Raw genomic sequence first — 115,343 nt, forward strand, 5'->3', positions numbered from 1 at the left:
CAAAAGTTGAAAGAACTTTTAAGAATAAACAAAACAATATAAGTTTTGAATACAGTTTTGCAAATTATGGAGAAATCGTTGAAAATAAATACCAATATCAATTAATAGGATTGTCTGATAATTGGTCTGATTGGACAGATGATTCTTCACAAACTTTTGAGAATTTACCATTTGGATCATATACCTTTAATGTTAGAGGTAGAGTTGGTAATAATATTACTAATAACATAGCATCTTATGTTTTTACAATAAAAAGACCGCTATTACTGTCTAATCTAGCGATTGCTTTATATATATTATCAATTATTACACTATTATTAATATTACACTACTATTATAGAAGGCACTATAAAAAGCAGCAACTAAAAGTTATTGAAAATGCTAAACGTGAGTTGGAAGTTCAAGAATTAGAGAATTCACAAGAACTTATGTCTGTAAGAAATGAGCAATTACAGCAAGATATAGATAATAAAAATAGAGAACTTGCTATTTCTACAATGAGTATTATAAAGAAAAATGAGTTTCTTAATAATATAAAAGAAGAACTTAAAAATGCAAATGAAGCAAAAGGTATTGCTCCAATAATTAAGATTATTGATAAAAAATTAAATAACACAGACGATTGGAAATTCTTTGAAGAGGCATTTAATAATGCAGATAAAGACTTTTTAAAGAAAGTAAAATCAAAACACGCATCTTTAACACCAAACGATTTAAGACTTTGTGCGTACTTACGACTAAATTTATCTTCAAAAGAGATAGCTCCTTTATTAAATATTTCTCCAAAAAGCGTAGAAGTTAAACGCTATCGTTTACGTAAAAAAATGGAATTATCTCATGAAACTAGCTTAACAAATTACATCCTTGAATTATAATAACTATACAAGCTAGTTTATTACCTATACATTACCTATACATATGACATTTTTTGAGTTTTACAACGTTGTAGTTTTTTAATTTAACATTTCTCTAAGACCTTGTTAAATCTAGTTAAATTAAGAATTCTTTAAAAATAATAGATATTTTTTACGATGTACGTCTATTGTATTGGTGTTTTTTATTGAATTGGTAATGATGTGTTTTAAATTTGACATATAACAACTATATAATATGACAACAAAACTCTTATCCTTAATGTTTCTAGTTTTTACTTGTTTAGCCTTTGGGCAAGAAGTGGATATAAAGGGAACAGTTACAGACCAAGCCTCTGGGCAGCCTTTGCCAGGCGTAAATATATTAGTAAAGAGCACTTCTAAAGGAGCCTCTACTGATTTTGATGGAAATTTCGCAATCAAAAATGTTGAAGTTAATTCAGTTTTGGTATTCACTTATTTAGGTTATCAAGATCAAGAAGTAGTAGTGAAAAATGGAGATGATCTAACAATAATGCTTATTGAAGATACAGAGTCCCTTGATGAAGTGGTAGTAATTGGTTATGGTTCTCAACGTAAAGAATTAGTCACAGGTGCTTTTTCAAGTATAGATGCAGAAAAAATCGTTGAAACCAATCCTACAAGAATTGAAGAAGCCTTAAGAGGAAGTGCTGCAGGTGTTCAAGTTAATGCCAATTCAGGTTCTCCAGGTGCAGCTCTAAATATTAGAATTAGAGGTATTACTACTAATGGTGATAATTCTCCATTAGTGATTGTTGATGGTGTTAACATTGGTAGTGATTTAAGTATCATAGATCCTAATGATATTGAAAAAATGGATATCATTAAAGATGCTAGTTCTGCAATTTATGGAGTACAAGGAGCTAACGGAGTTATACTTATTACGACAAAGTCTGGTAAGAAAAATAGAAAAACAAAATTCTCCTACAATACATATTATACTGTTCAAGAAGCAGATAATAAAATTGATGTTTTTAATAATTACGAATATGCAGTATACGTTAATGAAACTGAAGCAGCAGATGGGAACCCTTTACCTTATCCAAACTTACAGAATATAGATAATAATACAGATTGGCAAGACGAATTGTTTGAACGAGCAGCAATGTTTAATCATAATATTAGTATTACAGGAGGTTCAGAAACGACAACCTATGGTTTTAGTGCTAGTTATTTTGGTCAAGACGGTATAATAGCTAGTGATAAATCTAACTATCAAAGATGGACGATTAAAAATAACTTGGGAGTAGATATTTCTAAGAAATTAAAGTTAAATACATTTTTATTATATACTAATATTAGAAGTAAAGGTATTCCTGAAGGAGGAAGAGGTTCTGCTTTGTATTATGCATTGAATGCTTCTCCTCTAACTCCTGTTTATGATGATTCTACACCATCAAACATTTCAGGAGGTTATGCATATATTGGTCAAGAGCAAGGTAATGAGATTATTAATCCATTAGCCCAAATAAATAATACATTTAATGAAGGTTTTGCAGATCGATTTACTGGTAAGATTGAATTAGAATATAATGTTTTAGATAATTTGAAAGCGACATCAAGACTTAATTTTAATTATTCAGATTATGGAGGAAGATCATTTAGTCCGCTTCAATATTATGGAGCAGGTAAAGTTGTAAATAATGTTCAATTAGATGTTAATAATCTAGAAGCTTTCAATACTGATAGAAATAATGATGGTTCGCGAGATTTGTATGGCACTGTTGCTGAGAATTCACAACATTCTTTTGATTATACTTGGGAGAATTTTATTGATTATAGTAAATCTTTTAATGATAAACACAACTTTAATGTTCTTTTAGGTACATCAATTAGAAGTGAGACATATAAAGGGTTCTTTGGTTCTGGACCATTAAATAGTGGACCTGAGGTATGGGACAATGCTTATTTAGGTAATTCTAATTCTATAATTGAGGTTGTAGTTAATGATAATGGAGAAGCTGAATTAACAACAAATTTAGTTACATCAGCCGATGGCAGAAATGAAAATCGTTGGTATTCATTTTTTGCACGTATGCAATATGATTATGAAGGAAAGTATATTTTCTCTGCTATGGTTAGACGTGATGCTTCTACAAAGTTTGGACCTAATAATAGAATTGGTAATTTTCCTTCTATTTCTGCAGGTTGGTTAGTAACTAATGAAGACTTTTTTAATGCAGATTTCATTAATAAACTTAAAGTTAGAGGAAGTTGGGGTATTACAGGGAATGATAAAATAGGTAACTATAGATGGTTAGGACTTTTACAAGGTACAACAGGAGAAGCAACTTATCCTTTTAATGATCAATTATCATTTGGAAATGCAGTTGGAGCATTAGCAAACCCAGATTTAAGATGGGAAACAAATAAACAAATAAATATAGGTGTTGATTTAGGATTGTTTGATAACAAGTTAAACCTAACGGTTGACTACTATAAAAAAACTACTGAAGATTTATTATTAGTACCTGAAATTTCAGGAATTCTAGGTTCTACTGCAGGTGGTAGTTCAGCACCTTTTGTAAATGCAGGAACAATTGAAAATAAAGGAATCGATTTAAGTCTTAATTATAGACATGAATTTAATGATAATTTAAATGTAAGTATTGGTTATACACTAACAAGTATCAAAAACAAAACTCTAAAAGTAAATAATGCAGCTGGATTTATTTCAGGTGGTCTTTTTGGGTTAGATCAAACAACCTCTAGGTTTCAAACTGGTTTGCCTATAGGTGTGTTTTATGGACTTCAAACAAATGGGATATATCAAAATCAAGCAGAAATTGATGCATTAAATACAGATACAAATAATGATGGAACTATAGATGATTTAGATGCTCCATTTCAAGCCAATGCAAGTCCTGGTGATATAAGGTACGTAGATGTAGATGGTGATGGTGTTATAGAGTATGGAAGTAGTGATGATCAAACGGTTATTGGAAACCCTATTCCAGATTACACTATGGGATTCAATTTGAATGTGAATTACAAACAATTTGATTTTGGTACATCGTTATATGCGTCAATAGGTAATGATATTGCTCGTAGTTATGAAAGATTTTTAACCTACAGTAATAAGCCAAGTTTTTATGCAGATAGATGGACTGGAGAAGGGACTTCAAATACAGTTCCTAGAGCTTCAAATGTAGCATCTAATAATTATTTGTTTTCATCATTTTTTGTAGAAGATGGTTCTTATTTGAGAATACAGAATGTTCAGTTGGGTTATTCACTTCCAAAAGATGTTTCAGAAAAACTCAATTTAGATAATTTTAGAATTTATTTTGCAATAAACAACTTATATACGTTTACAAAGTATAAAGGATACAATCCAGATGTATCAAATGCTAGCCCTCTAGGAGCTGGTGTAGATTTAGGACAATATCCACAAACAAGAACTTTTACAACAGGTGTCAATATTTCATTTTAATTTAAGACTTATGAATTTTAGAAAAATAACAGCCATAATATTAATCATAACATGTATGTCATGTGAAGATTATTTAGAGATCTTACCAGAAGGTCAAGAAAACACTGAGAATTATTTCAATTCAAAGTCAGATTATGAGGATGCACTAGTAGGAGTTTACGATTTATTATCTACAACATACCTTAATAATATATTAGGTGAAATTGCATCAGATAACAGTTTGTGTGGAGGAGAATCACCAACAGATGTCTTAGACTGGCAGCAAATTGACGATATGACACATACACCAGATAATGGTGCTTTGAGAAGTGTATTTCAGCAAATGTATGCTGGAATTAGTCGTGCTAATTATATTGTTGAATTTCAAGATAATATTGAATTTGATGGTAAAGAGCAATTACTGGCAGAAAACTTATTCCTGAGATCATACTACTATTCTGAATTAGTAAAATTCTTTGGTGATGTACCATTATATGTTGACGGTAGAATTTCTATTGAAGCTTCACAAACCATTGATAGAACGCCTAAAGCAGATGTATATGCACAACTTGAAGCAGATTTATTAATAGCAATTGAAAATCTTCCATGGCAACAAGGTCAAAATGGAAGAGTTACCAAAGGTGCTGCACTTGCTTTGTTGGGAAAAATATATTTATATCAAGATAAATTTCCAGAAGCAGCTAATACTTTAGAGCAGGTAATCATTTCAGGTCAGTATCAATTGGCTGAAGATTTTGGAACAATATTTCTAAACTCTAATGAAAATAACCAAGAATCAGTTTTTGAAGTACAATATTTTGGAGGAGAAGGTGCAAGTTTTGATTGTTTTCAATGTGTTGAAGGTAATATAGCAGTTGGATATATGGGACCAAGATTTAGTGGAGGTAATTTTGCTCCATTTACTTCAGGATTTGCTTTTAATCCACCAACAGAAGAAATTTATAATTCTTTTTCTGCGGAAGATGAAAGGAGAGACGCCTCAATATTGAATATGGAAGCTTTTGTAGCCGAAAGACCTGGTGTTACATTTAATTTTGGAAATACAAATGATTACACAGGTTATTACAATAAAAAATATATTCCTTACGCTGAAGCAAATGAAAATGACTCTAATTTAACACATAGTAATAATTATAGAGCTATTAGATATTCAGATATACTATTGATGGCTGCCGAAGCTTTCAATAGAAGTGGTCTTAATGATGTGAAAGCAAGAAATTATGTTAATCTAGTTAGAGATAGAGCAGGTCTTGAAGATATTGAAACATCAGGTAGTAATTTAACTCAAGATATATTTATCGAAAGACGATTAGAATTGGTAGGTGAAGGTCATCGCTTTTTTGACCAAGTTAGAACAGGACAAACTAATTCTATCCCTAATTTTTCAGCAAAAAATATTTTATTTCCTATTCCTAGAATAGAAATAGAATTAGCAGGAAATCGTTGGGAACAAAATTCAGGGTATTAAAAAATAAAAATTGAGAAATATGAAAATAGTAAAGTATGTATTAAGTATTTGTTTTGTAGCATTAGCAGTTTATAGCTGTGCGCAAGATGATGATAACACAGATTTTGTTAATAGCATTCAAGCGCCAACAAATATCTCTGCAAATGTAGTTGTAACTCAAGACAACACAGGTTTAGTTACGATCACACCATTAGGTGAAGGAGTGACTACTTATGTAATAGGTTTTGGTGATGGCTCAGATAATTCAGATGACATAAATCCAGGAAGTAGTGTGAACCACACTTATGAAGAAGGAACCTATGAAGCCACTATTACAGCTAACGGTTTAAACGGTTTATCAACAACAGTAACACAACAAATAGTTGTGTCATTTCAAGCGCCAGAAAATTTGATGGTTACTATTGAAAATGATACAGCAATATCTAGACAAGTAAATGTTACTGCAAGTGCAGATTTTGCTTTGTCTTATGAAGTTGATTTTGGTCAATCTGGATCTGATCCAATAATGGGAAATATAGAGGATACTGTGTCTTTTATGTATGATGCAGCTGGAACTTATACAATAACGGTAACAGCATTTAGTGCAGCAGTAGAAACAGTATCATATACTGAGGATTTTGAAGTTACAGAAATATTGGCACCTTTAAGCAATGCTCCAATTCCTCCTTCTAGAGATGCTGGAGACGTTGTTTCTATTTTTAGTGATGTTTATTCAAATGTAACATTAAACGAATTACCTACAGTTTGGTCTAGTACAAATTTTAGTGCAACTACTATAGATGGTAATAATGTTTGGTTATTGTCAAGTCTAGATTTTTTAGGAATGGTTACAAACTATGATATTGGTGAGGATGTTTCAACTATGGAAAAAATGCATATTGATTATTGGGTGCCTTCTGGTGCTACAAATGGATTATTAGTTAAAATAGTTAATACCGTTGATGGTGGAGAGGCTGAACAATCTTTAGGAACAACGGTCTCAGGTTCTTGGCAAAGTATAGAACTCGATATGACAGGATTTGACGATGGAGATTTAGCTAACAAAAATAAAATCACACAATTGTTAATAGACTCAGATGGAGTTTCTGATGTTGTTTATATAGATAATTTTTATTTCTATAAAGCACCAAGTAATACTCCAGAAGGTTTAGAAGGAACATGGAGAATGGCATCAGTGGCAGGTTCATTAGGTGTTGGTCCAGGTGTTGGTGATATTAGTTGGTTCCCATGTGATGACGCATGTGTTACAGAAAGAGCATGTTATTTTGATGATACTTACACATTTGGTTCAGACGGATCGTTTAGTAATGATTTAGGGGCTGAAAGCTGGATAGAACCTTGGCAAGGTGGAGGAGATGCTTGTGGAGTTCCTGTAGCACCACATGATGGATCTAATCCTGCAACGTATACTTATAATGAAGCTGGAGGTACTGTAACTCTAAATGGGATAGGAGCCTATTTAGGGCTTGCAAAAGCTAATAATCAAGGTGAGTTACCAGATGTAGCGGTACCTGGTTCAGTTACATATAATGTAGCATTTACTGGAGCAAATTCTATTGACCTTTATATCGAATCTGGTGCTGGAGTTTTCTGGCAATATAAGATGGTAAGAGAATCTGCTATATCTAATCCTTTAGCAGGAACTTGGTTAATGGCATCTGAATCAGGATCGCTTGGAGTTGGTCCAGCAGTTGGTGATATTAGCTGGTTCCCTTGTGATGATCCATGTGTTGCAGAAAGAGCATGTTATTTTGACGATACATACGTATTTGGAGCAGATGGTAGCTTTTCAAATAACTTAGGAGCAGAAAGCTGGATAGAACCATGGCAAGGTGGTGGAGATGCTTGCGGAACACCAGTAGCACCACACGATGGATCAAATACAGCAACTTATTTATATGATGAAGGTGCTGGTACTGTCACTTTAAATGGAATTGGAGCATACTTAGGACTTGCTAAAGCAAATAATCAAGGAGAGCTACCAGATGTGGCAGTACCTACTTCAATTACTTACAACCTTACATTTGTTGATGCTAATACAATAACTGTTTATGTTGAATCTGGAGCAGGAGTATTCTGGCAGTATAAACTTGTAAAACAATAGAAATATAATTAATATGAAAAATATAATTAAAATAACAACCTTAATTCTTACAATGGTATTTTTTGTGAATTGCCAAGAGGATGAGGCAGAAATAGGAGACATCATTGCACCTTCAAATTTGGTAATTACTGCACAAATACTTGGAGTAGACGCTGAAAACCCAAATGGTGATGGTGACGGTTTTGTCACTTTAACAGCTACTGCAGACAATGCATTAAGTTATAATTTCCAATTTGGAGATGGTACAAATGCAGCTGTTCCTTCAGGGATTAATACGCATCGCTATAGTGTAGTTGGATTAAATACTTACACTGTTGTTATAAGTGCAGTAGGAACTGGAGGTGTCTCTACTACAGCGTCTATTGAAGTAGATGTTTTTAGTTCATTTAATGATTTAGAAGCTAAAGTGTTTTTAAGTGGAGGTGAAGGCAACTCTAAAATTTGGTATCCAAAGCTAGATGAAGACGGTCATTTAGGTGTAGGACCAACGTTAGCTCAGGATATTGCAGATGATAGTAATTTAAATGGACATTGGTTTCCTCAATATGATTCAACAGCAGCTTTTGGTAAATGTGGAGAAGGCATCTCAGATTGCTTTTGTAATTTCACATTATCATTTTCTTTAGATGCTGATGAAAATCTTTCATTCATTCAGAATAATAATGGTACAACATTTTTCAATTGGGCAAGTGGTTCTGCAGTAGGACAAACATTTGGAGAATTTGAAGATACCTGTTTTGAATTTGATACAACTGGAGAAAGTTCAGTTTCATTAGCGCCAACTTCAACAGATTGGTCTCAGGTTGCAGATCCAAATTTTCTAGAACCAAGAGGAACAGTTATGAACTTTTCCAATGAAGGCTTTATGGGTTATTATACAGGGGTTAATTCTTATGAGATTCTAGAAGTGGATAATAATTATCTATACGTAAGATTTTACGATAACGCTAATCCTGTATTAGCTTGGTATCAAAAATTCACAACAACTTTACCGTCAGAAGATTTTAACACTATCTATACTAATTTAGTTTGGTCAGATGAGTTTGATACTAATGGAGCGCCAAATGCTGCTAATTGGACTTATGATCTTGGTAATGGAACTGATGGATGGGGAAATCAAGAAGTACAAATCTATACCAATACTTCGGAAAATGTAATTGTAGAAGATGGTTTCTTAAAAATCACAGCTAAGGCAGATGGAAGTAGTTATACATCTGCAAGAATAAAATCTGAAAATTTATTTGAGTTTACCTATGGAAGAGTTGAAGTAAGAGCTAAACTTCCTGCATCAATTGGTACATGGCCAGCTATTTGGTCTTTAGGAGCAGATTACGAAACTAACACTTGGCCTGGATGTGGAGAGATGGATATCATGGAACAAACAGGACAGGATAAAAACAGGGTTCTATCTACTGTTCATCATCCTGCAGTTTCACCTGGAGCTGGAGATGGTTCTAGTGTTGTGTTAACAACATCAACAACTGAGTTTAATAACTATACTATGGAATGGACACCAGATACAATCACATTTCTAGTAGGTGACACCATAATTCATACGGTTGCAAATACACCAGATTTACCTTTTGAAAGTGATTTTTTCTTAATTCTGAATATTGCCATGGGAGGAACATTAGGAGGAACAATAGATTCTGGTTTCACTGAAGACACAATGGAAATCGATTACGTAAGAGTATATCAATAAATAATAGAAAATAATTATTTGAATCAGTCTTTTTGAAAAGGTCGAGTGAGTTATTTACTTGACCTTTTTAAAAAATAATTTAGTCACATTAAATTTATTTGTTTTAATTATTTGTCAATTTATTACTGTATTAATTACATGTATATAATGTAGTACAAAATTTAAACTCAAAACAATCATCTAAATAAATGAGTAACCAAGTGTACATAGGAAGTAAGCCCGCTTCTTTTAATGATAGTGAAGTTAAAGGAGACATAGTAAACTTTGAAAATGAAGTTTATTACAAAATTTCTAATAGTGATAAAATGAGACCATTTTTTATGAGTCTCGTTAGTAATTCTAATCACTGGATGTTTATATCTAGTAATGGAGCTTTAACTGCAGGTAGAAAAGATGCGAATAATGCATTGTTTCCATATTATACAGATGACAAAATCACTGAATCATTAGAAACAACAGGTAGTAAAACGATTATTCAGGTTCATAAAGATGACAAGACTTTTTTATGGGAACCTTTTTCTAATACCTATCAAGGGGTTTATACAACAAAAAGAAATTTGTATAAAAATAACTATGGAAACAAAGTTCTTTTTGAAGAAATTAATGAAGATTTAGGGATCTCTTTTAGATACCAATGGAACACTAGTAATCAATTTGGTTTTGTTAGGAAAGCTATAATTACAAACAACACAGATAAAAAGGTTGATGTAACAATTCTTGATGGTATTCAAAACATTTTGCCTTATGGTTTAACTTCTGTGTTTCAAAATGCAACAAGTAACTTAATTGATGCTTATAAAAAGTGTGAACTAGAACAAGATTCTGGAATTGGTATCTTTGCCTTAAGCGCAATTATAGTTGACAAAGCTGAACCAAGTGAAGCGTTAAAAGCGAATACGGTTTGGTTTTCAGGACTAGATAATCCTACACATTTAATATCGTCTTTGCAACTTGAAAATTTCCGAAGAGGAAAAACAATTCATCAAGAAAAAGACATCAAAGCAGAAAAAGGAGCTTACTTTATTTCTAAAGATTTAAGTCTTGAGCCTAATAGTTATAAAAGTTGGATGTTTGTTGCAAACGTCAATCAAACCATAAGTGCTATTAATGGAGTTTCAGAAAAAATAAAAAGTAAAGTTAATCTCGAAGAACTTGTACAAAAAGATATAGAAGCAGGTACAAAAAACCTTTTAGAACTTGTAGGAGCTTCTGACGGAATTCAATTAGGCGATAACAAATTAAGAAATACAAGACATTTTGCAAATACACTTTTCAATATTATGAGAGGTGGTATTTTTGATGATAATTATCAAATTGAAAAAGGAGATTTTGTAAAGTATATAGCAAAAGCCAATAAAAAAGTTTCAAAAAGTAAAGAAGCAATTTTAAACAGTTTACCAGAAATCTTTAATGTAGATTTTATTAAAAATATTGCAGATCAAGATGATGACAGCAATTTTAAAAGACTTTGCTACGAATATTTACCATTAAAGTTTAGTAGAAGACATGGAGATCCAAGTAGACCTTGGAACAAGTTTTCTATTAATACACGTAGTGAAGTAGATGGTTCTAAAATTCTAGATTACGAAGGTAACTGGAGAGATATTTTTCAAAACTGGGAAACACTAGCACATTCATATCCTGCCTTTATGGAAGGTATGATTCATAAGTTTTTTAACGCGACTACTTTTGAAGGTTACAATCCTTATAGAGTCACAAAAGATGGATTTGATTGGGAAGCCATAGAAGAAGATGATCCTTGGTCATACATTGGATATTGGGGAGATCACCAAATCATATACTTACTTAAGTTTTTAGAGTTTATTGAGAATCATTATCCAAATAAATTATCTACCAGTTTCACACAAGATGTGTTTGTTTATGCAAACGTGCCTTACAAGATTAAGAGTTATCAAGATATTTTAAAAAATCCTAAAGACACAATTGATTTCGATTACGAATTACATGATAAAATTAATCTCGTAAAAGATAGACTAGGTGCAGATGGTGCTTTATTAAGAGACGAAAACTATTTCATTCATAAAGTCAATTTAATCGAAAAATTGTTAGCTACAGTTTTAGCTAAGGTTTCTAATTTTATTCCAGAAGGCGGAATTTGGTTAAACACACAACGACCAGAATGGAATGATGCTAACAATGCATTAGTTGGTAATGGTGTCTCAATGGTCACCTTGTATTATCTAAGACGTTTTATCAATTTCTTTGAAAGTATTGTTGTGAATTCAACAGAAACAGAATACAATCTTTCAATAGAGTTAAAAACATTCTTTGAAGCTGTGGTTTCAACCTTAAATGATAATGTAAATGTATTATCTGGTAAAGTGTCTAACACAGACAGAAAAACCATTTTAGATGGTCTTGGTACAGCAGGAAGTGATTATAGATTAAAGATTTATGAAACTGGTTTTACAAGTGATAAAAAAGCCATTTCTAAAGACGGTTTATTAGATTTTTTCAACCAATTAAAACAATACTTAGATCATACAATTTTAGCAAATAAAAGAGATGATAATTTATATCATGCCTATAATTTAATGACTGTTGAAAATGATAAAGAAGTTTCTATTTCCTATTTATCTGAAATGTTAGAAGGACAAGTTGCTGTCTTGAGTTCAGGATATTTAGAGCCAAAAGAAGCGTTAAGTCTATTAGATGCTCTAAAATCTAGTGCACTTTTTAGAGAGGATCAATACAGTTATATTTTATACCCAAATAAAGAATTATCTCGCTTTGCTAATAAAAATAATATTCCATCAGCATCTGTTGAAAAATCAAAATTATTACAACAACTTATCGCAGATGGTAATACACAAATTATAGAAAAAGACGTTACAGGTCAATATCATTTTAATGGTAATTTTAATAATGCGGAAAGTTTAAAACTAGCATTAACTCAACTTCCAGAAGAAACATATAGCGATTTAATTGAACAAGACAGACAAGTACTCTTGACTATTTTTGAAGAGCTATTTGACCATAAATCATTTACAGGAAGATCAGGAACATTCTTTGGTTACGAAGGTTTAGGCTCAATTTATTGGCACATGGTTTCTAAACTACTTTTAGCGGTTCAAGAAAACTGTTTATTAGCACAGGCTCAAAATGAAAGCGAAGAAGTTATTGGTAGATTACTAGAGCACTATTACGAGATTAATGAAGGGATTGGTGTACATAAATCACCAGAACTATATGGTGCTTTCCCAACAGATCCTTATTCTCACACACCAGCAGGAAAAGGAGCGCAGCAACCTGGTATGACAGGACAAGTAAAAGAAGATGTGCTTTGTAGGTTTGGTGAATTAGGCGTTTTTGTTAAAAACGGAATTTTACTATTTAATCCAAGATTATTGAGACGAAATGAATTCCTATCAAAACCGCAAATCTTCACATATACAGATGTAAATAAAGAAGTTAAGACGTTAGAGTTAGAAAAAGACTCGCTTTGTTTTACGTATTGTCAAGTTCCTGTGATTTATAAAATCTCAGATAGAGATCAAATAAGTGTTGTATTTAATAATGAATCTTCAGTAGAATTTAAATCATTAAAAACAGACCTAGAAACGAGTAATAAACTCTTTGATAGAACAGGTGAAATTAATCATATAATTGTTGAATTAAAAAAATAGATTAGTAATAAAAGTCATGAAGAAGAGTATAATAGTTGTAGTATATATTTTAGCTCTAATACTTGTGGTTTCATGTAATAACATATCTAAAAAAGAAAATAATTCAGCAACTCTAAAAGAACAACTAAATTTGAGCGCAAAAGATATATTAGGAAATCCAGATTATCCAGCAATTTCATATGGAGGCTATAGAGCTAAAAGTAGAGATGTACAGCCTACAATTTCTGAATTGAAAAATGATATGAAGTTGTTGCATGCCATGGGAATTAGAATAATTAGAACTTATAATGTTCAGCCCAATTTACCTCATGCTTCCAATATTCTAATAGCGATTAGTGAATTAAAAAAGGAAGATCCAAATTTTGAAATGTATGTCATGCTTGGTGCTTGGATAGATTGTTTAAATGCTTGGACAAATGAAACTCCTAATCACGAAATTGAAAGCGCTCAAAATGAAGGTGAGATTGCAAGAGCAGTAGCGTTAGCAAATAAGTATCCAGATATTGTAAAAGTTGTTGCGGTAGGAAACGAAGCAATGATTAGATGGGCTACTAGTTATTTTGTTAGACCAAACGTGATTTTGAAATGGGTAAACCATTTACAAAACCTAAAAAAAACTGGAGAATTACCTAAAGATTTGTGGATTACATGTTCAGATGATTATGCATCCTGGGGTGGAGGAGATACGAGTTATAGAGTTAAAGATTTAGAAGATATTATCAAGGCTGTAGATTATGTGTCTATGCATACGTATGCTTACCATAATTCGCATTACAATCCAGGGTTTTGGAAAGTACCAGATAATGAACAAGATTTATCTGATTTAGAGAAGGTTGATGCAGCAATGCTTCGTGCACTGGACTTTGCTAAAACACAATATAAAAATGTTTCAGAGTATGTGAAAAGTGTAGATTCTACTAAAACAATTCACATTGGTGAAACGGGTTGGGCAAGTATATCTAACGGTCACTACGGAATTAATGGCTCTAGAGCAACAGACCAATACAAACAAGGATCATATTACCAACAATTAAGAGAATGGACAAGTAAAGAAGGCATCTCATGTTTTTATTTCGAAGCTTTTGATGAACAATGGAAAGACGCTCAAAACTCAGAAGGTTCAGAAAACCATTTTGGCTTAATCAATTTAAAAGGAGAAGCAAAATACCCACTTTGGAATTTAGTTGATAAAGGTGCTTTTAAAGGCTTAACCAGAAATGGAGTTCCAATAACCAAAACTTATAATGGTGATAAAGAGGCTTTATTAAAAGATGTTTTAGTGCCTAATACATATTATCCAAGATAAAGAATACCAAATATGAAAAAATTAGCATACTTAGTCCTTACTCTATTTGTTTTTACGTCTTGTAAAAGCGAAATAATAAATGATGTAGTATCTGTTTCTAGTAATAAAATATTGGTAAGTAATACACCATATGTAATCAAAGGGATTTGCTATCATCCTGTACCAAAAGGAAGTCCTAATAAAAGGAGCTTTGCTACCTTAACTCAAGATTTAGCATTAATGACAGAAGCTGGTATTAATACCATTAGAGTGTATGCACCAATTAATGATGTAAATGTTTTAGATGAAATTAGCCAGGCAGGAATAAAAGTAATTATTGGTTTTGGTTACAACCAAAAGGGGAATTATGATATTAAATCAGGAACTTTTATCGACTATGTCAATACCTATAAAAATCACAGTGCTATTCTAATGTGGGAATTAGGTAACGAATATAATTACCATCCACAATGGTTTGATAACGATATTAAGAACTGGTATGAAATTATGAATGAAGCTGCAGGCTTAATTCATCGTAACGATTCTAGTCACCCGACAACAACAGCACATGGTGATTTGCCAGATGCCTTAGCACTTTCTATGAGTCCAAATATTGATGTTTGGGGAATGAATGTTTATAGATGGGATGATCCAGAACCCATTTTCAAAGAATGGGAAGCGATGAGTTCTAAACCAATGTATTTGTCAGAAACTGGAGGAGATAGCTACATGAAAATTACAAAAGCAGGTTATGAACAAGGCGAAAACCAAAAAGCACAAGCAGATGCAGCTAAAAACATATTAAAAAAAGTTTTTGATAATCAAGATGTTTGCTTAGGTGTCACATTGTTTTCTTTTACAGATGGGTGGTGGAAAGCAGGGAATAATAGCGTTCAAGATATTGGTGGTTATGCACCAAACAGTACAGGGATTCCATACGATGGAGCACCAAATGAAGAATATTGGGGAATTGTTGATATTGATAGAAATAAGAAACAAGTTTTTAATGTTGTTAAAGAGACATATTTAAGTAAAACGAATAAATAGAAAGCATATGAAAATAGCTAAACATAGTTTATGTCTAATCTTAGTATTCACAATCATGAGCTGTACAAAAAAACAAGAACCGTTAAAGGTTGAGGTCTATGAAACTTCTGCTAGCGGAAATCAATTGACACAAATTACAGAGTTTCCTTTAGAAGAAGCTGTAGATACGATACAATTACTACCAGAGGAAACGTATCAAAAAATTACAGGTATAGGTGGGTCTTTTACTGAATCTTCTGCGTCGTTGCTAAATCGTTTGAGTAAAGAAAATAAAGATAAAATTATTGAAGCTTACTTTGGAGAGTCAGGCGCTCGTTATTCATTAACAAGAACTCACATAGCGTCTTGTGATTTTTCACTAACAAATTATACATATGCACCAGATGAAGGAGATACAGAATTGAAGAATTTCTCAATAGATGAAGATCGCGATGATTTAATACCAATGATAAAAGATGCGATGGCAGTCTCTAAAGACGGTTTTAATATTGTGGCTTCACCTTGGACATCTCCACCTTGGATGAAAGATAATAAAGCTTATGTCGGCGGAAAATTGCTACCAGAATATTATGAGTCTTTTGCATTATACTTCTCTAAATACTTAGATGCTTACAAAGCTGAAGGTATTGATATTTGGGGATTAACACCAGTTAATGAACCACATGGAAATGGAAATAACTGGGAAAGCATGCACTTTTCTCCAGAAGAGGAAACAGATTTTGTACAAAATCATTTAGGTCCAAAATTAGAAGCAGATGGAAAAGGAGATGTAAAAATTCTTGGGTATGACCAAAACAGAGCAGGTATAAAAGAATGGGTAGATGAAATGTATAAAGATGAAGCTTCCTCTAAATATTTCGCTGGTACAGCAATACATTGGTATGAGAGTACATATGATTATTTTCCAGAAGATTTACAATACGCACACAAAAAAGCACCTAATAAATATTTAATAGAAACCGAAGGTTGCGTAGATTCTGAAATTCCAAAATGGCAAGATGATGCTTGGTATTGGAAAAAAGAAGCAACAGATTGGGGTTGGGATTGGGCTTCAGAAAAAGATAAACATTTGCATCCAAAATATGCACCAGTTAATAGATATGCTAGAGATATTATTGGCTGTCTTAACAATTGGGTTGATGGTTGGATTGATTGGAATATGGTCTTAGATAAGCAAGGTGGTCCAAACTGGTTTGAAAATTGGTGTGTAGCTCCAGTTATTGTCGACCCAGATAATGACGAAGTGTATTTTACGCCAATATATTACACCATGGCACATTTCAGTAGATATATAAGACCTAACGCTATGATAATTGGTGTTCAAAAAACAGATGATTCATTAATGGTTACAGCAGCAAAAAACCCTGATGGTTCAATTGCTGTCGTGGTTTTTAACGAAGAGGCTGTTGTCAAAAATTTCAGTTTAAAGCTTAATAATAAGCATATAAATTTAAAGATTGACGCACAAGCAATACAGACTATTATTATTCCTAAGGCGTAATATGTAATTGAAAATAATAACCAGTCAAAACTAAAAAATATGTCAAAACAGATATCAGGAGTTAGAAATAAAGTACCATTAGGACAAAAATCTGCCTTTGGTTCGGGACATCTAGTGCTCAACTTATTACCAGGAGCATTGGCAGTTTTTATGTTCTTTTTGGTAACAGCATTTGGAATGGATCCCTTTTTGGCAGGATTATTAGGAGGACTACCTAGAATTTTTGATGCCCTTACAGATCCAATAATGGGTTTTATCTCAGATAATACAAAATCGAAATGGGGACGCAGAAGACCTTATATCTTTATTGGTGCTATTTTGAGTGGTGTATTATTTGCACTTTTATTTCAGTTAAGTGAAAATAATTCGGTCATGTTTAATTTTTGGTATTTCCTATTGATGTCCTTGTTATTTCTCATAGGAAACACCATGTACGCTACACCTTTAGTAGGTTTAGGATACGAAATGACATCCGATTATAACGAGCGAACACGCTTAATGGCCTTTGCAAATATTGTCGGACAAATCGCTTGGATGTTGGTCCCTTGGTTTTGGGTAGTTATTGCAGATCCTACGGTATTCACACTAAGTGAAGAAGCAATGAGAACAATCGGGGAAATGGGGCTTACTGGAGATGAATTACAAAAAACAACAAATGAAATGTTACAGGCAAATGGAGTTAGAAAACTATCTGTATTAGTTGGATTAGTTTGCATTGTACTTGGAATTTTACCAGCATTGTTCTGCAAAGGAATTGATGCAGGAAAAATGGAAAACAGAAAAAAAATAAGTCTTAAAACATTATCATCTAGTTTTAAAGAACTATTTGACGGTATAAAAGAAGTGTCTAAAAATAAACCTTTTATGAAGTTATGTGGAGCTACATTTCTTGTATTTAATGGATTTCAAATGGTAGCTTCATTCAGTTTTTTTATAATTGTATTTTATATTTATAATGGAGACTACGGACAAGCTGGTACTTGGCCAGCATGGTTTGCTTCTCTAACAGCAGTTATAACAGCCTTTATGGTTATTCCAATCATTTCAAGAATGGCTAACAAATGGGGTAAGCGAAAAGCATTTGTTATTTCAACAGTTATTTCTATCATAGGTTATATTCTTAAATGGTGGGGATTTGATAATACCCTAAATGCACAATTTAATGAGACAAGTTTTGGTCAAGGATTAAATAGTTTTGTAGCTTCAATATTTGAGACACTTAATCCCTTTTTAGATAGCATTGGTATGTCATGGTTTAGTATTGATACTAGCCAAGGAGGACCTTGGTTAATGTTTGTGCCTATACCACTTATGGCTTTTGGTTTAGGAGGTTTATTTACTTTAATGATGAGTATGACTGCAGATGTTTGTGATTTAGACGAATTAGAAAACGGTATGCCTCGTAAAGAAGGTACTTTTGGTGCAATATATTGGTGGATGGTAAAATTAGGACAAGCCATAGCTTTAGTGCTTGGAGGAGCGATACTAACCTTAGTTGGTTTTGATGAAGGAGCTGTCTCTCAAACAGCGGAATCAATGGTGAAATTACGAATTGCAGATATTGCGATTCCAGCAATTACAGCAGCTATTGCAATTTGGGTGATGTGGAAATATGATCTGGATGAAAAAAAAGCTAAAGAAATTAAAGAAGAATTGGTTGAACGTCGAGGTGAATTATAATAATAAATAAATATTTAAAAAAATATAATGTCAGTTAGAGCAGGAAAAATAATGGCATTAGCAGGTGTGAAACTTGCTAATAAATCAGATAAAGAATTACAAAAATTATTTAAGGAAGTATTAGACAATGGAATCCATGGATTGTGCTTTAGTCCTTATGAAGAAGGACAATCTGCAGGAGATGAAATTTCCGAAGAACAAATCCGTAGGCGAATGAAAATTATCAAGCCATATACTAAATGGATTCGAACTTTTTCGTGTACAGATGGCAATGAGATAATTCCTAGAATAGCTCATGAATATGGTATTAAAACATTAGTTGGTGCTTGGTTGGGTGATGATGATGACATTAACAAGCGTGAAATCGCTGGTCTTATTAAGTTAGCTAAAGAAGGCCATGTCGACATTGCTGCAGTTGGTAATGAAGTCATGTATCGTGGAGATTTAACCGAAGATGAATTGCTAGATTTTATGCAGCAAGTAAAACAAGCAATCCCAGATGTGCCAATGGGCTATGTAGATGCCTATTACGAATTTACAGAAAGACCTAGAATTACAGAAGCTTGTGATGTTATTCTTGCTAATTGTTACCCGTTTTGGGAAGGCTGTCCATTAGAATATTCTTTGTTATATATGAAAGAAATGTTTACACAGGCAACCACTGCAGCCAATGGAAAGAAAGTAATTGTTACAGAATCAGGATGGCCAAATCAAGGCACCAATTTTGAAGGCTCATTTCCATCATATGAAAATGCAATGAAGTATTTTATCAATGCACAACAATGGTCTAAAGAAGATAATATAGATATGTTCTATTTTTCATCTTTTGATGAATCATGGAAAGTTGGAACAGAAGGAGATGTTGGTGCATATTGGGGACTTTGGGACAAAAATGAAAAATTGAAATATTAGGAATTACACTTTGTCTAATTGAAAACAGAATTATTAATTTATAAACTATAAATAACATGAATAACATGAATAAAATTAATAACATTACTTTAATATTATTGCTTTTTCTAACAAGCTTAGGATTTTCGCAAGCACCAACGATAGACGCACCATTACCACCAACACGAAATGCTGTAGATATTATTTCAATTTTTAGTGACACCTATAATAATATATCAGATGCTAATTACAATCCATTCTGGTCACAGAGTGGTTATGCTAGTGCAAGTTCATCATATGAGCCTACAGGAACGGGAGGATCAGGCAATGTTATATTAGCCTATCCAAATTTCAATTATCAAGGGGTAGAATTTAACGGAACCTATGATATATCTGCAATGGAATATTTACATTTAGATGTTTGGACCGTTGATGGAGTAGCACCAAATATAGTTGTGATAAGTTCTGGTGCTGAGATTTCTAATCCTATTCCTAACGGAGATGGAGTATGGCAAAGTATAGATATTCCGGTTGCGGGTATTACAGGAGATCTTACAAGTGCAATTCAGTTTAAGTTCGATGGAGGTAATGGAAATACACAAGGCATTTACGTAGATAATTTATATTTTTGGAAAACCCCAGCAACAGCAGGAACAGATGCAACCATGAGTGACTTACAGGTTGATGGATCTACAATTCCAGGTTTTACTCCTAACTCTGAATCCTATTCATTTCCGTTATCAGGAGGAACAACAATAGTACCTCAAATTACCTTAGCAACTACCACAGATCCTTCGGCATCAAGCGTAATAACACAAGCGCCAGGCATTCCTGGAGATGCTACTGTTTTTGTAACATCACAAGATGGTACAACAACTAAAACTTATACAGTATCATTTTATATTGGAGCACCAAATACGGATGCACCAACACCACCAGCACGAAATGCTGTAGATGTTATTTCAGTTTTTAGTGACTTTTATAATAATATATCAGATGCTAATTACAATCCAAATTGGTCACAAAGTGGTTTTGCTAGTGCAAGTTCAAATTTTGCACCAACGGGAACAGGTGGATCAGGGAATGTTGTATTAGCATATCCAAATTTTAATTATCAAGGAGTAGAGTTTAATGGAACTTATGATATATCTGCAATGGAATATTTACATTTAGATATTTGGACCGTTGATGGTGTAGCACCTAATATAGCGGTAATAAGCTCAGGTACTGAAATTCCAAATGCTATACCTAATGGAGATGGAGCATGGCAAAGTATCGATATTCCTGTTTCGGGTATTACTGGTAATCCATTGAGTGTAATTCAGTTTAAGTTCGAAGGTGGTAATGGAACTACTCAAGGTATATATGTAGATAATTTATATTTTTGGAAAACTGCTGCGTCTGCAGGAACAGATGCAACTATAAGTGATTTACAGGTTGGTGGAACTACAGTTTCTGGTTTTACTCCTAATTCGGAATCTTATTCGGTTGAATTACCTGGAGGAACAACAGTAGTACCTCAAATCACGTTAGCTACAACTACAGACCCTTTAGCATCAAGAACAATAACTCAAGCTTCAAGTATTCCTGGAGATGCAACTGTTTTTGTAACATCACAAGATGGTACAACAACTAAGACTTATACAGTATCATTTTATATTGGAGCACCAAATACGGATGCACCAACACCACCAGCACGAAATGCTGTAGATGTTATTTCAATTTTTAGTGACGCTTATAATAATATATCAGGAGCTAATTACAATCCATTCTGGTCACAAAGTGGTTTTACAAGTGCAAGTTCAAATTTTGAACCAACAGGTACTGGTGGGTCAGGGAATGTTGTATTAGCATATCCAAATTTTAATTATCAAGGAATAGAGTTTAACGGAACGTATGATATATCTGAAATGGAATTTTTACATTTAGATATTTGGACTGTTGATAGTGTATCACCTAATATAGCGGTAATAAGCTCAGGTACTGAAATCCCAAATGCTATACCTAATGGAGATGGAGCATGGCAAAGTATCGATATTTCTGTTTCAGGTATTACGGAAAATCTTATGAGTGCCATTCAGTTTAAGTTCGAAGGAGGTAATGGAACCACACAAGGTATATATATAGATAATTTATATTTTTATAAAGGAGAGCCATTAGCAATAGATGAATTTAATAAGGCAGAGTTTAATGTTTATCCAAATCCAACTGATAATTTTTGGAATATTAGAAGTAATCAAAGTATTAATTCAATTCAAATATTTAATGTATTAGGAAAACAAGTAATAACACTAACCCCGAATTCAGAGACAGTATCTATTGATGCTTCTGGATTAACTAACGGGATATATTTTGTCAGATTAAGTTCTGTTGCAGGGACAAAATCCGTAAAATTGATAAAAAAATGATACTATAAGCGCAGTTTTCATAATTTCATATCTTTACTAAATGAATTAATTTAAAATTAATTATGAAGGACACTAAGATTCAATTTGTAATAATAAGCACAATTTGTTCATTATTTCTTAACTGTAATCAAGAGCCAAAAAGAGATTTATATCCCGAAACTTTAGTTGGTGGTTTTGAATTATTATCGGCTGAAAAAACTGGAATAGATTTTAACAATGCTATTAAAGAATCTGAAAAAGTAAATCATTTGTATTATAACCAGTTATATAGTGGAGCTGGTGTAGCCATTGGTGATATAAATAATGACGGTCTTCCTGATGTGTTTTTCTGCGGAAATCAAGTCATTGATAGGTTATACCTAAACAAAGGAGATTTAAAGTTTGAAGATATTACTAAAAAATCTAAAGTAGCAAAAAATTCGGGTTGGTCTTGGGGAGTAACAATGGCAGATGTCAACGATGATGGCTATTTAGATATTTATGTGAGCAGAAATGGGGAATCTATGAACCCAGAAGACCGAAAAAACCAACTATACATTAATAACCAAGACTTGACTTTTACAGAATCGGCTATGTCATATGGATTAGCAGATGCAGGATTTTCTTCTCAAGCTGTATTTTTTGATATGGATAATGATGGTGATTTAGATATGTATCAAGTCAATCAACTTCCAGATGCAAGGTTATTTAAACGGTATTCAAACATTCCAAAAAAGCGCGAAGTATTCTATAAAGACAAATTGTATAGAAATGATAACGGAAAATATAAAGATGTTTCCGAAGAAGTCGGTATTTCTAGAGATATGACTTATGGATTAAGTGTTAGTGCTTCTGACTTTAATAATGACGGTTGGACAGATTTATATATTGCTAATGATTATGATAAACCTGATGTTTTGTATTATAATAATGGAGACGGAACGTTTAAAAACGTAATTAATGAGAACCTAAAACACATATCCCAATTTAGTATGGGAACAGATACTGGTGATATTAATAATGATGGGTTGATGGATATCATCACACTAGATATGGCTTCTGATGATCATTATCGTTCTAAGACTAACATGGGATCTATGAGTGCTGAAAAGTTTCATGCATTAGTAAATGATGGTAATCATTATCAATACATGGCAAATACACTACAAGTAAATAATGGAAATAATAGTTTTTCAGATATTGCTAATGTTGCAGGTATTGCCAAAACAGATTGGAGTTGGGCTGGTCTATTAGTGGATTTAGATAATGATGGGTTTAAAGATATTATCATATCAAACGGAGTTAAGAAAGATGTTAGAAACAATGATTTTTTAACAGGTTTGTATGAAAAACTTAAAACCGATTCTCAAGACTTTTATGCTATGACTAAATCGGCACCTTCTGTGCCATTATCTAACCATGCTTTTAAAAATACAGGTGACTTAAAATTTGAGAAAGTGGAAGAGGAATGGGGTTTTGATACACCAGGCTTTTCGAGCGGTATGTCTTATGGTGATTTAGATAATGATGGCGATTTAGATGTTGTTGTTAACAATATGGAAGCATCGGCATTTGTTTATGAAAATAAAACAAATGGTAATTTTCTTAAGGTTAAATTAAATGGATCAGAACATAACAAATTTGGTTATGGTGTAAAGGCTGTTATTCATCACAATAGCAAAACACAAACTGCCGAAAATACAGTAACTCGTGGTTATTTATCATCTGTAGAACCTGGTTTGTTTTTCGGATTAGGAAAAGATACAGAAATAAGTAAGGTAGAAGTTATTTGGCCAGATGGTAAAACCAATATTTTTGAAAATGTAAATGCTAATATAGAATTAACAGCGAAATATTCTAAAGCTAAAACTATTTCAAAAACACCTACTAATAAAGAAACAATATTTAAGCAAGCTAAAGCAGCAGATTTAGGTATTTCATTTGTTCATCAAGAAAATGATTTCAATGAATATGAAGAAGAAGTTTTATTACCACATAATATTTCACAAAATGGTCCTTTTACAACTATAGCAGATGTTAACAATGATGGTTTAGAAGATTTATTTATTGGTGGAGCAGTAGGTCAAGGAGGAGTTCTTTATATCCAAAATCAAAATGAGAGTTTCGTAAAAAGCTCATCTCAACCATGGAAACAAGATAAAGACGCGGAAGATCTTGGTGCATTATTTTTGGATGTTGATGGAGATGGAGATTTAGATTTATACATTACAAGTGGTGGTAGCGAATATGCTCAAGGAAATATCTTGTTAAAAGATAGATTATATATCAACGATGGTTTGGGGCAATTCACTAAAAATGAAAAAGCGCTACCTGAAATTTATGAAAGTACAGTTTGTGTTAAGGCATCAGATATTGATAATGATGGTGATTTAGATTTGTTTATTGGAACCAGACTTATATCTAGAAAATATGGGTTTCCAGCTAGTAGTTATATTCTTATTAATGATAAAGGGACCTATACAAAAGCTTCTGCAAATGTGGCTGTAGATATGGATAATATGGGTATGGTTACAGATGCTGTTTTTACAGATATTGATAAAGATGGTGATGATGATTTAATGATTGTTGGTGAGTGGATGGAAATAAAAGTACTAGAAAACACCAATGGTACGTTTGTAAATAACTCTGAAAAATTTGATTTAAATAATACAAGAGGTTTATGGTGGTCTATAAGCGCTAAAGATATAGATGGAGATGGTGATGATGACTATATTGTTGGAAATCTTGGATTAAATAACAAATTCAAAGCATCTAAAGAGCATCCTTTTAAGGCTTATGTAAATGATTTTGATAATAATGGAACTAATGACATCGTGCTTGCAAAATTCTATAAGGATGATTATGTTCCTTTAAGAGGAAGAGAGTGCACTAGTCAGCAAATGCCTTATGTTGCAGATAAGTTTAAAGATTACCACAGTTTTGCTTCCTCAAAATTAATAGATATTCTGCCTGAAGATAAAGTAGAAGAAGGTGTTGTTTATGAAATACAAAGTTTTGAAAGTATTATTTTAATTAATGAAGGAGGTCAACTTGTTAGAAAATCTTTACCTATACAAGCTCAACTTACACCTATGAAATCATCAATAGTAATGGACTTTAATGGTGATGGCTATCAAGACATTTTAACTGTTGGAAACCACTACGGAGTAGAAGTTGAAACAACTCGCTATGATGCAGGAATTGGTAATCTTCTATTCAATGATGGGCAAAATAATTTTACAAATGTATCGTCTTTAGATAGCGGTTTATACCTTCCATTTGATAGTAGAGATGTTAAAATTATAAAACAAAGCAATAGAAGCTTGTTAATTATTACAAATAGTAATGCTGCAGTTTCTGTTTTTAGTTTTAATAATTAGCAGTCTTCTTTTTTATAATATCAATTTGAGGATTCTACAAAGTCTTGTTTTTTTATATAAGTTTTTTTACGAATTTAGAACCAAATGTCTTTTTACATATAAAATCATCTATATAAGTAATTATCTCAAGCAATACAGCTATTACATCTACCACAACATTAGCCATACAAGGTTAAATTTTGCTAATAACTAATAAACTTTAATAAACATAGAAGATGCTTAAAAGGCCTATTGTTATTGAGGTAATTATTAAGTTGGTAATAAAAACATAATATTATTGCGATGTATGCTTTTTGTAGTGTCAATTATATAGGATTTCGCAATATATCACCCTAAATTTCAGATATTCAAATTATAGTTATTATAATAGTTTGCTAAAAACTTACTATGAATTATAATTTTCATTTAATTAATTAAAACAGAATATTATGATGAAAAAAATTACATTAATGGTTACCCTCATGACAATTTCACTTGGGTACTCACAATCTTTACCTTTTGACTTTAGCGACCCAATTCAATTGATGAACGGAGATGGAGGTGCTGCGACTAGTTTAACAACAGATCCTGATAATGCCAGTGATGATGTCATGCAAATAGATGGTGTTGCTGCTCCATGGGATAATGCCCAAATTAATTTTGCAGAGAATGTAGATCTCTCAGACGATGGTAATAATACGATGACCTTTAGAATTAAGCCTGTTAATGGAACAGGTAGTGGAAATCACCTATTAAAATTTGAAGATGGTACTACTGGAAATACAGAACTTGCATTTACGACAACAGGTACTGACTGGCAAAATATAAGCCTTGACTTTCCTGCTGGTTTAGGAAATTATGGAAGAATAGTGATTTTTACCGATGCTGGAGATGCTAGTGCTGGTGTTTCAGATACCTATTTGGTTGATGATCTTGCAGGAGGTACTAATATAGCACCACCACCACCACCTGAAGCTTTTTTACCTATAGATTTTAGTGATACTTATGAGTTGTTTTCTGGAGAAGGAGCTGTTACAAGTTTAACAACAGATCCTGATGATGCAACAGATGATGTTATGCAAGTTACTAGTGGAGGAGGAGATTGGGATAATGCGCAAATAATCTTTGCTCAAAATGTGAATCTTTCAGATGATGCCAATAACACGATTTCTTTTAGAATTAATCCGCTAAATGGTACTGGTAGTAACAACCACTTATTAAAGTTTGAACAAGGTACAACTGGAGACGCAGAGGTTGCATTTAATACGACTGGAACTGGATGGCAAAATATAAGCTTAGATTTTCCTGCTGGATTAGGAAACTATGCTAAAATGATTCTTTTTACAGACGCTGGTTCTACAGGTCAAGATACTTATTTAGTTGATGATTTTGCAGGAGCTACAAACGTAGTGCCAGTTGAAGATCCAGAAGCTGCACCTATACCAAGTGTACCAAATGGTGAAACTTACAGCATATATAATGATACAAATGGTTATACTACAGTATTCCCAGTTGCATATTCTTTTGGGACAATTGAAGGTGAACCAGATTTAGATCCAGGAACAGGAGAAAATAAAGCATTGAAATTTAATTTTGCATTTGCAGGATGGGGACAAGGAGAAGGTGGTCCAGACGATGTTTCTGCTTATAATTATGTTAATTTTATGTATTGGGCGCAACCAGGTGTACCAGGTTTTCAATTTAATATGATAAGTAATAATGGAGGTGTTACAGAACACACTTATGAAATTGGAACACAAGAAGCTGTTGTTACTGGTCAATGGACTCAGGTATCAATACCAATGTCATATTTTACAAATATAGGATTTGCAAGTACTCACTTTTTTCAATGGAAATGTGATGCATTCATGCAAGTAGTAACAGATCCTGGTACTGTGTTTTTTGATAATTTAATATTAACCCAAAATCCATTATCTGTTAATGAATTTGATACAGCTCAATTTAGTGCTTATCCTAATCCTACAAATGATAATTGGAATATCTCTAGCAGCATAAGTATAAACACTGTTGTAGTATATGATATTTTAGGTAAGAAAGTAATGTCTTTATCACCTAATCAAAATGAAATAGTAATTGATGCATCTACAATAAATTCTGGAATGTATTTTGCTAAAATTGCAAGTGATAATGGTTCTAAAACTATTAGACTTATTAAAGAATAAATAGATTTTAATATCTATAAAAATATTAAAGCGTGTTTATTTTTTATAGACACGCTTTTTTTATTAATTAAATTTAGATGAACTAACTTTACATGGTCAATTATTAATTAAAACAATATGTTTAAAAATTTAGTCTTTATAGCATGTTTATTTATGTTAGTACTTAGTTGTTCTCAAAAAAACAATTCAGGTACTGCATCATCAAAAGATAATGGTGAAAACAAGAAAAATGCTAACGATTTAATAAATGAGACTAGTCCATATTTACTACAACATGCATATAATCCAGTAGATTGGAAAGCATGGAATAATGAATCATTACAATTAGCAAAAGATCAAAATAAGCTTATAGTCATATCTGTAGGTTATTCTGCTTGTCATTGGTGTCATGTCATGGAAGAGGAGAGTTTTGAAAATGATTCGGTGGCTAAAATAATGAATGATAATTTTATCAGTATTAAAGTAGATCGAGAAGAACGACCAGATGTAGATCAAATTTATATGAATGCTGTTCAATTAATGACAGGAAGTGGAGGATGGCCTTTAAACTGCATCACATTGCCAGATGGAAGACCTGTTTTTGGAGGTACATATTTTACAAAAAAACAGTGGACTAAAATTTTAGAAGACATGTCTACTTTATATAAAAATGATCCAGATAAAGTTATAGCGTTTGCAGAACAACTTACAGAAGGCGTTAAAAATTCAGACTTAATTACAATTAATAAAGAAAATGTTGAATTTAATCCATTGGCAATAAAAACGATGGTTAAGCAATGGAGAGCATATTTAGATTTTCAGAATGGCGGGCAAAAAAAAGCACCTAAATTCCCAATGCCTAGTAATTTAGATTTCTTATTGCGTTACAGTTATCAATATGAGAATAAAAATGTTCAAGATTTTGTATTAACTACCTTAGATAAAATGGCTAATGGAGGCATTTATGATCAAATTGGAGGAGGTTTTTCAAGATACTCGGTTGATGATAGATGGCATGTTCCTCATTTTGAGAAAATGCTTTACGATAATGCACAATTAGTAAGTCTTTATGCTAATGCGTATCAACTCACTAAAAATGAGTCTTATAAAACCGTTGTAATAGAAACGTTGGAATTTGTTGAGAGAGAATTAACTCAAGAAGAAGGTGCATTTTATTCTTCACTAGATGCAGATAGCAAAACAAAAGAAGGAGAATTAGAAGAAGGTGCATTTTATGTTTGGACTAAAGAAGAGTTGCAAACTGAATTAGGAGATGATTTTCAAATGTTTAAATCTTACTATAATATTAATCCAACTGGGAAATGGGAGAAAAATCATTATATATTATTTAAAACGAAAACCAACAGCGAGTTTTTGAAAAATTATAATATTTCCGAAGAAGATTTTAATAAAAAAATACTAGACTGGAAAATAAACCTTTTTAAAGTTAGAAACAAAAGAAATAGACCAAGAACAGATGACAAAGTACTCACATCTTGGAATGCTTTAATGCTAAAATCTTATATAAATGCATACCGAGTTATTGGTGATAAAACGTATTTAGATAAAGCCATTAAAAATGCTAAATTCATTAAAGAAAATCAAATCAATGAAGACGGTTCTTTGTTTCATAATTATAAAAATGGAAAAAGTACTATTGAAGGTTTTTCTGAAGATTATGCACATACCATTTCTGCTTATATCGAATTATATCAAGTAACCTTAGATGAAAATTGGTTAAATTTAGCCAATGATCTTATGGAGTATAGTATTACTCATTTTGTTGATAAGGAGAGTGGGATGTTTTATTTCACACCAGATACTGAGACAAATTTAATAACAAGAAAGATTGAAGTTATAGATAATGTGATTCCATCTTCAAATTCTGTTTTAGCAGAAAATTTATTTAAATTAAGTCATTATTACTCAAATAATGAATATGCAGCGATGTCTAAACAAATGCTTAGTAATATGAACGACCAATTTAAAAGTTCGCCATCTGCATATTCAAATTGGCTCTCATTATATTTAAATTATTCTAATCCGTATTATGAAGTTGCAATTTCTGGAGCAAATGCGTTAGATAAAATTAATGAAGTTAATCATTACTATTTGCCTAATATTTTAATTGCAGGATCAGTTAGTGAAAGTAATTTACCTATTATGGAAAGTAGATTTATTGAAGATGACACCTATATTTATGTTTGTGTTAATGGTGCTTGTAAATTACCTGTAGAAAGTACAAGAGCAGCTGTTGAGCAATTATTAAAGTAAATGCGTAATTTTACTCTAGAATAGAATTTATATTAGGTCATAAAAGATTATTAAGAACAAGTTATTATATACACAATGGTTACATTAAAACACTTAGCAGAACAGCTCAACGTTTCAATATCAACAGTTTCTAAAGCGTTGCATGATAGTAATGAAATTAGTCCAGATACTATAGAGCGTGTTAAGGCATTAGCAAAATTTTTAAATTATAAGCCTAACCAATTAGCAGTAAGTTTAAAAAATAGCAAAACCAATACAATAGGTGTTATTATACCTAATATATTAAATCATTTTTTTGCTAAAGCATTGTTTGCTATTGAGCAAGAAGCTACAAAGCAAGGTTATAATATTATTACCTGTGTATCTAATGAAAAGCATTCTAAAGAAATAAATAGTCTTCAATTATTGTCAAACGGAAGTGTTGATGGGTTCATCATGTCAATTGCAGAAGAAACACAAGTCGCCAACAAAGTAGATCATATTAATGCTATTTTGAATCAAAATATCCCAATTGTTTTATTTGATAGAGTGTCAGATGATATAGATTGCGGTAAAGTTATTATTGATGATTTTGGTGCAGCTTATGAAGCGACAAAGTATCTCCTTTCCGAAGGCAGAAAAAACATCATCCTTTTAAGTAGAATTGATGAGCTAAGTGTAGGTAAATTGAGAGCCAAAGGTTATTTTAAAGCTCTTGATGACGACACTACATATAATGAAGAGCCTAACTGCATTACTATTTCACATGACGAATCTATAGAAGAACGAATAGAAGCATTATTAACTAAAAATAAAAAAATTGACGGTATTGTAGCTGTTGACAACACAACTGGTGTTATTGCCTTACATAAAGCATTAAAACTCAATATTAATGTCCCTAAAGATCTTTCTATAATAGGGTTTTCAGACGAGAATGTACTCCAGTTTACAGATCCAAAATTATCAACCGTTTCTCAGCATACTTTAGATATTGGGAAAGCTTCTGTAGAAATGCTAATTAATAAGTTAAAAGATAAATCTTCTGTTCAAAACACAACTAAAACTATTAAAGCGAAGCTCATCTTAAGAGGTACGACCAAGTAATTTTTCTTCGGAAATTTTAACAATCACAAAATTATTGCATTTAATAGTAAGCACTTTTTGCTATCAAACAGAATACCTTTTTAAGCAATTAATGTTTAGTTTTGCATTAATGGATATCACACAAATTTTAGGATATTTTGGAGCACTTATAATTGGTGTGGTTTTAGGACTCATTGGAGGAGGAGGTTCAATATTAACGGTTCCTATTTTGGTTTATTTATTGTTTATAAATCCTGTGACTGCAACTGCTTATTCACTGTTTGTTGTTGGAGTGTCTTCTACATTTGGTGCAATTCAAAATATAAAAAAAGGCTTAGTAGATTTTAGAACAGCTATTGTTTTTGCATTTCCTGCATTTATAGCAGTATATATTACAAGAAGATATGTGGTACCTGCAATTCCTTCAGAAATTGTAACCTTCGGAAATTTTACACTCACAAAAGATATCGCAATAATGGTATTTTTTGCTATCATTATGCTTCTAGCTTCTATCTCAATGATTTTAACGAGAAAGGAAACGACTCAAACTTCTAAAGACTTTAAATTTAATTATCCACTTATTACTCTAGAAGGTTTTGTGGTTGGAACCATAACAGGACTTGTTGGAGCAGGAGGTGGTTTTTTAATTATTCCAGCGTTAGTTTTACTCGCCAAATTACCAATGAAAAAAGCAGTTGCAACATCGCTTTTGATAATTGCTATTAAATCCTTAATTGGTTTTATAGGAGATGTAGAAAACTTAGAGATTGATTGGACGTTTCTTTTAAGTTTTACAACTTTATCAGTTGTTGGTATTTTTATAGGAAGTTATCTTTCTAATTATATCGATGGAAAAAAACTAAAAAAAGGATTTGGATATTTTGTCCTAATTATGGGTATCTATATTATTTATAAAGAATTATTTTAAATGGAAACACTTAACGAATCATATTGGGACAATCGTTATCAAAATAAAGACGATCGTTGGGATTTAGGAGAAGTGTCACCTCCAATTAAAGCCTATGTTGATAAAATAAAGGACAAATCACTTCGTATACTAATTCCAGGAGGTGGAAACTCTTATGAAGCAGAGTATCTATTCAATAATGGATTTAAAAATGTCTATGTTTTAGATCTTTCTACAACTGCTTTGAATAATATAAAATCTAGAGTGCCTCAATTTCCAAATGCTCAGTTAGTTCATGCTAATTTTTTTGATCTCGATATGACTTTTGATATTATTTTAGAGCAAACTTTTTTTTGTGCTCTAAATCCTAGTCTTAGATCAGATTATGTCACTAAGATGAATGAGCTTTTAGCACCTAATGGTAAGCTTTTTGGTTTATTATTTAAACTACCTTTAGATAAAAAAGGCCCACCTTTTGGAGGTAATAAGGAAGTCTATCTTAATTTCTTTAAACCCGTTTTTGAGATTGAAATTATGGAAGATTGCTACAATTCAATACATAGTAGATTAGGTCAAGAGTTATTTTTTGTAGTTGGAAAAAATCTTAAACGCTAACAATGATAATGCTTAACTTTTATATTAGCACTTTACCTGATTAATGGTTAAATATTACATTGTATTTTTTACTTTCGCCAAATTCTGATTAAAATTTTTATTAATTAAACACATGATTACATTATGTTTACCTACACACTTTTTTTGAAAAATAAGCGACTATTTTTAAGTGCTTTTTTCTTCAGTTTTGTTTTTAATGTTTTTGCGCAATTGCCTGCAGGATATTCTGTGACAGAAGTCCAGTCTGGTTATAATCTAATAATGGGTTCTGTGTTTAACCAGGACGGTACAAAAATGTTTGTATGGGAAAAAAGTGGTCTTGTTTATGTATCTAACTGGGATGGTACTAACTATGTAAAGCAGGCAACACCAGTTTTAGATATTTCTGATGAAGTAGGAGATTGGAGAGATTTTGGATTTCAGAGCTTTTGTCTTGATCCAAATTTTGAAACTAATGGCTTGGTCTATATGTATTACATGGTAGATAGAGAACATTTGATGAATTATGGCACACCAAGTTATGACCCAAACAATAATGATTATTATGAAGCATCTATAAGTAGATTAACACGCTATCAACTTAATATTGGAGCGAGTCCTTTAACTACAGATTACAATTCTAGAACTGTGCTTATAGGTGAATCGATATCAACAGGAGTACCATTAACCTATGAATCTCATGCTGGAGGAACCGTTATTTTTGCTAAAGATGGTACACTTTTAGTTTCAACAGGAGACAATGCAAGTTATGATTCGTTAGATACTGGTAGTGCTAATGAAACATATTGGCAACAAGCAATCAATGATGGCATTATGCGTCCAGAAGAAAATGTTGGCGCTTTTAGAAGTCAGATGATTACTTCACTTTGCGGAAAAGTGTTGCGTTTAGATCCTGTTACAGGAGATGGAATTCCATCAAACCCTCACTATGATGCATCAAATCCACGAGCTCCAGAATCTAGAATGTGGGCAATGGGTTTACGTCACCCGTTTAGAATGTCTATTCAACCTGATACTGGAAGCACGAATCCTAATGATGGAAATCCAGGTATTATCCAAGTAGCAGATGTAGGTTGGACAGCATGGGAAGATTTGCACATCTTTGATAAAGGAGGATTAAATGGAGGATGGCCTCTATACGAAGGTCAAACGAAACATTATGGATATTATAATAGTGGTGCAACAAATCCAGATGAAGGCAATGTGCTTTTTGTGAATAATTGCCCGCAGCCAACATCGTTTGTTGATAATCCAGATCCTGCGTTAAGACGTTTTGTTCACGATAGACCAGAAGTAGCATGGAAACATGGTAGTATTTATGAGGCTCGAGTGCCATGGTTTGATGGTACAACTCCAACCAATCCTCGTGTTGGCACAGTAGGTTCTCCAACAACAGGAATTGAGTTTATAGGTAATACTGCTATTACAGGTGTTTATATAAAAGGTGATGCTTTAGGAAGTAGTATGAACGGAAAATATCTATTCACAGATTATATTAGAAATTGGATCAATGTTGCAACACTAACTGATGGAACTCAAAATTGGATTAGTGATATTTCAGAATTAGCACCTATTAATTTTGGTAACGGTATTGTACATATGATGCAAAACCCATTAGATGGTTCTGTGTTTTATGTCAATATTTTTGATGGAACACTTCATAGGTTATCTTTTACTGTTCCAACGTGGACTAATGAACCAATTGATATGACCGTAGAATGTGATGGCACGTCAAATCCAGGAGGAGATTATTCAACATGGCTCAATAGTTTTTCGGGAACGGTGTCCTGCGGAAATGTAACGATTACAAATAATAGTAGCGGATTATCAGACCTTTGTGGTGCCACAGGATCTGAAACAGTCACATTTACTTTATCAGATGACTGCGGAAATCAAATCACTAAAGATGCTACATTTACTATTGAAGACAATACAGATCCTAATTTCAACGAAACGTTACCAGCAGATACAACCGTAGAATGTGATGCTATTCCAACTGCGGAAACTTTAACAGCAAATGACACTTGCGGAACAGCAAACGTTGACTATACTGAAAGTACAGCAACTGGATCATGTTCGGGAGAATATGTAATTACAAGAACTTGGACAGCAACAGATGAGTGTAGCAACCAAACCGTTCATGAACAAACTATAACAGTTGAGGATAGTGGTAATCCAACATTTAATGAGTCTCTGCCTCAAGATGTTACTTATGAATGTGATGAAACCATTCCTTCCGCAGAAACATTAACAGCAAACGATACTTGCGGAACAGCAAACGTTTCTTTTACCGAAAATACTGTAGCTGGATCATGTTCAGGTGAGCATGTAATTACAAGAACTTGGACAGCAACAGATGAATGTAGTAATGTTAGCACTCATATTCAGACATTGACTGTTATTGATTCTACTAATCCAGAGTGGGATAATATCCCAATAGATATGACAGTACAATGTTCTTCTAATAATCAAATGGAGTTTGAAACTTGGCTTGAGAGTTTTTCTGGAACTGATAATTGCGGAACAGCAACAGTAACTCACGATGGATCTGCAACTATTTTATGTCCAGATTCAGTTTTAGTAAATTTTGAGTTGACTGATGAATGTGGGAATTCAACACTTACAACTGCGACATTTATAGTTGATGATACTCTCAGTAATCCTGAATTTGAAGATACAAATGTAATCATGTATCCAAATCCAACAAATCAATATATTTATTTTAAAGGATTAAAAGATGACAGTGTTATGGAAGTCTATAATATTGCAGGACAAAGAATATTTAAAAGACCAGTTAGCAACGGAAGACAAATTGAATTTGAATTAGAACCTGGTTTGTATCTGGTTAAAATAATTTCAGGATCTAAAACAGAAATAAAGAAATTAGTAATCCAATAATAAAAAAATCAATTGGTAATGCTATTCGCTTTTTTAAGTTGTGAGAAATTGTATTTTAATGATATTTATCATATTTTCTTTATACAACGGTTTGTAATTTTACTACATTAAATTTAAAATTATGATGTTTCAAAATATAGCTTTATACAATACTAATGTGACCATAATAATGGTTGTTGTTTTTGCTTTGGTCTGCTTAGCTCTTGTTGGTTTTTTAATTAAAGCTATGGCTAGTAGTGGTAAAAAGGAGATAGAGGCAGACACAGAAACTAAAGATTAAATATTGGTTTATGAGAAAAATTAGATGAGAGTGTCTCATGCACTCTCATTTTTTATAAAACATATTTTAAATATTAATATTTAAAATATGTAACATTTTGAGAATGTTTGCGTCATATAGGTAATCAATCAAATCAAAATCAATAATATCATGAGACAAGACAATCAACTTTTAGTGTTAACCCATCTAAGTCAATTACTGACTTTTATTACTGGATTTGGCGGACTTATAGTGCCTTTAGTTATTTGGGCAACTCAAAAAGAAACCGTCTATAACATGGATCAACAAGGTAAAAATATTGTGAATTTCCAGTTAAGCATGTTAATATATAGTATCATTTGTATTCCATTGGTATTTGTAATTGTTGGCATTTTTGGATTATTAGCCTTATGTCTATTATCATTCATTTTTCCAATTATAAATGCTATTAGAGCAAGTCATGGAGAATCACCAAAATATCCTTTATCTCTTAATTTTATTAGTTAGTTATTTTTAAATGGAGATAAAATGGAAACGCGCACTTTTTAAGTGCGCGTTTTTTATTTGATTATATTTTTTCTTCGGAAATAAAACAAACTTGTTAGCTTCCAATAGAATCTATTTCATCTTTAACTTTTGATTTTTTTCTAGTCCATTTGTTCCCATATTTGAAAAATAAATAACCAAGAATAGCAGTAATTACAATTGCTCCTATTATTTCAAAAGATGCAGTAGTTGATGTTCCTTTTCTACCTATGAATAGACCTATAACATTTCCTATAAAACTAAAAACACAAAGTATTCCGAAAAGTAAAAATAAATACCCTAAAATTTTCTTTCCCATTATTATTTGAGATTTCTTCTAAAAATTTGAAAACTGATATTACTCTTAAGAGTTGCGTTCGTTTTATTTTTCTGAAAGGAATCGCTTTTTCAACCTATTGATTCCTGCTTTCACAGGAATTCTTTAGCTATTTAACATCACTGGCATTACCAACATTGTTACATGTTCACCTTCATCTAAACCATCTACAGGTGTTAAGATTCCTGCTCTGTTTGGCAAACTCATTTCTAATTGTACGTTATCTGCGTTTAGGTTGTTCAGCATCTCAGTTAAGAAACGAGAGTTAAATCCAATTTGCATATCGTCACCTTGATAATCACAAGTTAAACGCTCTTCTGCTTTGTTAGAGTAATCAATATCTTCCGCAGAAATATTTAATTCAGCTCCAGCAATTTTTAAACGTATTTGGTGTGTTGTCTTATTTGAGAAGATACTCACACGACGAACCGAATTTAAAAACTGTGTTCTGTCAATTGTTAATTTATTTGGATTTTCTTTAGGAATTACCGCTTCGTAGTTAGGATATTTTCCATCAATTAAACGACAAACTAAAATAGTATTCTCAAAAGTAAATTTTGCATTAGAATCATTGTACTCAATAGTTACAGCATCATCAGAAGCAGCAAGAATTCCTTTTAATAAATTTAAAGGTTTCTTAGGCATGATAAATTCTGCAACTTGATCAGCCTTAACATCTTCACGAGTGTATTTAACTAATTTGTGAGCATCTGTTGCTACAAATGTTAATCCTTCCGTAGAAAATTGAAAAAATACACCACTCATTACTGGTCTTAAATCATCATTACCTGCAGCAAAAATAGTTTTGCTAATTGCAGTTGCTAATATATCTCCAGAAATAGTTGTTGTACTAGGGTTGTCTAATTCAACAGATTTAGGAAACTCATTTCCATCTGCATAAGCCAACGCATATTTACCATGATTTGAACTAATCTCAACAGTATTGTTTTCTTCAACAACAAACGTTAAAGGTTGTTCAGGAAACGTTTTTAAAGTATCTAAAAGTAAACGTGCAGGCAATGCAATACTACCATCTACATCACTTTCAACATCAAGAGTAGAAGACATGGTAGTCTCTAAATCACTTGATGAAACTGTTAATTTTGAATCTTTTAACTCGAATAAGAAATTATCTAAAATAGGTAATGTGTTTGAGCTATTGATAACTCCACCTAATACTTGTAATTGCTTGAGTAAATATGTACTGGATACTATAAATTTCATACGTATATTCTATTATTTTTATAATAAGAACACAACAAATTGTGTCTTACAAATATATCTTAAAGTGATTGTTTTATAAAACAAACTTATTAACATTTATTCTATTGAAAATAAGGAATTATTTTATGATTTTTTACTGTTATTTTGAATACTTTTTTCTTCTGAAAAAATTAAACAAAAACCCAAAAACACCTAGAATAACAAGAGGTAAGACGATATTGATAATTTGCCATTTTGATTTTTGTTCTTCAATTTTTTCTGGATCTAAAAAGGCTAATTTCACCTCTTTGGTACGAATGTTTATAAGTCCGTCGTCGTTTAAAAGGTAGTTAACTGCGTTTTCAAGAAACTCTTTATTTCCAAATTTACGTTTGGTTAAAAACTCAAAACCTAATTCTTGCGGTTGACCTCTAATCACTTCATTTTTGATCACATCACCATCTGCAATCACAATCATTTTAGTGTCTTTACTAGTCGTTTTATCGTCTTGAATTTTAAAAGGCTTCACGCGTTTATCATATACCGAAGTAAATTGACCTTCAAGCAAAACAGCTAATGTTTGATTTGGTTGGTTGTATTCTTCAGGATTTGGTTCTTGTGTAACGACCTCTAAACTAATTTCTCTAGGTACGCCTTGAAGTTTTGATAACTTAGAACTACGCAATAAAATGGTTTTATCAACACCATTTTTTAAAGTATCTATTTGACTCGCGAAATCAAATTTCACAGGATCTAAATTTGTTGTAATTGGGTGATTAGGATTACTCGCAGCCAAAGGTGAGTAAGGCCATTGTAAGGGTTGAAATTGAGAATTGCTACCTTCTCCAATAGCTAATGTAATAGGAGCAGAGTACAAATCATTAACAATAACAGGATTGACACGAACACCATATTTAAAAAAGAAGTCATTAAGATTAAGATCTTTCATAATTGCAACACCACGTCCAGATTCGTTGAGGAGACTATCTCGATCCATAATAATACTTTCAGTCAGCCAAAGACTTTTTCCGCCATTCATTGTGTATTGATCGAGCACATATTTTTCTTCTTCGGAAAAACGCTCACTAGGTTTTGCAGATATGATTAAATCATAATTCTCAATATCTTTCAAGGTCTTTTCTGGATTACTAGAAACACTATCTAAAGTAAAAGGAGCGAGGAAATAATGTTCGCTCATTTTTTTAAGAAAATCGGCAACGTAAACATCTTTTAATTGTCCGTTACCTCTCAAAACTGCAATCTTTTTTTGTTTAGGAGTGACTAGTTTTTTAAATGCTTCAGCAAAAATATATTCTAAATTTTGAATAGAACCATTTACTAGTTCTTGATCTGTAGCTCCAATTTTATTTTTTATCAAAGGGACAATAACCGTTTGCTCATTATAACTTGCCAAAGCCCAAGGAATAATGACTTCTTGTGATGTTTTTCCGTTCTCTTTAATATTGACTTGAAACGGTTGTAAGCCTCTTTGAGCTAATTGCTGTATGTTTTGATCTCTTGTTTTTTCATCTGCCAATGGGTTGATAAATTGAAACTTTACATGACTGTTAGAGACAGAGAACTCTTCAAGCAATTGTTGTGTTTCATCACGTAGTCTTCTAAACTCTGATGGGAATTCACCTTCTAAAAACACATCAATTATTAAAGGAGAATCAACACTCTCAACTGTTTTTAAGGCTTCATTAGATAAGGTGTAACGTTTGTCTTGCGTTAAATCAACACGTTGATAAACGTAGCTTGATATTATATTAATAACGACAAGCGCAACTAATGTAATGACTATAATGATGATATTTTTTTTACTCTTTAGCATCCAATTTTTGTTCTTCTTTATATAATCTTAAATCGACGACTTTATTATTCTCAAATGTGATTTCTAAGCATTCTTTTTCGGTATTAAAAGCACCTGGTTCTAAACCTAATGCATAATTCCATTTGTTGGGATCATGATCTTTTTTTGAGTCGTCCCAAGATAACCATTCGTGTGTTCCTAAAAGGGATTCAACCTCAGTTTTTGTCTTTCCTATTAAAATTTCCGAAGACATCATATCACCAGATAACTCATAGCGTAGAGATGGCTTGTCTTGCCAGATTTCCGAAGAAAAATACTTTTCGTGATGATAGTTACTAAAGATATTAATCATAGGATAAACCGCATAAAAATAAACCAAAGGTGTCATTACTAAACTGACTAAAAACGTTAACCAAATGCGTTTGTCAATTGTTTTTACAAACAGAAAAACCAGCACAAAAGTGATGACCATTATAATAACTAACGGAATAGTAATAATCATTGATTAGCGCGTTTGATATTTAATTTGGTCAATACAATAAATAAGGCAGTAACACTTAAAAAATAGATAATGTCTCTGGTATCTAAAACACCTCGACTCATACTTTTAAAATGGGATTCCATTCCTAATTTTTCTATATAAAAAGCATCTCCAAATAGATTGTAATTTGACAATCCTTCAAAACCAAAGTAGAAAAAGAAGCATATAAAAACAGCGACTATAAAAGCAACGATTTGATTGTCTGATAGGCTAGAGGCAAATACTCCAATTGCTGTATAAGCTGCAACTAGAAATAAAAGTCCAAAATAAGAGCCCATCACACTTCCCATATCGAGATTGCCTTCTGGATTTCCTAGTTTTGAAATGGTATAAACGTATAATAATGTTGGAATAAGCGCAATTATAATTAAAACAAATGAGCCTAAATATTTTCCTAAAACAATGTTTAAATGACTAATTGGTTTGGTGAGCAATAATTCTAATGTGCCTTGTTTTTTCTCATCTGCAAAACTTCGCATAGTTACTGCTGGTACTAAGAAAACAAGAATCCAAGGTGCTAATAAAAAGAAGGTTGATAAATCTGCAAAGCCATTATCAAGTACATTGAAATCACCTTTAAATAACCAAAGGAATAAACCGTTAAGTAATAAAAATACAGCAATCACCAAGTAACCAATTGGTGATGCGAAAAAGGTGTTGATTTCTTTTTTTAGGATTGAGAACATTTAGTGTTTGTTATTCTGTTTTAAATAATTCTTGAATTTAATCATTTTAATTCCGGGAAAAATAATAAATATTAACCCAAGAACACAACCAAATAAGCTAATAGTTTGAGATGTTGGACGTTTGCTTCCAAAACGATTAAAATATAAAGACACAAAAAATATGACCAAACCTATGCAGAAAGGAATTAGCAAATTTTTCCAGCTTTTCTTTATGTTTTCTTCTGTCATGATAATTTAATCTAGACTGACTAACTTATCCACACTCCAAGCCTCAGGCTTACCATTAAACATTGGTTTGGTTTTAGCCCAAATGCCTTTAAACAAATCGGAATGTCTATAATTCTCTAAATCTGCTTCTGCTTTCCAATAACTATACGTAAAAAAGATATTGGTATTGTGTTTGTCACGATAAAGTTCTAAAAATTCACAACCATCAAAAGCTCTTATGTTTTCTTTTTGAGACTCAAAATTTGATAAAAATTCTTCAATTCTTGAGGGTTCTAAACTTAATTTTACGATTCTTACGAGCATTTTCTAGTATTCAATTTAATCTTAATTCTTTTTTTGTTTTTTCTTAAAGATAGGATACATTAAAATAAAGCCTAATATTAATCCAAATATACTTGAAGTATTTTTTATTGGGTTATCAATAAAACCTAAGAGGTTTACTAATGTAAAAACTATAAATATGAGTCCAATGATTGATATAATTAGGCTTGTAATTGGTTTTTCAGACCAACTTTGTTTTTCATTCATATTATAAAATCTCTTAACTAAATTTTTGCAAAATTAACAGTAACCGTATCCATAACTTTTAATCCCATTAGAGTAGATGCACTTCCTACTGTGGCGTTATCACTTTTATAAACTGCTATTTCCAAATAACCTGATGAATTAAAAACGACTAAACGTTTGCCTTCATCGTAGCGTTTTTCTTCTGGGATATCAAAGTTTATGGCATCACTATATTTTTCGTAGATTTTTTTAAACTTATAGCTTCGAGCAGAAATTTCGTAATCACGAGTTTTCTGTACATCTTCAAAAAATTTACGTTTGATGTTAGTGATCACATTTCCGTAGTTATCAATATAAATGACGCTACCAATAATCTGACTTCGTTCTTCACTAACAAACGGAATCAAATTCTTTATCGGTTTAATTGTCTCAATCACTTTGCCAATGACTTCTAAAGTACCACCACGAGCAATATGACAAGCTACGTTTACAAATACATCTAGCACAGGGAAACTGGTTGCTACACGATCATGGATATTAATCTCTACAATTTTTTGTGGTGCAATTTCTGAGCAAATCATGCTCATAATTCCGTTATTGGCACAAATAAAATAGTGATCGTCTAATAAAACTGCAATATGTTTGTTTTCTGGGTTGAGTTCTGAGTCAATTCCAATCATGTGAATCGTTCCTTTTGGGAAGCTACTATACGCGTTTTGGATGATGTAAGCTGCCTCAGGCACATTAAATGGTGATACAGAATGTGAGATATCAACAATTCTCACATCAGGTAATTCGCTATAGATAGCGCCTTTTATGGATCCAGCGAAGTGATCTTTTTCACCAAAATCGGTTGTTAATGTGATGATTGCCATGTGTTAAGCAAAAGGATTTTAAAGTTGATTACTGCTCATTTTTTTATCCTAAACAAAACTGTTAAAAACTAATTATATTTTAACCTTAAGGTAACCTAAAGAGTAAAATAGTTTAATTATTTTTGGTAGTATAGATGTTGAAATGAGCCTCATTTAGTCTCATCACAAATCTAATAAAACAAAACAGATTAATTAATAATTCTCATCGCTTTTGAACGAACTTATTTTAGAACTAGAAGAAATTTCTCCAAAAGAGTTTTTTGGAGCTGAAAATGCCAACATCGTATTACTCAAAAAATACTTTCCCAAGCTTAAAATTGTAGCCAGAGGAAACAAGATTAAAGCCTACGGAGACGAAGATTTACTCGATGAGTTTGATCGTCGTATGACGATGCTTATGAAGCATTTTGGTAAATATAATAAGTTAGATGAAAATGTTATTGAGCGCGTTTTAACGAGTCAAAGTAGCGATGATTATAACACATCGACAATAAGTGGACAAGCAATAATTCATGGTGTCAATGGTAAAATCATTAAGGCTCAAACCGTAAACCAACGTAAATTGGTGGAGAGCGTGAACAAGAATGACATGGTGTTTGCTATAGGTCCAGCAGGTACAGGGAAAACTTATACTGCTGTCGCTTTAGCTGTTAGAGCACTTAAAAATAAAGAAGTCAAGAGAATTATTTTAACACGTCCAGCTGTTGAAGCTGGTGAGAATTTAGGATTTCTACCAGGAGATTTAAAAGAGAAATTGGATCCATATATGCAACCTTTATATGATGCTCTTCGTGATATGATTCCTGCGGAAAGACTAGCAAGCTTTATAGAGAATGGAACCATCCAAATAGCACCTTTAGCATTTATGCGTGGACGAACTTTAGATAATGCTTTTGTGATTTTAGATGAAGGTCAAAACACAACACATGCGCAAATGAAGATGTTTTTAACACGTATGGGTAAAAGCGCCAAGTTTTTATTAACTGGAGATCCTGGTCAGGTAGATTTGCCTCGTCGTTCAATTTCCGGATTAAAAGAAGCACTTCTCGTATTGAAAAACGTAGAAGGTATAGGTATGATTTATCTAGATGATAAAGACGTAATTCGCCATAAATTAGTGAAGAAAGTCATAGAGGCTTATAAAAGTATAGAGAATAGAGAGTAAAGATTAATTTTTAGGAGCTTATTCCAGCTTTCGGCAGTCGCTCTCTTCGAGGAGCTTCAACAATGCCTCCATTGCGAAGCACTCATTGAAGACAGATAAAAGTAGAGGTGTACTGAAGTAATCTGGGCTAGGGATTAGATAATAATAAATAAAATTGTTCATTCGTGGCAAATCAAGATCATACAATAACAGAATCAAATTTCAATTTCCCAAACCAAAAAAGTGTTTATAAAGGGAAAGTAAGAGCAGTATATAATATTAATGACGAAGAGTTGGTCATGATCGCAACAGATCGTTTATCGGCTTTTGATGTCGTAATGCCAAAAGGTATTCCTTATAAAGGTCAGATTTTGAATCAGATTGCAACGAGCATGATGAAAGCAACTGAAGATTTAGTACCAAATTGGTTAACAGCAATTCCAGATCCTAATGTGGCTGTGGGTTACATATGTGAACCTTTTAAGGTTGAAATGGTGATTCGTGGTTATATGTCTGGTCATGCAGCAAGAGAATATAAAGCAGGTAGACGTTTACTTTGTGGTGTTCCAATGCCAGAAGGCTTGAAAGAGAATGATAAATTCCCTGAACCAATAATCACACCTGCAACTAAAGCAGAAATGGGAGATCATGACGAAGATATTTCTAGAGAAGACATCATTAAAAGGCATATCGTTTCCGAAGAAGATTATTTAGTCCTTGAAGATTATACTCGCAAGCTTTTTCAACGCGGAACAGAAATCGCTGCTTCGAGAGGATTGATTTTGGTAGATACAAAATATGAATTCGGAAAGACTAAAGACGGGAAAATTGTGCTTATTGATGAAATTCATACACCAGATTCTTCTCGTTATTTTTATTCAGAAGGTTATCAAGAACGCCAAGATAAGAACGAACCACAAAAACAATTGTCTAAAGAATTTGTGAGACAGTGGTTAATAGCTAATGATTTTCAAGGTCTCGAAGGACAAATAGTCCCAGAAATGAGTGACGAATATGTCAAAACCGTAAGTGATCGTTATATTGAGCTCTACGAGAAAATTATGGGAGAAGCTTTTGTAAAGGCTGATGTTTCTGATATACAAAACCGTATTGAAAAGAATGTCTTATCATATTTGGGGTAAATAATTTTTTAGTACATCGTATTAGGATTCAAAGAATTCTCAGGAATCTGTTGAATACTATCCCAATGCTCACAAATCTTTCCGTTAGAATCAAATCTAAAGAAATCCATTGTGATGTATTGGTCATTTCCTGGCCAAGTTTGGTGAGTATGCAATGCTACTAAATTATCTTGGGCAATAGAACGTACAAATTCAATAGACTTTTCTGGATATTCTTTTTGCATGCGTTCAAAGTAATCTATGAAACCTTGTAATCCATCTGCAACATCTGGATTATGTTGTATGTATTCATTACCAACATAAGTTTCAACTGCTTTTTTTGGATTGCCTTCATATGCCATTTTGTAAAAACCTATGGCGTTTTTCTTATTTTGTTCTAAATTCATATTTAGTGATTAGAATTAAATTGAGTTACAAAACATAGTTATTAAAAATAGTCTCTAATGCTTTTTCAGGATCATCACATAAACCAGGATGTGTTTTTGAACTTTGAATAATGGTGCTTTTAGATGCTGCTAACCATCTAAACCGATCTGATAATTCGAATTGACCTATCGCTCCTCCATTTGGATAACCATCACAAATTAATTCCCATGCTTTAAGATATTTATTTAAATCATTGATATCTAATTCATCAGAAAAAGCTTTTAGTTTTATTGGGTCGATCTTATATTTGATTCCTATAAATTTTTTCCGTTTAGAAAAAAGAATAACACCTACATTGAAAAATTCTTCACGTTCAACTTTAGGAACAATCCTAATAATAGCATATTCAAAAGTGACTTTATCTTGCATCTTCAGCTTCTTTAACTAATTCATCAATCATATTTAATTTTGCGTTTAAATACGTTTCGTAAGCAGCTCTAATCTCATTTGGAGAAAGTGCATCAGATTCATTTTCTAACCAATCTTCTGGTATTAGTGAGATGATCTCTTTTATTTTATCTTTATTTAGTGTGTTGGTAATATGAGTGGAAGCTTCTTTTAAATTAGCTGCGCTTTTGAGGAGTACGTGATCTTTAATAAGCGGAAATGTTCTTGTGAGATGATTTTCCCATGTGCTCCAGTTATGATGAAAATAAAAGCTAGCTCCATTATCAATCACCCACAATTCTTTATTCCAATATAATAGATTAGTGTTTTTTACGGTTCTATCTATATTACTAATAATACTGTCTAATAAAACTATTTTTGAAGCTGTCATCGCATCTACTTCAAAAACTAATGGGTCATAAGTTATGGCACTTGATAAAAAATGCAGCCCCAAATTAAGACCAACACTAAATTTTAGTAAATCTTGAATTTCCTCATCTGGTTCTGTCTTGCTGAAAGAATCATCTAAATTCATAAATACTAATTCAGGGATTTTTAATCCGATGGCACGTGCTAGTTCTCCACCAAGAAGTTCGGCAATGAGCGCTTTTTTTCCTTGACCAGCGCCTCTAAATTTTAAAACATAGAGAAAACCATCATCTGCTTTTACGATAGCAGGAAGTGAACCTCCTTCTCGCAAGGGGTTTAAATATTGTACAACATTTACTGTTCTAATGTCAATTGTATTCATAATTACTAAAGTAGTAAAAAGTTCTAATTTTTATTTTTGTCTATAAGTTTTCTAACTCCTTTATAAATAAAGGCATTAGTTTTTACATAATAAAATGAAATAAAACATACCACAAGCATAAATACAATGGCACCTATGATTGCTTGTGTTGGGTTTAAGTCTTGATAATAAAAATGTTTGAGTCCAAGTCCTGTAAAGCTCCCAAAAATGATTATAAAATGGATCACATAAATGGATAAGGTTTTTTGTCCGATTTTTCCAATAAGTGAACCTTTTAAAAATGGTTCTGCAGCATAGAAAACGCCTAATAATAACAGCACATTTCCGAAGCGAGTAAAGAGATAATTGTAATAGGCAGAGGATTTAAAAAGCTCGATATCTGTCCAATAATGAAGCTTCATTAAGATGAAAGATGAATATTCTACCAAGATACTTCCAAAGATAAAGAAACTCAAAACCGTCACCAAACGAAACTTATTTCTATGTACATGAGAAAAGAAAACTGTGGCTAGAAATCCGCCAAAAGCAGTAAATCCAAACCAAGGTAAAATGGTGAAAATAGAACCGTTTGATTTGGTCATATAATTTGCGAAAACTATAGGGATATGGCTCAAGTCTAAAGTGCGATATAAAGGTTCTGTCAAAAAGCAAAGACAACCTAAAATGAATAATAGTGCAGAAAGTAGCCTAATGTGTTTCCGAAGTAAAACATAACATCCGATAAGAATGATGAGTGATAAGCCAATGCATTGCAACACATCGACGACAAAAATGTAAGTGTTGAAATCACCATAAAGCCAGCTAAAAATATCGACACGAAGCGCATAGCCAATGCCTATTAAAAGTAATCCTCTGTAAAACCCTTTTTTGATTCTTGGTTTATCGTCACCTTTGTCTTTGGCTTTCAACAAAAGGTATAAAAACACCAATCCAGAAATGGTAAAAAATGTAGGTGCAGTAATGCCTCTAAAGTAGGACCAAATTTGATAAATAATATTAGATTCATCTCTATAAATAGGGTCGAGAAGGGTGTCAATAAAATGGCCTTGAAGCATCATTAAGATGGCAAAAGCACGCACTGCATCAATAAAAAAGAGTCGGTTGGTTTTCAAAAATGATGACTTTGAGAATATAAAGATACTTTTAATTTTTATGTTTGTTAAGTTTAATATCTTAGAACGATTATTTACAAAATATTTATGGAATATATAAACGAATTTGCTAGTAAATTCTCATCATTAGCTTGGGGAATTCCACTTTTGGTATTGCTTATTGGAGGAGGATTATACTTACTCATAGTCTCAAAGTTTTTGCCATTTAGGTTTTTTGGTCATGCCATACAAGTGCTTCGTGGTAAGTATGATAACCCAAATGATTTAGGAGAGATTAGTCATTTTAAAGCTTTAACTACTGCGTTGTCCTCGACTATTGGTATGGGAAATATTGCAGGTGTGGCTTTAGCGATTTCTGTTGGTGGTCCTGGAGCTATGTTCTGGATGTGGGTGAGCGCTATTGTAGGAATGAGTACTAAATTTTTTACATCAACCTTAGCAATTATGTATAGAGGTAAAGATAGTAATGGCGATTTGCAAGGTGGACCAATGTATTTTATAACTGAAGGTTTAGGGAAAAACTGGAAGTTTTTGGCTATTATGTTTTCTTTCTTCGGAATGTTGGGCGCACTTCCTGTCGTTAACGTCAACCAATTAAAACAAGCGATAAATGACATTATTTTAATCCCAAAGGGTGTGGAAGTCAGTTTAGGGAGTAACCTTATTATCGCTGCAGTTTTAGTGATATTCACAAGTATCGTTATTCTTGGAGGATTAAAACGAATAAGTAATATTGCGTCAAAGATGGTACCATCAATGGTAATATTGTATTTCATTCTAGTTTTGATAATTCTCGGAATCAACTATACAGAAGTTCCAAAATATTTTTTATTAATTTTTACAGATGCTTTTGAAGCTAATTTTATAAAAGGCGATGCTGTTTTTGGAGGCATGTTAGGTGCGCTTATTCTTTTAGGAATAAAGCGAGGTGCATTCTCAAATGAAGCAGGAATTGGAACAGCACCAATGGCACATGGAGCAGCAAAAACTAATGAACCAGTACGTGAAGGATTAGTTGCTATGCTAGGTCCTGTAATTGATACTTTGATTGTGTGTACGCTAACTGCTTTAGCTATTTTAGTGACAGGTGTTTGGGAGACTACATCAGATAATGGAGTGACGTTAACAGCATCTGCATTTCAAAATGCAATGCCTGGTTACGGACAATATTTACTAATGATTTGTGTATTCATTTTTAGTATTTCGTCATTATTCTCTTATGCTTACTACGGAACAAAATGTACGTCATTCCTCATTGGAGCAGATAAAAAGCACTATTATAATTACCTTTATATCCTCAGTATTATTTTGGCAGCGACAGCACCTTTTGAAGCAATGATAAATTTTATTGATGGTATTTTTGCGTTTATGGCAATTCCAACGATGTTAGCAACGATTATTATGGCTCCAAGAGTTGTAAAAGAGATTAAGGCATATAAGCAAAGGATGAAGAATTCCTAAAATTTGGTAATGGAAGTTTTAAACTGTTGAGGCGTCATGAGCTCCATTTTTTTAAATTGCCTGTTGAAGTAACTTGTGTTATTAAACCCAGACTTGAAAGCAATTTCAGACATTCTAAAATCCTTAGATTCTTTAATTAACTTTTTTGAAAATTTTATCTTTTCAGAATTAATATAATCAATAGGAGAGATGCCTAATGTGTTTTTAAACTGCTTATGGAAATGAGACGTACTCATGTAAGCTTTTTTTGCTAATTGGTCAACTGTAATATCTTTATTGGTAAGATTCTCTTTAATGAATTTGATTACGGTACCAATTCTTGTATCATTAAAAACTTGATCTTGATTGGCTAATATTAAAGACTTAGCCTTGGTTTGTAGTAATCTTACAATAAGCTCTTGTATCATTAAATCTAATAAAACATCTTTAGATTTACTGTTGTTAGTAAACGTGTATGTTAAACGTTCTACTAGGTGATTAACATCTGTATTATTAATTAAATGAGAGGTGTTTGCGTCTAAATCCCAAGTATTGTTTTCATTTTCAATGCTAACAATTCTATTAAAACTCTCTACGACTTCTTCTATTTTAGTAGCGTCTATTCCTAAAGCTAAGCATTGTGTTGGATCGTTTTGTGTTGCTAAAGGGAAATCGATAACCATTTCTTTATTAGTTGGCATAACTACAGATTCTCCAGGAAAAAAATCAAAAGAAGGAATACCATCAATATGCATCACTTTTTTTCCGGTAAGCATACTTGCAATAATAGGAAAGTCGAATACCAAAGCTACTTTTTCTGCAAAAGCATGAGTCTCATAGATGTTTAGTTCAGCATATTCAGCACTATAAACTGTTCTGTTTTCAACTAATGTTGAAAGCTTTCTGTGGCTTTTATGTTGATTTAATAATTGACTCATACACAATATTACAAAATTATTACCTCATACTTATTATATAATAGATATGTTCAACATTATGATAATTATGTTCAATTGATTTCGGATTTGATAAAATACCTTTATAAAAATTATCTATTTAATAATGTGGAGCATAAAAAGTTAAGGATTTAATAAATCACTCTTTGGTTTTTTAGTTTTTGATTTATAGGTAGATAGTTAGTTTAATCACTTAAAAAAAAACATACACAAATGAGTTATTCAAAACCTAAATTTAAAGAGAAATATGGCAATTTTATAAACGGAAAATTTGTAGAACCCATAGGTGGTCAATATTTTGAAAACACATCTCCAATTGATAATAGTTTAATTGCAAAATATCCACGTTCTCAAAAAGAAGATGTAGAATTAGCTTTAGACGCAGCCAACGCAGCAAAAGAAGCTTGGGGAAATACTTCAGCAACAGAAAGGTCAACCTTATTAAATAAAGTAGCAGATATTATAGAAGCTAATTTAGAAGAGTTTGCATTAGTTGAAACATGTGATAACGGAAAGCCAATTAGAGAAACTCTAACTGCAGATATTCCTTTAGCAGTTGATCATTGGCGTTATTTTGCAGCTTGTATTCGTTCGGAAGAAGGAAGCGCAACAGAATTAGACCAGAATACCTTATCCATGAATATAAAGGAACCGTTAGGTGTTATTGGTCAGATTATCCCATGGAATTTCCCATTATTAATGCTATCATGGAAATTACCACCAGCTTTAGTAACAGGTAACTGTGTGGTTTTAAAACCTGCGGAACAAACGCCTGCAAGTGCAACATTATTAATGGAGAAGATTGCAGATGTGTTTCCTCCGGGAGTTGTAAATATTGTGCATGGATTTGGTCCAGAAGCAGGAAAACCTTTAGCTTCTAGTGCAAAAGTGGATAAAGTAGCCTTCACAGGAGAAACGACAACAGGTCAATTAATTATGCAATATGCTTCTAAAAACCTTAATCCTGTAACTATGGAATTAGGAGGGAAGTCACCTAATGTTTTCTTTAATTCAGTCATGGATCATGACGATGCTTATTTAGATAAAGCTATTGAAGGAGCAGTTTTGTTTGCTTTTAATAAAGGGGAAGTATGTACGTGTCCTTCTAGATTATTAGTACAAGAAGATATTTACGATGCTTTTATGAAGCGTGTAATTGAAAGAACAAATGCAATAATTCAAGATAACCCTTACGATGTTAACACTATGCTTGGAGCACAAGCGTCTAACGATCAATATGAAAAAATACAATCGTATTTTAAAATTGGTAAAGAAGAAGGTGCAAAAGTATTAACAGGAGGAGAAGCTAATAAACTAGAAGGTAATTTGGCAAATGGATTTTATATTAAACCAACTATTTTAGAAGGTCATAATAAAATGAGAGTGTTTCAAGAGGAGATTTTTGGACCAGTGCTTTGTGTGACTAAATTTAAAGATGAAGCCGAAGCCTTAGAGATTGCTAACGATACACTTTATGGTTTAGGAGCAGGAGTTTGGACAAGAGATGCGCATCAATTATATCAAATACCAAGAGCTATAAAAGCGGGTCGTGTTTGGGTGAATTGCTATCATGCATATCCTGCACATGCACCATTTGGAGGTTATAAAAAATCTGGATTTGGTAGAGAAAATCATGTGATGATGCTTAATTATTACCGTCAAACTAAGAACATGTTAATCTCTTATGATAAAAACAAATTAGGTTTCTTTTAGAGATTTGTTGATTAATAGTGCTAAAGGCTGAATTATCTTAAAATTTAGCCTTTTTTAATAACTTTATATTATGGAAAGAATAGCAATTACAGAAAAAGCAACGAAAGTTTTAGAGCAACTAAAAGCAAAACATGGCGACTTGATTTTTCATCAAAGTGGAGGATGTTGCGATGGTTCTGCGCCTATGGTTTTTGAAAAAGGAGATATGTATTTAGATGAAAGTGATGTGCTTTTAGGAACATTAAATGATGTTAATTTTTATATGAATCAAGATCAATTTGAATATTGGAAGCACACACACCTAACAGTTGATATTACAGAAGGTCGAGGAGCTAGTTTTTCATTAGAGATTCCTTTAGGGCTTCGATTTTTAATTCATTCTAGATTATTAACTAAAGAAGAAGAAGCTTTTTTTAATGCCTAACACAAATTGATATAGCTATCTGTATTTTCATTTTAATAATTTAAGCTCTAATAATCATTTGTATTCTTGATTTTAGAGCTTTTTTTATTGATAATGTTTAAATTTTTAACATTATGATTTAATTTATATTGCTAAATTGATATATTTATGCTAAATTAATATATATGACTGTAGATTTATGCCCTAATTGTGGATCAGACCATTACATCAAAAGCGGAATAGTCAATAAACGACAGCGTTATAAGTGTAAAAAATGCAATTATTTTTTTTCAGTAAATAAGATAGGGAAGAAGATAGACGACTACTACGTTAATAAGTCGTTACAGTTGTATTTAGAAGGACTCACTTATAGAGAGATTGAACGTATTTTAGGAATCTCCCACGTTAGTATCATGAATTGGGTTAAAAAATACAATATCAAACGTCCTTATAACTCAAATTATCATCCAACATATAAGATTTTAAATGCTTCGGAATTAGGAGTTTATTTTAGTAACGCAGAAAATATAAAAGGTGCAGGTGTCGTCGTTACTGAGTTAGGAGATAAATTTATGTTAATTAAGTGGGAGCGTTTTAAAGATTAGTATAATAAATTAACAGAAAAATATATTAGTTTTCTTTTAACACATTGTTTTTAAGAGCTTAGTAGTGCACACAAAACCAATTATTACTAACTAATCCTTTAAACAATGAGAAAACAAACCCTTTTATTGGCTGGACTCTTTTTAATGTCCTTTCAATTTATGATTGCTCAAGGCTCTCCAGATTATGATGGAGGACTTAAGTTTAAATTTAACGAAGATGGTTCTAAATATCTTCGATTGATTTCTTGGGCTCAAGTCCAAGCGAATTATAACACAGACGACACATTTGATGCCAACGGAAACGAGAACAGTAAATTAAATTTCAATTTACGTCGTGCTCGTATATTAATGTTTGCACAAATCAACAAAGACTTTTTAATCGTAACCCACTTTGGATTAAATAGTTTAACAAGTTCTACATTAAGTCCAACAGGAAAAGGAGATGGTTCTCAACTCTTTTTTCATGATGTTTGGGCACAATACAATTTAGGTAAAGACCACACAGTTGGTGGAGGTCTACACTACTTTAATGGTATTTCTAGATTAAACAATCAAAGTACGCTTAACATGATGACCTTAGATAACAACCGTCAATCTTGGGCAACTATTGGTTTATCAGATCAGTTTGCACGTCACTTAGGTGTCTTTGTAAAAGGTAAATTTGATAAACTTCAATATCGTTTGGCGATCAACGATGCTTCGGTATCATCTTTAGATGGTCGTACAGCTGTTGCTGGTGGAGATGCTGTTTATAATGGACGTGCTAATCTAGGTTCTAAGGATGCAGGTAAAACATACGCTGGTTATTTTGATTATAATTTCTTAGATCAAGAATCTAACTTTCTGCCTTACAAAGTGGGCAGTTATTTAGGTGGAAAAAAAGTATTTAATGTTGGAGCAGGTTTCTTCCTACATCCAAAAGGATCGGTAATAGATACAGGTACTGCTTTAGCTCCAAAATTAGAAGGTGAAGATGTTTCAATATTCGCAATAGATACTTTTTACGATGCACCATTTGGAGATAATGGAAGTGCTATTACTGCATATGCAGTATTTCAAAGTAATGACTACGGAAAAAACTATTTATATAGCGCTTACGGAACAGGTAGCATGGTTTATGGTCATGTAGGGTACGTTTTTAAAGGCGATACAGCAAAAACAAGATACCAACCTTATGTAAGTTATGGTTCGCATAGTTATGATGCAGTAAGTGATGACAGATCAACATTAGGCATTGGTGTAAATGCTTATATGAGCGGACACAATTCGAAATTAACTTTAGAATATAAAAATGAACAATTTGGAGCTTTAGATGCAAATACCATTTCGCTTCAAGCTATGATTTATCTATAAAAACTAACAACTATGAGTGAAAAACAAAAAAACGCATCTGCGTATTGGAAAGAAAATCTGAGGTATTTAATTATACTTCTTGTGATATGGTTTGTCGTATCCTTTGGATGCGGAATCTTATTTAGAGAAGAATTAGATGCATTTAGACTAGGTGGCTTTAAGCTAGGATTCTGGTTTGCACAACAAGGATCTATATATGTGTTCGTAATTCTAATTTTCGTTTACGTAAGATTAATGAATAAACTAGATAAAAAATACGGTTACGACGAGTAATCCTTAACTAAACTTAAAACAAAAAATTATGAGTGTTCAAACATGGACTTGGTTATTAGTAGGGATTACATTTGCCCTATATTTTGGAATAGCAATTTGGGCTAGAGCAGGCTCAACAAAAGAATTTTATGTTGCTGGAGGAGGTGTTTCTCCTTGGGCAAATGGTATGGCAACAGCAGCCGATTGGATGAGTGCTGCCTCATTTATTAGTATGGCAGGACTTATTTCCTTTTCAGGATATGATGGCTCTGTTTATCTAATGGGTTGGACAGGTGGATATGTGCTTCTGGCATTACTGCTAGCGCCTTATTTACGTAAATTTGGTAAGTTTACTGTTCCAGATTTTATTGGAGATCGATACTATTCAAATACAGCAAGAACAGTAGCAGTAATTTGTGCTTTAATTGTATCATTTACTTATGTAGCAGGACAAATGCGTGGCGTAGGAATTGTATTTTCTCAATTTTTACAGGTAGATATTAATTTAGGTGTTATTATCGGGATGACAGTGGTGTTAACCTTCGCTTTATTAGGAGGTATGAAAGGAATCACATACACACAAGTAGCACAATACTGTGTATTAATATTTGCTTTTATGGTACCTGCTTTTTTCATCTCTATGCAAATGACAGGAAATATCATTCCACAATTAGGAATGGGAGGATCTGTTGAAGGCGGAGAATTTTTACTGGATAAATTAGATAAACTACATACCGAACTTGGTTTTCACGAATATACAAGCGGAACAAAAAGTACTTGGGATGTCTTTGCTATTACATTAGCATTAATGACTGGAACTGCTGGTCTACCTCACGTGATTGTACGTTTCTTTACAGTGCCTAAAGTAAAAGATGCACGTAAATCTGCTGGTTTTGCACTATTATTAATTGCAATTTTATACACAACAGCACCTGCTATTGCAGTTTTTTCTAGAACAAATTTAATTGAAACAGTAAGTAACCAACCTTATTCTGAAATTCCAGAATGGTTTAAAAACTGGGAAGACACAGGCTTAATTGCATGGTCAGATAAAAATGGTGATGGTAAAATTCAATATGTGGCTGGAGATGCGTTATCTAGTAAAAAACCTATTTATGTAGATGCAAGAGGAGCGCATGGAGAGCGTATGGTTTCTAATGCAAGTGATGCAAAAAATGAATTATATGTAGATAAAGATATTATGGTATTAGCAAATCCAGAGATTGCAAACTTACCAAATTGGGTAATTGCATTGGTTGCAGCTGGTGGACTTGCAGCAGCATTATCAACAGCAGCAGGATTATTATTAGTAATCTCAACTTCTGTATCTCATGATTTAGTTAAAAAGCAATTGAGACCAAATATTTCTGATAAGGATGAATTAAAAGTCGCTAGAATAGCCATTTTTGTTGCCATCTTAATTGCAGGTTATTTTGGTATTAATCCGCCAGGGTTTGTGGCAGCAGTCGTCGCGCTCGCCTTTGGGCTCGCAGCTGCCTCCTTTTTTCCCGCCATAATTTTAGGAATATTTGACAAACGTATGAATAGTCAAGGCGCAATTTCGGGAATGGTTGTAGGTATTGTTTTGATGCTGTTTTATATGATGAAATTCAAACTAAATATGTTTGGAGGTGGTACAAGCGCAGATTGGTGGTTTGGTACTTCACCAGAAGGATTTGGTACCATTGCAATGGTTGTGAATGTTGTGATTTCTATGGTAGTTTCTAGAATGACACCAGCACCACCACAAAATGTGCAAGATATGGTAGAGAGTATAAGAATACCTTCAGGAGCAGGAGAAGCTCAGGATCATTAAATAGTTATTATTTTAAAAATAATTTTTAATTTAATTAGTTAGAAAATCAGCATTACATTTATGTAGTGCTGATTTCTTATATTAGTAGCGTTATTATTTTTTCGCTTTCGCGGAAATGAAAAACAACCAACCAAATGAAAAAACGCCATGAACAAAAGCTAGTCGTATTATCGATTGCTTTGTTTCTTATTTTTAATGTACCATTCATTCTTGTTTTTAATTTTGAAGGTGCAGTTTTTGGTGTTCCAACGCTATATTTTTCCATATTTTCTATTTGGTTATTGTCTATAGTAATTTCATATATCGTATTAAAACGTCATTATGAATAATTATACATTAGTTACCATAATTATCATCTATTTAGCAGTGTTATTTTACATTGCTTTTCTTGCTGAAAAAAAACGCCAAAGTAAATGGGTTAATAACCCTTATGTATACACGTTGTCTTTAGCAGTCTATTGTTCTGCTTGGACATATTATGGCAGTGTTGGAATTGCAGCAAATTCTGGAATTAATTTTTTGCCAATTTATTTAGGTCCAGTCATAGCTTCACCTTTATGGATTATTGTACTTAGAAAAATTATCAGGATTTCTAAACAACATAAAATTTCATCCATAGCAGATTTTATTTCTCTTCGCTACGGAAACAATAGGTTTCTTGGTGCATTAGTGACTATTGTTTGCTTATTTGGAACACTACCATATATCTCATTACAACTAAAGGCAGTTTCAGAAACTTTTGAAATCATGTCTGATGATACAAGCTATGTTTCAACAACAGTAATAGACGATTCTACATTTTATGTCGCTTTATTATTAGCCATTTTTGCAACCTTTTTTGGAACCCAAAATGCAGATGCTTCTGAAAAACATAAAGGTATTATTGCTACAGTGGCTTTCGAGTCGGTTTTAAAACTCGTGTTCTTTTTAGCAATTGGAGTATATGTTACGTTTTATTTGTTTGATGGTACTACAGATATTTATAATCAAATATCCATAACCGAAAATTTTAAAGAACTCACCACGCTAAGCGGAGTAGAAGACGGTTTTAATTGGTTGTTCTTAATCGGTTTATCTTTTATGGCTATTTTTTTATTGCCAAGACAATTTCAAGTTTCAGTTTTAGAAAACAATAGAGAAAAGCATTTAAAAAAGGCGATTTGGTTGTTTCCATTGTACTTATTACTATTTAATCTCTTTGTTATATTCATTGCTTGGGCAGGAAAATTAACCTTTGGGTCTACTGAAAATGCTGAATATTATTCATTGTTATTGCCTTTAGAAAACGGAAATTCATTTTTAGCAACATTAGTGTTTTTAGGAGGTTTTTCTGCAGTTATCTCTATGGTTATTGTGTCAACTTTGGCATTATCAACAATGGTAAGTAACAATTTGATTATTCCTTATGGTTTTCTAGATAAATTCATTAAAAATCAACCAGAGCGAAATTCTAAATACATTAAAAGCATTCGTCGCATTTCGATTTTTACCATTATAATTTCAGCCTATTTCTTTTATGTTTCGTTTTCAAAAGAACTCTCGTTATATTCCATTGGTTTAATTTCGTTTGTTATTATAGCACAATTGGCACCTTCGTTTTTTATTGGCTTATTTTGGAATCGTGGTTCTTCAAAAGCAGCAATAACAGGTATAATCGTTGGTTTTTTAATAGCAGTTTATACGTTAGTATTACCATTTACAATAAGAGCCTATACAGGAACAGACGATTTTACACAATATGGTTTATTGGGTGTTTCAGCTTTAAAACCTTACGCTTTGTTTGGTATCGATTTTTTAAGTCCACCAGCTCATGCTTTTTTCTGGAGTATGACTTTTAATATGATGTCTTATTTGGTGTTTTCATTAATTTCTAAAGGAAATTATCGAGAACGTAATTATGCCGAAATGTTTGTAGATAGTAAAAACTTCTCAACCCTTCAAGACAGTGCATTGGTATGGAAAGGAGAAGCTTATGTGTCTGATATTAAAAGTGTGCTTGTTCGTTTTTTAGGTGAAAAAAGAGCCACACGTGCTTTAACTATATTCTTCACTAAATATAAATTACCACAAGACACTCAATTGGCAGATGCACGATTAATTAATTTTTCCGAAAAACTTCTTACAGGAAGTATAGGTTCAGCTTCAGCTAAAATATTAATTGCAAGTGTGGTAAAAGAAGAACAGATTAGTTTGGTTGAAGTATTGAAAATTTTAGAAGAATCTAAAGAAAACATTGTCAGCAATAAAGTACTCATAGAAAAGTCAAATGAGCTGTCTCAACTGTCTTCTAAACTAAAAGATGCCAATGAGGAATTAATAAGTAAAGACAAGCAAAAAGATGAATTTTTAGATACAGTTGCACATGAGCTTAAGACACCAATTACAGGTATTCGCGCTGCAACAGAGCTATTGATGGATGAAGAGGATGATATGCCAAAAGATATAAAGGCACAATTTTTAAAAAATATACTCCAAGATTCCGATCGTTTAGGACGATTAATTCACAATATCCTGGATTTTGAAAAGTTGGAAACAGGTCGGTTAAATTTGGATATGCAATACCACGACATTCAAAAAACCATCACTAAAGCCATTAGTAGTATTTCTCAAATAGCAGCAAAAAAAGAAGTAAAAATCATAAATAAAAACCTACATGCGTTTAGTACTAATTATGATGAAGATCGTATACTTCAGGTACTAACCAATTTACTATCCAATGCGATTAAGTTTTGTAGCCCTAAAACAGGAATAATTGAAATAGATTTTAAGTTAGGAAATGCCTTTGTTGAAATCTCTGTAACAGACAATGGTAAAGGGATTCCAGTTGAAGATCATGATTTTATTTTCGACAAATTTTACCAATCTCAAGATCAAAATACACGCAAACCACAAGGTAGTGGATTAGGTTTAGCTATTACAAAACAAATAGTAGATAAACATTACGGAAAAATTTGGGCTAAAAAAGGGTTAAAAAATGGTGCAACACTTGTTTTTACCATACCTTTTAAGTAAATTGTTGTCGTAAAGTATGAAGAAGAAAATTTTAATTGTTGACGACGAACCCAATATCGTGATGTCGTTAGAATACACTTTCAAAAAACAAGATTTTGAAGTGTTTATTGCAAGAGATGGAAGTGAGGCTTTAGAGATATTAAAACATCATATTCCTAACGTGGTTTTGTTGGATATTATGATGCCTAACGTAGATGGTTATCAAACGTTAACACATATTAAAAACACAGCCAGTTTAAAAGATACCAAAGTGGTATTTTTAACAGCAAAAAATAAAGCTTCAGATATTGAAAAGGGTTTAAAACTTGGAGCAGATAAGTATTTAACCAAGCCTTTTTCAGTAAAAAAAATAGTTTCAGAAATATTGGAACTTGTAACTTAGAAATATTTTTTAAGTTTTTTTAAAATTGGTTTTGTGTGCAAACAAACTAAGTTTAATTAAAGTTTAAAAATATGAAATTTCGCATCAACCCATTAGCGTCAGATATTATAATTAGTATCTACATCGTTAGCACGCTTTTTTTAAGGTTTAAATTCGAAAGCGAAACTTATGTAACTCCTATGCTATCTGTAGTTATGGGCATTTGTTTTGTGGTTATTATTTGGGTGCTTATCAAACTAAAAGTACTTAATCCTAATTGGTTTGGCTTGTTTAATTCTAAAAAAACATAGCCATGAAATACCAAGAATTCTATAATAAAAGTATACAGTATCCAGAACAATTTTGGAGTGAACAAGCCAAACAATTAGATTGGTTTGATACACCAAATAATATTTTATCTAAGGATAAATATAACTATGACCAATGGTTTGAAGATGGGAAACTTAACCTCAGCTATTTGTGTATTGATAAACACATAAATGATGGTTATGGAAACCAAAATGCAGTTATTTACGACTCACCAGTTACCAATGTAAAACAACACATTACTTTCAACCAATTGCATCATGAAGTTTCTAAATTAGCAGGTGGATTGCAAAGTTTGGGACTTCAAAAAGGAGACACGTGTATTATCTATATGCCAATGATTCCGCAAGCATTATATGCCATGTTAGCTTGTGCTAGAATTGGTGTGATACATTCGGTTGTGTTTGGTGGTTTTGCACCTCATGAGTTGGCTATCAGAATAGACGACTGCAAACCAAAAGCAATTATTACAGCATCTAATGGAATAGAAATTGAGCGTATTATTCCATATAAACCTTTTGTAGATCAAGCAATCGATAAAGCGAAAAATAAGCCAGAACATGTTATTGTTTTTGATAGAGAACTAGGTGTTGAAATTCCGAAGAAAAACTATGACGTAGATTACGCTACTTTGGTAGAGAAATCACCTTCAATCGAAGCTATTTCAATTGAATCTACACATCCTTCTTATATTCTATACACTTCAGGAACCACAGGAACGCCAAAAGGAATTATTAGAGATACAGGTGGTTATGCAACTGCATTAAAATTCTCTATGAAATACATTTATGGACTTGATGAAGGTGATGTGTTTTGGGCAGCAAGTGATGTTGGTTGGGTCGTAGGACACAGCTATATTGTTTACGGACCATTATTAAACAGAAATACAACAATTTTGTTTGAAGGTAAGCCTATAAGAACACCAGACGCTTCTACGTTTTGGCGAGTCATTAGCGAGCATCAAGTAAAAGTGATGTTTACTGCACCAACAGCAATTAGAGCTATAAAAAAGGAAGATCCAGATGGCGAATTATTAAAACAATTTGATTTGTCCTGTTTAAAATATCAGTTTTTAGCAGGTGAACGTTGTGATGTAGCCACTTTAAATTGGACGGAAGAAAAGTTAAACGTTCCAGTAATTGATCATTGGTGGCAAACAGAAAGTGGTTGGCCAATGATTGCAAATATGGTTGGTGTTGCATTGCAAGACGTAAAACCAGGATCAGCAAGTTTTCCAGTTTGTGGTTATGACATTCAAATTTTAAATGAAGAAGGCGAAGAAGTTGAAGATTCTGTTGAAGGTTATGTCGCAGTAAAATTACCATTACCACCCGGAACATTAAGTAATCTTTGGGGAAATCCAGAGCGTTTTAAATCTGGTTATTTAGATCGTTTTCCTGGTTATTATTTTTCAGGAGATGGTGGCTATAAAGACGAAGATGGTTACGTATTTATTACAGGTCGTGTAGACGATATTATAAACGTTGCAGGACATAGATTATCTACTGCAGAAATGGAAGAAATTGTAGCTTCACATGAGTCTGTTGCAGAATGTGCTGTATTTGGTGTGCATTGTGACATTAAAGGTCAAAAACCTTTAGGATTAGTGGTTTTGAAGTTTGGCGAAGCTTCCGAAGAAAATCAAATTCAAAAAGAAATTGTTCAAGATGTACGTCATGAAATTGGAGCTGTAGCTTCCTTTAGAGATGTATTAATTGTTAACCGATTACCAAAAACACGAAGTGGGAAAATTCTTCGTAAATTGTTACGTAATATCGCAGATGAACAGCAATATAATATACCATCAACCATTGATGATGTAAAAATAATTGATGAAATTAAAATCGTATATCAAACCCATAAAATTGGGATTCATAAATAAAATTAAACTAACAAACTATGAGTAATTATCATATAAAACATTTAGAAGAATACTACCAAGTCTATAGAAAATCGGTTAGAAATCCAGAAAATTTCTGGGAAGAAATCGCTGAAGAACATTTTTTATGGCGAAAAAAATGGGACAACGTTTTAGAGTGGGATTTTAAAAAACCAGAAGTTAAATGGTTTGAAGGCGCACAACTAAATATTACAGAAAATTGCATAGACAGACACTTAGCGACGAGAGGAGATAAAACCGCAATTTTATTTGAGCCAAACGACCCAAATGAAGGTGCAGAGCATATTACATACAGACAATTATACCATCGCGTGAATCAATTTGCCAATGTTTTAAAAGACCAAGGTGTAAAAAAAGGAGATCGTGTTTGTATCTACGTGCCTATGATTCCAGAATTAGCAATTTCTTTGTTAGCTTGTGCTAGAATAGGAGCAATACACTCTGTTGTATTTGCTGGTTTTTCTTCAACAGCATTAGCAACTAGAATAAATGATAGTGATTGTAAAATAGTTATTACTGCAGACGGTTCGTATCGTGGAGCAAAAACAATTGATTTAAAAGGTATTGTTGATGAAGCTTTAGAGTCTTGTCCAGGTGTTGATACCGTTTTAGTCGCAAAGCGAATTAACTCAGACATTACCATGAAAGAAGGTCGTGATAAATGGTTACAACCTTTATTAAATGTAGCTTCAGATCAATGTCAAGCCGAAGTCATGCAAGCCGAAGATCCGCTATTTATTTTGTACACATCTGGTTCAACCGGAAAACCAAAAGGAATGGTTCATACCACAGCTGGTTATATGGTTTATACCGCATATACGTTTAAAAATGCGTTTCAATATAGAGAAAATGATGTGTATTGGTGTACAGCAGATATTGGTTGGATTACGGGTCATTCCTATATTGTTTATGGTCCATTATGCAATGGCGCAACAACTGTTTTGTTTGAAGGTGTACCAAGTTATCCAGATTTCGGACGTTTTTGGGACATTGTAGATAAACATAAAGTCAATCAGTTTTATACTGCACCAACAGCAATTCGTGCTTTAGCAAAACAAGGCGTTGAGCTGGTAGAAAAATATGATTTATCTTCTCTTAAAGTTTTAGGAAGTGTAGGAGAACCAATTAACGAAGAGGCTTGGCATTGGTATAATGATAATGTGGGAAAAGGAAAAAGTCCAATCATAGATTCATGGTGGCAGACAGAAACTGGCGGAATTATGATTACACCAATCCCATATGTAACACCAACAAAACCAACTTATGCGACCTTACCATTTATTGGTGTTCAACCTTGTTTAATGGATGAAAATGGAGAAGAATTAAAAGGCAATCAAGTAGAAGGACGATTATGTATTAAATTTCCTTGGCCAAGTATTGCGCGTACTATTTGGGGAAATCATCAACGTTATAAAGATACCTATTTTTCTACCTATGAAAACAAGTATTTTACAGGAGATGGTGCGTTAAGAGATGAAGTTGGTTATTATAGAATTACAGGTAGAGTAGATGATGTGATTATTGTTTCTGGACATAATTTAGGAACTGCTCCAATTGAAGATGCTATAAACGAACATCCAGCAATTTCAGAAAGTGCCATTGTAGGTTTTCCACATGATGTCAAAGGAAGTGCACTATATGGTTATGTCACTTTAAAAGATGCTGGAGAAACTAGAAACCATGACAACCTTCGTAAAGAGATTAATCAATTAATAGCTGATAGAATAGGGCCAATAGCAAAACTAGATAAAATTCAATTCACAGAAGGTTTACCAAAAACACGAAGCGGAAAAATTATGAGACGTATTCTTCGGAAAATCGCTGAAAAAGACACTAGTAATTTAGGTGATATTAGTACTTTGTTAAATCCAGAATGTGTTCAAGATATCATGGATCATTCTTTATAGACTATGGATATTCCACTCATTTACTAAATAGGTGAGTGGAATAATTTTATTAATTTAAGGTTTTAACTAATAAGTAAACAATAATTCTAAACGCAACCTCAAGGGTTGCGTTTTTTTATAACAATCCAATTCTCGTATGACTTCGTAATAAATCTTTGAGTTGTAATGAAGGATTGTTTTTCTTTAAGACAGCAAGAATTTTGACTAGTAATAAGGCTGTGATATATGCATCTCCAGAAGCAGTGTGTCTGTCGTGTTGCGGAATTTTAAAACGAAGTGATAGGTCGTCTAAACTATAGTGCGTTTTTGAGTCATCTAGTTTAGTTTTTATAAATAAATGTCCCGTGTCTAGAACTTTGTTTTTTAGTTTAGGTAAGTTCATACGTTTTAAAGCTTGGTTAATCATTGTAACATCAAAACCTGCATGATGAGCTACCAATACGCTATTCTTGATGTGCGCTAAAAACTGAATTATTGCATCGCGTTCTTGAACTTTGTTAAAATGACCTGCTTTTAACAAACCATGAATTTTTACTGTTTTGGCATTGAACAAATCTTGTTGTAGATAACACTCAAAACTATCAGAAACCTTAATAGTATTTCCAATAACAGCAATAGTTCCAATAGATAAGATACGATCATGTTTTGTGTCTAAACCTGTGGTTTCGGTATCAAAAATGACAAAGCGAATGGTTTCAATATCTAAGTTTTGATTGCTTTCAAAACACTCTAAATACTGTTTCCAAAAATCTGGATATGACTTTTTCTTAAACCAGCTCATACCATTACATGAATTGTGAGAGTTTAAATCGAGTTTGAATAAGATCTTGTATGTCTTTCACTGCTCTAAAGGTGCTCTTTAATTCTAACCGATTGGCTTTGCTCAATGTTTGCAAATCAATAAAACGACCAGAGTCATTATGCCTTAGGCCTTGTTCTGTTCTAAAACGTAAAAGGTTTTTAAAAGCATCACGACATGCAAGAAAAACATCTTTGTTTTGTGGTTCTAATTCCGCGAGTTTCTCATAACGCACTATTGTATTATTGTGTGCTTTCATATTTTTAGATAGTATCAAAAGTCGAGCTGCATCAACCAGTGGCATCATCGCTCTTGCTTTAATATCAAATTGATCTTTATGTTCACCATCTCTTTCGACTAAAAACTGTCTAAAGAAGCTTAAAGGCGGTGGGTTTTTCAATGCATTTAATCCTAAAAAATTTAAAAATATATCATGAGATTCAATGGAGGTAAAAATACTTTCAGCCATTGTTGTTGATAAATTGGCATCACCATACACGAATTCAAAATCAAAGAAAATACTACAAAGCATCAAATTATCTTGATCTGGTGTGGTAATCCAAGATTTAAATTGTGTTTTCCATTGCGATATAGACAAGCACCATTTTGGATTACTAGCCATCATATTTGCAGGACATAATTCAAAACCGATGATATTTAGACCTTGATTAATCTTTTTAGATAGCGTTAAAAAGTACTGTTGTGTTTTATTGTAATCATTTTCAGGAACTTCATTAAACACCAAAGCATTATCTTGATCTGTGAGCAATAATTGTTCCTCACGACCTTGACTTCCAATAGCTAACCAAGCAAAAGAGGTGGGAGGAGGTGTTGGCATTTCTTCAATGCACAAATCGATAAGTCGTTGTGTAATACTATCATTAATAGTGGATAGAATCTTTGTGACAAACGTAATTGGGATTTGTTGTTCTATATAACGTTTCAATAATTGCTCTGCACGTTTACGTATGTGCTGAAGCTGCTCTGGAGTGTTAACACGTTTGATTTCTTTTACCAAAACAGAAGCATTGTTTTCTCGAATTACAATAATATCGTGTTCAGATAGAATACCTGTTAACTCCGTATTTGGTGTACCATCTTTAGTAATACATAGATGAGTAATACGATGCTTTATCATTGCAATTTGAGCTTCGGCAACAGTAATACTTTCAGGATATGTAATCACTGGTGAAGACATGATTTTTGTCACAGAATCTTCAATAGAAATTAATCCTGTTGCAATTTTAGTGCGTAAATCCTTATCTGTTATAATCCCTAAAGGTCTGTTGTCTTTTGTTATTACAATTGAACCTATACGCTTATTTGTCATAATCAATGCAGCATCTTTTATACGTGTTTCAGATGAACAATGCACTGGGTTTTTAGAGTAATCTGCAGACTGCTCTTCAATAAACTCTTGTATATTTTCAGTAGACAGATTATGATCTACTTGGTTAGATTCAATATAGTATGTATTTGAAACAAAACTCGACATTAGAAATTTGCTTGCCTCTGCATTGGTAGTAATATTCTGTTGAAATAATTCCGAAGAAATACTATATACAATACTTTCTTCTATGGCTTTAGCACTCAATTTATAATCACCTTGTCGCATAAGTGCTCTCAATCCAAAAATATCGCCTTCATCACACTCATCTACCAATGTATTTGTTTGTGCTCTAAATAAGCCAATGGCACCATCTTTAACGACATAAAATTGATTTTGAACAGGAGATCCTGTGATAAATAAGTAGGTATCCTTTTCTAAATAATGAATATCAATAGCTTTACAGATAGCCAATAATTCACTTTTCATCAACATGCTAAAAGGAGGGAAGTCCTTTAGAAAATCGTAGATACGTTCTGCAATAGTATTCATACTCTAAAGTAACAAAAAAGGAATGGTGTATCTATGAGTAATATCATGTTTTACGCTAAATTGATATAGTTGTTTATATGATATGTGTTTTTAAAAAGATGAAAACATGAAAATATGGTATTTGGGCATTACCTTTTGCTTTAAAAAAAAAAGCAAAACGTCGTGCTTTCACCAGTCGCTTCCCGATAATTATCGGGAGAGCTCCAACAATGGCTCAATCACTAATGCGGTAAAAAAAAGATATGATATTTAAAGTATAATTTTGGAGTGATAATCTATACGAATCGCATAAATGAGATGTTAAATCTAAATTATAGAGGGTATTACAGAAAATATTTTGTGAGAAAAGAAGTAAGAAGAAATATAAATATGATTTTAAAATAAGAAAGCTCTAAATACTATTGTAATTAGAGCTTTCTTGATATATATTATGCTGACACAGCTAACCTAACTTTTTTCTTATAATGACTAGGAGCACAACTAAATCGTTCCTTAAAAATTTTAGAAAAGTAACTTCTACTTGTAAAACCTAGGCTATATACAATTTCAGATATATTTAAATCTGTAGTACTCATTAGCTCTTCTGCTTTTGAAAGTCTTACGTATCTTATGTATTCACAAACAGTCAAGCCTTTAGTCATTTTAAACCCTTCTTGAATTTTTGCAGCAGATAAACCTATTTTTTTAGTCAAGATATCCAACTTATGATCTAAATCAGGATAATTGTCTACATAGTCTATTAATTCATTTATAGATTTCAACTCTGTTCTTGTTAATGAGCAAGAAGAGTATTCTGCATTTGCAATGTCTTCTTTATGTTGTTCAATTTCAAGAGCTAATATAACATTTACTAACCCTTTTATAAGTAAGGACCTTACAATGCCTTCTTGTTTTATAGCTCTCAATTGCTTAATATATTCTGCAATCTTTAGATTAAATGAACCTAAGTGTATGAAATCCTCTTGTTTATTTGAAATAAATAAATCTTTTAAAGAGGCATTGATGTTTGAACTATAATCGTTTGCATTTTCTGTGTTTACATAAATGATAGACGATTGTATGTGCATGTCTTTGTATAGATACAAAGTATTGGTTTTTGATTGTATATTTGAGACTATTCCTGTTTGAAAATTATCTATGGTATTTTTGTTATTAGAATTTGCAAAACTGTGTGAGAATTTACCTTTAGAGCAATAGGCAAAATTCACATAATTACCTACTTGTGCATTAAGTGTAATTTTAACATCTTCATTTAAATTTAAATCAAATTCTAGAAAAGAAATTTGATCTCCAAGATCAATAGATCTAATGGTTCCTTTGCCTAGTTCTCTATCTATTTCTAAAATATTTTCTTTACCGTTAGAGATTAAATTACCACCTAACTCGATTTGTAAATTTTCAAAAAAAGAATTTAATTCGTTTATTTCTGGTTGTACTGTTATCATGATGTTGAATGGTTTAATTAATATTGATTTTAAAGTTAGTTTTCAAACAAATAGGTAATAGTCTAATTACTCTGTTTTTGAGGTGTTTTGAACTAACTCATTTTTTAATGTAGATCCATTATTTGTTTGTATTGGTGAAGGAGAAATTCTGCCTACTCTTGCAAACTGTTTGTCTATAAAGTTGGATTGCGTTTTCATAATTATAAGGTTTACATTAATTTATGTTACAAAGATGCACCCTAAATCAAGGTTTTCTGTTATACAATTTTTGAAAAGTGTTACATTATTACAGGAAAACGTTAAACAAATCATAATACATGTTTTGGAGATTTAATAGTAGAATAGGCGATATACTTTAAGAATAAAAGTGCATGTTCTAAATAATATTGTAGAAAAAATAAAATGAGGAACTTATCAAATACAACTGTAAGTACTTAAAAAGGATTAAAAAATAAGTGTAATGATGAAGAATGAATTACTAAAAACCAAAATTGTTATCGTTACTTTTTTTTTTGTACGAACTATATACAAGAAGTAATACTGCAGATACAAGTAGTAAGTGTATTAAATTTTCAGATCCATATACAAAATAACCTATAGCCCAAAGAATTACCAAAGTGACTATAATTAAATAAGTTAGTAGTTTCATATTACAGTTTCGTATTCTAAAATTTAGAAGAAATTTTCAATGCTAGAGATTTATAGATCGAAAAGATGACATCTAGTTAAACGCTGTAAATATCAATTTTAATCACTTGATGCGTGTTACATAATATGACATGGATGTTATAAAATTTCCATTTTAGTTTACAAAGGTGTTTTGTAATGTTACATTTCAGAATTAAAAATGATAACATACACTTTAGTTAAATAGTTAGCTCGGTATGTAGATTTTAAATATAGAACCTTCGTTTAGTTTTCCTTCTGCAGTGATATTTCCTTTATGATTTTCCATTATTTTTTTGCAAATAGACAGTCCAATTCCCGTCCCAGAGTATTCATCTCTACTATGTAATCTGCTAAAAAGGGTAAATATTTTTTCCGCAAACTCTTGTTCGAAGCCAATACCATTATCAATTACGCAAATTTGGTGATAGTAACCATGAGTTAAATTAGGTAAGTTTTTATCCTCAAGAGAATGTACTTTAGCATATGTAATATTAATTACTGGAGGAATATCGTCTTTGCTATATTTTAGAGCATTACCAATTAAATTAATAAAAAGTTGTTTAATCTGAAATGGGATAACCATCATATTTGGCATCTCATCATTATAAATTATTGCTTTTTTACTAATTATGGCTTCTATATTTTCTTGCTTTGCAGCTTCGATTAATTCATTGATATCTGTTAATTCAGTAATGTTATCAGATTTATTAGTTCTAGAAAATTGTAGCAGATCGTCAATTAATAATCGCATACGAGATGCAGCTTTTTTGATACGTGACATGTATAATTTTCCGCTATCTGATAATTTTTCATATTCCTTCTCATCAAGCCTGGAAATAAATGTTTGAATTTTTCTTAACGGTTCTTGTAAATCATGACTAGCAACATAGTTGAATGCAGAAAGCTCCTTATTGTTACGTTCCAATTCTTCATTTCGTTCTTCAATGAGTCTAAAATTGTTAACCTCATCAGTAATATCTGCGGTTGTACCTATTAAATTATTTTCACCTTCGTTGTTAACATATAATTCACCGAATGCTTTTAAGTGTCTTATTTCTCCATTTTTTCTAACAACTCTATAGTATATAAATGGTAAATTCTTTTCAATAAGCATATTTTCAACTTGAGTCGTCAATTTTTGAACATCATCTTTATGGACAAACTTCATAAAGTTTTCAATATTAGATTCAAAAGATTGTGGTTCTTCACCTAAAATTCTATAAAAATTATCTGAAAACTCATAAACATCCTGATCAATATTACAAGTCCATGATCCATGCTTACTTACAATTTCAGATAAGTTCGCAGATTCTTTAAAAATATTGAGTTGTTCATTATTTTCCTTGAGAACTTTTAAATCCCTGTTTATAATAGCATATGCAACAAGTAAAAGTAACAAGGTTAGAATTAAAATGGAATACAAGATAATTGGTGTTCGTTCTAACGCTTTTTTGTTTTGTACCTGCCTTATTTCAAGTATTTTGTCCTCATAAGTAATCATGGTCTGAACTTGTTCCCTGATACTATTCATTTTTAGATTACCTAACTTAAAGCTAGATATGAATTTGGGAGATCTTATTTGGCCTAATTTATAGCTTTGTAAAGTTTCAGAAAGATAAAAAAGGCGTTTGCCAATCGCTTTATTGAGGCTGTCTAGATTGCGTTGCTGTTCGGGATTATCTTTAGTTAAGACATTGATTCGTTTTAAATTTTCTGCAATTTTTATTCGTCCCGAATTATAACTATCTATAAAACTAGAATCATTTATAATGATAAATCCATGTTCACTGGTTTCAGTATTTTTTAGATTAGCTAATAAATTTTTTAACTCTAAATTGACTTCATAGGTATGTTTTACCATTTCCATAGAATCTTTTAAATCTTGAGTATGTTTATATGAAAAACCTCCAATACACAAAATGACGAAAAGACCTAAGCCAAAAGCTATTTTTAAAAAATGATTGTTATAAGTTGAAGTGATCCCCATTTTTATAAGCGTAGTAAAAAATTATCCTTATTTAAACTATCTGTTTGATATTGCCAATTGGTTGTTACTACCTCAGATAAAGCTTTCTTTAATTTTTTAAAATCATTAGGCTTTTTAATATAGATATTAGCTCCCAAAACAAATGTTTTTTCAATATCCTCTTCTGATGCAGAAGTTGAGTAGATTGCAATTACCATGTCTTTTAATCGAGCATTTTTTTTAATATCAACCAAGCATTCAATACCCGATTTTTTTGGCATATTTAAATCTAAAAATAATAACTCTGGTAAGATACTATCAGTTTTGTTTAAATATTCCATTAATAATACTCCATTATTATAGGTAGAAACGTTGCTTTTTATTTTCAACTCTTCAAATGCTTCAGTAAAGAATAACCTGTCATCCTCATCATCATCTGCCAATACTATATTGATTAAGTTATTTTGCATAAATCATTAATTATAGAGTTATCTCTCTTCTCTTCACAATAATTCTTTGAAAAGCAGAAGGTGTAATTCCTGTGGTGTTTTTAAATTGTGTACTTAAGTGAGCAACGCTAGAATAGTTGAGTTTAAAAGCAATTTCAGTAAGTGTCATACTTGAAGTTGTAATTAAATGTTTTGCGTGTTCTATTTTTTGTAAAATAATGTAGTTCTCAATAGATGTATAGGTTATTTCAGAAAACAAATTAGATAAATAACCATAACTATGATTTAATTTTTCAGCAAGATAAACAGAGCTTTTTACAGTAATCGTTTCTTCTTCATCGTTGACCATCTCTATGATAGCGTCTTTGATTTTCTGAATTAAAATACTTTTTTGATCTTCTACAACGGTTATACCATAATCTTCTAATGTGTTTTTTACATCAATCCATTGAGTTTTGGATAGTTTATCTAAAATTTCAATTTCGCCATAAGCCAATATTCTAAAATTGATATTAAGATTAGAAAATTGATTGCTCAAAATGTTATCACAGAGTTGCTTAACGTCAAATTTTAAAAATAGTTTCATAGCGGTCAATACAAGTTATAAATTTAAATTATTTAAAATTATAAAAGAGCTTTATCGATTATAAAATTAGCTTAATACCGCATATTTATGATAGTATAAATAATGTTTTTTTTCTTCGGAATACAGAAAACAACTTAAAAAAACCATCACATGATAGTTTAAGTTGTTTTTTTTGTATTTTTATAAAGTTTTGGTTTTAAATCATTTACACTCCCTATTTAATTAATTAAAATTTTAGTTGTGTGGTCTATTGACAGATAGAGATTAATCTGTTGTGGCTATACATATACCAACTTTTTAAATTAAATAGTAATGGCAAAAAGAGCAAAGTTATACGGTAATAAAGTAGAGTTAGACAATACAGATGCAATTCTACCTTCCTATTTAAATTCAAAATTTGACTTAAAAACCATTATTGAAGTCTCTTCTACACGGTCTGAAAATAAAACATTAATAATTGATATTGAGCCTGATGAAATATTATCAATTCAATTTTCCGATGATACAGAATGGATTGGTTATCCAGAAGATTTACAAGAAATTTACGATCCAGCAACACTAGAAAAGCGGTCAATTAATGATGCCGACTATTTATTTGAAACTCAAATCTCAAGTGAAGATCAATCTAGAGGTTTGATAAGTAGGGCAATAGTCAAATTATTTAGTGTTTTTACACCAAAAACTGTTGCAAAAACAACGATAACTGCATTAGCCAAAACTTATGATAAAAAAATTCAGCAATACCCAGGATTATATAGTGTAGATCGGGAATTCAAATTATCGCCAATAAAAGGAATGGCAGACAATAAACATCTTCTTTTTTTGCATGGTACATTATCAACAACAGTAGATGCTTTTGCAAGTTTAAAAACCAGTAATATTTGGGAAGATCTTCTAAATCAGTATAATGAGAATATTATTGCACTAGAGCATCATACATTATCTCTAAGTCCTTTGCAAAATGCTTTAGACTTTCTTAATGCTTGTCCAAGCGATTGTCATATAGATATTATAAGTCATTCTAGAGGAGGCTTAATTGCAGATGTTCTTGCAAAATGTGATTACAGAAATTACACATCTCAAATAGGATTTAGCGAAAATGAACTTTTGATCCTTAAAAAAGAAGATAAAGTGTCTTATAATTTGATGTTAGAAATCAATAAAGTAGTAGAGTTAAAGCGACTAAAAATAGATAAAGTAGTGAGAGTTGCATCTCCAGCAAGTGGAACCACAATTTTATCAAGACGAGTTGACCATTTTTTTAATTTATTACTCAATGCAGTGTCTTTAGCATTTGGTGTTCGTAACCCGATGTATAGCGTTGTTAAATCTTTTTTATTAGAATTAATTAGCCAGAAAGAAAATCCTGAAGTGTTACCAGGACTTAATAGCATGATGCCAGAGTCTGCATTTCAAAAAATGATGAATGCAGCCGATACTTTTGTGACCAGTGATTTATATGTCATATCGGGAGATTCAGATTTATCTGGAGTTAACTTCAATTCATTAAAAGTAATTCTTGCCAATCTATTTTATCGCGCTCCCAATGATTTAGTTGTAGATACACATCGAATGAGGCATGGGTTTTTAAGAAAAAATGGTGTTTTTGAGTACCTATCTAAAGGAGGCGAAACCAATCATTTCAAATATTTTTCTAATTCAAACTCACAAAATGCCATAGTTGAGGCTTTACAATCTACTAATGAACTTCCAGCGATTAGTTACAATAAAATAACGCTTACTGAAGGAGAACGAGGTGTCGTATTAGACTTGTTTTCTATGGAAGGTTTTTCATTAAAGCCTAAAAATATAACTAGAGATGTTGTCATTATCATTCCTGGCATTATGGGTTCAAGCCTTTCTAGCGAAGGAGAGGAGCAATGGGTTAATATGCGCAATCTTAATAAAGGAGCAATACCTAATGACCTAAACATAAGTTCTACAAAAGTTAAAGCTTCTGGAGCAATTAAAAAGTTTTACTTAAAAATAGCAGAATATTTTTCTTCGGAATATGATGTGATTACCTTAGAGTTCGATTGGAGAAAGTCAGTTGCACCTGCTGCTCAAGAATTGGCAGATTTAATAGATACTTTAGTTAAAGACAATGTAAATGTGAACATTGTAGCACATTCCATGGGAGGATTAGTTGCACGTCAATGTATGATGTCACATCAAGAGACTTGGAAAACGTTTTCTAAAAATGAAAAGAACAAGTTTTTAATGTTGGGTACTCCATGGCTTGGTTCTTACCTCATAATGGAAGTTCTAACAGGACATAGCAAACGAGTTAAACAGTTAGCAGCAATAGATTTTAAAAACAATAGAAAAGACTTGTTAAAAATATTTTGGAAGTTTCCAGGTGTATTTGAATTGCTTCCGATAGAAGCCAAAGGAAAAAGAGATTTCTGGAATGCGACATATTGGGATGGTTTAGATAAAAAGTCCAAGCTCAAGCATATGCCTTCCGCAGCAACAAATAAAACATCATTAAAGTATTATGATACCTATAGAAAAAATGTGATCAGCTTTTTAGAGGATGTTGAAGGCGACACATCGTTTTTTAAAAATGTATATTATATCTCAGGTAAAGCAGATAAAACCGTTTTTGATTATAAATATAAAGATAGATTATTTTCAAAATTTGAGCAACTTGTTTACAAAACCACATCTTATGGAGATGGAAGTGTCACTTGGCAAACAGGAATACCTACACAGTTAAAAGGAAGTAAAAACCTATATTATTCTAACACATCTCATGGAGATTTAGCAAACGAAACTTATATTTTTGAAGGTATTAAAGATATAATCAAAACAGGAAGCACCAATAGATTAAGTACTCAAGAACCAAGATCTAGAAGTGGTGAAATTATTGGAGAATCGCATGAATTTGCAGAACCATTGTATAATGAAGATGATGTTGTTAATTCTATTTTTGGATGCCAAACATCATCTCCAATTGAAACAGAAAATATCAATGTTACAGTAGTTAATGGAGATCTTAAAGTAGCGTCTTACCCAGTATTAGTGGGACATTTCTTTATGGATATGATTTTGAGTGCAGAAAAAGCTTTAGATGGTTATTTAAATAATCGACTTTCACAACGAATGGATATTGGCTATTATCCAGGTAAAATAGGAGAGAGCGAAGTGTTTTTTAATTTAAACACACAACCAAAAGGTGCCATAATTTGTGGATTGGGAGATAATAGTGAGCTCACAACTTATTTACTAGCTAAAACAGTAAAATTAGCAGCTTTAAAGTACGCGATGTTTATGAGAGATAATTATACATTGCCTCGAGCTAAACGTTATGCTAACGGAATTTCAGCAATATTAATTGGGATTGGTTATGGTAAATTACCTCTCGAAGATTCTATTAAAGGGATCTTGTTGGGTCTTTCTGCAGCGAACACATATATCATAGAAAGTGGAGATGGCTTAAAACCAATTAAAAATTTAGAAATTATAAATTTTTACGAATCTATAGCGAGTCAAGCATATCTTGGCCTTAGTCGTATTAAAAATAATGACAAACGTATCTCCTTCAATTTAAATAAAGGAATTGTCTCCAGAGCAGGAGCTAAGAAAAAGCAAATGTTCTCAGAAACCCAATATAATTGGTGGTATAACCTTCATATAAGTAGTGTTTTAAAAACGTTTGAAGATCTTAACAAAAAAGCAATTATTGATGGATTTAAATACTTTTCATCTAATGGATTAGCAAGAGTAGAGAAGGAGATGATAGGAATTGGCATGGATAAGATTCACTTTTTGCTGGAAGAAAATTCATACCAATCATTTTGGGATAAACGTTTATCTAAAACACTTTTTGAAATGCTCATACCAAATGATTTCAAAAATATATTTAGAAATCAAACCAATATGATCATCAAGTTAGATAAAGCATCTGCTCAAATTCCGTGGGAATTATTACATGATTCAGAGACTGGTGAAACTCCAGCTTCGGTAACTTCAAGTTTTATAAGACAATTAGTTACAGAAAATTCAGAAACTTACCTTCAAGTAGAATTAAATAACAACTATGTTTTTGTTGTTGGAGACCCAAATTATCAAAGTGATAGTTTGCCTCAGTTATCTGCAGCTAAAGAAGAAGCAGAGTGGCTTTCTAAACAATTAAATAGTAATGGTTTTAAAGCGTTTTCATTTATTAATAGTGATACTAAAACGATCATGATGGAAATGTTTAACCGAAAATATAAAATGCTTCATTTCTCAGGACATGGATTATATGATGTTGAAAATGATAACATAGGGATTGCAATTGGTAACGGTATGTGTATTGATCCTGCTATGATTAATCAAATAGGTTACGTTCCAGATTTCGTTTTCATTAATTGCTGTTATTCAGGAACTATCAATATAGAAGACGATAAATTTACAAAAGATCGTTATTTATTAGCAGCAAATATTGGTACGCAGCTTATTGAGATGGGAGTTAAAGCCATTGTAATATCTGGTTGGGCAGTAGATGATAATGCTGCTAGAACATTCTCTGAAGTATTCTATGAGAAAATGTTTGATGGTTATGATTTTGGAACGTCTGTACAAAAAGCCAGATTAGCTTGTTATCAAAATCATCAAAAGTCAAGTACTTGGGGAGCGTATCAATGCTACGGAAATCAATTTTACAGATTCAATAACAGAAAGAACTCCATGAAAGACGATCTTGAATATGTGATTTCGTCTCAAGTATATACAGATTTAGACAATTTGCTAATAGCAATTAAAGATCGAAAGTACAATACAAACAAAGCTCTAAGGAAACTAGAACATTATTTAGAAAAAGTAGAAGAGGCTAACCTTTTGGATGCGAACATTTTAGAAAAAGAAGCACTAGTCTATAATGAACTGGGTAAAAGCGAAATTGCGCTTCAAAAATTTAAGGATCTGTTTTTGTATGCAAGTGGTAATTTCTCGATACAAGCTTTAGAAGAATACTGTAAGATAAAAACCAATCATTTAAATAGTAAAAATATATTAGAAGATTTGAAGGAGATTGAGTTTTTAACTTTAATAGGTAAAAACCCAACAAGACTTAACATTGTTGCTAATGCATACAAATTTGCGTCCATTCATTTTGATGAAAAGTCAGAACAAATAAAACATTTAGAGATAGCATTTAAACTTTACGAAGAGTCTTACGAATGCTCAATAGATCCTTATCATGGCAGTTCTCTAGATGCGATCTCCAACTTAATTTTTATAGGTCATATTCTTGAGTTATTAGGACAAGGCAAGTTATTAGATCGTATGAACGTAAGTAAAGCATTTGAAAATGTTGTAGATGTAGAAAGTTATCTTTTAGATCTTTACAATGAACTAGAAGACTATGATAAAACAGATTTAGATATTTCAGTGTTAATAGGAATGGCAGAAGCTAGTTATGGATTGATTCTACTTAAAAGCAATTTTAAGCCAGATATCGAGATTCAAATAATTGATAAGTTCAAGGATGTGTTTGCGTTGCTTTACAGTCCGAAATTTATAGATTATGAAATCATTCAAATTGATTTCTTATTAAAATATATGAAAGACGATGTCATAAGAGATCAATTAGAACAAATTAAAACCGAAATCAATAAACTCATTATTTAATTAAAATCACGTAGATATACCTATTGCATAAAGTTGATTTTATTTGGAACTTTATTCTCTAAAAATCAATTAGTTATGAATATTTTTAATTTTTCTAAAGACGAACATCAAAAATTAGTAAACATCAATGCGTTATACAATTCTTCTAAAAAGATAAGTACTTTAAGCGCTTCGGAAAATGGACTCAACGAATTTTGGTCTTACTTACAAAAATGTGAAAGTTATTTCACCAACAAAACTTTTAAAACGAATGGATATGATCACGATATGGAAAATATGCTATCGCTTTATATTCTTAATAAACTTGTTGACGAAGGTTACTTAACATCAATAATACGTGATTTAGGTCTCCCAAAAAGTGATATTAATTTTCCTTTAAAAGAAGGGGAAGCATCGTTAGAATCTCAGATTTATTCAATTTTAGGGAATTTTGTGGCTGAAGATGGTACACTTTATTTCATCTCTAAATATTGTCAGTTAGATCCCTTATGGACAGCAGTATTGGTTTGGTATGCGTATTATAAACATCTAGATCCAAAAGGTGTGCATTCTTTTGTAGAAATTCCTAAATCAACTAAAGAACCAACTAAAGAACCAACTAAAGAACCAACTAAAAATCCAACAAAAAAACCGGGAACTAAACCTGCAAAAGCGAAAATTGCAATTCTTGGAGATTGGGGAACAGGTCAATGGAAAGACGGAGAATTAACAAATGCTCCTGCAGAATTAGTCATTAATGGTATTGAAAGCCTAAAACCAGATTATGTTGTCCATTTAGGAGATGTCTATTACGCAGGAACATCTAATGAAGAAAGAAAAAAACTAATAGGACTTTTAAAAGATAAATCTCTAGGTAAATTATACACAATGAATAGCAATCATGAGATGTATGATGGAGCCAATGGTTTATATAAAGAAAGTTTATCTAATCCTTTATTTAAAGAACAAATAGGATGCACATATTTCTCAATAGATATTGGAGATTGGATTTTAGTAGGATTAGATTCTGCATATTTTGATGAAAGTGCATTGTATATGAGAGGTTCACTCTACAAAGATATTAATAAAAGCCCTCAACATAAATTTCTAAATGATCTCTCTAAAAAAGGAAAACCATTATTACTTATGACACACCATAATGGAATTGGAGTAAAAGACCATAAATTAACAATAAATAAACCATTGTGGACTCAAGTAGCATCAGCTTTAGATGGGAAAATGCCAGATCTTTGGTATTGGGGACATGTACATAACGGTATTGTTTATAATACAGAAAAATTGAGTTTTCCAGATACTATAATCCCAAAATCAACAACAGGTCAAACACCTCAATTTAGATGTTGTGGTCATGCATCTATGCCTTTTGGGAATGGCTCGGGATTTTATATAGAGCAAAATGGAGTTAAAACAATGCGAGATGAACTCAACTATTATGCACATACACCTTTAAATGCAAGCAAACCAACATTGTCACAAGAAGAGCGTGTGCTCAATGGATTTGCAATAATTGAAATTAATGGATCTGAAATTAAAGAAACATTTTATGAAGTCTCAAACGAGAATTCAATACCAAATCCTGTTTGGAGTTCTAAATAAGCTTTAGAAAATTATAAATAGATAAATTAAAAACACATAATATGTCAGATGATGGAAGTGCTCAAGGAGCAATATGGCCATTGCCAAAGTTTAGATTTGAAGTCGATTTAGGAACAGAATTACAAGGAGTTTCATTTCAAGAAGTCTCAGGAATGGATGTTGAAAATCAAATCATTGAGTATAGACAAAGTAATAGTTCTTTATTTTCTACGGAAAAAATGCCAGGAATAGTTAAGTACGGAAATGTAACCATGAAGCGTGGTGTCTTTGTAAACGACAATACCTTTTGGGATTGGCATGCAGAGATTAGTATGAATACAATTAAGAGGCGAACAGTGCTTATCAAACTATTAGATGAACAAGGTAAAGTAACCATGCAATGGCAACTTAATAATGCTTGGCCAACAAAAATCACAAGTACAGATTTAAAATCTGATAGCAATGAAGTAGCGGTAGATACTATTGAAATTGCCCATGAACAATTAATTATTACTAATGGTTAAGCTTTCAACAATTGACGTCTCCTCTTCAACCAAACAAAAACCAATAGTGACAAAACCCCACAAATAGAAAATCCTATAAACAAGGGTAAAACAGAGGTTTTTACAAAACCACCAATGTAGTTTGCAATTGGTACTGCCATAACTGTGGACACAAATCCGTTAATTGCTGCACCAATGCCTGCAATATGTCCAATAGGCTCCATTGCTAAAGACCGCAAATTTCCGAAGAGAAAACCAACAGCAAAAAACTGTAGTAAAAAAAAGGTAACCAATACATGAATACTTGGATTATCACCTGTAAAAAACAACAGCACATATAATATTGAAATGAAAACATAGGCTATTGTTGCATAATATGCGATATTAAAAGATCCAAACCTTATTACCAATCTGCTATTTGTAAATGTCGCAAATCCTACCGAAAATGCGGTACTTGCAAATATGTAAGGAAATAATTCACCTAATTGATATTGGTTTTGGAAAATTTGCTGAGATGTACTCAAATACACCATAAAAGAACCAGTTATAAATCCTGAAACGAAAGTCAATGCAACAGCTTCTTTATGTCTTAGAAATTCTACAGTACCAGTAATAAAAATACTAGGAGAAAATTTAATTCGTTTTTTGGGTTCTAAAGTTTCGGGTTGTCGTTTCCAAAACCATAATACAATAAGTAAACCTATAATAAGATTGACATTGAAAATTGCTTTCCAATTAAAAAAATCGAGGAGTAATTGTCCAAAGGTAGGTGCAACAATGGGAACCAAGATAAAGAACATGACAATTATAGAGAGAATTTTTGCCATAAAATCACCACTATAAGTATCTCGTGTCATGGCAATAGCAATGGTTCTAGGAGATGATAGACCAATTCCTTGAAGAATACGACCAAAAATCATGACTTCTAAACTATCTGCTGTCACACAAATAATAGTTGCAATAACAAAAACGGTAAATCCAAAATAGACCATTGGTTTTCTCCCAAAACTATCAGATAATGGTCCAAAAATGAGTTGTCCAAAACCTAAACCCAAGAAAATCATAGTAATCAGTAATTGATTATCCTTTTCATTAACCACTCCAAGGGCATCACCAATTTGTGGTAAAGCTGGTAATAAGGCATCAATAGATAAAGCGACTAAAGACATCAAAGATGCCATTAGTGCTATAAATTCAATCTTATAAGTTGGTTTATTTTGCATCGTGCAAAAATACGAGAAAACAAAGAGTATTTGCTGTCTAATATTGAATTAACAAAACATTAATCGTTCTTGAATTTGATAACAATTTACAACCGTATATTTGTGTTTTCAAAAATATATATGAGACATTTACAAGCATCAGATTCTAAAGATAAAAGCAAACCCAAAGTCACCCTAAAACAAGCGTTTAAAACCATTATTTGGCCAAGACGAAAATTGGTGTTTATTGGTTTATTACTTATTGTGATAAGAAGTTTATCAGGACTTGTATTGCCATGGCAAAGTAAAGTCTTATTGGATGATGTTGTACCAAAGGGTAATACAAGTGATTTATGGACATTAATCATCATTGTAATTGTTGCCATTACAGTGCAAGCAGTCACATCATTTTTATTGACAAAAATATTAAGCGTACAAGCACAGTATTTAATTAGTGAATTACGTGCCCAAGTTCAAAAGAAAGTATTGTCTTTACCAATTAGTTTTTTTGATAACACAAAATCTGGTGCTTTAGTATCACGAATTATGAACGACGTAGAAGGTGTTAGAAACCTTATAGGTACTGGTTTGGTGCAATTGGTTGGAGGAAGTTTTACAGCCATCGTATCCTTAGTTATTTTGATAAAACTCAATGCTTGGATGACTTTGTTTGTGTTTATTCCTTTGTCTATCTTCGGAATAATAGCCTTGAAAGCCTTCAAATACATTCGTCCTATTTTTAGAACCAGAGGAAAAATTAATGCTGAGGTTACTGGTCGTTTGACCGAAACTTTAGCAGGTGTTCGAGTCATAAAAGCATTTAATGCTGAAGACCAAGAAAATAAAATATTTGAAAAAGGTGTAGATAGACTATTTCAGAATGTAAAAAAGAGTTTAACAGCAACTGCATTAATGACAAGTTCTTCTACGTTTTTGATAGGAGTAGCGACAACCGGAATTATGGGAATTGGAGGTTATTACATGATGTTAGGCGAAATGTCTACTGGTGATTTTCTGTTTTTTACTTTGGTATTAGGATTTATGATTGCTCCAATCGTGCAAATGAGTAATATTGGGAGTCAATTGACCGAAGCTTTAGCAGGTCTGGATCGTACAGAGGAACTCATGAATATGACTGCGGAAGAAGATGATACCAATAGAACGATAGAACTCCAAAACTTAAAAGGTGAGATAGAATTTAACGATGTGTCTTTTGCTTACGAAGAAGGAAAACCTGTATTGCATAATATCAACTTTAAGGCCGAATCAGGTTCTGTGATTGCATTGGTAGGAAGTTCTGGTTCTGGAAAATCTACCATTGCAGGATTATCTGCTACGTTTTTAAATCCTAAGTCTGGATTGATTTCAATTGATGGAGAGGATTTATCAAAAGTAAATCTAAAAAGTTTTAGAAAACATTTAGGTGTTGTATTGCAAGATGAGTTTTTGTTTGAAGGTACCATTCGTGAGAATATCATGTTCCCTAGGCCAAATGCAACAGAAGCACAATTGCAAGCAGCAGTAAAAGCTGCTTACGTTAATGAATTTACAGATCGTTTTGAAGAAGGTTTAGAAACTTTAATAGGTGAGAGAGGTGTAAAGTTATCTGGCGGACAACGACAAAGAATTGCAATTGCTAGAGCAATTTTAGCAGATCCAAAGATTATTATTCTAGATGAAGCAACGTCTAATTTAGATACTGAGAGTGAGGCCTTAATTCAAAAATCATTAGCGCAATTAACCAAAGACAGAACAACCATTGTCATTGCTCACCGTTTAAGTACGATTAGAAAAGCAGATCAAATTTTGGTTATTGAAAATGGTAAGATTGCAGAGCGTGGAAATCATGACGAACTCATTGCTTCTCAAGGAAGATATTATGATTTATACACCTATCAAGCTAAGATTTAATAGTTTTAAACTGTATTAAAAATAGATTGTATGATTACAGAGACATTGATTAAATTATTCCGAAGAGATTTAAATAAATTAAAAGAGGAAATAAACGCGTATCAAAAGGAAGACAATCTTTGGGTTTCAAATGATATGATATCCAATTCTACAGGTAATTTAGTATTACATCTCATTAGTAATCTTAACCATTTTATTGGAACTATTTTAGGTGATTCTGGATATGTAAGACAACGAGAATTAGAATTCTCACTAAAAGATGTACCAAGAGCAGAATTGATTGTTCAAATTGATGAAACAACAAATGTTGTCGTATCTGTACTTGAAGGTTTAACTGAAGCCGATTTACAAAAAAAATACAAACGTCGCGTTTTTGAAGATGATATGACTACCGAATATTTTCTAGTACATTTATCTGCACATTTAGCATATCACTTAGGGCAAATAAACTACCATAGACGATTATTAGATGAATAGTTTATGATGGCTTTTCTGCTATTTTGAGATTAACCTTTTTTACCAAATGAGAGCTATAAATGAAATTTTAGATTTAAACTATTATGGATGTATCTTCTAAATTATTTAGATGTAAGTAATGTAAAAAAAAGTGTACTAAACAGAGAAGGAAATGAATTTTATCTTGAACATTATTAAGTGGATATTTATAATTTTATTTTTTCCTCTATCATTAGTTTTTGTTGGTTATTACAAACAAAAAAAAGCAAAGAAAGAATATCGGGAAAGAGAAATGAGTAAAAGAATTACGACTTAAAAATACTAACATATATAATACCATGAAAACGAAATTTTACATTCTATCTTTACTATTGCTTAGTGTGTCATTCACGTCATTTTCTCAAGACATGTCTTTTGAAGAGTACAATCCTAAGTCAACATTAGTTGTTCCTGGAAAAATAATCAAAAAAGCAAAATTTCCTTTTATAGACGTGCATGGTCACCAATATCAAATGCCAACTCAGGATTTGACACCTGTAGTTGCTGCTATGGATACTTTAAATATGGGAATCATGGTCAACCTCAGTGGTAGAAATGGAGATGATCTCATAAAATCGGTAGCAAATATTGATAAGAATTTCCCAAACCGTTTCGTTGTGTTTTGTAATATCGATTTTGAAGGTGCAGGAAAACAAGGTTGGATTGAAGAAAAAGTAGCACAACTCAAAGAAGATGTTAAGAATGGAGCACGCGGACTCAAAGTATATAAAAGTCTTGGTTTACGTAATAAAGATATCGATGGAAAACGTTTAGCAATTGATGACTCTAGATTGAACCCAATTTGGAAAACTTGTGGAGAGCTAGGAATTCCTGTGTTAATTCATGCAGCAGATCCTAAATCGTTTTGGGATGAGTTTGATGGTGATAATGAACGTTGGTTAGAATTAAAAACGCATCCTCGTCGCAAACGAGAAGCTAATGATCCTGCACCTTGGGAACAAATCATACAAGAGCAGCACAATATGTTTAAAGCGCATCCAAATACAACCTTTATCAATGCGCATATGGGTTGGTTTGCAAATGATTTAGGACATCTTGGTAAATTACTTGATGAAATGCCAAATATGAATGTTGGAATTGGTGCCATCATAGCAGAGCTAGGTAGACAACCACGTTTCGCAAAAGCTTTTTTTATGAAGTATCAAGATCGTATTCTCTTCGGAAAAGATAGTTGGAAACCAGAAGAATTCCCTACCTACTTTAGAGTTTTAGAAAGTGCAGATGAGTATTTTCCTTATCACAAAAAATATCATGCTTATTGGCCAATGTATGGTTTAGATTTGCCAGATGAGGTACTTAAAAAAGTCTATTATAAAAATGCATTACGAATAGTTCCTGGTTTGGATAAAAGTAGATTTCCTAACTAATAAACTGTTAATTGTTTGATTGTCAGAGTTTTGAATTAAAATTCAGTTTGTAATTTTGCTAATAACTTTTTTGATAGAACACTTTAATAAATTCAGATTAATTTATCTTTACTATTCAAATTAGAATAGTAATTCCATGAATAAATGTTACCTATTGGTAAGTATTGCTTTGATTTTCTTTACTTCGGAAATTGGAGCACAAGAACAATCATCTGCACAAATAAAAGCACTTATTGAATCTTATAAGGCCGATGCACGTGGACCATATCTGCGCATCAAATGGTTTTGTGATGATGGTACAGAGCGTGAACCAAAGGATCCGTGTCCTGATAAAATAGGAGGTATCCAACATGCCAGTTTTAAAGAATCTACCTTGAAACTTCGCAAAACGAATCATTTGTTTTTTGCTGAAATATTAGCAAGTAACAAACAAAAAGATTTCTTAGATGCTAATGATGATTTCAGCAGACTAAAACAATACCAAATCAATGCTTATTTAACAAGTATTGATGATGGTTGGGTATTGAGAAAAGCTCAATATTATAGAGGAGCCATTCAAAGTGAAGATGAAGAAGCTTGGGGAAAAGAGTTTTTTGAAACCATTTTAAAGGATGATGATTTATTAGATGCTCATTATTATTTAATTCGCCAAGCGTTAAAGGATATTCCGCATAATGGAGATGATAACTTAGCGCAATTAATGCGTAGTCAATCTAAGACATTATCTGAAGATATTCCGTCTTTTATGGATGCCAGAATTAAAATTCATGGACAACCACAAAAATCTGATATTGATTTGGTTAAAACGTTCATGGTAGAAAAAAGCGCGAAAATTTCCGAAGTAAAACGTAAAGAGTTTGAAGCGTTGATTGCAACTATGGAAACCTTTTATGCACCTCTAAACTTAACTTCATTAGAAGGTGAGATTAATAAAATGCCGGTTACTGAGGATATTAAAAAAAGTTTTAAAACCCTTATAGAATCTTCTAGAAATGAACCATCTGCAGAGCAAATAGTCGCAGATATTACTAATGTATTGTATCAAATTAGATTAGATATTAATAAGATAAGTAGCTCTAAAACACGTTTATCACTTCTTGATTTGTCAAATCGTTTAGAGCAAAAATTATTAATAGAATCTCAAAACTGGGAGACACCAACATTATCACAAAACCTTAATAAAATCAATACGTTGATTTGTGCTTCTGTAGGAACTGGTTTAATTGAAAATTGGGAATATAATGCCATTGAAAATGTGATTTCTGATCAATTGGTTAATGTTAGAATCAGCATTTCCGACTTGAATGATTTGTTGGTAACCTCAAGAGGTGTTGTAGAATGGAGTGCGTCAATGGTAAAAGCAAATTATCAAGAAATTGTAGATAAATACACCACTTTTGAGCCAATGGCTTATGGGTTTATTGACGATCGTGTTAGAAGTAGTGTTGCACTAAATCTTGGAAATACAGTGAGTGATTTAGGTGCTTTTGTGTCTAAACTTTCAAATATTGAAAATAAGATCATGGCTATTGATAATCAAACGTCTGTTAGAGGTTTGAATCCTGGTTATGCTTACGGAACATTGATTGTTGTTGATGGAAATCCGGATGCTGTAGAAGTCAACACTAAAAATATATACATTTTTGAAAAACCTCCTGCAGACTTAAAACCTATCGCTGGAATTATGACCGTATCGGAAGGTAATTTAGTCTCTCACGTGCAATTATTAGCGAGAAATTTAGGAATTCCAAACGCTGCATTGTCTTATGATAATTTGAAAGCGCTAAAACAATTTAGTGGTCAGCAAGTATTTTATGCAGTTTCAAATAAAGGGAATGTGATTTTAAAAGTAGAGGATGAGATGTCTGCTTCGGAAAAGGAACTGTTCAGTAAAAAAGAACGTAGCAAGAATGTCGTTGAAGTGCCAACCGCTCAAATTAAGTTAGATGTAAAGACTATTGTAAACATGAGAGATGTTGATGCTAGTGATTCAGGAAAACTTTGCGGACCAAAAGCAGCCAATTTAGGTGAGTTGAAAAAGATGTTTCCTGAGCAAGTGGTAGAAGGTTTAATTATTCCCTTCGGAATTTTTAGATCTCATATGGATCAGCAAATGCCTGGAGCAAACGCATCGTATTGGGAGTTTCTTAATAACACTTTTGATGAAGCAGACCAGATGAAAAGTGATCATATTTCCGAAGAAAAAATAGAAGCATTTCAATTGGAAGCTTTGGCTAAATTACATAAAGCGATGTTAGATATCAATCTAGATGCTGCATTTGTGGCAGATATGAAATCTAATTTCAAATCGGTTTTTGGTGCATCTATGGGAGACGTTCCTGTGTTTTTGAGGAGTGACACCAATATGGAAGATTTGAAAGAATTTACTGGAGCTGGATTGAATTTGACACTTTTTAATATCAAAGAAGACCATAAAATTATTGAAGGGATTAAACGTGTTTGGGCTTCGGCTTATACAGAGCGTAGCTTTAAATGGAGACAGAAATTTTTGTCGAATCCTGAGAATGTATTTCCATCAATATTGATTATCCCAAGTGTGGATGTGGATTATTCTGGTGTGATGATTACAAAAGGAATCAACTCTGGAAACGATGATGATTTAACGGTTGCGTTTAGTCGTGGAGCAGGTGGAGCAGTAGATGGACAGTCTGCAGAGACACGTTTAATCACTGCGAAAGGAAACGTATTGTTATCTCCAGCAAGGCAACCAGATTACATCAGACTACCAACATCTGGCGGAACAAAAGGCTACACAACACCTTTTGAATCTCCAATTTTAAATGATGGTAATATAAAAGATATTAGAGAATTAGCGAGTGCGATTAGAACATCAATGAGTTCTCATTCCGATTCTGGAAAACAAGCCTATGACGTAGAGTTTGGGTTTAAGGACAATAAATTATGGTTGTTTCAAATACGACCGTTTGTTGAGAATAAACAGGCAAAAAGTTCAGATTATTTAGCATCTATTTCTTCACAGAATGATGTTAATGAGTTGGTTATGCTAAAAACGAAATTGTAATAAACGTATTTACATGAAAAAGATATTTTATTTAATAATAATTTCAGGAGCATTATTGTCTTTTGGTTTTACATCTTATTATCCAATTGATGGTTATAAAACAACTGGAATAAAACGACTGTATCAATTACAGAAATTCCAAGAAGATAATGTGCCTTATAAAAGAATTCCTTTTGGCGCTTATAAAAAATTAGAAGACATCAAATTAAACTTGGCATCAAGGACAGATAGTATTGATGCGCTTTTAGTTGAGGATAAAGACTTTGCTAAAGATATGGCAAAACTGTTGCCAGGTGCAGGATATTCTGGAAGTATCATGGATATGTCAAACCCAGATAAATTGCGTTATGCAGCATTTAGAGAAGATGTAGGCTATCAACCAGGAAGTGTAGGTAAACTAGCGGTTTTGCTAGCTGTTTTTGATCAAATGGCTAAGGTTTGTCCAGATTCTTGGGAACAACGTGCTATGTACTTGAGAGACATTAAAGTGACCTCTAGATATTGGGGATTAGGAGATCATCATACCATTCCAATTTATGATATTGAAAAAGATAAGCTCACAAAAAGGCAAGTTATTGCTAGTGATGAGTTTTCAATTTACGAATGGTTAGATCACATGGTTTCTGTGAGTAATAATGGCGCAGCAAGTATTATGTACCGTGAGGCGATGTTAATGGCAGCTTTTGGTCCCGAATATGTGAATTTGACTGCGGAAACATCTGAACAATATTTTAAAGATACTCCAAGAGATTCATTAACTAATTTAGCGCATTCTGTTGTCAATGATCCCTTACGACGCTTAGGAATTACAGAAGATGATTGGCGATTAGGTGGTATGTTCACAAGAACTCCAGATAAGTATGTTGGACGAAAAGGAGGAAGCACAGGAACACCAAAAGGATTAATGAAATTTTTAGTGCAATTAGAGCAAGGAAAAGTTGTTGACAAAGAATCAAGTCTAGAAATGAAACGTCTTATGTATTCTACAGATCGTAGAATTAGATACGCTAAATCTACTCGATTAGATAGTGCAGCTGTATATTATAAATCTGGGAGTTATTACAAATGTGATCGAGTTAAAAATCCTAATTGTAAGGATTATGCAGGAAATGTATTCAACTATATGAACTCAGTAATTATTGTTGAGCATCCTAATGGTGTTAAGTACATTACGTGTTTGATGACTAATGTGTTGAATAAGAATTCCGCAGGAAACCACATGTATTTAGCGAGTATGATTGATGATATTATCAATAAAGATAATAATGCAATGAAAGAAACGATTAAAGAAGTTGAGTATAAAAGTGATAAAGACGAAACCGATAATTAACTAATATTGTTTCCTTTTTGGGACACAACATTTATAACAATTTAATGATTATTGTTATGCTAACTTAGCAATAGATCAATAGGAGTTTAATATAACTAATTGATATATTAATTAAGAAATAGTCCGTAAAAGAAATTCAGTGTTAGCTCTAATTTTTTTATTGGTTTCATTAATTAAAACCATTTCTAAAAGTGGTTTATAATTTGCAGTATTAGATTTTTCAATAAGATATAATACTGCAAATTTTAATTTTACGTCTTTACGCTTTAATAATTCATTGTAACATTCTAATTCACTTAAAACCTTAAGATTTAGTTTCTTTATTTTTTCTTCGGAATTGGAATCTAATAATATGGATTCTGCCACAGGAATCAACTCTTTTTTAAGTTGGCTATTAAGTATATTGTCTAGAAACTCAATGGCATGAATACGCTGTTCTTCTTTACCATTAATGATGGTATTTAAAATAGGATCTACATCGTTTGGTGGATATTTTATGCCTAAAAATCTAAAAATACGTTGAAGCTGTCTATCCAAACGTTGTTCTAATAAATGTATTAATCCATTTCTAGCTTCATTTTCGTCTTTAGATTCGGTAGCTAGTGCTTTCTTTTTATATTGAAGTACAATTTGAGTATGAATTACAGCTAATGTGTTTTGATATAATTGACATTCGTCTAGAATTTTATCTACAATAAAACGGTCTTTAATTTTTAAGTTTGGATATTTCCATTTTAAGCGTTTTAAGGCTTCAATAGCTTCTACTTTTACAGTATGCTCTGTGTCATTAGTTAATAGAATTAATGTATTGATTGCTCTTTGAGATTTAAACTTTTCAATCGCCAATATAATATAGGCAGCGTCTTCAAAATCAATAGTTTCTTTTATGATTTTATTGTATAATAAATCAATAACGGGTTCGCCATAATAATAGAGAGCATCAACAGCAACAGCTCTGGTTTCTTTTTGTGATAAATGTGAAATTATTAAATCTATAAAGTCTGGATCTAAGGTTTTTGATGCACTAATTATTGCAGTTTTTACCACCTCAATATCTTTAGAGAGTAATTGAGTTTTAATGACATTGTAATAAGCGCTTATTTTTGCATTTCCAATACTTTCTAAAATAGCTTTTATGGTATTGCTTTTAAATTCATCATTTGTTAATTCTGAATATTTAGTCAGAGCGACTTCTATTTTTTGTTCTAAATTGAATTTATTTTGAAGCAATTGATTATTTCTTAGCTCTAGTGATAAACCTAATAGCGCAGCATTACTAATCGTATTATCATCACTATTAATATATTTTTCAAATAAAACGATGGTATTTTGCTTGTAGTTTTTTAATAAGTATCTAAAAGCCGACGTAGTAACATTTTGGTCTTCATCATAAACCATGTTTTCTATTTGTGAGGACAAGTTTTCGGTTTTAAGAAAGTATAAATTTTCTATTGCTAAAGATTTCACTCGAGGAGAAGGATGGTTTAAAAGGTTTTTAATGCCTTTAAAAAAACGTTCATCTTTTACCTCAAGAGTTTTTGTAAGCATATTTATAATTTGATTTTCGGTTCCATTATTAAATACCCTTTGTACCGAATCTATAATTGAAGTTACTTTAATTTCCTCTTTTAAATGTTTACTTTTTTTATTGTTAGATATTTCTAGCAAGTCTTTGAATGCAACGATATATTCTTTTCTCAAAAAGTAAATAAGTGTAATCCAAATCACGATTAAAACAATAATGATAATACTTATATAAGTTGAAGAAATATCTAATCCGTTAATAAAAAAGATTAAAATAAAACCAGCAATTCCTGTAGCAATACTATCAACAACAACATCTGTAAAGGTTTTTGTTTTCTTTTTAATATCAATAGGTATTGGTATGGATAATAATTCTGTAGCTGCTTTGTTAACAGATTGTTTTAAACTCCCATCAACAATTTTAATAAATACTACAACCCATAATTGAGGAATTAAAAGTAATAGGAAAGAACCAACTAGAATTCCTGTAGGTAACCATAAGAGTGATTTTCCAACTCCAAAAGTTCCAACAATACGTTTAGTTAAAAATAATTGAATGATTAATGAAATAACACTTAAAGTAGAAAACCAAAATCCAAAAAAGGAGGTAAGCTCATCTTGGTTATCTATGAGTCTAAAAGCATAATCACTATATTGATAGTCTACTAATTTTGCAACTAAAACACTAATACCAATGACTAATGCTATTAAACTTAAAAGCTTAGACTCTCTAATTAATTTTAAAGGAGAATCTCCTTTCGGGCTACTTCTAAAAGAGACTTGAAAAGGATTTAATTTAATAACTTCTGTTTTCCAAATAAACCTGGTTATTACAATACATATCATTAGAAGTAAAGCTGCAACAAAAAGCAAATCTTCTGTATTTATAAAAGAGGTGAGTAAAGATGTTAAGTATCCGCCAAAAATTCCGCCAGCTATTGCTCCAGCACCTATAAATCCAAAAACACGTTTAGCTTCTCTAACATTGTAAACGAGGTTGGCTAAAATCCAAAATTGAGAAGCAGTAAGCAAGCCAAAAATGGCTACCCAAACGTAAGGTATGTATAATAAAAAACCATTAATTAAATTAAAGTTTAGACCTATACCAAACAGTATTAAAGAAATTACAGATCCAATTAATGTTCTGTCAATAATAATATTTAAATGATATTTCTCTAGTGCTTTATCATAAAAATAGGATCCAATTATTGCCATAATAGCAGTGAAAACATATCCTAATGGTAAAGCATCAGAGCTTAATTCAGAAAGAAAAAGAGAATTAACTGTAGGTTTAACAATTAATAATGTAGTGATTAAGATGAAAATATTAAACTGAAGCAGAAGGGTTTTATTTAACTCTTCTGCTTTTATATCAAAAACTTTTAAGACATTTTGTTTAAGAGCCTTCTTAATAGACATGTAGGTGTTTTAATGTTAGTTAACTAAAAGAAACAAAAATACTTAATATGCATATTAGTTGTTTAGCCTAAAAGGCTTTATTTTCAATATCTAAATTAACCTATTTTTAGTATTAAACGGATAGCTAATTTTAATTAGAAACAAAGCTGTTTCCTTTGCTTTTCGTTAAAGCTGTTTCAATTGGTTTTACAAGACTTCTAATAATTTGTTCACCATTAGCATCATCTATTAAAGCCACTAATATATAACGTCTATTTATGTCTTTTCCCCAAACAAGTATTGAATCTGAGTGATAACTTCTCCAAGATCCAGATTTTCTGTATAAATCTGCTTCTGGTGCGATTTGCTCAACAGTATTTACGAACTTGTGATGCAATTCTGGATTACCCATTATTTTAAGCATTTGTGCAGAACGTTTTCTATTAACTAATTTGCCATTAGCTAATAAATAATAGTAGCGACATACTTGATTTACAGTTGCAGCATGACTTAAGTTTTTAAGAGGTTCTCTATTAGTGTCTCCACCGCCTCCATAACGTTTTCCTACCCAAAGTCCACCTCCATGATCTTCATCATAAAACATGTACTTAGGATCTGTCATAACAGCTTCTAATTTATCATAACCAACTCTATCTATCATTCTAGTTGATGCAGCATTGTTAGATTTACTGATCATAAGACGCATGTCTTTTTTTACTTCACTCGTTTCTTTAAGTTCACCTTTTTCAATAGCATCCATTGCTGTTAGAAGTATAGCAATCTTAGGTAAACTTGCTGCATACATCATGTGATTACCATTTATGTTAGCAAATTTTACCTGATTAGGATTACTTAAGTCTACGATTCCAACCGACATCTTTTTTTGTGCTATCAAAGATTTCCAATGTGGGTTTTTATTAATTTCCTTTTCTAAATCAGCTTGTAATTGTGGGTCAACTAAAGTCGAAAGTGGTTTAATTTTGGAATCATCAATTTTAATTGGAAGTCCATTTTGACCAAAAAGAAAAGTAGAGACTACAAATAATAATACTGTAAATACAATTTTGTTTTTCATCAATTTTAAGTTATTATAAATTAGTCAAAATTATCGAATAAAAGAGTTGCTTAGGTGTTAAATTTTATACTTGACGAAAAATATATTTTACAGTAAAAACGCTTACTTTTTGAAGTAAACGCTTTTAAACTGTTAAAAAATGTATTTGTATCTTTATGTAATCTGCCTACAACGGTATATTTCCATGTTTATGTTTAGGTCTGTCAACCTCTTTATGTTCTAACATTGCAAACGCTTTAATCAATTTTCTTCTTGTATTCTTCGGAAGAATAACTTCGTCAATTAACCTATGTTTATTATTCTTAAAATCTATTAAAAAAAACTTAGTTTTCCTGATAAATTAAAGTATTTGTTGAATATATTTTATCCTTTATATCTTTGTCTGAAAATTTTTTAAATTCATTAATAAAAAGTTCAATTTCTTGATCTATCTTATCTTTTATTAAAAATTTGTAATTGCCATTTATGATGAGTTCTAGTGGTAAATCTGTTTTTGAAATAGTGAGGTTAGCAAAATCATCAAATCTGGTATCATAGTTTACGACGTCATTTTTGGATGTTATTTTACTGCTCATCCCAATTCCTTCTTCGGCTCCATAACCAGCATAAGACTTAAATATGACTTTGATTTTTATAGAGTCTCTTAATGTTTTTGGTTTAAGAGATTTGTAATAAATGCTATCTATAATACTCTTTGGTTCTGTAAATTTTAATAATAATTTATTTTTCTTTAGTATATATTTACCTGAACCTTGTTCATTGATAGCATAAGAACGAACTCCACACCAACTATCGTATACCTTATGTTTATCTGAAAAAGGAGATTGTCCATTATGTGACATAAAACCAAACTGTTTATTTGGAAGTATATAGATATAACCTAAACTATCAGGTGTTATTAAAATCTTAGTGTCACTTTGTTTGAATGAATATGATTTACAAGAAGTCATATAAATTGATATTCCTATAACAGATATTATAGTCAAAAGTCTTTTCATAACACAAAGATAACAGCCTTTTAAAACGTTTGAAACTTAATTGAGTAAAACAGATAAAATGCGACGCCAACTAGCTGTTTGACTTAGTGAAACATTTTACAAAGGGATATTTCCATGTTTACGTTTAGGTCTGTCAACCTCTTTATGTTCTAACATTGTAAACGCTTTAATCAATTTTCTTCTTGTATTCTTCGGAAGAATAACTTCATCAATAAATCCACGTTCTGCAGCACTATAAGGGTTAGCAAAAAGTTCAGCATATTCTGCTTCTTTTTCTTTCCATTTTACTTCTTTATCTTCAGAAGCATTGATTTCCTTCTTGAAGATGATTTCCGCAGCACCTTTAGCTCCCATAACTGCAATTTCTGCACTAGGCCAAGCAAAATTCATATCACTACCAATATGTTTTGAGTTCATCACATCATAAGCACCACCATAAGCTTTACGAGTAATTACAGTGATTCTTGGTACTGTAGCTTCACTAAATGCATAGAGTAATTTTGCTCCATGAACGATGATACCATTCCATTCTTGATCGGTTCCTGGTAAAAATCCAGGGACGTCTTCTAAAGTTAATAACGGAATATTAAAACAGTCACAAAAACGAACAAATCGTGCAGCCTTTTTAGAACTATTAACATCAAGAACACCTGCTAAATACATTGGCTGATTAGCAATGATTCCAACACTTCTTCCGCCTAATCTTGCAAAACCAACTATGATGTTTTCTGCGTGATTTTTATGGATTTCATAAAACGAATCTTCATCAATAATACCAGTGATAATCTCATGCATATCATAAGGCTTATTGGCGTTATTAGGTACGATTGTTGAGAGACTATCTCTAACTTCATCTTTTAATTCAAAAGGAAGTAGAGCAGGAGTTTCAGTATTATTTTGAGGCAAATAACTTAATAGTGTTTTTACATCTTCTAAACATTCAACATCATTTGAAGATGTTTTATGAGCAACACCAGATTTTGTTGAGTGCGTACTTGCACCTCCAAGTTCTTCTGAAGTTACTGTTTCATTAGTTACTGTTTTTACAACGTTTGGTCCAGTAACGAACATATAACTCGTGTCTTCTACCATTAATGTGAAATCTGTCATTGCTGGAGAATAAACTGCACCACCAGCACAAGGTCCCATAATTGCAGATAACTGCGGAATCACACCAGAAGCCTGAACATTGCGATAAAAAATATCTGCATAACCTCCAAGAGAGCGTACACCTTCTTGAATACGAGCGCCTCCAGAATCGTTAAGCCCAATTATTGGAGCACCAACTTTAACCGCCAAATCCATTATTTTACAGATTTTCTCTGCATGTGTTTCAGATAACGAACCACCAAATACAGTGAAATCTTGAGCGAATATGTAGATGAGTCTTCCGTTTATTGTTCCGTAGCCAGTAACAACACCATCGCCATAAAAGATTTGTTTATCCATACCAAAACTTGTGGTTCTATGAGTTACTAGAGCACCAATTTCTTCAAAAGAGCCATCGTCTAAAAGATACATCACACGCTCTCTTGCTGTCAATTTTTTCTTTTCGTGCTGTTTATCAATTCTAGCTTGTCCGCCTCCTAAATAGGCTTGGTTCAGTTTATCGTTTAGGCTTTTTATTTTGTCTTCCATATCTTTTCTCGCAAAGGCGCAAAAGGCGCAAAGTTGTATGTGATTACTCGGGTTATTGTCAATCTGCGCTATGACGCAGAATCTATATAGCTTTTTTGAATTCCGTATCGAATACGGAATGACAGTTTCTTTATTTTGGTACTTTCAATTGTTTTTGTTCTTCAACATAATGTTTTACAGCAATTAAGGCTGCAATTCTAGCTTCGGTTTTTTGTTGCTCTAATAATTTTTCTGCGGAATAATATTTCTTCACAAAATGTGTGTCAAAATTTCCACTTCTAAAAGCATCATGCTCACAAACAAAGGTTCCAAATGGTAACGTTGTTTGAATCCCTTCAATATGATAGTCATTGATGGCACTTTTCATTAACGAAATGGTCTCGTCACGCGTATTTCCGTAGGTAATCAACTTAGAAATCATAGGATCGTAATAAATAGGAATTTCCATCCCTTCTTCAAATCCGTTATCAACACGAATTCCTTCGCCTTCTGGAAGTTTGTATACTTCTAAAGTTCCTACGCTTGGTAAGAAATCACTTAGAGGATCTTCGGCATAGACGCGTAATTCTAAAGCATGACCATGAATTTTTAAATCTTCTTGTTTAAAAGGTAAAACCTCACCACGAGCTACTTGGATTTGGAGTTCTACCAAATCTGTTTTTGTTATAATTTCAGAAACGGGATGCTCAACTTGTAAACGTGTGTTCATTTCTAAGAAGTAGAAGTTTAGATTTTCATCTAATAAAAATTCTACAGTACCAGCACCAACATAATCACAGGCTTTGGCAACTCTAACAGCAGCTTCGCCCATTTCCTGACGCAATTCTGGAGTGAGCACGCTAGAAGGTGCTTCTTCAACTACTTTTTGATGGCGACGTTGAATACTGCATTCGCGCTCAAATAAATGAATGACATTACCATGCACATCTGCCATCACTTGGATTTCAATATGTCTTGGTGAAGCGACATATTTTTCTATAAATACAGAACCATCACCAAATGCGTTGACTGCTTCACTGATTGCACGATCCATTTGAGATTCAAATTCTGCTTCGTTTTCTACAATACGCATTCCTTTTCCGCCACCACCTGCAGAAGCTTTAATTAGAATAGGAAATCCAATTTTACTAGCTATTTTTTTAGCTTCAGGAATATCTGTTATGGCTTCATCTGTTCCAGGAACCATTGGTATATTGTAAGCTTTGACTGTTTCTTTTGCAGCCAATTTACTTCCCATGACCCGAATAGCATGAGATTTAGGACCAATAAAAATAATGTTATTTTTTTCGCATGCTTCTGCGAAATCAGCATTTTCACTTAGGAAACCATAACCAGGATGAATGGCATCTACATTTAAACTTTTAGCAACTTCTATGATTTTATCACCTAATAAATAGGATTTGTTAGAAGGCGCTTCTCCAATAAGAACTGCTTCATCTGCATATTTGACATGAGGTGATTTTCTGTCTATATCAGAATACACAGCAACGGTTTTGATTCCCATTTTCTTTGCGGTTTTCATCACACGAATGGCGATTTCTCCACGATTTGCTATTAGTATTTTTTTCATTTTATTGGAATTCAATTAACAATTGATTTTTATCTACAGCTTCTCCTTTTTTAACAGAAATAGATTTAATAATACCAGCTCTTGGAGAGGTTAAGACGTTTTCCATTTTCATAGCTTCTAAGATTAGAAGTGTGTCATTTTCATTAACTTCTTGTCCTATTTTTACACTAATTTCAAGAATCAATCCAGGCATAGGAGCTTTGATATCATTCACTACTTTTGAACTTCCTAATTCAAAACCCATATCTTTTATTAATGAATCTAATTTATTAGATATCTTAACGTTATAGGTATTGTTGTTGATTTTTACTTTAACTGATTTTGTATTGAAGTCTGAATTAGATATTTCAGCATTAAAAGAAATATTATCTTGTAATACGTGATACTTGTTGTCTGAAACTTTAATACTATTGAGTTGGGAACTTTCGGTTTCTGAAATATCAAAATCTAACGATGAATTGACATTTACTTTAAAGGATTGACTCATTAAAAGATGTTTTAATTTGATGTAAAGATAATCAATTATAACGTTTTCGTAAATGAGATTTTCTATTAAATAGATTATAAATTATAAATCGTTTGCAGGATTAAAATGAGAATCCTCTTGATGTTTTTTAATGGCTTTATTAGATAATATAATGCCAAGAATTAATGATAAAAAGGCACCAACCCAAATACCTGGAATAAAATCTAAAAAGAGGAAGAAATCATAAAACCCATGAAATGTTACAGCAAGGAGTAAACCTATCAGGTTGAGTTTAAATCTATTTTTAGAGAATTTAGCTTTACCCATAAAGTAACCCATTAAAATCCCAAAAGTGGCATGAGCAGGAACAGCAGTAAATGCTCTTAGGATTCCTGTGACGTAACCACCTTCAATTACATAAAAGATGTTTTCTGTTGCAGCAAAACCCATGGAAACCATGACTGCATACATGATGCCATCAAAGGGTTCATCAAACGCTTTTTTAGGTTGAACAAAATACCTAACAATAATGTACTTACTAAATTCTTCAGTCAATCCTACGACTAAAAAAGCTTTTATGAATAGTTGTGGTACGCTAAATTTGTCTTTTAAAGGCAAGGCAATATCAAATCCAAAATAGATAATCGTTGTGACAATAATGCTTACGATTGCTCCTAAAAGAAAACTATAGAATAATAACCGCTTTGGCTCTTTATCATATTTGTCTTTAAAATAAATGTAAAGTATAATGACAACAATTGGAGCAAAAGCAAGTAGGAGTAAGTAGATCATAAACGAAATGTAGTAAAATTTAAGTTATTTCGTTTAAAATAGCTTCAAACACTTGTTCGTAATATGCTTTGTTAGATGAAACCAAATGATTGTTATCACCAATATTATCAAGAATGTCATGAAACTCTAATGCAGAGACGTATTTTAAAGCTTCTACTTCTTCTTTTTGCGGAACTAAATTTTCTATCCATAAAACAGTTTCAACAATATAAGTGTGATGAAACTCATTATCGATAATTCCGTTGGGATATGAATTAATGCACTCAAATACACCTATTTTAATTAATTCTTCTTCGGAAATATCAACTCCTATTTCCTCTTTAGCTTCTCTAATAGCAGCTTGCTCAGCAGTTTCTCCAGCTTCAATATGACCAGCAACGGAAACATCCCAAAGCAACGGACAAATAATTTTTGAAGCTGCGCGTTGTTGGAGTAAGATTTCACCTTCCGAAGTAAAAAACCAAACATGTGCTGTGTTGTGTAAATGCCCTTTTGCATGGATTTCAGATTTAGGTACTGAAACTCCAGTTGGGTTGCTATTTTTATCTACGATGTCTATATATTCTTCCAATACTTTTTATATTACTGATTTGATACAATTAACTAATTTTTCAAAATCCTTTTTAGTATTAAACAGGTGGCAAGAAATACGAATAAATTGACCTCTAAACGACACAAATATTTGCTGTTTTTGTAATGCAATTTTTAATTTCTCAATGTTTAAACCTTCAGGGAGTTTTATGCCAAATAAATGATGAGTTCTATAATTTGGATGCTCAATTTGGCAACCTAAATCAATGAGCTGTCTTGAAGCTTCAGTTGAAATTGATTTACAATACTCTTGTATGGCTTTTGGTGTCCATTCAATGATTTGCTTGAGCGCTTCAATTTGCATTTTCACGTAAATGAAGTTTCCGCTTTCTCCTACAGAGTAGCGATTTGCTAAGGGCTTATATTTTGGTTGGTATTTTGTTAAAGTAGAAAAATTCTCACTATTTAAACGGTTAGACCAATTTTCTTCTAAAGGTTTTCCGTTATCAAAATGTTCACCAAAATAAGCATAAGCGGAACCGTAAGGACCAAATAACCATTTATATCCAGCGCATATTAAGGCGTCTGGTTGTATTTCTTCAACAGAAAAAGGTAAAGCACCAACACTCTGGCTTCCATCTATAATTAATAAAGCATTATGTTGTTTTGTCTTTTTGCTAATAGATTTTAAATCAAATAAGTTACCGTTAGACCAATGTATATGTCCCATGGCCACAACAGCGGTTTTATCTGTAATAGCTTTTAAGATAGCATCATCCCATTGTTCACCATTTAATGGGCTGATGGTTTTAATTGTTGCATTGTATTGGTCTGCTAAATTTTTCCAAGAATAATAATTGCTAGGAAATTGTTTATCAATTACCAAAATCTCATCACCTGCAAGGAGTGTGATGTTTTTGGCGACGGTAGCTATTCCGTAGGAAACCGATGGAATGGTTGCAATTCTATTGTGGTCATCAACATCAATTAATTTTGCAAATAGCTTTTTAAGCTCTACAACAGGTTCGAAATAATCTGAACCCACTATAGTATATGGTCTAGACTTCTGTTTTAAACCTTCTAGTCCTGCTTCATAAATAGCTTTAAAAGCTGGTGATTGCGCAGCAATATTTAGATAAGTAATATCATCAGGAATATCGAAGAGTTCTTTTTGATTTTTTAGAAGCATAACAGTTTGTATCATTGATTGTATAAATCTACTAAAGTTATTTTAAAATAATGCTCGAAGACAAGTAATAAAAAAAGCCTCTAAGTAGAGGCTTTTAATTTATTTATAAGAATACAAAGCTAATTATTTAAAGTAAGAAAACGTTTCTCCGTCTTCAATTTTAAGTAATGTTTCATAAATCATTTTAATCACGTTTTCTACATCATCACGATGCACCATTTCAACAGTAGTATGCATATAACGTAACGGTAATGAGATTAACGCAGAAGCAACTCCACCATTACTATAAGCAAAAGCATCTGTATCTGTTCCTGTTGCTCTTGATAAAGCAGAACGTTGGAAAGGTATTTTCTTTTCTGTTGCAGTATCTGTAATTAAGTCACGTAATTTTTGCTGCACTGCAGGAGCATAGGCTATTACTGGACCTTTACCCATTTGTAAAGCACCTTGTTTTTTCTGGTCAATCATTGGTGTTGTTGTATCATGAGTCACATCTGTCACTATTGCTACATTAGGTTTGATAGTTTGTGTAATCATCTCAGCACCTCGTAGACCAATTTCTTCTTGTACAGAGTTTGTAATGTATAAACCAAATGGCAATGTTTTTTTGTTTTCTTTAAGCAAACGAGCGACTTCAGCAATCATAAATCCACCCATTCTATTATCTAAAGCACGACATACAAACTTGTCTTTGTTTAAAATATGGAATGTATCTGGATAAGTAATAACACAACCAACGTGAACGCCTAGTTTTTCAACTTCGTCTTTTGTTTCGCAACCACAATCAATAAAGATGTTGTCTGGTTTTGGAGCTTCTTCTTTTGCTTTACTTCTAGTATGTATTGCTGGCCAACCAAAAACACCTTTTACAATTCCGTTTTTAGTATGGATATTTACAATTTTACTAGGTGCAATTTGGTGGTCACTTCCACCATTTCTAATGACGTATATTAATCCATTATCTGAAATATAATTCACATACCAAGAAATCTCATCTGCATGACCTTCTATAACTACCTTATATTTTGCCTTTGGGTTGATGACACCAACAGCGGTTCCGTAGGTATCTGTAATAAATTCATCAACATAAGGTTTAAGATAGTCCATCCATATTTTTTGTCCTTCCCACTCATAACCAGTAGGAGCAGCATTGTTTAAATATTTTTCAAGGAAATCAAGTGATTTTTTATTCAATATACTTTTTGAAGCCATAAGATTTTTTTGTTAATGTATTTCTGTAAAAATAACGAGTATTATTCTCTTTTTAATGTCTTCGGAAAAGTTTTTTGTAACAATTTCTACTATTTTTACACTAATACCGCAATATCATAACTATCTAAACAATTTGACAATGAAACTAATAATTAAAGATCTAACTAAAACATATAAAAATGGGGTAAAAGCCATAGATAATCTTAACCTAGAAATCGGAACAGGAATGTTCGGACTACTAGGTCCAAATGGAGCAGGGAAATCATCGTTAATGCGAACTATTGCTACGTTGCAGAGTCCAGATTCTGGTTCTATTATGTTTGGAGATATCAATGTTTTGGAAGATAAAATGTCACTTAGAAAAGTATTAGGATATTTACCACAATCTTTTGGAGTCTATCCAAAAATGTCTGCGGAAGCTTTATTAGATTACTTCGCAACCTTAAAAGGTGTGAGTTCAAAAACCGATAGACAAGCTTTAGTTAAAGAAGTTTTAGAAATTACGAATTTATATGATGTTCGTAAAAAACATGTTGCAGGTTATTCTGGTGGTATGAAACAGCGTTTTGGTATTGCACAATTATTATTAAACAATCCAAAATTAATTATTGTTGATGAACCAACAGCAGGATTAGATCCAGCAGAGAGACATCGTTTTTTAAACGTGCTTAGAGAAGTTGGAACGAACTGTACTGTAATATTTTCAACACATATTGTAGAAGATGTAAAAGAACTTTGTAATGATATGGCAATTTTAAATGGAGGTCGTATTTTAAAACAAACAACGCCATCTAATGCTAGAAAAGAATTGATTGGTAAGATTTGGACTAAAATTGTTGAGCGAGACGATTTAGAACAAAATGAAGCTAAATATAATGTGTTATCATCTAATTATAACGAAGATAATACGCTTAATATAAGAGTCTTTGCAGATGCTCAACCAGATGCAGACTTTATAAATTCAGAACCACAATTAGACGATGTGTACTTTATTGCTTTAAAACAAGACGAACCTGTTTTAAGCTAATTTTTATTTATAATTTTTAAAAAAGTACACTATGTTTTCTACTATATTTTTACATGAAATAAAATATTGGCTTAAAAAGCCAGCATTTTATATTTATATGGCAATTTTCTTTGTCTTAGCATTATTTTTATCTGCCACAACAGCAGGAATATTTGATGGTATTACAGCAACAACTGGCTCTTCAAGAGTTGTAAATTCGCCAATTGGCGTTTCAAATTTATTTAATGGATTAACCATCTTTATTTTCTTTTTATTCCCCTCTATTATAGGAGTTTCGGTTTACAGAGATTATAAAAGTGAAATGCATACCATTTTGTATTCCTATCCTTTTTCTAAAGGAAATTACCTGTTTGCAAAGTTTTTTAGTTCAATCTTGATTGTAACTTGCATTGTCTTTATCATAGGTATTGGTATGTTTATTGGATTTAGATTACCTGGAACCAATTCTGAATTGGTAACAGCTTTTGATATTAAATCTTATTTCAATGCCTATTGGATATTCATATTACCTAATATTTTACTCTTTGGAGCTATTGTATTTGCAGTAGTGACGTTTACAAGAAACATAGCAGCTGGTTTTATAACCGTTATTTTGTTATTGTTTGTTCAAGGTGTGACAGAAAGTTTATTATCTGATCCAGATAGTAGATATCTCGCAGGTTTACTAGATCCTTTTGGATCAGCTGCTTCTAGTTATTATACACGTTATTGGACGGTTTCTGAGCAAAATGAAATGCATATTCCAATTAAAGAATTGATTCTTTATAATCGTTTACTATGGTTAGGTGTTGCGAGTGTAATTTTTGGTCTGGTGTACAAATTCTTTCAGTTTAGTCAAAATGCGGTTTCGTTTTCATTATTTAAAAAATCAAAAGGAGAACGTGCAACAAAACGTAATTTTGGTGGAATTACACGTATTAATCTTCCGAAGGTAAAATTTGATTATTCTATTCTTCAGAATTTAAAAACCACATGGAAATTATCTAACGTAGACTTCAAATACATAGTTAAAAGTTGGCCTTTTATATCTATTGTATTGGTTGGTTTAATCATTGTATTGATTGCACTAGCAGATGTTGGTAATCCTTATTCAACACCAACATATCCAAAAACTTGGCGCATGCTTAGAGGAGGAGGAGCATTTGTAATTGCGATAAATATTTGTACATTTTTATATGCAGGAATGTTGGTAAATAGAAGTAAAACAGCAAGAATAAATTTTTTGATTGATGTTACTCCAATACCTAATTGGTCATTGTTTCTGTCAAAATTTATTGCAATTGTAAAAATGCAAATACTTTTGTTAGCTGTGATTATGGTTGCAGGTATATTATTCCAGATTTATAGCGGATATTATGACTTAGAGATTGGATTATATATCAAAGAATTGTTTGGTTTAAAACTGATTAATTATGTGATTTGGGCATTTTTAGCTTTATCGATTCAAACTTTAATTAGAAACCCATACTTAGGATTATTTGTATTGATTGTATTGTCAATAGGAATTCCGTTATTATCTCTTGCTGGTGTTGAGCAATCTATATTTAAATATAATGAAGGTCCTGGTTTTGGATATAATGATATGAATGGCTATGGAGATTCTCTTGGTCGTTATCTATTGTACAAAAGCTATTGGGTTTTAGCAGGATTGATGTTATTGATAGTCACAGCTTTATTTTGGGTTCGTGGTTTGCCACATTCATTTAAAGAGCGTTTGTCTATTGCTAAGTCGAGGTTTACAACACCTATAGCAATTGCATTGCTTGTCTTAATGGTTGGTTTTGTTACTTTAGGTTATAGTATTTTTAAGGAGACTAATATTGATGACGTTCGTTACTCTTCTAAAGAGCGCGAGCAATTAAGAGTAGATTGGGAGAAAACTTATAAAAAGTTTGAAAGTTATGCTCAGCCAAGAGTTGTTGCTGTAAATACAGATGTTAATATTTTTCCGAAGAAAAGAAACTTTGAAGCATCTGGAGACTATGTATTGGTTAATAAAACCAATGAAACTATCGATAGCATTTTTATTAATCATAACGACTACCCAAGTACATTTGAGTTTGATCGTGAAAACGTATTGGTAAAAGAGGATACTGTTTATAATTTTGATATTTATCAATTAAAACGTCCAATGACTCCTGGAGACACAATGACACTTCATTTTACGGTTAAAAATGAGCCTAATACGTTGATTAATAATAATTCTCCTGTAGTGTTTAATGGGACTTTTATTAATAATAAAGCGTTATTTCCAACTTTAGGATATTCTGGAGGTAATGAGCTTACAGATGATAAAACGAGAAAGAAATACGATTTACCACCAAATAAATTGAGACCACTTCCAAGTGATTCTACAGCTTTGGGTAACACATACATTGCAAATGATAGTGATTGGATCGATTTTGAAACCACGGTAAGTACAAGTGAAGACCAAATAGCAATTGCTCCTGGTTATTTGCAGAAAGAATGGACAGAAGACGGTCGTCGTTATTTCCATTATAAAATGGATAGTAAAATCTTAAATTTCTATGCATACAACTCGGCAGAATACGAAGTAAAACGCGATAAATGGAAAGATGTTGATCTAGAAATTTACTATCACAAAGGGCATGAATACAATTTAGAACGTATGATGCGAGGAATGAAAGCATCGCTTGAGTATAATTCAGAGAATTTCAGTCCGTATCAACATAGACAATTACGTATTGTAGAATTCCCAAGTGGCGGATTTGCGCAGTCGTTTCCAAACACGATCCCATTTGGAGGAGATACTGGTTTTATTGCAGATGTTGATGATAGTGAAGAAGGCGGAATTGATTACACCTACGCAATTACAGTTCATGAAGTCGCACACCAATGGTGGGCACATCAAGTGATTGGAGCAGATGTTCTTGGAGCGACAATGTTATCAGAAAGTTTATCGGAATATGTCGCACTTAAAGTTCTGGAAAAAGAGCTAGGGAAACCTCAAATGCGTAAATTTTTAAAGAAAGCTTTAGATGGTTATTTAACGCAACGTACGTTTGAATCTAAACGTGAGAAACCTTTAATGTATAATGATGGGCAAGGTTACATTCGCTATGAAAAAGGATCATTAGTATTTTATGCTATGAGTGATTATATAGGTGAAAAAGTCTTAAATGACGCGCTTAAAACCTATGTTGAGAAAGTGAAATTTCAAGAAGCACCTTATACCACATCAATTGATATGGTTAATCATATTAAAGCAGTGACACCAGATAGTTTACAATATGTTATCAAAGATATGTTTGAAACGATTACACTTTATGACAACCGTATTTTAGATGTTACTTCTACGGAAATGGATAACGGAAAGTATAAAGTTGATATAGAATTTAACGTTAGTAAATATAGAAACGATGAAAAAGGAAAACGTTATTATTCTGAACCAGGTCGTGATTCTATTACGTATTTAGCAGAAGGTAAGAAAAAGCCTATAGTGTCTGTTAAGTTAGAAGATTATGTAGACATCGGAATTTTTACTGAAGATGAAATCGACGGAAAAAAGAAAGAACGAGTTTTATATTTGAAGAAACATAAAATAACGCAAATCAATAACAAAATTTCAATTATTGTTGATGAGAAACCTACAGAAGTAGGAGTAGACCCTTTCAATATTTTGATAGATACACAATCTAATGATAATAGGCAGAAGTTGTAGTTTTTGATGTGAAGTTGTACTTCCTCGGAATTCTTTGTCTCGCAAAGTTGCAGAGGCACAAAGCTTACTCAGATTTGAAAAGCTAACGTGAAAAATGTTTTGATGACTAATTTTTTCTTCGGAAAATAAACGTTGCCAAGTTGCCACTTTTGGTGTTTTTTACCAACAGTTAATATTGCTGTTGGTGATAAGACACTAATAAAAACCTCCAATAATTTGGATTATATAAGAATAGGTGATTTTAAAATTGAAAAAACATAAAAGGTTAATAGTTGGATTAATAGTTACGACATTGTTGTGTTTAGCTTCTTTCAAATTAATGCCATTAGAGTCTAGGCTTTATTTGACAACAGATATTTATAGTTTACGTAATTCATTACTTCCAGTTTCAATACTGCTATCAATTTTGATTTCTTTTCTAATATTATTTAGAAAAAGTGAATTTAATGGAGGTAAATGGTCTAAAAGTTTTTATGTTTTTTATATCCTTACGATGAGCTACTTAGTACATACTCTTACTTCAGACTTATGCATGACAATTGCTTTGAAAACAAATAGAATAACCACCAAAAGTGTTGGCAATGAAGCTTTTGTGCCGAGTACTATTACAACTACCAATAATAAAGGAGAACCAGACTCTAAACTATGGGTGGTTATGCATGATGAAATCTATGAAGTTCGAGGTAGAATTGCAGGTAAATTGTATGATAATGATGTGGACTCCATATTTATGGATTACGATGATTTCATGAAAATAAGTGAGAAAAAAGAATTTGAAATAACAATGCAAAATGGTTTATTCGGCATTCCTTTTAATCCTAAAATATTAGAATAACCATCGTTACCAAAGTTGGTGTTTTTACCAACAGTATAGTTAAATAAACTATTAGACCTGTTTGTTTCAAATGAACAGGTCTTTTTTATGCTCATTTCCGAAGAAAAACAAAATCAAGTCACAATATTAATAGGATTTTAAGGGTTTACAATCTGTAAATAATTAATTTTGCATCGTATTTGGAATAGTTTTGGATAATTTACCTACACATGAAGCGATTGTTATACATATTGTTTATTCTGCCATTGATGCTCACAGCTCAAATTGAGCCTGTGGTGCAGGATTCTACTGTTGTAGAGTATATTTTGGTAGATGGTGATTCTATCCCAAAAACTGCCATTGATCTCAATGAAGTTTTATTGCTTCACAAATTAAAATTCTCTAGTAAAGAAGATCGTATTACCTATTTAATCTTAAAACGAAAAACCTTAAAAGTCTATCCGTATGCAAAATTAGCTGCAGATCGTTTGACAACATTGAGTGAGCGTTTAGAAAAATTAGAAAGTAAGAGAGCGAAAAAGAAATACGCTAAAAAAATCCAGAAATACATTGAAGATGAGTTTTCTACGGAATTAAAGAAACTGACAAGAACTGAAGGTCAGATTCTTGTAAAATTAATCCATCGTCAAACAGGTACAACTACATTTGGCTTAATTAAGGAATTACGTAGTGGTTGGCGAGCCTTTTGGTTCAATACAACTGCAAGCATGTTTGATATTTCTCTAAAGGAAGAATTCAATCCAATGGAAGTGAAAGAAGATTTTTTAATTGAAGATATTTTGGAGAGAGCGTTTCAAAACCGACAATTAGAACGTCAAAAACCAGCAATAGACTTTGATTTTTACGATTTAACAGATAAATGGTTGAATAACAAAGCAACTGCAGAAACTAAAAATTAATGCGAATTCAAACCCCTTTTGAAGAACGATTAAATGCTTGGAGTCATGGAGTAGGAGCTGCTTTTGGAATTCTGGGTTTAGTTCTTTTGGTATTTTCATTGAAAGCCCAAATGCCATATGCACTTTTTAGTGTCATCATCTACGGATTGTCAATTATCATTTTATTTCTTGCATCAACGTTTTATCATGCAGTAAGAGGTGAGAAGCGTAAACACTATTTTAGAGTTGTAGATCATATTAGTATTTATTTACTTATTGCAGGAACTTACACACCTGTTTTATTAATTGCGTTACCAGATAGTCATGGTTGGACGCTTTTCTATACTGTTTGGGGAATTGCTGCTTTTGGTGTAATTTTAAAACTCTTTTTTACAGGACGATTTGAGACGTTCTCAACCTTGTTGTATCTCGTTATGGGTTGGCTTATCGTATTTGATTTTTCTACTTTAGCAGATAGGATGCCAACTAACGGACTTTATCTACTTTTTGCAGGAGGCGCATTTTACACTCTAGGTATTGTGTTTTATGTTATTGACAAAATACCTTATAACCATGTGATTTGGCACCTTTTTGTATTAGGAGGAGCCATTTGTCATTTTTTTATGGTGTATGGTTATGTGATTTAAACATGTTGATCAACTAAAATAGCATTACCATCTGGATCTAAAACTACAAAACTTGCAGGACCACATGTTGTTTCATCTGCTTCGGTTTCTAGTTTAATGTCTTTAGATTTTAAATGCTTTTGAATCGTTCTCACATCATCAAATTTGTCTAAGCTTTTGGCATTTTCATCCCAACCTGGATTAAAGGTTAGCATATTATTCTCAAACATGCCTTGAAATAAACCAACCAATGAATTACCATTTTTCATGATGAGATAGTTGTTTTCTATTTGACCTCCAAAAACTGTAAAACCTAAGGTTTCATAAAATGCTTTTGAAGCGTTAATGTCTTTAACTGCTAAACTTATTGAAAATGCCCCTAATGTCATGAAGATTGGTTTTTAATTAATGGATATCAATTATTCTATCCTAATAGACTGCGTTGTAAAAGATAGCCCTTGTTTCCCCATTGTAGAATTCATAACACCTTCAAAAAATGGTTCAGGACAATTTTTTGGTATTTTCCATTCAAAAAGGAAGTTAGAACCTGTACCACCTTCAACGTTTATTTCATCAATTATAATTTCAGTGGTTTCTAAAGGAGCCAAATAAATTGGCTTGTCAAAATAGGTTTTCAATAAATTACCATGCGTGTCATAATAAGTAGCTTTGGTAAGATAAATAGTATCTCTATCACTTATATTTCTTAAACTAGCAACAGCTGTTAAATTATGAGTACTATGTTGTGTGATACTATAGATTTGCGAATAAATAGATAAATAAGATTTTCCATGCTCTAAAGAATCCTTTAGAGGTCTATTCATTTCTCGCTTTGTCCAATTTTCTTGGTGAATATCTTCAGGTTTTTTTGGTGGCTCACAGTTAAAAAGTAAAACACTACAAAATATAAAAATGGTTGTTAATTTCAATTTTTTATGACTTTAGATTAATGTTATGCCTAAGATATTGCTATTTCTTGCAAGTTCCAATAAAATATAATATTTAACTTTCTAAAATATCGCGATATTCCTCAAAGAACAATTCAAATTGATTCATGTATTCATTGAAAAACACCATTACATCTCGCCAAGTGTTTTTATTATGAATGGATACTTTTTGCTCTAGAGGTAAATAAATTCTTGAAATTTCTTTACCGTTTTCTAAAAAATATTCTTCTTCAAAAATAACTTTGGAAATGTAATCACTCACCAAAATAGCTTTTAAAGATTGTAATTTCTCCCAGTATTTAATTCGGTTTTCTAAATCATCTTCTAGATCTAAAGCAACTAGTGCCTTTTTAGTATCAAAATGAAATTTAAAGGAAAAACCTTTAATTTTTGTGTCGTACAAAATCCATTTTCTAGGAAATGACTTCCCATAACTTGTCCAGAACTCTTCTCTTAATTGGCGACTTTCTTCTTTTGAGAACATTTGTGATTATTAATTGATTTTTTTAATTTGGCCAAGCAATGTAAACAAAAATAGTTATATAACATAAGCAATCCCAACCCCTAAAATAATAGCAATCAACTTAGATAAATTGAATTTATGACCTTCACTACTTTCAAATGAGGTTGTTAATTTTGGTTTCTTACAGTTATAAAATAGTCTTTAAATCCTGCCTTCCAATGATAGCCATAATCTCCACAATAGATTCATTTATTCTGTAATAAATACTATCAGATCCACAAACACATCTTCTATATCCAGTTTTTATGTAATCTACTGATTCAAACGAAAACGGACTTTCGACTATCACATCAAAGTAGTTGAAAAATGTTTCGAAATAATGATCTGCTTGTGTCATTCCGAAATTTTCAACTCCGTACTTATAAATTCTTTTTAAGTCATCTTTGGCTACATTACTAATTTTATAAGTTGCCATTACAGCGAAGACTTTGCTTCTGCCAATATTTCTTCTTTACTAAGGTTTGTGAATCCACTATGCTCAGCTTTTTCTAGTTTAGCATGAATCCAATCAATTTGTACTTGCTGTTTTCTTGCTTGTCTAATTAAGTCATTTACGAGTTCACTCTTGCTCGCATACTCTTTATTATCAACTTGATTTTTTAACCACTCATCGTTTGGTTGCGTGAATGAAATACTTTGTCTTGCCATGATAATTATGTTTGGTGTTAATTTACACCAAATTTGTTTATTTGGCAATTTTTTATGTTAGAAGATTTGATGTCCATCAGAACGAAAGGCTTTTGTCTTTTATAGTAAAATACTCATTTTCTCAAATCTTACAATTGCTCCTTGAGTAAATTCTTCTAAAATCTCAAACGCTTTATGTGGTGAATTTTTGTTAACCTCAATATCAGATAGCCATATAATTTGATTGTTTTCCTTTGATGGATAAAAGGATGAAATCCAAATTATAAAGCCTTTACCGCTAATAGAATACCATAATCTATCTTTTCTGGAAGTATAAAAGTTAACATTGTAATTTTTTAAGAAATCATTCCATTCTCTAGATGGAAAAGAGTCATTTAAATACTTTAATTTCTGCAGAATATTTTTTGATTCTGTACTCATTTGATTTTAATTAATCTCAACTAAATTACATAAGCAATCCCAACCCCTAAAATAATAGCAATCAATTTAGAAAGGTTAAACTTATGACCTTCGCTACTTTCAAATAATATCGTCGTAGAAATATGGAAAAAGATCCCAATAACGATGGCATTGACCATAGTAAGGTGTTCAGTAGATATTTCCGAAGCATTAGAAATCAAAGTTCCTAAAGGCGTCATTAAAGTAAATACAATTAAGAAACTTGCAATTTGAAGTTTACTGAAATTGGATTGCATTAAAAATGCAGAAATTAATGCAGCAATTGGAATTTTATGAATAAGTACACCATAAACCATATCGTTGTGTTCATGGATTGGGAAACCTTCTAAAAAACTATGTAAACATAAACTGATGAATAGTAACCAAGGAAAAGCGGTTTCATCTTTGTGAATATGAACGTGACCATGCTCTGCACCTTTAGAGAAAAACTCTAAAATGATTTGCAATAGAATTCCGCACATGATAAACAATCCTGTGGTTTTTGCTTCTAAGTGATGATAAACTTCTGGTAATAAATCAAAGAGCGTTAATGCTAATAAAAATGCACCACTAAAAGAGAGTAGGAGTTTGGTGTACAATGGTTTTTTCTGTTTGGTTGTAACTGCCAAAAGAATACCGATGCCTACTGCTAATATGGGAAGTAAATAAGATTGTATCATTTAAAAATCATGACTAAACGTTCTGATGTTTTAGGATTAAACTTCTTGAGTTTATAATCTCCATAAATATCTAATAAATACACACCTGCTTTTGCAAAGAGTGCTTCAAAATCTTTTAATGTAAACGCTCTAACGCGCTCTTGAAATTGATAGTTTTCACCGTGAGAAGTAAAAGTAATATCTTTTATAATATAACCATCTTTTACACTTCTTTTTTGATGAAAATCAATACCTTCAACTGTTTTTATATCTTCGGAAACGAGCTGATCTATCACATACTCGCTATTCATAAAGTCAATCACTCCAAAACCAAATTCATTTAAATCTGCACTAATCGCTTTTATAGTATTTAGATTATCTTCCTCTTTATCAAAATATCCAAAACTTGTAAATAAATTAAAAACCGCATCGAACTGTTTCTTATACGGTTTGCACATATCGTGAACTTCAAATTGAAGCGTTTCATTTTCAAATTGTTTGGCGTATTCGATGCTGTTTTCAGATAAATCAACACCTGTAACCTTATAACCCAAACTGTTGAGATATACAGAGTGTCTTCCTTTTCCGCAGGCCAAATCTAAGATTTCACCATGTTCTGGAAGGTTAAGATAGTTGGTGAGATTATCCATGAAGTGTTGCGCTTCGGTATGATCTCTATCTTTATATAAAATATGGTAAAACGGAGAGTCAAACCACGACGCATACCATTGTTGAGTGTCTTTTTTCATATTCATTTCCTGCGAAAATTATCTTAAACGCTAGGAACATTTTTAATTCTACTTATAAGCCACAAAAATACTTTATTTTTGTAAGCTAATAGACGATGTTAATGGAGAATAATTACAAAATGGTAGCCAAAACCTTATTTGGTTTTGAAGAGTTATTAGAGCGAGAACTCATACAGTTAGGCGCAATGCATGTTAAAAAGGGCGTTAGAAATGTGAGTTTTGAAGGAGATAAGGGCTTTATGTATAAAGCAAATTTAGCGCTTCGTACTGCCATTAAAATACTAAAACCTATAAAAACCTTTAAGGTGCTTAATGAACAAGATCTTTACGATCAGATTTATAAAATGCCTTGGAACAAGTATTTAAAACCTACAGGAACTTTAGCGGTTTCGGCAACAGTGCATTCTAAAGCGTTCACACATTCTTTGTATGTTGCTCAAAAAACAAAAGATGCTATTGTAGATAAATTTAGAGAAACTGATGGTCAACGACCAAATGTAGATTTACGTTTTCCTGATTTGAAAATCAATGTTCATATTGACAGGCAGGTTTGTACTGTATCATTAGACTCTTCTGGAGAATCTTTACATAAACGTGGATATAAAACAGCAACAAACATTGCACCTATAAATGAAGTACTTGCTGCAGGATTGGTGATGCTATCTGGTTGGGATGGTCAATCTGATTTTATGGATCCAATGTGTGGTAGTGGAACCATCTTGGCAGAAGCAGCGATGATTGCTTGTAATATTCCGCCAAATTTAATGCGTAAGGAGTTTGCCTATGAGCGTTGGGAAGATTGGGATGTTGAGTTATTTGAGAAAATTGAAGCATCATTATTGAGTAAAACTAGAGATTTTCACCATAAAATGTATGGTTATGATAAATCACCAAGTGCAGTAGCAAAAGCAAAGGACAATATAAAGAATGCACATTTAGATGAGTTTATTAGTATTCAGCATGAAGACTTCTTTAAAACGCAAAAAGCAGGTGAGAATAAATTGCACATGGTTTTTAATCCGCCTTACGGTGAACGTTTAGATATCAATATGGAGGAGTTTTATAAAAGTATTGGTGATACCTTAAAGCAAGGATATCCTGGAACTGATGCTTGGTTTATTACTTCAAATCTTGAAGCATTAAAGCATGTAGGTTTGAGACCTTCTAGAAAAATACATTTAGTAAACGCCAAATTAGAAGCGCGTTTAGTAAAATATGTGATGTATGAAGGTAGTAAGAAAGGAAAGTATATGAATAATGATAAAGATGAATAAGATGATCAAAAGAATATTATGTGTTGTTGTATTGGTAATGATAAGTGCAACTAGCTTTGGGCAACAATTAAAATGCAAGAAGTTTAAAACGGGAACGTTCATTATTCCGGGAGATTCAATAGTACCTCAATCTACACTTAAGCGTAGCAAAACAAGTCAATTTGAATCTATTTCTGCTAAAGACTTCATGGATTTAGATATTACTTGGACTGATGATTGTAACTATGTTTTAACAATTAAAGAAGATACTCCTGAGGAAGAAATTTCCGAAGTAGAAAAATTAATTGAAGAAGGAGGTGGTTTGAGAATTCAAATGCTTAAAACTGTAAAAGATACCATGTATTTTAGAGCAATTGCAACAATTAAAGGAACTGATTACCCAACAGATGGCAAGCAAATAAAAATTAGTAAAAAATACTAAGTGACTAATTTGTCTCTTTTTCTACAGTAACCTTTTTATCTTTTTTATAAATAGGAACGAGGTAAGAGAGCGTATAGCCAAATCCTAATCCAAAGCGACCACTATCATAGGTTCTATTAAAACCAGGAACATACAAGTTTTCAAAACCTACGGGTTGATCTTGTGTGACCATTGCTTTTATTTGAACATTAAGTCCAGCGTATAAATTGGTAAAGAGCTCTGCTTTGAGACCTATAACTAATTCTGCCCAAATTGCAGATAAGCCATCATATTCCTGAGCTTGAGTATTTGTAAATTGGTTAGTCCAGTATTGATTTGTATTATAAACGGTAAATTGATTTCGTGTTTGACTAAACGTACTCACACCAACTCTAAAACCAGTATAAACCATGTTTTGCATGTCTAACCAGTTTACGTAGGTATTGTAGTCTATACCTGCTTTAAAGTAACTTCCGTTTGCAGTAACATCTAGGAAATCTGTTGCTATTCTGCGTTCTTCTGTACCTAATTCTCCAGCGATGTATAGCTTTTTACTCAATCTATAATCACCATTAATTTCAAAGCCTGTATAATCTTCATCTATGAGAGATCGTGCTATTTTACCAAGATCTCCACCTAATCGTAGTCCGTATTTTTGCTTATAAACTAAGGTGTCTACTTGTTTTTCTGTATCACCAATTTGTGCGTGAGATGCTAATGAAAATAGCATCACTATTATCAAATTAATGATAAATAATAATCTGTGCTGCATTTTCATTTTCTATAGTGTAATTAGTTATATCAAAACTTGTAATCCATGTATCATCATCTCCAGCAGTCTCACCATCTCTTGTAATTCCTAAGGGATCATCTAAATTAAAGATACTCTTATAACCACAAGCTCTGGATACATAAACAAACTGAGGTGTGTATTTTACGGTAATAATGTCAATATTATGATTAGTGGTCGTATTTGTATCATCTGCAAAATCTGCATCTCTCACTAATTGAAATCTAGTTATGGTTTCAACTTCTTCTTGAAAGTTTAAAGGTAAATTAATAGAGTCTGAATTAGCTCGACTCACAATAGGAGTTTCAGAAAACGGATCATCATTTTCATCAAGCCCTATGACTTCTAATTGTCTTACTAATTTAGTGTCATCTTGATTGTTAATGTCGTAAAACCTGATGATTAACCGTGGAGTTGTAGCAGTAGATTCAGCACAAATATCATCGCGTTCGCAGCTATAAAATATAATGGCAATAAATAGAATTATAAATTTTATGTTTTTCATTTACTTTTTCTCAAATAAAACAACGGTTTCAATATGTGCAGTATGCGGAAATTGATCTACTAAACTTATTTTTTTAATCTCATAACCAGCTTCCATTAATTGCTCAGTATCTCTAGCCTGTGTTGCAGGATTACAAGATACATAAACCAAACGTTCTGCATTTAGGTTTATTATTTTTTTAAGAGTTTTAGGTGCAATACCAGCTCTTGCAGGATCTAAAATAATGGTTCTAATTTTATTAGTGTATTCTGGATGCTCTGTTAAAAATTTACCAACATCTGCTGCGAAGAATTTTAGTCCTTCAATATTATTTCGCTTAGCATTTTCTTTGGCATCTTCAATAGCTGCTGCAACAATATCTACACCAACAATTTTAGTGTTTTCAGCTTTATTAGCTATGATTTGACCAATAGTTCCTGTACCACAGAACAAATCTAAAACAACAGTGTTGTTTACAGATTCTTTGCTTTCTAAAACATAATCAACGACTTTAGAATATAATTTTTCTGCACATTTTGGGTTGGTTTGAAAAAAGCTTTTCATACTGATTTCAAAGTTTAGGCCTAATAATTCTTCAACAATTTTATCGTCGCCATAAACTAAAGAAATGCTTCCTGTTGTAGCAATGGTTCTATCTCCAATTTCATCATTTATGGTATGCAATAATCCTGCAACTCTATCGCCAAATAATTTCACTAAATAAGTCGCAAATTTGTCTAGATCAAACTGTGGTAAATCTGGTGAAGTTGTTACTAAATTAAATAAAAGTTTATTGGTTTTAAAAGATTTTCTAACTACAAAGTATCTAAAGAAACCT

93 protein-coding genes and 2 pseudogenes (2 of these 95 only partly in view) are annotated in these 115,343 nt (G+C 32.1%); 51 read left to right on the plus strand and 44 right to left on the minus strand.

All coding sequences use genetic code 11. The features are described 5' to 3' along the window. The 21 genes from IM744_RS09055 to IM744_RS09155 all read left to right on the plus strand — a co-directional run. Nucleotides 1–875 carry the 3' end of a helix-turn-helix and ligand-binding sensor domain-containing protein gene (locus IM744_RS09055; RefSeq protein WP_194507805.1) on the plus strand. It extends 1,960 nt beyond the left edge of the window, so only the last 875 of its 2,835 coding nucleotides appear in the window; its start codon lies off the left edge, out of view; it ends in the stop codon at nucleotides 873–875. A gap of 235 nt (nucleotides 876–1,110) precedes the next feature. Further along, nucleotides 1,111–4,326 carry a SusC/RagA family TonB-linked outer membrane protein gene (locus IM744_RS09060; protein ID WP_194507806.1) on the plus strand — a complete coding sequence of 1,072 codons (3,216 nt, stop codon included), beginning with the start codon at nucleotides 1,111–1,113 and terminating at the stop codon, nucleotides 4,324–4,326. Between the two features lie 10 nt (nucleotides 4,327–4,336). After that, nucleotides 4,337–5,794, plus strand: a complete 1,458-nt coding sequence (locus IM744_RS09065) for a RagB/SusD family nutrient uptake outer membrane protein (protein WP_194507807.1) — start codon at nucleotides 4,337–4,339, stop codon at nucleotides 5,792–5,794. Nucleotides 5,795–5,813: 19 nt separating this feature from the next. Further along, nucleotides 5,814–7,898: a hypothetical protein gene (locus tag IM744_RS09070; protein ID WP_194507808.1), complete on the plus strand. Its 2,085-nt coding sequence runs from the start codon at nucleotides 5,814–5,816 to the stop codon at nucleotides 7,896–7,898. 13 nt (nucleotides 7,899–7,911) lie between these two features. Further along, nucleotides 7,912–9,600, plus strand: a complete 1,689-nt coding sequence (locus IM744_RS09075) for a glycoside hydrolase family 16 protein (protein ID WP_194507809.1) — start codon at nucleotides 7,912–7,914, stop codon at nucleotides 9,598–9,600. Nucleotides 9,601–9,788: 188 nt separating this feature from the next. Beyond that, a complete protein-coding gene (locus IM744_RS09080) occupies nucleotides 9,789–13,247 on the plus strand; it encodes a hypothetical protein (RefSeq protein WP_194507810.1) in 3,459 nt (1,152 codons plus the stop codon). A gap of 16 nt (nucleotides 13,248–13,263) precedes the next feature. Beyond that, entirely contained in the window at nucleotides 13,264–14,553 is a 1,290-nt protein-coding gene (locus tag IM744_RS09085) for a glycosyl hydrolase family 17 protein (RefSeq protein WP_194507811.1), read from the plus strand. Nucleotides 14,554–14,565: 12 nt separating this feature from the next. Further along, complete coding sequence (locus IM744_RS09090) at nucleotides 14,566–15,579, plus strand: glycoside hydrolase 5 family protein (RefSeq protein WP_194507812.1); 1,014 nt, start codon at nucleotides 14,566–14,568, stop codon at nucleotides 15,577–15,579. Between the two features lie 55 nt (nucleotides 15,580–15,634). Then, nucleotides 15,635–17,080, plus strand: a complete 1,446-nt coding sequence (locus tag IM744_RS09095) for a glycoside hydrolase family 30 protein (RefSeq protein WP_241738303.1) — start codon at nucleotides 15,635–15,637, stop codon at nucleotides 17,078–17,080. 39 nt (nucleotides 17,081–17,119) lie between these two features. Beyond that, nucleotides 17,120–18,760, plus strand: a complete 1,641-nt coding sequence (locus IM744_RS09100) for an MFS transporter (RefSeq protein ID WP_194507814.1) — start codon at nucleotides 17,120–17,122, stop codon at nucleotides 18,758–18,760. A 27-nt stretch (nucleotides 18,761–18,787) separates the two neighbouring features. Beyond that, nucleotides 18,788–19,672, plus strand: coding sequence for a glycoside hydrolase family 17 protein (locus IM744_RS09105; RefSeq protein ID WP_194507815.1), 885 nt, complete (start codon nucleotides 18,788–18,790; stop codon nucleotides 19,670–19,672). A 65-nt stretch (nucleotides 19,673–19,737) separates the two neighbouring features. Continuing rightward, complete coding sequence (locus IM744_RS09110; protein WP_194507816.1) at nucleotides 19,738–22,059, plus strand: T9SS type A sorting domain-containing protein; 2,322 nt, start codon at nucleotides 19,738–19,740, stop codon at nucleotides 22,057–22,059. Between the two features lie 62 nt (nucleotides 22,060–22,121). Continuing rightward, nucleotides 22,122–25,418, plus strand: a complete 3,297-nt coding sequence (locus tag IM744_RS09115; RefSeq protein ID WP_194507817.1) for a VCBS repeat-containing protein — start codon at nucleotides 22,122–22,124, stop codon at nucleotides 25,416–25,418. A gap of 428 nt (nucleotides 25,419–25,846) precedes the next feature. Then, the gene (locus IM744_RS09120) at nucleotides 25,847–27,580 is read left to right on the plus strand and encodes a T9SS type A sorting domain-containing protein (RefSeq protein ID WP_194507818.1); all 1,734 of its coding nucleotides are present in this window, start codon (nucleotides 25,847–25,849) and stop codon (nucleotides 27,578–27,580) included. Nucleotides 27,581–27,733: 153 nt separating this feature from the next. After that, the gene (locus IM744_RS09125) at nucleotides 27,734–29,833 is read left to right on the plus strand and encodes a thioredoxin domain-containing protein (protein WP_241738304.1); all 2,100 of its coding nucleotides are present in this window, start codon (nucleotides 27,734–27,736) and stop codon (nucleotides 29,831–29,833) included. Nucleotides 29,834–29,908: 75 nt separating this feature from the next. Beyond that, a complete protein-coding gene (locus IM744_RS09130) occupies nucleotides 29,909–30,916 on the plus strand; it encodes a LacI family DNA-binding transcriptional regulator (protein ID WP_194507820.1) in 1,008 nt (335 codons plus the stop codon). A 109-nt stretch (nucleotides 30,917–31,025) separates the two neighbouring features. Beyond that, nucleotides 31,026–31,823: a sulfite exporter TauE/SafE family protein gene (locus tag IM744_RS09135; protein WP_194507821.1), complete on the plus strand. Its 798-nt coding sequence runs from the start codon at nucleotides 31,026–31,028 to the stop codon at nucleotides 31,821–31,823. Then, nucleotides 31,824–32,417 (plus strand): methyltransferase domain-containing protein, encoded by a 594-nt coding sequence (locus tag IM744_RS09140; protein WP_194507822.1) that lies wholly within the window; start codon nucleotides 31,824–31,826, stop codon nucleotides 32,415–32,417. 144 nt (nucleotides 32,418–32,561) lie between these two features. Continuing rightward, complete coding sequence (locus IM744_RS09145) at nucleotides 32,562–35,315, plus strand: PQQ-dependent sugar dehydrogenase (protein WP_194507823.1); 2,754 nt, start codon at nucleotides 32,562–32,564, stop codon at nucleotides 35,313–35,315. Between the two features lie 121 nt (nucleotides 35,316–35,436). Next, nucleotides 35,437–35,595 carry a hypothetical protein gene (locus IM744_RS09150; RefSeq protein WP_194507824.1) on the plus strand — a complete coding sequence of 53 codons (159 nt, stop codon included), beginning with the start codon at nucleotides 35,437–35,439 and terminating at the stop codon, nucleotides 35,593–35,595. A gap of 150 nt (nucleotides 35,596–35,745) precedes the next feature. Further along, on the plus strand, nucleotides 35,746–36,081 hold the full coding sequence (locus tag IM744_RS09155) for a DUF4870 domain-containing protein (protein ID WP_194507825.1): 336 nt from the start codon (nucleotides 35,746–35,748) through the stop codon (nucleotides 36,079–36,081). Between the two features lie 94 nt (nucleotides 36,082–36,175). On the opposite strand, the gene IM744_RS09160 is transcribed toward IM744_RS09155, so the two are convergent. The 7 genes from IM744_RS09160 to IM744_RS09190 all read right to left on the minus strand — a co-directional run bounded on the left by IM744_RS09160 (nucleotide 36,176) and on the right by IM744_RS09190 (nucleotide 42,289). Beyond that, entirely contained in the window at nucleotides 36,176–36,418 is a 243-nt protein-coding gene (locus tag IM744_RS09160; RefSeq protein ID WP_194507826.1) for a hypothetical protein, read from the minus strand. Nucleotides 36,419–36,541: 123 nt separating this feature from the next. Next, on the minus strand, nucleotides 36,542–37,660 hold the full coding sequence (dnaN, locus tag IM744_RS09165) for a DNA polymerase III subunit beta (RefSeq protein ID WP_194507827.1): 1,119 nt from the start codon (nucleotides 37,658–37,660) through the stop codon (nucleotides 36,542–36,544). 139 nt (nucleotides 37,661–37,799) lie between these two features. Beyond that, nucleotides 37,800–39,473, minus strand: coding sequence for a gliding motility-associated ABC transporter substrate-binding protein GldG (gldG, locus tag IM744_RS09170; protein ID WP_194507828.1), 1,674 nt, complete (start codon nucleotides 39,471–39,473; stop codon nucleotides 37,800–37,802). Next, nucleotides 39,460–39,954, minus strand: coding sequence for a hypothetical protein (locus IM744_RS09175; protein ID WP_194507829.1), 495 nt, complete (start codon nucleotides 39,952–39,954; stop codon nucleotides 39,460–39,462). The genes gldG and IM744_RS09175 overlap by 14 nt, the downstream gene beginning before the upstream one ends. Next, on the minus strand, nucleotides 39,951–40,679 hold the full coding sequence (gene gldF, locus IM744_RS09180; RefSeq protein WP_194507830.1) for a gliding motility-associated ABC transporter permease subunit GldF: 729 nt from the start codon (nucleotides 40,677–40,679) through the stop codon (nucleotides 39,951–39,953). The genes IM744_RS09175 and gldF overlap by 4 nt, the downstream gene beginning before the upstream one ends. Before the next feature lie 234 nt (nucleotides 40,680–40,913). Next, a complete protein-coding gene (locus IM744_RS09185; protein WP_194507831.1) occupies nucleotides 40,914–41,210 on the minus strand; it encodes a putative quinol monooxygenase in 297 nt (98 codons plus the stop codon). Between the two features lie 242 nt (nucleotides 41,211–41,452). Continuing rightward, nucleotides 41,453–42,289: an SAM hydrolase/SAM-dependent halogenase family protein gene (locus tag IM744_RS09190; RefSeq protein WP_194507832.1), complete on the minus strand. Its 837-nt coding sequence runs from the start codon at nucleotides 42,287–42,289 to the stop codon at nucleotides 41,453–41,455. Nucleotides 42,290–42,500: 211 nt separating this feature from the next. Here IM744_RS09190 and IM744_RS09195 point away from each other — a divergent pair, with 211 nt between their 5' ends. Both IM744_RS09195 and IM744_RS09200 read left to right on the plus strand, forming a co-directional pair. After that, entirely contained in the window at nucleotides 42,501–43,454 is a 954-nt protein-coding gene (locus IM744_RS09195) for a PhoH family protein (RefSeq protein WP_194507833.1), read from the plus strand. A gap of 164 nt (nucleotides 43,455–43,618) precedes the next feature. Continuing rightward, the gene (locus IM744_RS09200) at nucleotides 43,619–44,575 is read left to right on the plus strand and encodes a phosphoribosylaminoimidazolesuccinocarboxamide synthase (protein WP_194507834.1); all 957 of its coding nucleotides are present in this window, start codon (nucleotides 43,619–43,621) and stop codon (nucleotides 44,573–44,575) included. Between the two features lie 8 nt (nucleotides 44,576–44,583). On the opposite strand, the gene IM744_RS09205 is transcribed toward IM744_RS09200, so the two are convergent. Genes IM744_RS09205 through IM744_RS09220 form a run of 4 tightly spaced genes read right to left on the minus strand, consistent with a single transcriptional unit; the run spans nucleotide 44,584 to nucleotide 47,251 of the window. Next, entirely contained in the window at nucleotides 44,584–44,961 is a 378-nt protein-coding gene (locus tag IM744_RS09205) for a nuclear transport factor 2 family protein (RefSeq protein WP_194507835.1), read from the minus strand. Between the two features lie 25 nt (nucleotides 44,962–44,986). Next, nucleotides 44,987–45,370, minus strand: a complete 384-nt coding sequence (locus IM744_RS09210; RefSeq protein ID WP_194507836.1) for a DUF3037 domain-containing protein — start codon at nucleotides 45,368–45,370, stop codon at nucleotides 44,987–44,989. Then, complete coding sequence (locus IM744_RS09215; protein WP_194507837.1) at nucleotides 45,360–46,139, minus strand: HipA family kinase; 780 nt, start codon at nucleotides 46,137–46,139, stop codon at nucleotides 45,360–45,362. The genes IM744_RS09210 and IM744_RS09215 overlap by 11 nt, the downstream gene beginning before the upstream one ends. A gap of 23 nt (nucleotides 46,140–46,162) precedes the next feature. Then, complete coding sequence (locus IM744_RS09220; protein ID WP_194507838.1) at nucleotides 46,163–47,251, minus strand: heparan-alpha-glucosaminide N-acetyltransferase domain-containing protein; 1,089 nt, start codon at nucleotides 47,249–47,251, stop codon at nucleotides 46,163–46,165. An 87-nt stretch (nucleotides 47,252–47,338) separates the two neighbouring features. Between IM744_RS09220 and IM744_RS09225 the strand changes: the two genes are divergently transcribed. Next, complete coding sequence (locus tag IM744_RS09225) at nucleotides 47,339–48,712, plus strand: alanine/glycine:cation symporter family protein (protein ID WP_194507839.1); 1,374 nt, start codon at nucleotides 47,339–47,341, stop codon at nucleotides 48,710–48,712. Here IM744_RS09225 and IM744_RS09230 read toward each other — a convergent pair. After that, nucleotides 48,709–49,629, minus strand: a complete 921-nt coding sequence (locus IM744_RS09230; protein WP_194507840.1) for an AraC family transcriptional regulator — start codon at nucleotides 49,627–49,629, stop codon at nucleotides 48,709–48,711. The two genes, IM744_RS09225 and IM744_RS09230, sit on opposite strands and share 4 nt — an antisense overlap. A 231-nt stretch (nucleotides 49,630–49,860) precedes the next feature. On the opposite strand from IM744_RS09230, the gene IM744_RS09235 reads away from it, so the two are divergent. The 12 genes from IM744_RS09235 to acs all read left to right on the plus strand — a co-directional run bounded on the left by IM744_RS09235 (nucleotide 49,861) and on the right by acs (nucleotide 63,296). Beyond that, complete coding sequence (locus tag IM744_RS09235) at nucleotides 49,861–51,360, plus strand: aldehyde dehydrogenase family protein (RefSeq protein ID WP_194507841.1); 1,500 nt, start codon at nucleotides 49,861–49,863, stop codon at nucleotides 51,358–51,360. A gap of 70 nt (nucleotides 51,361–51,430) precedes the next feature. Next, complete coding sequence (locus IM744_RS09240; RefSeq protein WP_194507842.1) at nucleotides 51,431–51,784, plus strand: DUF779 domain-containing protein; 354 nt, start codon at nucleotides 51,431–51,433, stop codon at nucleotides 51,782–51,784. A gap of 164 nt (nucleotides 51,785–51,948) precedes the next feature. Next, nucleotides 51,949–52,368, plus strand: coding sequence for a transposase-like zinc-binding domain-containing protein (locus IM744_RS09245; protein ID WP_194507843.1), 420 nt, complete (start codon nucleotides 51,949–51,951; stop codon nucleotides 52,366–52,368). A 105-nt stretch (nucleotides 52,369–52,473) separates the two neighbouring features. Then, nucleotides 52,474–53,721: a hypothetical protein gene (locus IM744_RS09250; RefSeq protein WP_194507844.1), complete on the plus strand. Its 1,248-nt coding sequence runs from the start codon at nucleotides 52,474–52,476 to the stop codon at nucleotides 53,719–53,721. A 12-nt stretch (nucleotides 53,722–53,733) separates the two neighbouring features. After that, on the plus strand, nucleotides 53,734–53,994 hold the full coding sequence (locus IM744_RS09255; protein WP_194507845.1) for a DUF4212 domain-containing protein: 261 nt from the start codon (nucleotides 53,734–53,736) through the stop codon (nucleotides 53,992–53,994). A 28-nt stretch (nucleotides 53,995–54,022) separates the two neighbouring features. Further along, complete coding sequence (locus IM744_RS09260) at nucleotides 54,023–55,789, plus strand: sodium:solute symporter family protein (RefSeq protein WP_194507846.1); 1,767 nt, start codon at nucleotides 54,023–54,025, stop codon at nucleotides 55,787–55,789. Between the two features lie 134 nt (nucleotides 55,790–55,923). Then, complete coding sequence (locus tag IM744_RS09265; protein WP_194507847.1) at nucleotides 55,924–56,118, plus strand: hypothetical protein; 195 nt, start codon at nucleotides 55,924–55,926, stop codon at nucleotides 56,116–56,118. Further along, nucleotides 56,111–58,801 (plus strand): sensor histidine kinase, encoded by a 2,691-nt coding sequence (locus IM744_RS09270; protein WP_194507848.1) that lies wholly within the window; start codon nucleotides 56,111–56,113, stop codon nucleotides 58,799–58,801. Before IM744_RS09265 ends, IM744_RS09270 begins: the two co-directional genes overlap by 8 nt. Before the next feature lie 16 nt (nucleotides 58,802–58,817). Next, on the plus strand, nucleotides 58,818–59,183 hold the full coding sequence (locus IM744_RS09275; protein ID WP_194507849.1) for a response regulator transcription factor: 366 nt from the start codon (nucleotides 58,818–58,820) through the stop codon (nucleotides 59,181–59,183). 71 nt (nucleotides 59,184–59,254) lie between these two features. Next, nucleotides 59,255–59,473 (plus strand): hypothetical protein, encoded by a 219-nt coding sequence (locus tag IM744_RS09280; RefSeq protein ID WP_194507850.1) that lies wholly within the window; start codon nucleotides 59,255–59,257, stop codon nucleotides 59,471–59,473. A gap of 2 nt (nucleotides 59,474–59,475) precedes the next feature. After that, nucleotides 59,476–61,371 carry an acetate--CoA ligase gene (locus IM744_RS09285; RefSeq protein ID WP_194507851.1) on the plus strand — a complete coding sequence of 632 codons (1,896 nt, stop codon included), beginning with the start codon at nucleotides 59,476–59,478 and terminating at the stop codon, nucleotides 61,369–61,371. Nucleotides 61,372–61,388: 17 nt separating this feature from the next. Further along, nucleotides 61,389–63,296 carry an acetate--CoA ligase gene (acs, locus tag IM744_RS09290; protein ID WP_194507852.1) on the plus strand — a complete coding sequence of 636 codons (1,908 nt, stop codon included), beginning with the start codon at nucleotides 61,389–61,391 and terminating at the stop codon, nucleotides 63,294–63,296. A 115-nt stretch (nucleotides 63,297–63,411) separates the two neighbouring features. Here the strand turns inward: acs and IM744_RS09295 are convergent, their stop codons facing one another. The 8 genes from IM744_RS09295 to IM744_RS09325 form a co-directional block, all read right to left on the minus strand. Further along, the gene (locus IM744_RS09295) at nucleotides 63,412–64,077 is read right to left on the minus strand and encodes a 3'-5' exonuclease (RefSeq protein WP_194507853.1); all 666 of its coding nucleotides are present in this window, start codon (nucleotides 64,075–64,077) and stop codon (nucleotides 63,412–63,414) included. 4 nt (nucleotides 64,078–64,081) lie between these two features. Further along, the gene (locus tag IM744_RS09300; protein ID WP_194507854.1) at nucleotides 64,082–65,974 is read right to left on the minus strand and encodes a DUF294 nucleotidyltransferase-like domain-containing protein; all 1,893 of its coding nucleotides are present in this window, start codon (nucleotides 65,972–65,974) and stop codon (nucleotides 64,082–64,084) included. 428 nt (nucleotides 65,975–66,402) lie between these two features. After that, nucleotides 66,403–67,419: a helix-turn-helix domain-containing protein gene (locus tag IM744_RS09305; protein WP_194507855.1), complete on the minus strand. Its 1,017-nt coding sequence runs from the start codon at nucleotides 67,417–67,419 to the stop codon at nucleotides 66,403–66,405. A gap of 66 nt (nucleotides 67,420–67,485) precedes the next feature. Beyond that, a complete protein-coding gene (locus tag IM744_RS20785) occupies nucleotides 67,486–67,617 on the minus strand; it encodes a hypothetical protein (RefSeq protein WP_262892950.1) in 132 nt (43 codons plus the stop codon). 280 nt (nucleotides 67,618–67,897) lie between these two features. Beyond that, nucleotides 67,898–68,068 carry a lmo0937 family membrane protein gene (locus IM744_RS09310; protein ID WP_194507856.1) on the minus strand — a complete coding sequence of 57 codons (171 nt, stop codon included), beginning with the start codon at nucleotides 68,066–68,068 and terminating at the stop codon, nucleotides 67,898–67,900. A gap of 225 nt (nucleotides 68,069–68,293) precedes the next feature. Next, the gene (locus IM744_RS09315) at nucleotides 68,294–70,075 is read right to left on the minus strand and encodes a CHASE3 domain-containing protein (RefSeq protein ID WP_194507857.1); all 1,782 of its coding nucleotides are present in this window, start codon (nucleotides 70,073–70,075) and stop codon (nucleotides 68,294–68,296) included. A 2-nt stretch (nucleotides 70,076–70,077) separates the two neighbouring features. Then, nucleotides 70,078–70,524: a response regulator gene (locus IM744_RS09320; protein ID WP_194507858.1), complete on the minus strand. Its 447-nt coding sequence runs from the start codon at nucleotides 70,522–70,524 to the stop codon at nucleotides 70,078–70,080. A gap of 10 nt (nucleotides 70,525–70,534) precedes the next feature. Beyond that, nucleotides 70,535–71,089: a helix-turn-helix domain-containing protein gene (locus IM744_RS09325; protein WP_194507859.1), complete on the minus strand. Its 555-nt coding sequence runs from the start codon at nucleotides 71,087–71,089 to the stop codon at nucleotides 70,535–70,537. 312 nt (nucleotides 71,090–71,401) lie between these two features. On the opposite strand from IM744_RS09325, the gene IM744_RS09330 reads away from it, so the two are divergent. From IM744_RS09330 to IM744_RS09340, 3 genes are all read left to right on the plus strand, one after another. Then, nucleotides 71,402–76,705, plus strand: a complete 5,304-nt coding sequence (locus IM744_RS09330) for a DUF7379 domain-containing protein (protein ID WP_194507860.1) — start codon at nucleotides 71,402–71,404, stop codon at nucleotides 76,703–76,705. A 75-nt stretch (nucleotides 76,706–76,780) separates the two neighbouring features. Continuing rightward, nucleotides 76,781–78,301, plus strand: coding sequence for a metallophosphoesterase family protein (locus IM744_RS09335; RefSeq protein ID WP_194507861.1), 1,521 nt, complete (start codon nucleotides 76,781–76,783; stop codon nucleotides 78,299–78,301). Nucleotides 78,302–78,342: 41 nt separating this feature from the next. Further along, nucleotides 78,343–78,804: a phage tail protein gene (locus tag IM744_RS09340; RefSeq protein ID WP_194507862.1), complete on the plus strand. Its 462-nt coding sequence runs from the start codon at nucleotides 78,343–78,345 to the stop codon at nucleotides 78,802–78,804. On the opposite strand, the gene IM744_RS09345 is transcribed toward IM744_RS09340, so the two are convergent. Then, nucleotides 78,801–80,006: a multidrug effflux MFS transporter gene (locus IM744_RS09345; RefSeq protein WP_194507863.1), complete on the minus strand. Its 1,206-nt coding sequence runs from the start codon at nucleotides 80,004–80,006 to the stop codon at nucleotides 78,801–78,803. The genes IM744_RS09340 and IM744_RS09345 overlap by 4 nt on opposite strands. 120 nt (nucleotides 80,007–80,126) lie before the next feature. Here IM744_RS09345 and IM744_RS09350 point away from each other — a divergent pair, with 120 nt between their 5' ends. The 5 genes from IM744_RS09350 (at nucleotide 80,127) to IM744_RS09370 (ending at nucleotide 88,152) form a co-directional block, all read left to right on the plus strand. After that, complete coding sequence (locus IM744_RS09350; protein WP_194507864.1) at nucleotides 80,127–81,896, plus strand: ABC transporter ATP-binding protein; 1,770 nt, start codon at nucleotides 80,127–80,129, stop codon at nucleotides 81,894–81,896. A gap of 30 nt (nucleotides 81,897–81,926) precedes the next feature. Then, nucleotides 81,927–82,373: a DinB family protein gene (locus IM744_RS09355; protein ID WP_194507865.1), complete on the plus strand. Its 447-nt coding sequence runs from the start codon at nucleotides 81,927–81,929 to the stop codon at nucleotides 82,371–82,373. A gap of 317 nt (nucleotides 82,374–82,690) precedes the next feature. Continuing rightward, the gene (locus IM744_RS09360) at nucleotides 82,691–83,779 is read left to right on the plus strand and encodes an amidohydrolase family protein (protein WP_194507866.1); all 1,089 of its coding nucleotides are present in this window, start codon (nucleotides 82,691–82,693) and stop codon (nucleotides 83,777–83,779) included. A 136-nt stretch (nucleotides 83,780–83,915) separates the two neighbouring features. Further along, entirely contained in the window at nucleotides 83,916–86,822 is a 2,907-nt protein-coding gene (locus IM744_RS09365; RefSeq protein ID WP_194507867.1) for a PEP/pyruvate-binding domain-containing protein, read from the plus strand. 13 nt (nucleotides 86,823–86,835) lie between these two features. Next, nucleotides 86,836–88,152: a serine hydrolase gene (locus tag IM744_RS09370; protein WP_194507868.1), complete on the plus strand. Its 1,317-nt coding sequence runs from the start codon at nucleotides 86,836–86,838 to the stop codon at nucleotides 88,150–88,152. Between the two features lie 111 nt (nucleotides 88,153–88,263). On the opposite strand, the gene IM744_RS09375 is transcribed toward IM744_RS09370, so the two are convergent. From IM744_RS09375 to IM744_RS09420, 11 genes and pseudogenes are all read right to left on the minus strand, one after another. Further along, nucleotides 88,264–91,095, minus strand: coding sequence for an Npt1/Npt2 family nucleotide transporter (locus IM744_RS09375; protein ID WP_194507869.1), 2,832 nt, complete (start codon nucleotides 91,093–91,095; stop codon nucleotides 88,264–88,266). 130 nt (nucleotides 91,096–91,225) lie between these two features. Beyond that, nucleotides 91,226–92,149, minus strand: a complete 924-nt coding sequence (locus IM744_RS09380) for a serine hydrolase (protein ID WP_194507870.1) — start codon at nucleotides 92,147–92,149, stop codon at nucleotides 91,226–91,228. A gap of 166 nt (nucleotides 92,150–92,315) precedes the next feature. Next, nucleotides 92,316–92,435, minus strand: a pseudogene (locus IM744_RS20900) (carboxyl transferase domain-containing protein); the annotation flags it as partial. A 37-nt stretch (nucleotides 92,436–92,472) separates the two neighbouring features. Then, nucleotides 92,473–93,147 (minus strand): hypothetical protein, encoded by a 675-nt coding sequence (locus IM744_RS09385; RefSeq protein WP_194507871.1) that lies wholly within the window; start codon nucleotides 93,145–93,147, stop codon nucleotides 92,473–92,475. 96 nt (nucleotides 93,148–93,243) lie between these two features. After that, complete coding sequence (locus tag IM744_RS09390) at nucleotides 93,244–94,785, minus strand: acyl-CoA carboxylase subunit beta (protein WP_194507872.1); 1,542 nt, start codon at nucleotides 94,783–94,785, stop codon at nucleotides 93,244–93,246. Between the two features lie 130 nt (nucleotides 94,786–94,915). After that, on the minus strand, nucleotides 94,916–96,355 hold the full coding sequence (accC, locus tag IM744_RS09395) for an acetyl-CoA carboxylase biotin carboxylase subunit (protein WP_194507873.1): 1,440 nt from the start codon (nucleotides 96,353–96,355) through the stop codon (nucleotides 94,916–94,918). Nucleotide 96,356: 1 nt separating this feature from the next. Further along, on the minus strand, nucleotides 96,357–96,842 hold the full coding sequence (locus IM744_RS09400) for an acetyl-CoA carboxylase biotin carboxyl carrier protein subunit (protein WP_194507874.1): 486 nt from the start codon (nucleotides 96,840–96,842) through the stop codon (nucleotides 96,357–96,359). Nucleotides 96,843–96,923: 81 nt separating this feature from the next. Then, entirely contained in the window at nucleotides 96,924–97,610 is a 687-nt protein-coding gene (locus IM744_RS09405) for a PrsW family intramembrane metalloprotease (RefSeq protein ID WP_194507965.1), read from the minus strand. Between the two features lie 22 nt (nucleotides 97,611–97,632). Continuing rightward, nucleotides 97,633–98,184, minus strand: coding sequence for an NUDIX hydrolase (locus tag IM744_RS09410; RefSeq protein ID WP_194507875.1), 552 nt, complete (start codon nucleotides 98,182–98,184; stop codon nucleotides 97,633–97,635). Nucleotides 98,185–98,190: 6 nt separating this feature from the next. Further along, nucleotides 98,191–99,348, minus strand: a complete 1,158-nt coding sequence (locus IM744_RS09415) for an aminotransferase class V-fold PLP-dependent enzyme (protein ID WP_241738305.1) — start codon at nucleotides 99,346–99,348, stop codon at nucleotides 98,191–98,193. Between the two features lie 108 nt (nucleotides 99,349–99,456). Further along, the gene (locus IM744_RS09420; RefSeq protein WP_194507876.1) at nucleotides 99,457–100,545 is read right to left on the minus strand and encodes a M42 family metallopeptidase; all 1,089 of its coding nucleotides are present in this window, start codon (nucleotides 100,543–100,545) and stop codon (nucleotides 99,457–99,459) included. Nucleotides 100,546–100,684: 139 nt separating this feature from the next. Between IM744_RS09420 and IM744_RS09425 the strand changes: the two genes are divergently transcribed. The 5 genes from IM744_RS09425 (at nucleotide 100,685) to trhA (ending at nucleotide 107,614) form a co-directional block, all read left to right on the plus strand. After that, nucleotides 100,685–101,572 (plus strand): ATP-binding cassette domain-containing protein, encoded by an 888-nt coding sequence (locus IM744_RS09425; RefSeq protein WP_194507877.1) that lies wholly within the window; start codon nucleotides 100,685–100,687, stop codon nucleotides 101,570–101,572. Between the two features lie 31 nt (nucleotides 101,573–101,603). Continuing rightward, complete coding sequence (locus IM744_RS09430) at nucleotides 101,604–105,254, plus strand: ABC transporter permease/M1 family aminopeptidase (protein WP_194507878.1); 3,651 nt, start codon at nucleotides 101,604–101,606, stop codon at nucleotides 105,252–105,254. 247 nt (nucleotides 105,255–105,501) lie between these two features. Beyond that, a complete protein-coding gene (locus IM744_RS09435; RefSeq protein ID WP_194507879.1) occupies nucleotides 105,502–106,089 on the plus strand; it encodes a hypothetical protein in 588 nt (195 codons plus the stop codon). A gap of 209 nt (nucleotides 106,090–106,298) precedes the next feature. Continuing rightward, a complete protein-coding gene (locus tag IM744_RS09440) occupies nucleotides 106,299–106,988 on the plus strand; it encodes a DUF4294 domain-containing protein (protein ID WP_194507880.1) in 690 nt (229 codons plus the stop codon). Then, nucleotides 106,988–107,614, plus strand: coding sequence for a PAQR family membrane homeostasis protein TrhA (gene trhA, locus IM744_RS09445; protein WP_194507881.1), 627 nt, complete (start codon nucleotides 106,988–106,990; stop codon nucleotides 107,612–107,614). The genes IM744_RS09440 and trhA overlap by 1 nt, the downstream gene beginning before the upstream one ends. Here the strand turns inward: trhA and IM744_RS09450 are convergent. The 9 genes and pseudogenes from IM744_RS09450 to IM744_RS09485 form a co-directional block, all read right to left on the minus strand. Continuing rightward, on the minus strand, nucleotides 107,611–107,982 hold the full coding sequence (locus IM744_RS09450; protein ID WP_194507882.1) for a VOC family protein: 372 nt from the start codon (nucleotides 107,980–107,982) through the stop codon (nucleotides 107,611–107,613). The two genes, trhA and IM744_RS09450, sit on opposite strands and share 4 nt — an antisense overlap. Before the next feature lie 30 nt (nucleotides 107,983–108,012). Next, nucleotides 108,013–108,522 carry a DUF3124 domain-containing protein gene (locus IM744_RS09455; RefSeq protein WP_241738306.1) on the minus strand — a complete coding sequence of 170 codons (510 nt, stop codon included), beginning with the start codon at nucleotides 108,520–108,522 and terminating at the stop codon, nucleotides 108,013–108,015. A gap of 73 nt (nucleotides 108,523–108,595) precedes the next feature. Next, nucleotides 108,596–109,024 (minus strand): DUF4268 domain-containing protein, encoded by a 429-nt coding sequence (locus IM744_RS09460; protein ID WP_194507883.1) that lies wholly within the window; start codon nucleotides 109,022–109,024, stop codon nucleotides 108,596–108,598. Between the two features lie 54 nt (nucleotides 109,025–109,078). Further along, nucleotides 109,079–109,171 (minus strand): annotated as a pseudogene (locus IM744_RS20655) (ZIP family metal transporter); the annotation flags it as partial. A 19-nt stretch (nucleotides 109,172–109,190) separates the two neighbouring features. Next, a complete protein-coding gene (locus tag IM744_RS09465; protein WP_194507884.1) occupies nucleotides 109,191–109,478 on the minus strand; it encodes a type II toxin-antitoxin system RelE/ParE family toxin in 288 nt (95 codons plus the stop codon). Continuing rightward, nucleotides 109,478–109,711: a ribbon-helix-helix domain-containing protein gene (locus IM744_RS09470; protein WP_194507885.1), complete on the minus strand. Its 234-nt coding sequence runs from the start codon at nucleotides 109,709–109,711 to the stop codon at nucleotides 109,478–109,480. The genes IM744_RS09465 and IM744_RS09470 overlap by 1 nt, the downstream gene beginning before the upstream one ends. A 99-nt stretch (nucleotides 109,712–109,810) precedes the next feature. Then, nucleotides 109,811–110,131: a hypothetical protein gene (locus tag IM744_RS09475; protein WP_194507886.1), complete on the minus strand. Its 321-nt coding sequence runs from the start codon at nucleotides 110,129–110,131 to the stop codon at nucleotides 109,811–109,813. A 20-nt stretch (nucleotides 110,132–110,151) separates the two neighbouring features. Continuing rightward, nucleotides 110,152–110,829 (minus strand): ZIP family metal transporter, encoded by a 678-nt coding sequence (locus IM744_RS09480; RefSeq protein WP_206694480.1) that lies wholly within the window; start codon nucleotides 110,827–110,829, stop codon nucleotides 110,152–110,154. Beyond that, nucleotides 110,826–111,557, minus strand: coding sequence for a class I SAM-dependent methyltransferase (locus IM744_RS09485; RefSeq protein WP_194507887.1), 732 nt, complete (start codon nucleotides 111,555–111,557; stop codon nucleotides 110,826–110,828). The genes IM744_RS09480 and IM744_RS09485 overlap by 4 nt, the downstream gene beginning before the upstream one ends. A gap of 101 nt (nucleotides 111,558–111,658) precedes the next feature. Here IM744_RS09485 and IM744_RS09490 point away from each other — a divergent pair, with 101 nt between their 5' ends. Then, nucleotides 111,659–112,831, plus strand: coding sequence for a THUMP domain-containing class I SAM-dependent RNA methyltransferase (locus tag IM744_RS09490; RefSeq protein ID WP_194507888.1), 1,173 nt, complete (start codon nucleotides 111,659–111,661; stop codon nucleotides 112,829–112,831). 1 nt (nucleotide 112,832) lies between these two features. Further along, a complete protein-coding gene (locus IM744_RS09495) occupies nucleotides 112,833–113,252 on the plus strand; it encodes a hypothetical protein (RefSeq protein WP_194507889.1) in 420 nt (139 codons plus the stop codon). 4 nt (nucleotides 113,253–113,256) lie between these two features. Here the strand turns inward: IM744_RS09495 and IM744_RS09500 are convergent, their stop codons facing one another. The 3 genes in view from IM744_RS09500 to rlmD are tightly spaced (each overlapping or abutting the next) and all read right to left on the minus strand, a layout consistent with a single transcriptional unit that may run on beyond the window. Beyond that, a complete protein-coding gene (locus IM744_RS09500; RefSeq protein ID WP_194507890.1) occupies nucleotides 113,257–114,009 on the minus strand; it encodes a DUF6048 family protein in 753 nt (250 codons plus the stop codon). Next, nucleotides 113,975–114,526, minus strand: a complete 552-nt coding sequence (locus IM744_RS09505; protein ID WP_194507891.1) for a DUF6452 family protein — start codon at nucleotides 114,524–114,526, stop codon at nucleotides 113,975–113,977. Before IM744_RS09505 ends, IM744_RS09500 begins: the two co-directional genes overlap by 35 nt. Beyond that, nucleotides 114,527–115,343: the 3' portion of a 23S rRNA (uracil(1939)-C(5))-methyltransferase RlmD gene (gene rlmD, locus IM744_RS09510; RefSeq protein ID WP_194507892.1), read on the minus strand. The gene runs 638 nt beyond the window's last position; only the last 817 of its 1,455 coding nucleotides appear in the window; its start codon lies off the right edge, out of view; its stop codon occupies nucleotides 114,527–114,529.

The sequence above is a fragment of the Psychroserpens luteus genome (genome assembly GCF_015319355.1).
GTDB classification, from domain to species: domain Bacteria; phylum Bacteroidota; class Bacteroidia; order Flavobacteriales; family Flavobacteriaceae; genus Psychroserpens; species Psychroserpens luteus.

What these genes read in the sequence shown, in the direction of transcription:
- accC (WP_194507873.1), bottom strand. Translation starts at nt 96,355, where the DNA reads ATGAAAAAAATACTAATAGCAAATCGTGGAGAAATCGCCATTCGTGTG.
- IM744_RS09250 (WP_194507844.1), top strand. Translation starts at nt 52,474, where the DNA reads ATGAGAAAACAAACCCTTTTATTGGCTGGACTCTTTTTAATGTCCTTT.
- IM744_RS09310 (WP_194507856.1), bottom strand. Translation starts at nt 68,068, where the DNA reads ATGAAACTACTAACTTATTTAATTATAGTCACTTTGGTAATTCTTTGG.
- IM744_RS09190 (WP_194507832.1), bottom strand. Translation starts at nt 42,289, where the DNA reads ATGGCAATCATCACATTAACAACCGATTTTGGTGAAAAAGATCACTTC.
- IM744_RS09295 (WP_194507853.1), bottom strand. Translation starts at nt 64,077, where the DNA reads ATGAGCTGGTTTAAGAAAAAGTCATATCCAGATTTTTGGAAACAGTAT.
- IM744_RS09135 (WP_194507821.1), top strand. Translation starts at nt 31,026, where the DNA reads ATGGATATCACACAAATTTTAGGATATTTTGGAGCACTTATAATTGGT.
- IM744_RS09155 (WP_194507825.1), top strand. Translation starts at nt 35,746, where the DNA reads ATGAGACAAGACAATCAACTTTTAGTGTTAACCCATCTAAGTCAATTA.
- IM744_RS09485 (WP_194507887.1), bottom strand. Translation starts at nt 111,557, where the DNA reads ATGAAAAAAGACACTCAACAATGGTATGCGTCGTGGTTTGACTCTCCG.
- IM744_RS09255 (WP_194507845.1), top strand. Translation starts at nt 53,734, where the DNA reads ATGAGTGAAAAACAAAAAAACGCATCTGCGTATTGGAAAGAAAATCTG.
- IM744_RS09150 (WP_194507824.1), top strand. Translation starts at nt 35,437, where the DNA reads ATGATGTTTCAAAATATAGCTTTATACAATACTAATGTGACCATAATA.
- IM744_RS09400 (WP_194507874.1), bottom strand. Translation starts at nt 96,842, where the DNA reads ATGAGTCAATCCTTTAAAGTAAATGTCAATTCATCGTTAGATTTTGAT.
- IM744_RS09325 (WP_194507859.1), bottom strand. Translation starts at nt 71,089, where the DNA reads ATGAAACTATTTTTAAAATTTGACGTTAAGCAACTCTGTGATAACATT.
- IM744_RS09210 (WP_194507836.1), bottom strand. Translation starts at nt 45,370, where the DNA reads ATGCAAGATAAAGTCACTTTTGAATATGCTATTATTAGGATTGTTCCT.
- IM744_RS09125 (WP_241738304.1), top strand. Translation starts at nt 27,734, where the DNA reads ATGTTAGTACTTAGTTGTTCTCAAAAAAACAATTCAGGTACTGCATCA.
- IM744_RS09060 (WP_194507806.1), top strand. Translation starts at nt 1,111, where the DNA reads ATGACAACAAAACTCTTATCCTTAATGTTTCTAGTTTTTACTTGTTTA.
- IM744_RS09260 (WP_194507846.1), top strand. Translation starts at nt 54,023, where the DNA reads ATGAGTGTTCAAACATGGACTTGGTTATTAGTAGGGATTACATTTGCC.
- IM744_RS09480 (WP_206694480.1), bottom strand. Translation starts at nt 110,829, where the DNA reads ATGATACAATCTTATTTACTTCCCATATTAGCAGTAGGCATCGGTATT.
- dnaN (WP_194507827.1), bottom strand. Translation starts at nt 37,660, where the DNA reads ATGAAATTTATAGTATCCAGTACATATTTACTCAAGCAATTACAAGTA.
- gldF (WP_194507830.1), bottom strand. Translation starts at nt 40,679, where the DNA reads ATGTTCTCAATCCTAAAAAAAGAAATCAACACCTTTTTCGCATCACCA.
- IM744_RS09500 (WP_194507890.1), bottom strand. Translation starts at nt 114,009, where the DNA reads ATGAAAATGCAGCACAGATTATTATTTATCATTAATTTGATAATAGTG.
- IM744_RS09105 (WP_194507815.1), top strand. Translation starts at nt 18,788, where the DNA reads ATGTCAGTTAGAGCAGGAAAAATAATGGCATTAGCAGGTGTGAAACTT.
- IM744_RS09065 (WP_194507807.1), top strand. Translation starts at nt 4,337, where the DNA reads ATGAATTTTAGAAAAATAACAGCCATAATATTAATCATAACATGTATG.
- IM744_RS09430 (WP_194507878.1), top strand. Translation starts at nt 101,604, where the DNA reads ATGTTTTCTACTATATTTTTACATGAAATAAAATATTGGCTTAAAAAG.
- IM744_RS09365 (WP_194507867.1), top strand. Translation starts at nt 83,916, where the DNA reads ATGAATAAATGTTACCTATTGGTAAGTATTGCTTTGATTTTCTTTACT.
- IM744_RS09490 (WP_194507888.1), top strand. Translation starts at nt 111,659, where the DNA reads ATGGAGAATAATTACAAAATGGTAGCCAAAACCTTATTTGGTTTTGAA.
- IM744_RS09370 (WP_194507868.1), top strand. Translation starts at nt 86,836, where the DNA reads ATGAAAAAGATATTTTATTTAATAATAATTTCAGGAGCATTATTGTCT.
- IM744_RS09460 (WP_194507883.1), bottom strand. Translation starts at nt 109,024, where the DNA reads ATGTTCTCAAAAGAAGAAAGTCGCCAATTAAGAGAAGAGTTCTGGACA.
- IM744_RS09505 (WP_194507891.1), bottom strand. Translation starts at nt 114,526, where the DNA reads ATGAAAAACATAAAATTTATAATTCTATTTATTGCCATTATATTTTAT.
- IM744_RS09390 (WP_194507872.1), bottom strand. Translation starts at nt 94,785, where the DNA reads ATGGAAGACAAAATAAAAAGCCTAAACGATAAACTGAACCAAGCCTAT.
- acs (WP_194507852.1), top strand. Translation starts at nt 61,389, where the DNA reads ATGAGTAATTATCATATAAAACATTTAGAAGAATACTACCAAGTCTAT.
- IM744_RS09315 (WP_194507857.1), bottom strand. Translation starts at nt 70,075, where the DNA reads ATGGGGATCACTTCAACTTATAACAATCATTTTTTAAAAATAGCTTTT.
- IM744_RS09380 (WP_194507870.1), bottom strand. Translation starts at nt 92,149, where the DNA reads ATGAAAAACAAAATTGTATTTACAGTATTATTATTTGTAGTCTCTACT.
- IM744_RS09420 (WP_194507876.1), bottom strand. Translation starts at nt 100,545, where the DNA reads ATGGCTTCAAAAAGTATATTGAATAAAAAATCACTTGATTTCCTTGAA.
- IM744_RS09080 (WP_194507810.1), top strand. Translation starts at nt 9,789, where the DNA reads ATGAGTAACCAAGTGTACATAGGAAGTAAGCCCGCTTCTTTTAATGAT.
- IM744_RS09270 (WP_194507848.1), top strand. Translation starts at nt 56,111, where the DNA reads ATGAATAATTATACATTAGTTACCATAATTATCATCTATTTAGCAGTG.
- gldG (WP_194507828.1), bottom strand. Translation starts at nt 39,473, where the DNA reads ATGCTAAAGAGTAAAAAAAATATCATCATTATAGTCATTACATTAGTT.
- IM744_RS09305 (WP_194507855.1), bottom strand. Translation starts at nt 67,419, where the DNA reads ATGATAACAGTACAACCAGAAATAAACGAATTAAATTCTTTTTTTGAA.
- IM744_RS09075 (WP_194507809.1), top strand. Translation starts at nt 7,912, where the DNA reads ATGAAAAATATAATTAAAATAACAACCTTAATTCTTACAATGGTATTT.
- IM744_RS09225 (WP_194507839.1), top strand. Translation starts at nt 47,339, where the DNA reads ATGGAATATATAAACGAATTTGCTAGTAAATTCTCATCATTAGCTTGG.
- IM744_RS09070 (WP_194507808.1), top strand. Translation starts at nt 5,814, where the DNA reads ATGAAAATAGTAAAGTATGTATTAAGTATTTGTTTTGTAGCATTAGCA.
- IM744_RS09285 (WP_194507851.1), top strand. Translation starts at nt 59,476, where the DNA reads ATGAAATACCAAGAATTCTATAATAAAAGTATACAGTATCCAGAACAA.
- IM744_RS09340 (WP_194507862.1), top strand. Translation starts at nt 78,343, where the DNA reads ATGTCAGATGATGGAAGTGCTCAAGGAGCAATATGGCCATTGCCAAAG.
- IM744_RS09415 (WP_241738305.1), bottom strand. Translation starts at nt 99,348, where the DNA reads ATGATACAAACTGTTATGCTTCTAAAAAATCAAAAAGAACTCTTCGAT.
- IM744_RS09100 (WP_194507814.1), top strand. Translation starts at nt 17,120, where the DNA reads ATGTCAAAACAGATATCAGGAGTTAGAAATAAAGTACCATTAGGACAA.
- IM744_RS09240 (WP_194507842.1), top strand. Translation starts at nt 51,431, where the DNA reads ATGGAAAGAATAGCAATTACAGAAAAAGCAACGAAAGTTTTAGAGCAA.
- IM744_RS09355 (WP_194507865.1), top strand. Translation starts at nt 81,927, where the DNA reads ATGATTACAGAGACATTGATTAAATTATTCCGAAGAGATTTAAATAAA.
- IM744_RS09300 (WP_194507854.1), bottom strand. Translation starts at nt 65,974, where the DNA reads ATGAATACTATTGCAGAACGTATCTACGATTTTCTAAAGGACTTCCCT.
- IM744_RS09175 (WP_194507829.1), bottom strand. Translation starts at nt 39,954, where the DNA reads ATGATTATTACTATTCCGTTAGTTATTATAATGGTCATCACTTTTGTG.
- IM744_RS09495 (WP_194507889.1), top strand. Translation starts at nt 112,833, where the DNA reads ATGATCAAAAGAATATTATGTGTTGTTGTATTGGTAATGATAAGTGCA.
- IM744_RS09375 (WP_194507869.1), bottom strand. Translation starts at nt 91,095, where the DNA reads ATGTCTATTAAGAAGGCTCTTAAACAAAATGTCTTAAAAGTTTTTGAT.
- IM744_RS09275 (WP_194507849.1), top strand. Translation starts at nt 58,818, where the DNA reads ATGAAGAAGAAAATTTTAATTGTTGACGACGAACCCAATATCGTGATG.
- IM744_RS09130 (WP_194507820.1), top strand. Translation starts at nt 29,909, where the DNA reads ATGGTTACATTAAAACACTTAGCAGAACAGCTCAACGTTTCAATATCA.
- IM744_RS09265 (WP_194507847.1), top strand. Translation starts at nt 55,924, where the DNA reads ATGAAAAAACGCCATGAACAAAAGCTAGTCGTATTATCGATTGCTTTG.
- IM744_RS09120 (WP_194507818.1), top strand. Translation starts at nt 25,847, where the DNA reads ATGATGAAAAAAATTACATTAATGGTTACCCTCATGACAATTTCACTT.
- IM744_RS09095 (WP_241738303.1), top strand. Translation starts at nt 15,635, where the DNA reads ATGAGCTGTACAAAAAAACAAGAACCGTTAAAGGTTGAGGTCTATGAA.
- IM744_RS09185 (WP_194507831.1), bottom strand. Translation starts at nt 41,210, where the DNA reads ATGCTCGTAAGAATCGTAAAATTAAGTTTAGAACCCTCAAGAATTGAA.
- IM744_RS09110 (WP_194507816.1), top strand. Translation starts at nt 19,738, where the DNA reads ATGAATAAAATTAATAACATTACTTTAATATTATTGCTTTTTCTAACA.
- IM744_RS09465 (WP_194507884.1), bottom strand. Translation starts at nt 109,478, where the DNA reads ATGGCAACTTATAAAATTAGTAATGTAGCCAAAGATGACTTAAAAAGA.
- IM744_RS09140 (WP_194507822.1), top strand. Translation starts at nt 31,824, where the DNA reads ATGGAAACACTTAACGAATCATATTGGGACAATCGTTATCAAAATAAA.
- IM744_RS09090 (WP_194507812.1), top strand. Translation starts at nt 14,566, where the DNA reads ATGAAAAAATTAGCATACTTAGTCCTTACTCTATTTGTTTTTACGTCT.
- IM744_RS09440 (WP_194507880.1), top strand. Translation starts at nt 106,299, where the DNA reads ATGAAGCGATTGTTATACATATTGTTTATTCTGCCATTGATGCTCACA.
- trhA (WP_194507881.1), top strand. Translation starts at nt 106,988, where the DNA reads ATGCGAATTCAAACCCCTTTTGAAGAACGATTAAATGCTTGGAGTCAT.
- IM744_RS09470 (WP_194507885.1), bottom strand. Translation starts at nt 109,711, where the DNA reads ATGGCAAGACAAAGTATTTCATTCACGCAACCAAACGATGAGTGGTTA.
- IM744_RS09115 (WP_194507817.1), top strand. Translation starts at nt 22,122, where the DNA reads ATGAAGGACACTAAGATTCAATTTGTAATAATAAGCACAATTTGTTCA.
- IM744_RS09235 (WP_194507841.1), top strand. Translation starts at nt 49,861, where the DNA reads ATGAGTTATTCAAAACCTAAATTTAAAGAGAAATATGGCAATTTTATA.
- IM744_RS09330 (WP_194507860.1), top strand. Translation starts at nt 71,402, where the DNA reads ATGGCAAAAAGAGCAAAGTTATACGGTAATAAAGTAGAGTTAGACAAT.
- IM744_RS09280 (WP_194507850.1), top strand. Translation starts at nt 59,255, where the DNA reads ATGAAATTTCGCATCAACCCATTAGCGTCAGATATTATAATTAGTATC.
- IM744_RS20785 (WP_262892950.1), bottom strand. Translation starts at nt 67,617, where the DNA reads ATGAAAACGCAATCCAACTTTATAGACAAACAGTTTGCAAGAGTAGGC.
- IM744_RS09450 (WP_194507882.1), bottom strand. Translation starts at nt 107,982, where the DNA reads ATGACATTAGGGGCATTTTCAATAAGTTTAGCAGTTAAAGACATTAAC.
- IM744_RS09215 (WP_194507837.1), bottom strand. Translation starts at nt 46,139, where the DNA reads ATGAATACAATTGACATTAGAACAGTAAATGTTGTACAATATTTAAAC.
- IM744_RS09160 (WP_194507826.1), bottom strand. Translation starts at nt 36,418, where the DNA reads ATGGGAAAGAAAATTTTAGGGTATTTATTTTTACTTTTCGGAATACTT.
- IM744_RS09205 (WP_194507835.1), bottom strand. Translation starts at nt 44,961, where the DNA reads ATGAATTTAGAACAAAATAAGAAAAACGCCATAGGTTTTTACAAAATG.
- IM744_RS09385 (WP_194507871.1), bottom strand. Translation starts at nt 93,147, where the DNA reads ATGAAAAGACTTTTGACTATAATATCTGTTATAGGAATATCAATTTAT.
- IM744_RS09360 (WP_194507866.1), top strand. Translation starts at nt 82,691, where the DNA reads ATGAAAACGAAATTTTACATTCTATCTTTACTATTGCTTAGTGTGTCA.
- IM744_RS09345 (WP_194507863.1), bottom strand. Translation starts at nt 80,006, where the DNA reads ATGCAAAATAAACCAACTTATAAGATTGAATTTATAGCACTAATGGCA.
- IM744_RS09230 (WP_194507840.1), bottom strand. Translation starts at nt 49,629, where the DNA reads ATGAGTCAATTATTAAATCAACATAAAAGCCACAGAAAGCTTTCAACA.
- IM744_RS09475 (WP_194507886.1), bottom strand. Translation starts at nt 110,131, where the DNA reads ATGAGTACAGAATCAAAAAATATTCTGCAGAAATTAAAGTATTTAAAT.
- IM744_RS09085 (WP_194507811.1), top strand. Translation starts at nt 13,264, where the DNA reads ATGAAGAAGAGTATAATAGTTGTAGTATATATTTTAGCTCTAATACTT.
- IM744_RS09350 (WP_194507864.1), top strand. Translation starts at nt 80,127, where the DNA reads ATGAGACATTTACAAGCATCAGATTCTAAAGATAAAAGCAAACCCAAA.
- IM744_RS09335 (WP_194507861.1), top strand. Translation starts at nt 76,781, where the DNA reads ATGAATATTTTTAATTTTTCTAAAGACGAACATCAAAAATTAGTAAAC.
- IM744_RS09320 (WP_194507858.1), bottom strand. Translation starts at nt 70,524, where the DNA reads ATGCAAAATAACTTAATCAATATAGTATTGGCAGATGATGATGAGGAT.
- IM744_RS09245 (WP_194507843.1), top strand. Translation starts at nt 51,949, where the DNA reads ATGACTGTAGATTTATGCCCTAATTGTGGATCAGACCATTACATCAAA.
- IM744_RS09425 (WP_194507877.1), top strand. Translation starts at nt 100,685, where the DNA reads ATGAAACTAATAATTAAAGATCTAACTAAAACATATAAAAATGGGGTA.